Annotated in this window: 103 protein-coding genes and 1 riboswitch (2 of these 104 only partly in view); of the genes, 51 read left to right on the top strand and 52 right to left on the bottom strand. The window is 59.2% G+C overall.

Features of this window, described 5'->3' with window-relative positions; genetic code table 11:
* Positions 1-854, top strand: partial view of a glycerol-3-phosphate dehydrogenase gene (glpD, locus tag NWP14_RS17190; RefSeq protein ID WP_375215723.1) — the 3' portion only. The gene continues 655 nt to the left of window position 1, outside the view; 854 of the gene's 1509 nt are visible here — the last part of the coding sequence; the start codon falls outside the window, past its left edge; the stop codon is at positions 852-854.
* A 116-nt stretch (positions 855-970) separates the two neighbouring features.
* Here glpD and glgP read toward each other — a convergent pair whose 3' ends face one another.
* The 11 genes from glgP to NWP14_RS17135 form a co-directional block, all read right to left on the bottom strand.
* On the bottom strand, positions 971-3418 hold the full coding sequence (gene glgP / locus NWP14_RS17185; RefSeq protein WP_095105315.1) for a glycogen phosphorylase: 2448 nt from the start codon (positions 3416-3418) through the stop codon (positions 971-973).
* A 17-nt stretch (positions 3419-3435) separates the two neighbouring features.
* Complete coding sequence (gene glgA, locus NWP14_RS17180) at positions 3436-4869, bottom strand: glycogen synthase GlgA (RefSeq protein ID WP_095105317.1); 1434 nt, start codon at positions 4867-4869, stop codon at positions 3436-3438.
* Positions 4869-6164 (bottom strand): glucose-1-phosphate adenylyltransferase, encoded by a 1296-nt coding sequence (gene glgC, locus NWP14_RS17175; protein ID WP_375215722.1) that lies wholly within the window; start codon positions 6162-6164, stop codon positions 4869-4871. The genes glgA and glgC overlap by 1 nt, the downstream gene beginning before the upstream one ends.
* Positions 6165-6244: 80 nt before the next feature.
* Entirely contained in the window at positions 6245-8221 is a 1977-nt protein-coding gene (gene glgX, locus NWP14_RS17170; RefSeq protein WP_375215721.1) for a glycogen debranching protein GlgX, read from the bottom strand.
* Positions 8218-10404: a 1,4-alpha-glucan branching enzyme gene (gene glgB / locus NWP14_RS17165; RefSeq protein WP_375215720.1), complete on the bottom strand. Its 2187-nt coding sequence runs from the start codon at positions 10402-10404 to the stop codon at positions 8218-8220. The genes glgX and glgB overlap by 4 nt, the downstream gene beginning before the upstream one ends.
* Before the next feature lie 243 nt (positions 10405-10647).
* On the bottom strand, positions 10648-11754 hold the full coding sequence (gene asd / locus NWP14_RS17160; RefSeq protein WP_095102970.1) for an aspartate-semialdehyde dehydrogenase: 1107 nt from the start codon (positions 11752-11754) through the stop codon (positions 10648-10650).
* Between the two features lie 458 nt (positions 11755-12212).
* Entirely contained in the window at positions 12213-13553 is a 1341-nt protein-coding gene (gene gntU, locus NWP14_RS17155) for a gluconate transporter (RefSeq protein WP_095102968.1), read from the bottom strand.
* The gene (gene gntK, locus NWP14_RS17150; RefSeq protein ID WP_375215719.1) at positions 13553-14083 is read right to left on the bottom strand and encodes a gluconokinase; all 531 of its coding nucleotides are present in this window, start codon (positions 14081-14083) and stop codon (positions 13553-13555) included. Before gntK ends, gntU begins: the two co-directional genes overlap by 1 nt.
* 188 nt (positions 14084-14271) lie before the next feature.
* Positions 14272-15267: a gluconate operon transcriptional repressor GntR gene (gene gntR, locus NWP14_RS17145; protein WP_331835147.1), complete on the bottom strand. Its 996-nt coding sequence runs from the start codon at positions 15265-15267 to the stop codon at positions 14272-14274.
* Between the two features lie 194 nt (positions 15268-15461).
* Complete coding sequence (gene yhhW / locus NWP14_RS17140) at positions 15462-16157, bottom strand: quercetin 2,3-dioxygenase (RefSeq protein WP_041143039.1); 696 nt, start codon at positions 16155-16157, stop codon at positions 15462-15464.
* A 121-nt stretch (positions 16158-16278) separates the two neighbouring features.
* Complete coding sequence (locus tag NWP14_RS17135; protein ID WP_375215718.1) at positions 16279-17316, bottom strand: oxidoreductase; 1038 nt, start codon at positions 17314-17316, stop codon at positions 16279-16281.
* 358 nt (positions 17317-17674) lie between these two features.
* Here NWP14_RS17135 and yhhY point away from each other — a divergent pair, with 358 nt between their 5' ends.
* A complete protein-coding gene (gene yhhY, locus NWP14_RS17130) occupies positions 17675-18154 on the top strand; it encodes an N-acetyltransferase (protein ID WP_375215750.1) in 480 nt (159 codons plus the stop codon).
* A 44-nt stretch (positions 18155-18198) separates the two neighbouring features.
* Here the strand turns inward: yhhY and ggt are convergent, their stop codons facing one another.
* Complete coding sequence (ggt, locus tag NWP14_RS17125; RefSeq protein ID WP_375215717.1) at positions 18199-19941, bottom strand: gamma-glutamyltransferase; 1743 nt, start codon at positions 19939-19941, stop codon at positions 18199-18201.
* A gap of 120 nt (positions 19942-20061) precedes the next feature.
* On the opposite strand from ggt, the gene NWP14_RS17120 reads away from it, so the two are divergent.
* Complete coding sequence (locus tag NWP14_RS17120) at positions 20062-20388, top strand: DUF2756 family protein (protein ID WP_095102957.1); 327 nt, start codon at positions 20062-20064, stop codon at positions 20386-20388.
* An 18-nt stretch (positions 20389-20406) separates the two neighbouring features.
* On the opposite strand, the gene ugpQ is transcribed toward NWP14_RS17120, so the two are convergent.
* The 10 genes from ugpQ to livK all read right to left on the bottom strand — a co-directional run bounded on the left by ugpQ (position 20407) and on the right by livK (position 30885).
* Positions 20407-21147 (bottom strand): glycerophosphodiester phosphodiesterase, encoded by a 741-nt coding sequence (gene ugpQ, locus NWP14_RS17115; protein WP_375215716.1) that lies wholly within the window; start codon positions 21145-21147, stop codon positions 20407-20409.
* The gene (locus NWP14_RS17110) at positions 21144-22214 is read right to left on the bottom strand and encodes a sn-glycerol-3-phosphate import ATP-binding protein UgpC (protein WP_331850229.1); all 1071 of its coding nucleotides are present in this window, start codon (positions 22212-22214) and stop codon (positions 21144-21146) included. The genes ugpQ and NWP14_RS17110 overlap by 4 nt, the downstream gene beginning before the upstream one ends.
* Positions 22215-22483: 269 nt before the next feature.
* On the bottom strand, positions 22484-23329 hold the full coding sequence (gene ugpE / locus NWP14_RS17105) for a sn-glycerol-3-phosphate ABC transporter permease UgpE (RefSeq protein WP_375215715.1): 846 nt from the start codon (positions 23327-23329) through the stop codon (positions 22484-22486).
* Positions 23326-24213, bottom strand: a complete 888-nt coding sequence (gene ugpA, locus NWP14_RS17100) for a sn-glycerol-3-phosphate ABC transporter permease UgpA (protein ID WP_331835141.1) — start codon at positions 24211-24213, stop codon at positions 23326-23328. The genes ugpE and ugpA overlap by 4 nt, the downstream gene beginning before the upstream one ends.
* A 139-nt stretch (positions 24214-24352) precedes the next feature.
* Positions 24353-25669: a sn-glycerol-3-phosphate ABC transporter substrate-binding protein UgpB gene (gene ugpB, locus NWP14_RS17095; protein WP_375215714.1), complete on the bottom strand. Its 1317-nt coding sequence runs from the start codon at positions 25667-25669 to the stop codon at positions 24353-24355.
* A gap of 270 nt (positions 25670-25939) precedes the next feature.
* On the bottom strand, positions 25940-26653 hold the full coding sequence (gene livF / locus NWP14_RS17090; RefSeq protein ID WP_004868545.1) for a high-affinity branched-chain amino acid ABC transporter ATP-binding protein LivF: 714 nt from the start codon (positions 26651-26653) through the stop codon (positions 25940-25942).
* A gap of 2 nt (positions 26654-26655) precedes the next feature.
* On the bottom strand, positions 26656-27423 hold the full coding sequence (livG, locus tag NWP14_RS17085) for a high-affinity branched-chain amino acid ABC transporter ATP-binding protein LivG (RefSeq protein ID WP_041143048.1): 768 nt from the start codon (positions 27421-27423) through the stop codon (positions 26656-26658).
* A complete protein-coding gene (gene livM, locus NWP14_RS17080; RefSeq protein WP_041143049.1) occupies positions 27420-28697 on the bottom strand; it encodes a branched chain amino acid ABC transporter permease LivM in 1278 nt (425 codons plus the stop codon). Before livM ends, livG begins: the two co-directional genes overlap by 4 nt.
* Positions 28694-29620, bottom strand: a complete 927-nt coding sequence (gene livH, locus NWP14_RS17075; RefSeq protein WP_041143050.1) for a high-affinity branched-chain amino acid ABC transporter permease LivH — start codon at positions 29618-29620, stop codon at positions 28694-28696. Before livH ends, livM begins: the two co-directional genes overlap by 4 nt.
* A 155-nt stretch (positions 29621-29775) precedes the next feature.
* Entirely contained in the window at positions 29776-30885 is a 1110-nt protein-coding gene (gene livK / locus NWP14_RS17070) for a high-affinity branched-chain amino acid ABC transporter substrate-binding protein LivK (protein ID WP_133600068.1), read from the bottom strand.
* A 421-nt stretch (positions 30886-31306) separates the two neighbouring features.
* On the opposite strand from livK, the gene panM reads away from it, so the two are divergent.
* Positions 31307-31690: an aspartate 1-decarboxylase autocleavage activator PanM gene (gene panM, locus NWP14_RS17065; RefSeq protein ID WP_375215713.1), complete on the top strand. Its 384-nt coding sequence runs from the start codon at positions 31307-31309 to the stop codon at positions 31688-31690.
* Positions 31691-32103: 413 nt separating this feature from the next.
* On the opposite strand, the gene livJ is transcribed toward panM, so the two are convergent.
* From livJ to ftsY, 6 genes are all read right to left on the bottom strand, one after another.
* Positions 32104-33207, bottom strand: coding sequence for a branched chain amino acid ABC transporter substrate-binding protein LivJ (gene livJ, locus NWP14_RS17060; RefSeq protein WP_123552469.1), 1104 nt, complete (start codon positions 33205-33207; stop codon positions 32104-32106).
* 245 nt (positions 33208-33452) lie between these two features.
* The gene (locus NWP14_RS17055; RefSeq protein WP_095102935.1) at positions 33453-34718 is read right to left on the bottom strand and encodes a 4-aminobutyrate--2-oxoglutarate transaminase; all 1266 of its coding nucleotides are present in this window, start codon (positions 34716-34718) and stop codon (positions 33453-33455) included.
* Positions 34719-34888: 170 nt separating this feature from the next.
* Entirely contained in the window at positions 34889-35743 is an 855-nt protein-coding gene (gene rpoH, locus NWP14_RS17050) for an RNA polymerase sigma factor RpoH (protein ID WP_041143056.1), read from the bottom strand.
* A 264-nt stretch (positions 35744-36007) separates the two neighbouring features.
* Positions 36008-37060, bottom strand: a complete 1053-nt coding sequence (gene ftsX / locus NWP14_RS17045; protein WP_095102933.1) for a permease-like cell division protein FtsX — start codon at positions 37058-37060, stop codon at positions 36008-36010.
* The gene (gene ftsE, locus NWP14_RS17040) at positions 37053-37721 is read right to left on the bottom strand and encodes a cell division ATP-binding protein FtsE (RefSeq protein ID WP_004868565.1); all 669 of its coding nucleotides are present in this window, start codon (positions 37719-37721) and stop codon (positions 37053-37055) included. Before ftsE ends, ftsX begins: the two co-directional genes overlap by 8 nt.
* A 2-nt stretch (positions 37722-37723) precedes the next feature.
* Complete coding sequence (gene ftsY, locus NWP14_RS17035) at positions 37724-39298, bottom strand: signal recognition particle-docking protein FtsY (RefSeq protein ID WP_375215712.1); 1575 nt, start codon at positions 39296-39298, stop codon at positions 37724-37726.
* A gap of 192 nt (positions 39299-39490) precedes the next feature.
* Between ftsY and rsmD the strand changes: the two genes are divergently transcribed.
* Positions 39491-40087, top strand: coding sequence for a 16S rRNA (guanine(966)-N(2))-methyltransferase (gene rsmD, locus NWP14_RS17030; protein WP_095102929.1), 597 nt, complete (start codon positions 39491-39493; stop codon positions 40085-40087).
* Positions 40077-40355: a DUF1145 family protein gene (locus tag NWP14_RS17025; protein WP_095102927.1), complete on the top strand. Its 279-nt coding sequence runs from the start codon at positions 40077-40079 to the stop codon at positions 40353-40355. Before rsmD ends, NWP14_RS17025 begins: the two co-directional genes overlap by 11 nt.
* An 11-nt stretch (positions 40356-40366) precedes the next feature.
* On the opposite strand, the gene NWP14_RS17020 is transcribed toward NWP14_RS17025, so the two are convergent.
* Positions 40367-40717 carry a DUF2500 domain-containing protein gene (locus tag NWP14_RS17020; protein WP_331835183.1) on the bottom strand — a complete coding sequence of 117 codons (351 nt, stop codon included), beginning with the start codon at positions 40715-40717 and terminating at the stop codon, positions 40367-40369.
* Between the two features lie 191 nt (positions 40718-40908).
* Here NWP14_RS17020 and NWP14_RS17015 point away from each other — a divergent pair, with 191 nt between their 5' ends.
* Entirely contained in the window at positions 40909-41535 is a 627-nt protein-coding gene (locus NWP14_RS17015; RefSeq protein WP_095102922.1) for a lysoplasmalogenase, read from the top strand.
* A 78-nt stretch (positions 41536-41613) separates the two neighbouring features.
* Positions 41614-43806: a Zn(II)/Cd(II)/Pb(II) translocating P-type ATPase ZntA gene (gene zntA, locus NWP14_RS17010; protein WP_375215711.1), complete on the top strand. Its 2193-nt coding sequence runs from the start codon at positions 41614-41616 to the stop codon at positions 43804-43806.
* Between the two features lie 39 nt (positions 43807-43845).
* Here zntA and tusA read toward each other — a convergent pair whose 3' ends face one another.
* Positions 43846-44091 (bottom strand): sulfurtransferase TusA, encoded by a 246-nt coding sequence (gene tusA / locus NWP14_RS17005; protein WP_095102993.1) that lies wholly within the window; start codon positions 44089-44091, stop codon positions 43846-43848.
* 233 nt (positions 44092-44324) lie between these two features.
* On the opposite strand from tusA, the gene NWP14_RS17000 reads away from it, so the two are divergent.
* The 20 genes from NWP14_RS17000 (at position 44325) to acpT (ending at position 61202) form a co-directional block, all read left to right on the top strand.
* Entirely contained in the window at positions 44325-44990 is a 666-nt protein-coding gene (locus NWP14_RS17000) for a 7-cyano-7-deazaguanine/7-aminomethyl-7-deazaguanine transporter (protein ID WP_095102918.1), read from the top strand.
* 73 nt (positions 44991-45063) lie between these two features.
* Entirely contained in the window at positions 45064-45621 is a 558-nt protein-coding gene (locus NWP14_RS16995; protein ID WP_375215710.1) for a DcrB family lipoprotein, read from the top strand.
* Between the two features lie 668 nt (positions 45622-46289).
* Positions 46290-46679, top strand: coding sequence for a lipoprotein (locus NWP14_RS16990; RefSeq protein WP_095102912.1), 390 nt, complete (start codon positions 46290-46292; stop codon positions 46677-46679).
* Between the two features lie 455 nt (positions 46680-47134).
* Positions 47135-47857, top strand: a complete 723-nt coding sequence (locus NWP14_RS16985; protein WP_095102910.1) for a beta-ketoacyl synthase chain length factor — start codon at positions 47135-47137, stop codon at positions 47855-47857.
* Positions 47854-48669 carry a lysophospholipid acyltransferase family protein gene (locus tag NWP14_RS16980; protein ID WP_375215709.1) on the top strand — a complete coding sequence of 272 codons (816 nt, stop codon included), beginning with the start codon at positions 47854-47856 and terminating at the stop codon, positions 48667-48669. The genes NWP14_RS16985 and NWP14_RS16980 overlap by 4 nt, the downstream gene beginning before the upstream one ends.
* The gene (locus NWP14_RS16975) at positions 48650-48907 is read left to right on the top strand and encodes a phosphopantetheine-binding protein (RefSeq protein ID WP_095102906.1); all 258 of its coding nucleotides are present in this window, start codon (positions 48650-48652) and stop codon (positions 48905-48907) included. Before NWP14_RS16980 ends, NWP14_RS16975 begins: the two co-directional genes overlap by 20 nt.
* Positions 48908-48917: 10 nt before the next feature.
* On the top strand, positions 48918-49169 hold the full coding sequence (locus tag NWP14_RS16970; RefSeq protein ID WP_045853985.1) for an acyl carrier protein: 252 nt from the start codon (positions 48918-48920) through the stop codon (positions 49167-49169).
* A gap of 5 nt (positions 49170-49174) precedes the next feature.
* A complete protein-coding gene (locus tag NWP14_RS16965) occupies positions 49175-49756 on the top strand; it encodes a hypothetical protein (RefSeq protein ID WP_095102904.1) in 582 nt (193 codons plus the stop codon).
* On the top strand, positions 49753-51102 hold the full coding sequence (locus tag NWP14_RS16960; protein ID WP_375215708.1) for an AMP-binding protein: 1350 nt from the start codon (positions 49753-49755) through the stop codon (positions 51100-51102). Before NWP14_RS16965 ends, NWP14_RS16960 begins: the two co-directional genes overlap by 4 nt.
* Positions 51099-51452, top strand: coding sequence for a 3-hydroxyacyl-ACP dehydratase FabZ family protein (locus NWP14_RS16955; protein WP_095102901.1), 354 nt, complete (start codon positions 51099-51101; stop codon positions 51450-51452). Before NWP14_RS16960 ends, NWP14_RS16955 begins: the two co-directional genes overlap by 4 nt.
* Positions 51443-53131 (top strand): glycosyltransferase, encoded by a 1689-nt coding sequence (locus NWP14_RS16950; RefSeq protein WP_375215707.1) that lies wholly within the window; start codon positions 51443-51445, stop codon positions 53129-53131. The genes NWP14_RS16955 and NWP14_RS16950 overlap by 10 nt, the downstream gene beginning before the upstream one ends.
* Before the next feature lie 3 nt (positions 53132-53134).
* A complete protein-coding gene (locus NWP14_RS16945; RefSeq protein ID WP_375215706.1) occupies positions 53135-53557 on the top strand; it encodes an acyl-CoA thioesterase in 423 nt (140 codons plus the stop codon).
* Positions 53554-54159, top strand: a complete 606-nt coding sequence (locus tag NWP14_RS16940) for an outer membrane lipoprotein carrier protein LolA (protein WP_331835133.1) — start codon at positions 53554-53556, stop codon at positions 54157-54159. The genes NWP14_RS16945 and NWP14_RS16940 overlap by 4 nt, the downstream gene beginning before the upstream one ends.
* On the top strand, positions 54128-56452 hold the full coding sequence (locus NWP14_RS16935; RefSeq protein WP_375215705.1) for an MMPL family transporter: 2325 nt from the start codon (positions 54128-54130) through the stop codon (positions 56450-56452). Before NWP14_RS16940 ends, NWP14_RS16935 begins: the two co-directional genes overlap by 32 nt.
* Positions 56449-57033 carry a DUF3261 domain-containing protein gene (locus NWP14_RS16930; protein ID WP_375215704.1) on the top strand — a complete coding sequence of 195 codons (585 nt, stop codon included), beginning with the start codon at positions 56449-56451 and terminating at the stop codon, positions 57031-57033. The genes NWP14_RS16935 and NWP14_RS16930 overlap by 4 nt, the downstream gene beginning before the upstream one ends.
* A 1-nt stretch (position 57034) precedes the next feature.
* Positions 57035-58204 carry a beta-ketoacyl-[acyl-carrier-protein] synthase family protein gene (locus NWP14_RS16925; RefSeq protein WP_375215703.1) on the top strand — a complete coding sequence of 390 codons (1170 nt, stop codon included), beginning with the start codon at positions 57035-57037 and terminating at the stop codon, positions 58202-58204.
* Positions 58201-58677: a 3-hydroxy-fatty acyl-ACP dehydratase gene (locus NWP14_RS16920; protein ID WP_095102892.1), complete on the top strand. Its 477-nt coding sequence runs from the start codon at positions 58201-58203 to the stop codon at positions 58675-58677. The genes NWP14_RS16925 and NWP14_RS16920 overlap by 4 nt, the downstream gene beginning before the upstream one ends.
* Positions 58674-59405: a 3-ketoacyl-ACP reductase FabG2 gene (locus NWP14_RS16915; RefSeq protein WP_095102891.1), complete on the top strand. Its 732-nt coding sequence runs from the start codon at positions 58674-58676 to the stop codon at positions 59403-59405. Before NWP14_RS16920 ends, NWP14_RS16915 begins: the two co-directional genes overlap by 4 nt.
* Positions 59402-60631 carry a beta-ketoacyl-ACP synthase gene (locus NWP14_RS16910; RefSeq protein ID WP_315301322.1) on the top strand — a complete coding sequence of 410 codons (1230 nt, stop codon included), beginning with the start codon at positions 59402-59404 and terminating at the stop codon, positions 60629-60631. The genes NWP14_RS16915 and NWP14_RS16910 overlap by 4 nt, the downstream gene beginning before the upstream one ends.
* Position 60632: 1 nt before the next feature.
* The gene (gene acpT / locus NWP14_RS16905) at positions 60633-61202 is read left to right on the top strand and encodes a 4'-phosphopantetheinyl transferase AcpT (RefSeq protein WP_375215702.1); all 570 of its coding nucleotides are present in this window, start codon (positions 60633-60635) and stop codon (positions 61200-61202) included.
* A gap of 1 nt (position 61203) precedes the next feature.
* On the opposite strand, the gene arnF is transcribed toward acpT, so the two are convergent.
* The 8 genes from arnF to NWP14_RS16865 all read right to left on the bottom strand — a co-directional run bounded on the left by arnF (position 61204) and on the right by NWP14_RS16865 (position 69478).
* A complete protein-coding gene (arnF, locus tag NWP14_RS16900; RefSeq protein ID WP_375215701.1) occupies positions 61204-61587 on the bottom strand; it encodes a 4-amino-4-deoxy-L-arabinose-phosphoundecaprenol flippase subunit ArnF in 384 nt (127 codons plus the stop codon).
* Positions 61587-61925 (bottom strand): 4-amino-4-deoxy-L-arabinose-phosphoundecaprenol flippase subunit ArnE, encoded by a 339-nt coding sequence (gene arnE, locus NWP14_RS16895; RefSeq protein WP_375215700.1) that lies wholly within the window; start codon positions 61923-61925, stop codon positions 61587-61589. Before arnE ends, arnF begins: the two co-directional genes overlap by 1 nt.
* The gene (gene arnT / locus NWP14_RS16890) at positions 61922-63577 is read right to left on the bottom strand and encodes a lipid IV(A) 4-amino-4-deoxy-L-arabinosyltransferase (RefSeq protein ID WP_375215699.1); all 1656 of its coding nucleotides are present in this window, start codon (positions 63575-63577) and stop codon (positions 61922-61924) included. Before arnT ends, arnE begins: the two co-directional genes overlap by 4 nt.
* Positions 63574-64476 (bottom strand): 4-deoxy-4-formamido-L-arabinose-phosphoundecaprenol deformylase, encoded by a 903-nt coding sequence (gene arnD / locus NWP14_RS16885; protein ID WP_095102883.1) that lies wholly within the window; start codon positions 64474-64476, stop codon positions 63574-63576. Before arnD ends, arnT begins: the two co-directional genes overlap by 4 nt.
* Complete coding sequence (arnA, locus tag NWP14_RS16880) at positions 64473-66458, bottom strand: bifunctional UDP-4-amino-4-deoxy-L-arabinose formyltransferase/UDP-glucuronic acid oxidase ArnA (protein WP_331835126.1); 1986 nt, start codon at positions 66456-66458, stop codon at positions 64473-64475. The genes arnD and arnA overlap by 4 nt, the downstream gene beginning before the upstream one ends.
* On the bottom strand, positions 66455-67438 hold the full coding sequence (gene arnC / locus NWP14_RS16875; RefSeq protein WP_095102880.1) for an undecaprenyl-phosphate 4-deoxy-4-formamido-L-arabinose transferase: 984 nt from the start codon (positions 67436-67438) through the stop codon (positions 66455-66457). The genes arnA and arnC overlap by 4 nt, the downstream gene beginning before the upstream one ends.
* Position 67439: 1 nt before the next feature.
* Complete coding sequence (gene arnB, locus NWP14_RS16870) at positions 67440-68579, bottom strand: UDP-4-amino-4-deoxy-L-arabinose aminotransferase (protein WP_095102879.1); 1140 nt, start codon at positions 68577-68579, stop codon at positions 67440-67442.
* A gap of 395 nt (positions 68580-68974) precedes the next feature.
* Positions 68975-69478, bottom strand: coding sequence for a phenolic acid decarboxylase (locus NWP14_RS16865; protein WP_095102878.1), 504 nt, complete (start codon positions 69476-69478; stop codon positions 68975-68977).
* A gap of 99 nt (positions 69479-69577) precedes the next feature.
* On the opposite strand from NWP14_RS16865, the gene NWP14_RS16860 reads away from it, so the two are divergent.
* The 8 genes from NWP14_RS16860 to NWP14_RS16825 all read left to right on the top strand — a co-directional run bounded on the left by NWP14_RS16860 (position 69578) and on the right by NWP14_RS16825 (position 77249).
* On the top strand, positions 69578-70438 hold the full coding sequence (locus tag NWP14_RS16860) for a LysR family transcriptional regulator (RefSeq protein WP_331835124.1): 861 nt from the start codon (positions 69578-69580) through the stop codon (positions 70436-70438).
* Positions 70439-70589: 151 nt separating this feature from the next.
* Complete coding sequence (nikA, locus tag NWP14_RS16855; protein WP_375215749.1) at positions 70590-72137, top strand: nickel ABC transporter substrate-binding protein; 1548 nt, start codon at positions 70590-70592, stop codon at positions 72135-72137.
* Positions 72137-73081: a nickel ABC transporter permease subunit NikB gene (gene nikB, locus NWP14_RS16850; RefSeq protein WP_375215698.1), complete on the top strand. Its 945-nt coding sequence runs from the start codon at positions 72137-72139 to the stop codon at positions 73079-73081. Before nikA ends, nikB begins: the two co-directional genes overlap by 1 nt.
* Positions 73078-73911, top strand: a complete 834-nt coding sequence (gene nikC / locus NWP14_RS16845) for a nickel ABC transporter permease subunit NikC (RefSeq protein ID WP_375215697.1) — start codon at positions 73078-73080, stop codon at positions 73909-73911. Before nikB ends, nikC begins: the two co-directional genes overlap by 4 nt.
* Entirely contained in the window at positions 73911-74675 is a 765-nt protein-coding gene (gene nikD, locus NWP14_RS16840; protein ID WP_375215696.1) for a nickel import ATP-binding protein NikD, read from the top strand. The genes nikC and nikD overlap by 1 nt, the downstream gene beginning before the upstream one ends.
* Positions 74672-75463 (top strand): nickel import ATP-binding protein NikE, encoded by a 792-nt coding sequence (gene nikE / locus NWP14_RS16835; protein ID WP_375215695.1) that lies wholly within the window; start codon positions 74672-74674, stop codon positions 75461-75463. The genes nikD and nikE overlap by 4 nt, the downstream gene beginning before the upstream one ends.
* Positions 75451-75867 carry a nickel-responsive transcriptional regulator NikR gene (gene nikR / locus NWP14_RS16830; RefSeq protein ID WP_095102871.1) on the top strand — a complete coding sequence of 139 codons (417 nt, stop codon included), beginning with the start codon at positions 75451-75453 and terminating at the stop codon, positions 75865-75867. Before nikE ends, nikR begins: the two co-directional genes overlap by 13 nt.
* A 128-nt stretch (positions 75868-75995) precedes the next feature.
* Positions 75996-76179: riboswitch (M-box (ykoK) riboswitch) on the top strand.
* Positions 76180-76235: 56 nt separating this feature from the next.
* Positions 76236-77249 (top strand): magnesium transporter, encoded by a 1014-nt coding sequence (locus tag NWP14_RS16825; protein ID WP_375215694.1) that lies wholly within the window; start codon positions 76236-76238, stop codon positions 77247-77249.
* Positions 77250-77292: 43 nt separating this feature from the next.
* On the opposite strand, the gene NWP14_RS16820 is transcribed toward NWP14_RS16825, so the two are convergent.
* Positions 77293-78486, bottom strand: coding sequence for an NAD(P)/FAD-dependent oxidoreductase (locus NWP14_RS16820; protein ID WP_095102869.1), 1194 nt, complete (start codon positions 78484-78486; stop codon positions 77293-77295).
* A 230-nt stretch (positions 78487-78716) separates the two neighbouring features.
* On the opposite strand from NWP14_RS16820, the gene pitA reads away from it, so the two are divergent.
* From pitA to NWP14_RS16805, 3 genes are all read left to right on the top strand, one after another.
* Positions 78717-80213 (top strand): inorganic phosphate transporter PitA, encoded by a 1497-nt coding sequence (gene pitA, locus NWP14_RS16815; protein WP_095102868.1) that lies wholly within the window; start codon positions 78717-78719, stop codon positions 80211-80213.
* Between the two features lie 173 nt (positions 80214-80386).
* Complete coding sequence (locus NWP14_RS16810) at positions 80387-80776, top strand: polymorphic toxin type 44 domain-containing protein (RefSeq protein ID WP_375215693.1); 390 nt, start codon at positions 80387-80389, stop codon at positions 80774-80776.
* Positions 80754-81161: a hypothetical protein gene (locus tag NWP14_RS16805; RefSeq protein ID WP_375215692.1), complete on the top strand. Its 408-nt coding sequence runs from the start codon at positions 80754-80756 to the stop codon at positions 81159-81161. Before NWP14_RS16810 ends, NWP14_RS16805 begins: the two co-directional genes overlap by 23 nt.
* Positions 81162-81204: 43 nt before the next feature.
* On the opposite strand, the gene uspB is transcribed toward NWP14_RS16805, so the two are convergent.
* Positions 81205-81540, bottom strand: a complete 336-nt coding sequence (gene uspB / locus NWP14_RS16800) for a universal stress protein UspB (RefSeq protein ID WP_095102863.1) — start codon at positions 81538-81540, stop codon at positions 81205-81207.
* Positions 81541-81917: 377 nt separating this feature from the next.
* On the opposite strand from uspB, the gene uspA reads away from it, so the two are divergent.
* Positions 81918-82355: a universal stress protein UspA gene (gene uspA, locus NWP14_RS16795; RefSeq protein WP_041143102.1), complete on the top strand. Its 438-nt coding sequence runs from the start codon at positions 81918-81920 to the stop codon at positions 82353-82355.
* A 309-nt stretch (positions 82356-82664) separates the two neighbouring features.
* Positions 82665-84137, top strand: coding sequence for a dipeptide/tripeptide permease DtpB (gene dtpB / locus NWP14_RS16790; protein ID WP_331835117.1), 1473 nt, complete (start codon positions 82665-82667; stop codon positions 84135-84137).
* Between the two features lie 39 nt (positions 84138-84176).
* Here dtpB and NWP14_RS16785 read toward each other — a convergent pair whose 3' ends face one another.
* Entirely contained in the window at positions 84177-84680 is a 504-nt protein-coding gene (locus NWP14_RS16785; RefSeq protein WP_076946208.1) for an Rrf2 family transcriptional regulator, read from the bottom strand.
* Between the two features lie 232 nt (positions 84681-84912).
* Here NWP14_RS16785 and NWP14_RS16780 point away from each other — a divergent pair, with 232 nt between their 5' ends.
* The gene (locus NWP14_RS16780; RefSeq protein ID WP_375215691.1) at positions 84913-86115 is read left to right on the top strand and encodes an NAD(P)/FAD-dependent oxidoreductase; all 1203 of its coding nucleotides are present in this window, start codon (positions 84913-84915) and stop codon (positions 86113-86115) included.
* Positions 86116-86195: 80 nt separating this feature from the next.
* Here NWP14_RS16780 and rsmJ read toward each other — a convergent pair whose 3' ends face one another.
* From rsmJ to NWP14_RS16765, 3 genes are all read right to left on the bottom strand, one after another.
* Positions 86196-86948, bottom strand: a complete 753-nt coding sequence (gene rsmJ, locus NWP14_RS16775) for a 16S rRNA (guanine(1516)-N(2))-methyltransferase RsmJ (protein WP_375215690.1) — start codon at positions 86946-86948, stop codon at positions 86196-86198.
* Positions 86949-87082: 134 nt separating this feature from the next.
* Positions 87083-89125: an oligopeptidase A gene (prlC, locus tag NWP14_RS16770; RefSeq protein WP_331835114.1), complete on the bottom strand. Its 2043-nt coding sequence runs from the start codon at positions 89123-89125 to the stop codon at positions 87083-87085.
* A 185-nt stretch (positions 89126-89310) separates the two neighbouring features.
* Positions 89311-90582 carry a phosphatase PAP2 family protein gene (locus tag NWP14_RS16765; protein ID WP_095102853.1) on the bottom strand — a complete coding sequence of 424 codons (1272 nt, stop codon included), beginning with the start codon at positions 90580-90582 and terminating at the stop codon, positions 89311-89313.
* Positions 90583-90775: 193 nt separating this feature from the next.
* Between NWP14_RS16765 and NWP14_RS16760 the strand changes: the two genes are divergently transcribed.
* Together NWP14_RS16760 and gorA are read left to right on the top strand one after the other, a co-directional pair.
* On the top strand, positions 90776-91618 hold the full coding sequence (locus tag NWP14_RS16760) for a 23S rRNA (adenine(2030)-N(6))-methyltransferase RlmJ (RefSeq protein WP_095102851.1): 843 nt from the start codon (positions 90776-90778) through the stop codon (positions 91616-91618).
* 71 nt (positions 91619-91689) lie between these two features.
* Positions 91690-93042: a glutathione-disulfide reductase gene (gorA, locus tag NWP14_RS16755; protein ID WP_315301359.1), complete on the top strand. Its 1353-nt coding sequence runs from the start codon at positions 91690-91692 to the stop codon at positions 93040-93042.
* A 17-nt stretch (positions 93043-93059) separates the two neighbouring features.
* Here the strand turns inward: gorA and NWP14_RS16750 are convergent, their stop codons facing one another.
* Positions 93060-94193: a serine hydrolase domain-containing protein gene (locus NWP14_RS16750; RefSeq protein ID WP_331835112.1), complete on the bottom strand. Its 1134-nt coding sequence runs from the start codon at positions 94191-94193 to the stop codon at positions 93060-93062.
* Positions 94194-94407: 214 nt separating this feature from the next.
* Positions 94408-95031 (bottom strand): glutathione S-transferase family protein, encoded by a 624-nt coding sequence (locus NWP14_RS16745; RefSeq protein WP_375215689.1) that lies wholly within the window; start codon positions 95029-95031, stop codon positions 94408-94410.
* A 221-nt stretch (positions 95032-95252) separates the two neighbouring features.
* Here NWP14_RS16745 and NWP14_RS16740 point away from each other — a divergent pair, with 221 nt between their 5' ends.
* The 3 genes from NWP14_RS16740 to NWP14_RS16730 all read left to right on the top strand — a co-directional run bounded on the left by NWP14_RS16740 (position 95253) and on the right by NWP14_RS16730 (position 98929).
* Positions 95253-96401, top strand: coding sequence for an iron-containing alcohol dehydrogenase (locus NWP14_RS16740; RefSeq protein ID WP_331835111.1), 1149 nt, complete (start codon positions 95253-95255; stop codon positions 96399-96401).
* A gap of 257 nt (positions 96402-96658) precedes the next feature.
* The gene (locus tag NWP14_RS16735) at positions 96659-98311 is read left to right on the top strand and encodes an alpha,alpha-trehalase (protein ID WP_375215688.1); all 1653 of its coding nucleotides are present in this window, start codon (positions 96659-96661) and stop codon (positions 98309-98311) included.
* Positions 98312-98380: 69 nt separating this feature from the next.
* Positions 98381-98929, top strand: a complete 549-nt coding sequence (locus NWP14_RS16730; protein WP_331850227.1) for a GNAT family protein — start codon at positions 98381-98383, stop codon at positions 98927-98929.
* Positions 98930-98946: 17 nt separating this feature from the next.
* On the opposite strand, the gene NWP14_RS16725 is transcribed toward NWP14_RS16730, so the two are convergent.
* The gene (locus NWP14_RS16725; protein WP_095102837.1) at positions 98947-99705 is read right to left on the bottom strand and encodes an SDR family NAD(P)-dependent oxidoreductase; all 759 of its coding nucleotides are present in this window, start codon (positions 99703-99705) and stop codon (positions 98947-98949) included.
* Between the two features lie 118 nt (positions 99706-99823).
* On the opposite strand from NWP14_RS16725, the gene NWP14_RS16720 reads away from it, so the two are divergent.
* The 3 genes from NWP14_RS16720 (at position 99824) to NWP14_RS16710 (ending at position 103468) form a co-directional block, all read left to right on the top strand.
* A complete protein-coding gene (locus NWP14_RS16720) occupies positions 99824-100723 on the top strand; it encodes a LysR family transcriptional regulator (RefSeq protein ID WP_375215687.1) in 900 nt (299 codons plus the stop codon).
* 121 nt (positions 100724-100844) lie between these two features.
* Positions 100845-101876: an inner membrane protein YhjD gene (yhjD, locus tag NWP14_RS16715; protein WP_095102832.1), complete on the top strand. Its 1032-nt coding sequence runs from the start codon at positions 100845-100847 to the stop codon at positions 101874-101876.
* 269 nt (positions 101877-102145) lie between these two features.
* Positions 102146-103468 (top strand): MFS transporter, encoded by a 1323-nt coding sequence (locus NWP14_RS16710; protein ID WP_095102830.1) that lies wholly within the window; start codon positions 102146-102148, stop codon positions 103466-103468.
* 46 nt (positions 103469-103514) lie between these two features.
* Here the strand turns inward: NWP14_RS16710 and NWP14_RS16705 are convergent, their stop codons facing one another.
* Positions 103515-105566 (bottom strand): AsmA family protein, encoded by a 2052-nt coding sequence (locus NWP14_RS16705; protein WP_375215686.1) that lies wholly within the window; start codon positions 105564-105566, stop codon positions 103515-103517.
* Between the two features lie 195 nt (positions 105567-105761).
* On the opposite strand from NWP14_RS16705, the gene NWP14_RS16700 reads away from it, so the two are divergent.
* Positions 105762-106691, top strand: a complete 930-nt coding sequence (locus tag NWP14_RS16700) for a sugar kinase (RefSeq protein WP_095102826.1) — start codon at positions 105762-105764, stop codon at positions 106689-106691.
* A gap of 58 nt (positions 106692-106749) precedes the next feature.
* On the opposite strand, the gene NWP14_RS16695 is transcribed toward NWP14_RS16700, so the two are convergent.
* From NWP14_RS16695 to bcsC, 4 genes are all read right to left on the bottom strand, one after another.
* Positions 106750-108246, bottom strand: a complete 1497-nt coding sequence (locus NWP14_RS16695; RefSeq protein ID WP_095102824.1) for a pitrilysin family protein — start codon at positions 108244-108246, stop codon at positions 106750-106752.
* 219 nt (positions 108247-108465) lie between these two features.
* Positions 108466-109752, bottom strand: a complete 1287-nt coding sequence (locus NWP14_RS16690; protein ID WP_095102822.1) for a dicarboxylate/amino acid:cation symporter — start codon at positions 109750-109752, stop codon at positions 108466-108468.
* 155 nt (positions 109753-109907) lie between these two features.
* Positions 109908-111914, bottom strand: a complete 2007-nt coding sequence (hmsP, locus tag NWP14_RS16685; RefSeq protein ID WP_095102820.1) for a biofilm formation regulator HmsP — start codon at positions 111912-111914, stop codon at positions 109908-109910.
* A gap of 284 nt (positions 111915-112198) precedes the next feature.
* Positions 112199-115027, bottom strand: the 3' portion of a protein-coding gene (gene bcsC / locus NWP14_RS16680; protein WP_375215685.1) for a cellulose synthase complex outer membrane protein BcsC. It continues 651 nt past the right edge of the window; the window shows 2829 of its 3480 coding nt (coding positions 652-3480); the start codon falls outside the window, past its right edge — the gene reads right to left on this strand; its stop codon occupies positions 112199-112201.

The raw sequence follows: 115027 nt of genomic DNA, 5'->3' as shown, positions 1-115027 counted from the left end.
ACCTGCGCTCCCCTTACGGTATCCGCCTGATTAAAGGCAGCCACATCGTGGTACCGCGCGTGCATACCCAGAAGCAGGCCTACATTCTGCAAAACGAAGACAAGCGGATCGTGTTCGTGATCCCGTGGATGGACGAGTTCTCGATAATCGGTACCACCGACGTGGAATACAACGGCGATCCGCAGAAAGTGGCGATTGATGACAAAGAGATTAGCTACCTGCTGAACGCCTACAACGCGCACTTTAAAAAGACGCTGTCCCGCGACGATATCGTCTGGACCTACTCCGGCGTCCGCCCGCTGTGCGACGATGAATCGGATTCACCGCAGGCGATCACCCGCGACTACACGCTCGATATCCATGACGAAAACGGCCAGGCGCCGCTGCTGTCGGTCTTTGGCGGCAAGCTCACGACCTACCGCAAGCTGGCAGAGCACGCGCTGGAAAAACTGACGCCGTACTACAAAGGCATCGGCCCGGCATGGACCAAAACCGCCGTTCTGCCCGGGGGCGATATCGACGGCGATCGCGACGACTACGCCGCCAAACTGCGCCGCCGCTTCGCGTTTATCAGCGAATCAATGGCGCGCCACTACGCCCGGACGTACGGCAGCAACAGCGAGTGGATGCTCGGCGAGGCGGCATCGCTTGCCGACCTGGGGGAAGATTTTGGCCACGAGTTTTATGAAGCCGAGCTGAAATACCTCGTGGAACATGAGTGGGTTCGCAGCCTGGATGACGCAATCTGGCGTCGTACCAAACAGGGCATGTGGCTCAGCGCAGAACAGCAGGCGCGCATTAGCGAATGGCTGGCGCAGCACGTGGGAAAGTCTGAGCTCTCTCTGGCCTCGTAGGCGTCCCCGACGGGGTTCTCGCCGGCCAGTAACTGCATCGAAAAGCGCGGTCTGAGGGGATAAGAAGGATAAAAAAACGGGGCCATCAGGCCCCGTTTTTTATGGCGTAACGGCGGTTACAGGCGCACCGGATCGATATGCCAGATATGGTCGGCGTATTCCTGAATCGTGCGGTCGGAAGAGAAGTAGCCCATATTGGCGATGTTGAGCATCGCTTTGGTGGCCCACTCCTCCGGGTGACGATACAGCTCATCCACCTTATCCTGGCAATCGACGTAGCTACGATAATCCGCCAGCACCTGATAGTGGTCGCCAAAGTTAATCAGCGAATCCAGCAGGTCGCGATAGCGGCCCGGCTCCGATGGGCTGAACAGACCGGTACCGATTTGCGTCAGCGTCTGGTGCAGCTCCGGGTCCTGCTCGTAGTAGTCGCGCGGTTTGTAGCCGCTGCGACGCAGCGCCTCAACCTCCTCCGCGGTGTTGCCGAAGATGAAGATATTCTCCTCGCCCACGTGCTCCAGCATTTCGACGTTAGCCCCGTCGAGGGTACCAATCGTCAGCGCGCCGTTGAGCGCAAACTTCATGTTACTGGTCCCGGAAGCTTCCGTTCCCGCCAGCGAGATCTGCTCGGAGAGATCCGCCGCCGGAATAATCAGCTGGGCAAGGCTGACGCTGTAGTTAGGGATAAACACGATCTTCAGCTTATCGCCGATCTGCGGATCGTTGTTGACGACCGCCGCCACATCGTTAATGAGATGAATAATATGCTTGGCCATGTAGTAAGCCGAAGCGGCTTTCCCGGCGAAGATATTGACCCGCGGCACCCACTCGGCGTCGGGATCGGCCTTGATGCGGTTATAGCGCGCAATCACGTGCAGCACGTTCATCAGCTGACGCTTGTACTCGTGGATACGCTTGATTTGCACATCGAACAGCGCCTTCGGGTTCACCACCACGTTAAGCTGCTGGCCGATATAGTTCGCCAGCCGCTGCTTGTTCTCCAGCTTCGCCTGGCGCACCGCCTGGTTCACCGTCGGATAATCAATATGCTGCTCCAGCTCCTTCAGCTGGCTCAGATCGGTACGCCAGGTGCGGCCGATATTTTCATCCAGCACCTTCGACAGCGGCGGATTCGCCACCGCCAGCCAGCGGCGCGGGGTCACGCCGTTGGTCACGTTGGTGAAGCGCATCGGGAAAATCCGCGCAAACTCGGCGAACAGCGACTCCACCATCAGCCTGGAGTGCAGCTCGGAAACGCCGTTGACCTTATGGCTAATAACCACCGCCAGCCAGGCCATCCGCACGCGGCGGCCGTTGGACTCGTCGATAATCGACGTCCGGCTCAGCAGCGCGGTATCGTTGGGATACTGCTCCTGCAGCGTCTTGAGGAAGTAGTCGTTAATCTCAAAGATAATCTGCAGATGGCGCGGCAGAATTTTACCCAGCATATCAACGGGCCAGGTCTCCAGCGCTTCGCTCATCAAGGTATGGTTGGTGTAGGAGAAGACCTGACAGGTCACTTCAAACGCCTCATCCCAGCTAAACTTATGCTCGTCAATCAGCAGACGCATCAGTTCCGGAATCGACAGCACCGGGTGGGTGTCATTGAGGTGGATGGCGATTTTGTCGGCCAGGTTGGCGTAGGTTTTATGCAGCTGATAGTGGCGGCTAAGGATATCCTGCACCGTCGCGGAGACGAGGAAATACTCCTGGCGCAGGCGCAGCTCGCGCCCGGAATAGGTGGAGTCATCCGGATAGAGCACGCGCGATACGTTTTCGGAGTGGTTTTTATCTTCTACCGCCGCGAAATAGTCGCCCTGGTTGAATTTACCCAGATTGATCTCGCTGCTGGCCTGAGCGCTCCACAGCCGCAGCGTATTGGTGGCATCGGTATCGTAGCCCGGGATAATCTGATCGTAGGCTTCCGCGAGGATCTCTTCGGTTTCCACCCAGCGGGAGTTTTTCCCCTCCTGCTGAATTCGCCCGCCGAAGCGCACTTTGTAGCGCGTATTATGGCGTTCAAATTCCCACGGGTTGCCGTATTCCAGCCAGTAGTCCGGCGACTCCTTCTGCCGACCGTCGACGATATTCTGCTTAAACATCCCGTAGTCATAGCGGATGCCGTAGCCGCGGCCGGGCAGGCCTAGCGCCGCCAGAGAGTCGAGGAAGCAGGCGGCCAGGCGCCCGAGCCCGCCGTTGCCCAGCCCCGGGTCATTCTCCTCATCAATCAGCTCTTCAAGGTTCAGCCCCATCTCTTCCAGCGCTTTGTTCACATCCTCATAGATGCCCAGCGACAGCAGCGCGTTAGAGAGGGTGCGGCCAATCAAAAACTCCATCGACAGGTAGTAAACCTGACGAACTTCCTGCGAAAGCTGGGCGCGGTTAGAGCGCAGCCAGCGCTCGACCATCCGGTCGCGCACGGCGAACAGCGTGGCGTTAAGCCATTCATGTTTATTCGCGATCGCCGGGTCCTTGCCGATGATGAACATCAGCTTGTAGGCGATAGAGTGCTTTAATGCCTCAACGCTCAGCGTCGGTGATGCGTAGCTAAAGGGTACATTCATCGCAATGACTCCTGGGGTTACATCAAGCGTTGATAAAGTTCGCGATAAGAGCTCGCTGCGACCTGCCAGCTAAAATCCATATTCATCGCCTGACGCTGCACGTAACGCCAGAGCGAAGGGCGCGACCACAGAACGAATGCGCGCCGAATTGCTCGCAGTAGCGACAAGGCATTGCTGTCTTCAAAGACAAATCCGCTGGCCAGGCCATCGGCCAGATTTTCTAACGAGCTGTCGGTGACGGTATCCGCCAGGCCGCCGGTACGCCGTACCAGCGGCAGCGTGCCGTACTTGAGGCCATACAGCTGCGTCAGGCCGCACGGTTCAAAGCGGCTGGGTACCAGGATGACGTCGGCGCCGCCCATAATGCGGTGCGAGAAGGCCTCATGGTAGCCAATCTGGACGCCCACTTTGCCAGGATGTTCGGCCGCCGCGGCCAGGAAGCCCTCCTGCAGCACCGGATCGCCTGCGCCGAGCAGCGCCAGCTGTCCGCCCTGCTCCAGCAGGCCCGGCAGCGCTTCAAGCACTAAGTCCAGCCCCTTCTGGCTGGTCAGGCGGCTGACAACGGCAAACAGCGGCGCCTTGTCGTCCACCTTCAGCCCCATCGCAATTTGCAGCTGACGCTTGTTTTCCGCCTTGTCTTCAAGACAATCGCGGTCGTAGCGCGCGGCCAGCAGCAGATCGTTTTGCGGATTCCAGATGTTTGAATCTACGCCGTTCAGAATGCCCGATAAGCGCCCCTCGTGCTGCCGCTGACGCAGCAGCCCCTCCATGCCGTAAGCAAACTGCGGTTCGGTTATCTCCCGGGCGTAGGTTGGGCTGACCGCCGTAATATGGTCGGCATAATAGAGGCCCGCTTTCAGGAACGAGAGCTGGCCGTTGAACTCAAGGCCGTGCATGTTATAGAACGACCACGGCAGCTCGATCTCGTTCATATGCCAGGAGTTGAACATCCCCTGATAGGCCAGATTGTGCACCGTGAAAACCGATTTCGCCGGGTGGCCGCGCGCCGCCAGATAGGCTGGCGTCAGGCCCGCATGCCAGTCATGGGCATGCACAACGTCAGGGCGCCAGAAAGGGTCCAGCCCGCAGGCCATTTCGCTGCCCACCCAGCCAAGCAGCGCAAAGCGCAGCACGTTATCGGTGTAGGCATGCTGGTTGGTATCGTGGTAAGGACTCCCCGGGCGATCGTAGAGATGCGGAGCATCAATCAGATAAATACCCACGCCGTTAAAATGGCCAAACAGCAGCGTAATGCGGCCGGCAAAGGTATCTCTGCGCGTCACCACCTGCGCATCGGTTATCCCGCGACGAATATCAGGAAACGCGGGTAGCAGCACGCGCGTGTCGGTACCCTCTGCAATTTGTGCCGCAGGCAGCGCGCCAATAACATCCGCCAGACCGCCGGTTTTTAACAGCGGGAACATCTCTGAACATACGTGTAAGACCTGCATTATCGCTCCTGTGAGTGCCCCAACTTCCGCAGCATTTCCCGGGTGACCAGCACAATACCTTCCTCTGAGCGGTAGAACCGACGCGCATCTTCTTCCGCGTGTTCACCAATCACCATGCCTTCCGGAATCACGCAGGCGCGGTCGATCACGCAGCGGCGCAGGCGGCACGAGCGTCCGACCCAAACTTCTGGCAATAAGACTGCCGAATCAATGTTACAGAATGAGTTCACCCGCACGCGCGGGAACAGCACCGACTGCACCACCACCGAGCCGGAGATAATACAGCCGCCGGAAACCAGCGAGTTCAGCGTCATGCCGTGGCTACCGGAGCGATCCTGAACGAATTTAGCCGGCGGCAGCGACTCCATATGGGTGCGAATCGGCCAGTTCTGATCGTACATATCCAGCTCCGGCGTCACCGATGCCAGGTCGAGGTTTGCTTTCCAGTAGGCCTCGAGCGTCCCCACATCGCGCCAGTAGGGTTCGGCCTGGGGGTCCGACTGTACGCAGGAGAGTGGGAAAGGATGTGCATAAGCCATGCCAGCTTCGGTTATCTTCGGAATGATGTCTTTGCCGAAGTCGTGGCTGGAGTTTTCATCGTTATCATCTTCCGCCAGCAGCTCATAAAGATAATCGGCATCAAAGACATAGATACCCATGCTGGCCAGCGATTTGCTTACATCGCTCGGCATGGCGGGCGGCACGGCGGGCTTTTCGACAAATTCAATGATCTTGTCGCTCTCATCAACCGCCATCACGCCGAAAGCGGATGCCTCTTCGATGGGCACCGGCATACAGGCCACGGTGCAGCGTGCCCCTTTTTCGACGTGATCGATAAGCATGCGCGAGTAGTCTTGCTTATAGATATGATCGCCGGCGAGGATCACCACGTACTCCGCCTTGTAGCGACGAATAATATCGAGGTTCTGGGTTACCGCATCCGCGGTGCCGCGATACCAGTTTTCCCCATGCACGCGCTGCTGCGCCGGAAGCAAATCGACGAACTCGTTCATCTCTTCGCTAAAGAACGACCAGCCGCGCTGAATATGCTGTACCAGCGTGTGCGATTGATACTGGGTGATAACGCCAATGCGGCGAATACCTGAGTTAATGCAGTTAGATAATGCGAAATCGATAATGCGAAACTTACCGCCAAAATGGACGGCCGGTTTTGCGCGCTTAATCGTTAAATCTTTCAGTCGGGTACCGCGACCACCCGCAAGAATCAACGCGACGGTTTTGATGGGCAACTGACGCGCCAGCATCAACGGATCGTTCTTTTCTAGCCTAACCATGATTAACTCCTTTTTACATCCCAGCCTTCCTGCCCTTCCCGCCGCGTTGCCGCCGCGAAACTTACCGGAAGCCTCAGGGCTTACGACCTTTGAAATACGCACACTCCGTGCGCGGGCCCATGCCAGACATCCATGATGACCGGATTGTTCTCTCCGGCGAACGGAAGAACGGCGTGCCATTCCCCCGCAGGTAATTCCATATTTGTGACTTCTGGGGTGGCGTTCAGCGTAATCAGCCAGCGTTCGGATAGCTGGATTTGCATACGCATCGCGCCATGCTGCCACTCATCAGCGCTCAGCGGCTGAGCGTGTTGGTTTAGCCAGCGAACGCTGCCGTCTCCCTCCTGCCACCAGCGGTTGCCGGTTAACGCGGGGATACGGCGGCGTAGATGAATAAGCGCGGCGGTGAACGCGGTGAGCCCGCGGTTCGCCTTGCCCCAGTCAAGCCAGGTCAGCGCGTTGTCCTGACAGTACGCATTATTGTTGCCATGCTGGCTATGGCCGTGTTCATCACCCGCCAGCAGCATCGGCGTACCCTGCGACAGCAGGAGCGTCACCAGCAGGGCGTGAACGCTATCTCGCCGCCTTTCAATCACGTCGAGCGTAGCCTCTAAGCCCTCTATACCATGATTGCTGCTGTAGTTATTGTTAGTCCCATCGCGATTCTCCTCACCGTTCGCCTCATTATGTTTCTGATTGAAACAAACGCAGTCGCGCAGGGTGAATCCATCATGGGCGGTAATCAGATTTACCGCCGCCGCCGGCTGCCGCCCGCTACGCTGAAAGAGATCGCTGGAAGCGGCAAAGCGCCGGGCGAAGTCTCCCAATGACGCGTTTTGCTGCAGCCAGAAACGGCGAGCGACATCGCGGAAATGGTCATTCCACTCGGCAAAAAGCGGCGGGAAATTGCCCACCTGATAGCCCCCGACGCCGATATCCCAGGGCTCGGCAATCAGCTTCACTTCCGCCAGCAGCGGATCGCGGCGGATCGCCTCAAACAGCGGCGCATCCTGACGAAACTCCGGCGTCCGTCCCATGACCGAAGCCAGATCGAAGCGGAAGCCATCAACGTGGCACTCATCCACCCAGAAACGCAGGCACTGGCGGGCATACTCCACCACCCCAGGATGGCTGAGGTTGATGGTGTTCCCGCAGCCGGTCCAGTTGTGGTAATCGCCATCTTCTCTTATCCAATAATAGCTACGGTTATCGATTCCGCGCAGGGAGAAGGTCGGTCCTTCAAGATCGATTTCAGCGCTGTGGTTCAGCACCACATCGAGGATCACCTCGATACCTGCGGCGTGAAGCGCCTTCACCGCATCGCGAAATTCGTCAAGCGCGCGCTCGGGCTCGCTGGCGTAGCGCGGGTCGAGGGCGAAAATCGCCAGCGGGTTGTAGCCCCAGTAGTTACTCAACCCCATTCGCTGCAGGCGCGGTTCGCTGGCAAACTGCGCCACCGGCATAAGCTCCAGCGCCGTAATACCCAGCGTGTTGAAATAGTCGATCATCACCGGATGACCCAGCGCCCGGTAGGTGCCGCGAATCGCCTCGGGCAGCCCGGGATGCAGCCAGGTCAGCCCTTTGACGTGAGCTTCATAAATGACCGTCTGACCCCACGGCGTGCGCGGCGGTACGTCGCCCAGCCAGTCGTAATGCAGGTCGACGACCCGCGACTTCGGCGCTATTGCCGCGCTGTCGCGGTTATCTGGCTGCCGGTCGCCGCCGTGAAGACGCTCATTGTCAGGCAGCGCGCCCTCCACCCGATGGCAGCAGGGATCGAGCAAGAGCTTCGCCGGGTTAAAGCGGTGCCCCTGCTCGGGCTGCCACGGGCCGTGAACGCGATAGCCGTAACGCAAACCTGGCCCGACGCCGGCCAGCCAGCCGTGCCAGATATCGCCGCTGCGCGCGGGAAGATCAAAACGTCGCTCATTCCCCTGCTCATCGAATATGCAAAGCTCTACCCGCTCGGCATGGGCGGAAAAGAGGGTAAAGTTCACCCCTTTCCCGTCGTAGCTTGCGCCCAGCGGAGCGGGCTTTCCTGGCGAAAGCGTCGTCATTCCGCCTCCCGTACCAGCCAGATGGTTGCCAGCGGCGGCAGGGTAAGCGAGAGCGAGTTCTCGCGGCCGTGGCTGGCGATCGCGTCGCTTTCCACCACTCCCCCGTTGCCGGTATTGCTGCCGTGGTAGTGCATCGAGTCGGTATTCAGCTCTTCGCGCCAGCGCCCCGGCTGGTTAATCCCGAAGCGATACCCGTGACGAGGCACCGGCGTGAAGTTGCTGACGACGATAATCTCATTCCCGGCCTTATCGCGACGGACGAAGACAAACACCGAGCGCTCATGATCGTCCACGACCAGCCATTCAAAACCGTAGCGGTCAAAATCAAGCTCGTGCAGCGCCTTGTGGCGGCGATAGGTATGGTTCAGATCGCGAACCAGACGCTGGACGCCGTGGTGCCAGTTGTCGCCGCCTTCCAGCAGATGCCAGTCGAGGCTGGCGTCGTGGTTCCACTCCCGCCCCTGGGCAAACTCGTTGCCCATAAACAGCAGCTTTTTACCGGGGAAGGCAAACAGCCAGCCGTAGTAGGCGCGCAGGTTGGCAAACTTCTGCCACGCATCGCCGGGCATGCGGTCCAGAATCGACTTTTTGCCGTGCACGACTTCATCGTGGGACAGCGGCAGGACGAAGTTCTCGGTGTAGTTGTAGAGCATGCCGAACGTCATCTTGTCATGGTGATGACGGCGGTGAACCGGATCGAGCTTCATGTAGTCGAGGGTGTCGTGCATCCAGCCGAGGTTCCATTTGAACCAGAAGCCGAGCCCCCCCGTCGAGGAGGGACGCGACACCCCGGCAAAGTCGGTGGACTCTTCGGCCATCGTTACCGCGCCAGGGGTCTGTTCGCCGAGAACGCGGTTGGTATTACGCAGAAACTCAATCGCTTCCAGGTTTTCCCGCCCGCCGTACTCATTCGGCACCCACTCGCCCTCTTTCCGGCTGTAGTCGCGATAGATCATCGACGCCACCGCGTCGACGCGCAGGGCGTCAATGCCGAAGCGCTCAATCCAGTACAGGGCGTTGCCCACCAGGAAGTTGCTGACCTCCCGGCGGCCGTAGTTGTAGATCAGCGTATTCCAGTCCTGGTGATAGCCTTCGCGCGGGTCGCTGTGCTCATACAGCGAGGTCCCGTCAAATGCGGCGAGGGCAAAATCATCGGAGGGAAAGTGGCCCGGCACCCAGTCGAGGATCACGTTGAGGCCCGCGGCGTGCGCCGCATGAATGAAGTAGCGGAAGTCTTCGCGGGTGCCAAAGCGTCGGGTGGGCGCGTACAGTCCGGTTGGCTGGTAGCCCCAGCTGCCGTCAAACGGATGTTCGTTAACCGGCAGCAGCTCCAGATGGGTAAAGCCCATCCATCTGGCATAAGGCACCAGCTGGTCCGCCAGCTCGCGATAGCTCAGCCAGAAGTTGTTATCGGTATGGCGACGCCAGGAGCCAAGATGGACCTCATAAATCGAAACCGGCGCATCAAACTGGTTCGCCTGCTTGCGCGCCTGCGGCTGGGTAATTTTGTCCGGTAAACCGCAGATCAGCGAGGCGGTATCCGGGCGCATCTGCGCTTCAAAGGCGTAGGGGTCGGACTTCACCCGCAGGTGGCCGTGCGCGTCGATCATCTCAAATTTATACAGCTGACCGTTCTGCGCCCCGGGCACAAACAGCTCCCAAATCCCCGACTCTTTACGCAGGCGCATCGGGTGGCGGCGGCCGTCCCAGTAGTTGAACTGGCCGACGACGGAAACCCGGTGGGCGTTCGGCGCCCACACCGAGAAGCGCGTGCCGGTGATGCCGTCCATCGTAGCGGCGTGGGCGCCGAGGGTTTCATAGGGCCGCAGATGGGTGCCTTCAGCGAGCAGCCATACGTCCAGGTCCTGCAGCAGCGGGCCAAAGCGGTAAGGGTCATCAATCAGATTGAGCTGACCGTGCCAGGTAACGGCCAGCTGATAGCGGAAAGCATTTTTTCGACGCGGCAGAACGCCGCTAAAGAAACCGCGAGAGTCGAGGCACTCAAGCTTGCCGACTTTGCGTCCGGTTTTCGGTTCGATCACCCACACGTCGGTGGCATCGGGTAATAATGCGCGTACTTCCAGCCCGGCATCGGTGGCGTGCATGCCAAGCACGGAAAAAGGGTCCGCAAAATGACCGGCAATAAGCGCATTAATCACGTCTCTATCAATATGATTAGACATGGTTTCATCCTGTTGTAAGTGCCGCCCTTTCCTGTATCTGGCGACTTTTTTTGACCTGAACGGCGCAGCACGCTGTGCATCCCTCTGCTCCGTCCCACCTTCAGGCAAGGAAACGTCGTTCCTTACTAAAGCATAGCCAAGGCTTTCTTACCCCCGTTGAGAAAAATCAAACATCCGCGTTTACTCCTTGTATTACGCAAAAAAAGGGGGTGTCAGACACCCCCTTTATTGTTCATCCTGTGTTTACGCTAGCTGTCGCAGCATGCGTCGTAGCGGCTCGGCGGCGCCCCACAACAGCTGGTCGCCGACGGTAAAGGCCGAGAGATACTCCGGCCCCATATTCAGCTTGCGCAGGCGACCAACCGGAGTCGTTAGGGTGCCGGTCACGGCAGCCGGAGTCAGCTCGCGCATGGTGATGTCACGATCGTTAGGTACCACTTTCGCCCACGGGTTATGCGCCGCCAGCAGCTCCTCAACGGTCGGGATGGAAACGTCTTTTTTCAGCTTGATGGTGAACGCCTGGCTGTGGCAGCGCAGCGCGCCAACGCGCACGCAAAGGCCGTCAACCGGAATAGCCGCGGAGGTGGCGAGGATCTTGTTCGTCTCCGCCTGGCCCTTCCACTCTTCACGGCTCTGGCCGTTATCGAGCTGTTTGTCGATCCACGGGATCAGGCTACCGGCCAGCGGTACGCCAAAGTTGTCCACCGCCAGATCGCCGCTGCGGGTTAACGAGGTGACTTTGCGCTCAATATCCAGAATCGCGGAGGCCGGATTTGCCAGCTCCGTCGCGACGTGACCGTGCAGCTGGCCCATCTGGGTCAGCAGTTCACGCATATGGCGCGCGCCGCCGCCGGAGGCCGCCTGGTAGGTCGCCACGCTGACCCACTCGACTAAATCCTGAGCAAACAGGCCGCCGAGGGACATCAGCATCAGGCTGACGGTACAGTTGCCGCCGACGAAAGTCTTCACGCCATTATTCAGGCCGGCGGTAATCACGTCCTGGTTAACCGGGTCAAGAATAATGATCGCGTCATCCTTCATGCGCAGCGAAGAGGCCGCATCAATCCAGTAACCCTGCCAGCCGCTTTCACGCAGCTTCGGATATACGTCATTGGTATAATCGCCGCCCTGGCATGTCACGATAATATCCAGCGCCTTCAGTGCTTCCAGGTCAAATGCATCCTGAAGCGTACCGCCGGTGCTGCCACCGAATGATGGAGCAGGTTGCCCCAGCTGGGAGGTGGAGAAAAAAACAGGGCGAATGGCGTCGAAATCGCGCTCTTCAACCATGCGTTGCATGAGTACAGAGCCGACCATTCCGCGCCAGCCGATAAAACCAACATTTTTCATAACGTATTTCCTGGGAGATGTGTGCTGTTTGTGCCAAGCCAGTTTCCTACTGGATCATCCCTCACATTACAAAATGCTGCTAAAGTCGCAAGTGAAATTAATCAATGATTGACCGACAATCAGTAAAGCAACTTATCTCATGCGGCATCTGTAGCCATTGGCATTCAGAAAAACCTTAAAGATTATCGGGGAAAGCGCGGCGGAAAGGGAATAATTTCCGCCGCGCTTTTATTGATCTGGATTATGAATTAACGCGGAAAACGGGCCGTTAACCGCAGCGCGGCGAAATCCGACGAACTCTTGCGGAGCCTGGGATGGTGAGGTGTCAGGCTTTTGTCGTAGCTCTCATTATGCCTCGAAATGGGCTATTGACGGGGCAGGAAGCGAGGATAAAAACGGCGTCTGCTGTCAGGCGAAAAGAGCCCGGCAGCGCTGCGCCGGGCTCTCTTATTTAACGTTTAGCTGAGCAGCGAAAACGCAATCATACCGACGATGGCGCCGGTGGTGCCGAGAATGGTTTCCATCATGGTCCAGGTCTTCAGCGTCTGGGCTTCCGTTGCGCCGGTAAACTTACCGAACAGCCAGAAGCCCGCGTCGTTGACGTGGCTCACGACGATTGAACCGCCGGCGATACAAATCGACAGGGCCGCCATTTGCGCACCGCTGTAGTTCAGCTGCTCGATAACCGGCATCACCAGACCAACCGCCGTTAAGCAGGCGACGGTTGCAGAGCCCTGGATAATACGCACCGCAGCCGCCAGCACGAAGCAGGTAATCGCAATCGGCAGGCCCATCCCGGTCAGCGCTTCGCCGAGCGCCGGGCCGACGCCGGAATCAACCAGCACCTGTTTAAAGACGCCGCCCGCACCGATGACCAGCAGAATAATCCCCGCAGGCTGCAGTGCGTGACCGCAGATCTCCATGACGCGGTCTTTCGCCATCCCCTGGCGGTACGCCAGGCCATAAATCGCCACCAGACACGCCACCAGAATCGCGGTGAACGGATGGCCGATAAATTCGAACCATTCATAAGCGCTGGAGCCAACCGGGACAAAGCGCGCGGCGATCGTTTTCAGCCCCACCAGCACCAGCGGCAGAAGGATCAGCGACAGGCTAAAAGCAAACGACGGCATCTTGCCTTCGCCCAGGCTCGGCTCGCTGATATCGTCCGGAATATGCAGTTCGACATAGCGGCTGATAAAGTTGCCCCACAGCGGCCCGGCGATAATCATCCCCGGGATCGCGGCGCACAGGCCAATCAGGATCATCCAGCCAAAATCGGCGTGCATTTGCGATGCCAGCAGCATGGGCGCGGGCCCCGGCAGCAGAAATGCCGCAGCGGCGGCTACGCCGGCAAACAGCGGAATGACCAGCTTAACCAGGTTGGTGCCGGTATGGCGCGCCATCGAGAAGGCGACGCTAATCAGCAGTACGATAGCCACTTCGAAAAACAGCGGCAGCGCGCAGATAAGGCCGGCCAGGCCAATGGCGTAATGCGCCCGGCTGTGGCCGAAAGATTTCAGCATCTTAACGGCTATCTGGTCGACGGCGCCGGTTTCATGAAGGATCTTACCGAACATCGCCCCCAGCGCCACGACGATCGCCAGAAAGCCGAGCGTCCCACCCATCCCTTTTTCCATCGTCGCCGCAATTTTATCCAGCGGCATCCCGGAAAAGAGACCTGCACCAATAGAAACCACCATCAAAGCCACGAAGGCATGCATACGCGCCTTCATGACTAAAAACAGCAGCAGCAAAACGGAGCCGACTGCTGTTAAAACAAGCGTTAATGTACTCACTAGTTACTGCCTTTGTTGATCACCTCAATGGTGCTCGCGACCACGCCTTCCAGCGATTGATCAATATCGACGATTAACACATCGCCTTCGTCTGCGCCGGGCTCTTGCAGGGTTTCAAACTGCGTCACCAGCATCTGGGTTTTGAAGAAGTGACCTTTGCGCGCCTTCAGGCGGCTTTCGATCAGGTCGAAATCACCTTTCAGGTAGACAAAGGAGAGGTTCGGGTTGCCTTTGCGCAGAATGTCGCGATAGCTTTTTTTCAGCGCCGAGCAAACGATAAGCGACACTTTGTTCGTCCGCTGCATGGCGAAGGCGGCATCGTTCAGCGCCTGAAGCCACGGCGTTCGGTCATCGTCATTCAGCGGCTCGCCGGAGGCCATCTTGTTGATATTGCTACGCGGATGCAGAAAGTCACCATCGAGAAACGCGGCATGCAGCTGATACGCCACTTCGCTGGCGACAGCGGATTTTCCACTACCGGAAACGCCCATCAGGACATAGACGTGGTGATCATGGTTAGTCGTGCTCAAAGCTTCCTCCCACTGGACACATACGCGTCGTCCTTCAGGCCGTTTGGATTCGGAGGTGAACGGGCGCGCGCACAGGTTGATTGTTACGGGTAACTGTTATCGGTAACATTGTCATACCGGACTTATGGAGAAGCAATCACCATTCGTGCCAGAAGTGAATATGTGTGATCTACTTCAAACTTGTCAGTTTAAATAGATCCACCCGGTGACAATGTGAAACCTAAATCTAACATCTTAGGGGTAACGATCTCACCACGAATACGTGCCAGCAGGCGTTCGGCGCCAATGCGCCCCATCCGCTCACGCGGCGTGAGCACGCTGGCAAGGCGCGGCTCCATAACCTGGCCAATATCGTGGCCGTGGAAGCCGGCAATCGCCATATCATGCGGAATTCTTAATCCCAGACGCTGGCACTCAAAGGCCGCGCCGACCGCAAGGTCATCGTTGGTGCAGAAGATCCCGTCAAGCTGCGGATATTCGCGACGCGCCTGGCGCATCAGCTCAATCCCCGACGAGTAGGAAGAAGATTGTTCGACCATCACGCTGTACGGCGTCATGCCCGCGTCGTGCATCGCCTGCTCATAGCCCTTCTGCTTGATAATAGTACGTTCATCAAGACGCGCGCCAAGATAGGCCACGTGGCGATGGCCGCGGGCAATAATGGCGGCGGTCATCTGGCGCGCGGCGTCGAAGTTATCAAAACCGACGGCGATATCGAGGCACGGCGAGCGGCTGTCCATCAGCTCGACGACCGGGATGCCGGCGACTTCGATCATTTTCAGCGTCCGCGGCGTGTGGGTACGTTCGGTGAGGATCAGGCCATCGATGTTCCATGAGAGCATCGATTCGAGGCGTTTCTCTTCCATTTCAGGCTTATAGCCGTAGTGCGCCAGCATGGTCTGATAGCCAAAAGCATCGGTGACGCTTTCAATACCGCGCAGCACTTCAGAAAAGACCTGATTGGTTAACGAGGGCAGGAGCACGCCGATGGCGCGGCTGGTCGCGTTGGAGAGAATATCAGGGGCACGATTGGGGATATAACCCAGTTCATCGAGAGCAACGGCAATCTTGCCACGCAGAGCCTCGGAAACCTGTTCCGGGTTACGTAAAAAGCGACTGACCGTCATTTTGGTCACGCCGACAAGATCGGCTACATCCTGAAGTACGGGTCTTTTCTTTTTCATCGTCCTGACTGTGATAAATGGGAGAGATTTTCTCAGTTTATCACGGACAAAGCGCAACCTTCCCGGAGAAAAGCGCGCTAACGACTTTATTTAGCGTTAATGGCCGAAATCGCGCGAGCGGCACCGAAGCCGCTGCGCCAAAAATCCCCGGTCGCGTAAGCGACCGGGTGACCGACAGAAAGCAGGCCTGAGTATTAGACCGGCGGCAGATCGAACAGCAGGATTTCGCTGTCGCTATCGGCGTGAACCGAGATCGCCTGCTCATCCCAAATCGCCAGGCCATCGCTGGTCGTCGCTTTGGTACCGTTGATGGTCACTTCACCTTTCACCACCTGAATCCACACGCGACGCTCCGCGGCAATCTGATGGACCGACTGCTCGTCTTTCAGCAGCGCCCAGCGGTAAAGCTCCATATCCTGATGCACTTTCAGCGAGCCTTCGCGCGCGTCCGGCGACAGCACCAGCTGTTTGCCCTGCAGAGCATCAAACCGGCGCTGCTCATAGCGCGGAGCAATGCCGTTTTCTTCCGGCATAATCCAGATTTGATACAGGTGCAGACGCTCGGTGCTGCTCGGGTTGTATTCCGAGTGACGAACCCCGGTACCGGCGCTCATAATCTGGAATTCACCTGCCGGAACCTGCTCTTTGTTACCCATGCTGTCCTGGTGTTCAACCACCCCTTCCAGCACGTAGGTCAGAATTTCCATATCTTTATGCGGGTGTGTCCCGAAGCCCTGGCCGGCGTCAATCACGTCATCGTTAATGACGCGCAGAGCGGAAAAGCCCATAAAATTGGCGTCGTAATAGTTGGCGAAAGAGAAAGTATGCCAGGAATCGAGCCAGCCATGATTAGCGTGACCGCGTTCGTTAGCTTTGCGTAAGTAGATCATGTTGCACCCCCGTATGTTTTCGATGGAATAAGTGTGGACCCATTCCGGTAACGATCATAGAGGGTGAAAATTGACTCCTCTGTTCAAAAAATATGAATAAGAGCAGAGGAGCTAAGAAAGCTTATTTATCTAGGGTTATCGTGGCCGGCGATGGCTGTCTGAAGCCGCGTTCAAGGATCTCCATATTGGTGAGAACTTCAGTTTCCTTGACGTAATTCTCCGCCCCGTTCACCACGGTCTCGTATAGCGAATCATATACCCGCCCGTAGTCGCCGGGCTCCACCCGCAGCTCTTCACGCACGCTCGCGCCGTTATCATCAACGTACTCCAGCAGGCCAATGCTCTCATCTGCCGCAAAGCCCGGCTCACCCGGCATGATATTCGCCTTCAGGCTGGTTTCCTGCTGGTCGATGCCATATTTGATAAACGACCCTTTATGGCCGTGAACGATAAATTTCGGATACGCCAGCTTCACCAGGTGGCTGGTTTTGACAATCGCCTTCAGGTCGCCGTAGAACAGCTGAGCTTCAAAGGTATCATCCGGGTTGGCCTTATTACGCAGGCTGCGGATATCGTACGCCACGCGATCCGGGCGGCCGAGCAGGGAAATGATCTGATCCATCGTATGCACGCCAAGGCCATAAAAAGCGCCATCCTGCGCTAATCCAGGCTGCGTTTCCGCCACCGGGCGATAGAGGTCGAAATGACTTTCAATTTCAACGATCTCACCCAGCTTACCGCTTTCAATCACCTTCTTAGTGGTCAGGAAGCAGGAGTCAAAGCGGCGGTTCTGGTACGGCGTTACCGTCAGCCCCTTGCTTTTTGCCAGCGCAAACAGCTCTTTCGCTTCGGCCAGCGTCGGGGTGAAGGGTTTTTCCACCAGTACGTTCTTCCCTGCTTCCAGCGCGCGTTTCGCGTAGTCAAAGTGGCTGTCGGCATGGGTGCAGACAATCACCAGCTTGACCTGAGGGTCATTGAGTACCTCATCGAGATCGCTGGTGAAGTGGATATGCGAGTACTGCGGCGCCTGCTCTTCCGGCTTCGCGCTACGGCGATAGATATGCGCAACATGCCAGCGGTCTTTGCGGTGCAGGACGTAAGGAAGATGGTAGCGGGTGGTGCTTTTGCCGAATCCAATAAACGCGCAGTGCAGAGTCATAACGCAGTCCTTAGTTGAGGTTTCTGCTCCTAACCATAGCGCACCCCGGTCACGAACTTAACTCTTAACCCACTCAAGATGGTGGAAACGACCGGCAAAAAAAGGCAAAAAAAAAGCCAGCACCTGGCTGGCTAAAGTAATACTGGAAGCAATGTGAGCAATGTCGTGCTTTCAGGCTTTCCGCAAGGGTCTCCCTGAATGCAGGACAATAATAATCATTCTCATTCGCACTTGTCTACTTCTTTTTGCAAAAATTAGCCGTTGACGCGTTTTTTAAAGTCAGGGATGTTGAAAGGGACTAAACGAGCAGATAAAGCCTGATATGCAGGCGCTAAGGAGAAGAGGAATGAGTGAGATAGTGATACGCCACGCCGAACCGCGCGATGCAGAGCCGTTACGTCAGCTGACTGCACACCCGGAGGTCTATCACGACACGCTACAGCTTCCTCATCCGGCGATGGAAACGTGGCAGGAACGACTACAGCCCCGGCCCAACGGCCACCATCTGGTCGCCAGCATCGACGAGCAGGTCGTCGGACACCTGATGCTCAGCGTTGAAACCCGTCCGCGCCGTAGCCATGTCGCAACCTTCGGCATGAGCGTGGCGGCAAACTTTCACGGACGCGGCGTCGGCAGCGCCCTGATGCGCGAGATGGTAAATCTGTGCGATAACTGGCTACGCGTCGAACGCATTGAATTAACGGTATTTTCTGATAACGACCCCGCCATTGCCGTCTATCGCAAATACGGATTTAGCGTTGAAGGTACCGGGCGTAAATTTGCGCTGCGCAACGGCGAATACGTCGATGCCCTCTTTATGGCGCGCCTGAAAGAGTAGCCCTTCCCAACCCTCTCCCGTTCGGGGAGAGGGTTAAAGATAGCTTAGTATCCGGCGGTTAAATCCCCCGGCGAACGCGGGTCAGATGCGCCATACAGCGTGCCGTCCGGGCCGACCATAATACTTTGCGTGCTGCCCATCGCCTCTTTCACCGCTACCTTCTGCCCTCTTTCCGTCAGTAGCTTCAGCGTATCCGGACTGAAGCCCTTCTCTACCCGCAGCTCATCGGGCAGCCACTGATGATGGAAGCGCGGCGCGTTGGTGGCTTCCGCTACGTTCATCCCAAAATCGATGGAGTTCACCACCATTTGCAGCACGGTCGTGATAATACGGCTGCCGCCAGGGCTGCCGGTGACCAGCCAGGTTTTACCATCCTTCACCACAATCGTCGGCGACATTGACGACAGCGGGCGTTTTTGCGGCCCGACGGCGTTGGCGTCACCGCCCACCAGCCCGTAAACGTTGGGCACGCCGGGCTTCGCCGAGAAATCATCCATCTGATTATTCATTAAGATACCGGAGTTCCCCGCCACAATACCGGTGCCAAAAGTGGTATTTAGCGTGTAGGTCACCGCCACCGCATTGCCGTCTTTATCCACCACCGAAAAGTGGGTGGTCTGATTGCTCTCGTAAGGCGCCAGCTTGCCCGGGCGGATCTGGCTGGAGGGTTTCGCTTTGTTAATATCGATCTGTTCAGCTATCGATTTGGCGTAGGCCTTGCTGGTGAGAGCCTGCCACGGAACCTTGACAAAATCCGGGTCGCCAAGATACTCCGAGCGATCGGCATAGGCGTGCTTCTCCGCTTCCGCCATCACCTGCATGGCGTCCGCGCTGCCGAAGCCGAACTTATGCATATCGAAGTTTTCGAGGATGTTGAGGATCTGCACGATGTGGATCCCCCCGGAGGAAGGCGGCGGCATCGAGAATACCTGGTAGCCGCGATAATCGCCGCTTATCGGCGTGCGTTCTACCGCCCGGTAGCCCGCCAGATCGGTTTTGGTTATCAGCCCGCCGTTTTTTTGCATCTCATCGGCGATCTGATCGGCAATCGCCCCTTTATAAAACGCGTCCGGGCCGTGCTCGGCGATCAGCTCCAGGCTTTTCCCCAGCTGCTTTTGTACCAGCTTGTCGCCCTTTTTCAGCGGCTCACCGTTTTTCCAGAAGATAGCCCGACTGTTGGCGTGGTTCGGGATCACCTCGCTGCCGTAGGTTTTCAGGTCGTCCGCCAGCGCATCGTTTACCGTGAAGCCCTCTTCAGCCAGCTTAATGGCCGGACGAATCACCTTGTTCAGCGGCATCGTGCCGTATTTTTCCAGCGCCAACGAGAAGCCGGCAACGCTGCCCGGCGTGCCGGACGCGAGATGCGAGGTCAGCGACTTTTTACTATCCGGGTTGCCCTGATCGTCGAGGAACATATCGCGGGTCGCCTGCTCCGGCGCCATTTCGCGGAAATCAATGGCCGTCGTTTTACCGTCTTTGGTGCGCAGCATCATAAAACCGCCGCCGCCAATATTGCCCGCCTGAGGGTGCGTGACCGCCAGCGCATAGCCCACGGCAACCGCCGCATCGACGGCATTCCCTCCCTGGCGCAAAATATCCACGCCTACGCGGGTGGCCAGCGCGTCAACCGAAGCCACCATTCCCTGCTGGGCGCGAACCGGGTGAAAGACATCCTCTTCAACGCCGTAGGATACGGGAGGCGGTGCGGGACTTGCGGCGACGGTAAAACTCCCGCCCGCCAGCAGCAGTGCGATGACCGCCTGACGCCAGAATACTGTTGTTCTCATTGCCATACTCCTGAATGTGTTTTTATCCCTGCATAAGCCTGGTTGATAAGTCCTAAAAAATCATTGTTATGCCGGAAAGGAGGTACACTTAAGCGATCCCACGCACGGGAGGAGAGAACAATGAAAGCAATACTATTTCTGGCGGCGCTGATGCCGTTGACCGCCCTGGCACAGCCGCTCAATACCACCAACAATCCCAACCAGCCGGGGTATGTCGTCCCCAGCCAGCAGCGGATGCAAAACCAGATGCAGGTCCAGCAGCAGCAACAGCAGAATATGCTGAAGCAGGATATCCAGAGCCAGACGCGCGCTCAGCAGCAGCATCTTCAGACGCAGCTGAATAACAACCAGCAGCGCGTATCGCAAAGCGGGAATTTGAATCCGTCACAGCAGCAGGTGCTGCCGAATAATAGCGGCGGCATGCTGCCACGACAGACGACCCCGTAAGGGCCGCCTGTCGGCAGATTATGGCTGGAAGTTGGGGCCAATGACGTCTATCGCATCGGTACAGATGCTGTCTACGCCCCAGCGCAGCAGCTCGGCGGCACGCTGGGGTTTATTGACGGTATACACCAGAATATGCAGGCTGGCGGCCTTCAGGCTCGCCACCCGCTCTTCATCGAGCAGTTTATGGTTCAGGTGAATCGACACGCAGCCCAGCCGGGCGGTCAGCTCGCGCCAGTCCTCACGCCACTCGTCCAGCAGCAGCCCGCGCGGCAGCTCCGGCACGGCCTGCTGCGCCGCTTCCAGGGCGTCGATTTCAAACGATGAAAGCAGCGGCGCGGTCATACCTTGCCATAGCTCGCGGGCCGCTAAGGCCACCACCTTGCCGGTCAGCGGGCCGGTGCCGGTGGTTGGCTTAATTTCGATATTGGCCATCATGTTCAGCTTGCGGCAACGCTCCGCCACGGCGGACAGCAGCGGCAGCGGTTCGCCTTTAAATTCGCGGCCGTACCAGCTTCCCGCATCGACGTTCAGCAGCTCATGCCACGCCAGCTCGCCCGCCACGCCCCAGCCGTTGCTGGTGCGCTCAAGGTTATCGTCATGCAGCAAAAAGATTTGCCCGTCTTTCGACAGCTTGGCGTCGAACTCGATCATGGTATGACCAAAGCGAGCGCCGGTATCGATAGCGGCGAGGGTATTCTCCGGCGCCAGCTTTCCGCCGCCGCGATGGGCGACGATATGGGGGTAAGGCCAGTAACTCATGCGCGTTGTCCTGTTTCACCATCAAAGAGGTGCAGATGATCCTGCGGCAGATGCAGCCACAGGGTGCTGCCCGCCGCCGGACGCTGTTGATGCGGCAGCCTGACGACCAGCTTCTGTTCGCCCCAGCGCCCGTGGGCGAGGTTATCGGCACCTAAAATTTCCAGCGTATCCATCACCAGCGGTACGCCGCCTTCCGTCTCGGGGCCTGCTGCAAAATGTTCCGGACGGATACCGAGGGTCATCTTACGCCCGGCGTGGCGACGATGCTCGCTATTGATCGGCAGGCGCAGGCCGCCTTCCAGTTCAAAACGGCTGCCGTCATCGCTGATGCGGCCGTCCAGCAGGTTCATCGCCGGGCTGCCGATAAAGCTCGCCACAAAGCGGCTGGCCGGCTTTTCGTAAACCTCTACCGGCGTGCCAATCTGCTCGGCGACGCCTTTATTCATCACCATCACCCGCTGAGCAAGGGTCATCGCCTCGACCTGATCGTGGGTGACGTACAGCGAGGTGGTTTTCAGCCGACGGTGCAGCTGCTGAAGCTCCAGGCGCATCTGCACGCGCAGCTTGGCATCAAGGTTCGACAGCGGTTCATCAAACAGGAATACCGCCGGATCGCGAACGATGGCGCGGCCCATCGCCACGCGCTGGCGCTGGCCGCCGGAGAGTTCGCGCGGGCGGCGCTTGAGCAGGCCGTCGAGCTCCAGAATGCGCGCCGCTTCCTGCACCCGCTCGTCAATCAGGCTTTTGCCCATCCCGCGAATTTTCAGCCCCCAGGCCATATTCTCCTCCACGCTCATATGCGGGTAGAGGGCGTAGTTCTGGAACACCATCGCGATGCCGCGATCCTTCGGCTCCATCTCGGTGACGCGCTGGCGGTTAATCCAGATATCGCCGCTGGTCACCCGCTCAAGCCCGGCCACCATCCGCAGCAGCGTCGATTTGCCGCAGCCGGAAGGCCCGACCATTACGATAAACTCCCCGTCCGCCACGTCGAGCGTCAGCGGCTGAATTACCTGGGTTTTGCCATCCCAGCTTTTGGTTACTGCCTGTAGTTTAAGTCCTGCCATAAAAGGTTGTATCCCTTGATTGTTCATGAACGTCGCTGGCGGCTATTTTTGCTCGGGGCAAGGCGCAAGCGTCGCAGTTTGGTGGGCCCAAATAAGACGCGAGTAACGCGGTACCGGGCAAAAATGGCCCCAGCCCTTCGGGACGCGTGCCGAAACCGCGTACTCTGCGTTGTCGGATTTGGACATAGGCCCACTATGTCCATCATCCTCCGCCTTGATTACGCGGTTTCGGCTCAGCGTCGACGCCACGAACAATCAAGGGATACAACCTACTTCTCACTGTCCACTAAACCGCGCACAAACGCGCGCTGCATGGCTAAAACGATAACAACCGGGGGAATCAGCGTCAGCAACATTGCCGCCATCACCTGATTCCACTGCGTGGTACCCTCGCCGGTGGCGATCATGCCTTTGATACCGGCTACTGCGGTGCCAAGATTGACGTCCTGGACGATCAGCAGCGGCCATAAATACTGGTTCCAGCCGTAGATAAAGGTGATAACGAACAGCGCCGCGAGATTGGTTTTCGACAGCGGCAGCACGATGTCGCGGAAAAAGCGCATCGGCGAAGCGCCGTCGATCCGCGCCGCTTCAATCAGCTCATCCGGTAGGGTCATAAAGAACTGGCGGAACAGGAAGGTGGCGGTTGCCGAGGCCATCAGCGGCAGCGTCAGCCCGGCGTAGCTATCGAGCATCTTCAGGTTGGCAATCACTTCCACCGTCGGGAAAATTCGCACCTCAACCGGCAGCATCAGGGTGATAAAGATCATCCAGAAGAACAGGTTACGTAGCGGGAAGCGGAACCAGACGATGGCGAATGCCGACAGCATCGACACCACGATTTTGCCCACCGTAATGCTGAACGCCATGATGAAGCTGTTGAGCATCATCAGCCAGAACGGCGCGCTGTTGGCCCCCACGCCCTGTTTCCAGATGGTGGCCATATTTTCCAGCAGGTGGCCGCCAGGGATCAGCGTCATCGGCGTCTCAAAGACCGCCTTGTTGTCCAGCGTTGCCGCGACAAAGGCGACGTACAGCGGAAACAGAATGACGGCAATCCCCGCAATCAGCATGGTGTGGCTGAAAATCGTCAGCCCTGGACGGTTCTCAATCATTGGTAGCGCACCTTACGTTCAACATAGCGGAACTGAACCACCGTCAGCACAATCACCAGCATCATCAGCACCACCGACTGCGCGGCGGAAGCGGAGAGATCGAGCCCGGCGAAACCTTCACGATAGATCTTATAAATCAGCGTCGTCGTCGCCTGTACCGGGCCGCCGGCGGTGGCGGCATCGATAACCGGGAAGGTATCGAAGAAGGCGTAAACCAGGTTGACGACCAGCAGGAAGAAGCTCACCGGCGCAATCAGCGGCAGCGCCAGCTTGAAGAAGCGGCGGATCGGACCGGCCCCGTCAATTGCCGCGGCTTCCACCAGCGAACGCGGGATCGATTGCAGCGCGGCGAAGAAGAACAGGAAGTTGTAGCTAATCTGCTTCCATACCGAAGCAAATACCACGAGGAACATCGCCTGGCCGCTGTTTTGCGCATGGTTCCAGTCGTAGCCCATCTCGGCGAGGAAGTGGGTGATCAGCCCGCGCCCCGGGTTAAAGAGGAAAATCCACAGCACCGCGGCGACCGCGGGCGCGACGGCGTAGGGCAGCAGCATCAGCGTCTGATAAAGGCGGCTGCCGCGTATCACGTAGTCGACCAGCGCGGCAAAGAACAGCGAAATGATCAGGCCACTGAACGTCACCAGCGAGCTGAATTTTATGGTGGTCCAGAATGAGTCCAGATAGTACGGGTCGTGGAACAAGGTAACGAAGTTATCCATGCCGACGAACTGGCTGGAGAGACCAAAAGGATCGACGCTTTGTAGCGAATACCACAGCGCTTCACCCGCGGGCCAGATAAAGAAAATAATGGTGATAACCAGCTGCGGCGCAACCAGCAGATAGGGCAGCCAGCGCGAGCGGAATACCGGACGGGTTGATGACATGAGGTTACTCTTTTGCTCGTTGATGCCAAATGATTCGCTGCTGCCGGCAATCGCCCAAGGCGGATATCCCCCGGTAAGCAAGGCGCTACCGGGGAACGTCCGTTCGACCTACTGCCATAAATCAATCGGCATCAATACGTTACGACTTAGTCGACTGCTCGAAACGACGCAGCAGCTGGTTACCGCGCTCAACCGCTGAATCCAGCGCCTGCTGCGGGGTTTTCTTGCCGGTCCAAACGCTTTCCAGCTCCTCGTCCACAACGGTGCGGATCTGCGGCATATTGCCCAGGCGCAGGCCTTTGGTGAACGGCAGCGGCGGCTTGTTCAGCATCTGACGGGTGGCGATATCGGCGCCAGGGTTCTTGTCATAGAAGCCCTGCTGACGGGTCAGATCGTAGGCGGCGGTGGTGATCGGCAGATAGCCGGTTTTCTGGTGCCATTCCGCAGCGATTTCCGGTTTTGTGAGGAACTCGAGGAATTTCGCCACTCCGGTGTAGGTCTCTTTATCTTTACCCTGCATGACCCACAGGCTCGCCCCGCCGATAATGGCGTTCTGCGGCGCGCCCTTAACGTCGGCATCGTACGGCATCATACCGACGCCATAGTTGAATTTGGCGTACTGGCGGATATCAGCAAGCGAGCCGGAGGAGGCGGTGGTAATCGCACAGTCGCCGTTATAGAACTTCTCGGTGGACTCATCTTTACGCCCGAAGTAGCTGAAGTCGCCCTTCTTGTTCATCGCTTCCAGCATGGCGATATGCTTCACCTGCTCCGGCTTGTTGAACTCCAGAACCGCATCGGTGCCGTCGAAGCCGTTGTTTTTCGTCGCCACCGGCAGACCGTGCCAGGCGCTGAAGTTCTCAATCTGAATCCAGCCCTGCCAGCCGCTGGCGTAGCCGCATTTCATTCCGGCGGCCTTCAGCTTCTCGGTATAGGCGGCCAGATCCTGCCAGGTTTTCGGCGGCTGCTCCGGATCTAAGCCGGCTTTTTTGAAGGCGTCTTTGTTGTAGTACAGCACCGGGGTGGAGCTGTTAAAAGGCTGGGAGAGGAGGTGGCCGGTTTTAGAATCAGTGTAGTAGCCGGAAACGGTCGGCACGAACTGCGATTCATCAAACTTAATGCCCGCATCGGTGAAGACCTGATACACCGGCTTAATGGCTTTTGATGCCATCATCGTCGCGGTACCGACTTCATAAACCTGAAGCAGCGCGGGAGCGTTACCGGTACGAAACGCAGCGATACCGGCGCTCAGGCTCTGCTCGTAGTTACCTTTGTACACCGGCGTAATTTTGTAATCCGGATTAGCTGCGTTGAAACGTTGCGCCAGAGAATCAACTTCTTTACCCAGTTCCCCTTCCATTGAGTGCCAGAACGGGATGGTAGTTACTGCGAGGGCCTGACCAGCAAATACCAGGCTAAGCGCCAGTCCTAAAGCCGTATGTCGTAACGATATCATCGGTTATCTCTCTTGTTGTTCCAGATGCGCGATTTCACGCGTTTGATGTTCGCGGGGGTAACATGACATGCTCGAATTACAGAAAAATAACTCTTTTATTACAAAAAAAAGATAGTAAGGCGTCAGAGAGATGGCAAGACGATGAAAGATCGGAGACAGGAAAGTGGGAGCTGCGACACGTCAAGGGGATAATTCCCGGCCAGCGGCGTCAGCGCTCCGTTCTGGCTAAGGAATATCCCGGCCGGGCGGCCGGGAATAAGAGCGAGGAGATTAGCCTCCCAGGTAGGCGCTACGCACCGCCTCGTTAGCCAGCAGCGCGTCGCCCGTATCTTCGAGCACCACGTGGCCGTTTTCCAGCACGTAGCCGCGATCGGCAAGCTTCAGCGCCTGGTTGGCGTTCTGCTCCACAAGGAAAATGGTCATCCCCTGCTCGCGCAGCTGTTCGATGGTGTTGAAAATCTGCTGGATAATAATCGGCGCCAGGCCCAGAGAAGGTTCATCGAGCAGCAGCAGGCGCGGCTGGCTCATCAGCGCACGGCCAATCGCCAGCATCTGCTGTTCGCCGCCGGACATGGTGCCCGCGCGCTGAATGCGGCGCTCAAGCAGACGCGGGAACAGTTCGTATACCCACTTAATGCGGGTCTGGAACTGGTCACGGTCGGCAAAAAAACCGCCCATCGCGAGGTTCTCTTCGACCGTCATACGCGAGAAGACGCGACGCCCTTCCGGAACAATCGCCACCGCTTCGCGCATGATTTTCGCGGTCTGCCAGTCGGTAATATCCTTACCATCAAACACCACCTTCCCGCTGCTGGCGCGCGGGTCGCCGCACAGGGTGCCGAGCAGCGTGGTTTTACCCGCGCCGTTGGCGCCAATCAGGGTCACTATCTCCCCCTGATTAATATGCAGGCTGACGTTATGCAGCGCCTGAATCTTGCCGTAGTGGGCGCTTACGTTGTCAAAAGATAACATCACTTTTTCCATGCTTATGCCTCACCAAGGTATGCGCGGATCACGTCCGGGTTGTTGCGGATCTCTTCCGGCGTTCCGTTGGCCAGCGGCGTGCCCTGGTTTACCACGTAAATGCGATCGGAAATGCCCATCACCAGCTTCATATCGTGTTCAATCAGCAGGATGGTGGTGTTGTGATGACTGCGCAGCTCGGCGATCAGCTCGTCGAGCTCCTTGGTCTCTTTGGGGTTCAGGCCCGCCGCCGGTTCGTCCAGCATCAGGATTTCCGGCTGCGTCACCATGCAGCGGGCGATCTCCAGACGCCGCTGGTCGCCGTAGGCGAGGTTGCTGGCCTGGCGGTTAGCCTGCTCCAGCAGGCCGATACGCTCGAGCCAGGCGGCGGCGCGATCCAGCGCTTCGCTCTGCGCGCGGCGGAAGGTCGGCGTTTTCAGCAGCCCGGAGAAGACGCCGGTTTTCAACTGCTGATGCTGCGCCACCAGCAGGTTTTCAATCACCGTCATTTCGCGGAACAGGCGCACGTGCTGGAAGGTACGCACGACGCCCATGCGGGCAATCTGCTGACCCGGCAGCCCTTCCAGGTGCTGGTCACGCAGCATAATCGAACCGCCGGTCGGCTTATAGAAACCGGTGAGGCAGTTAAAAACCGTGGTCTTCCCGGCGCCGTTAGGGCCGATCAGCGAAACAATTTCCTGCGGACGCAGCTCCAGCGACACGTTGTTGACCGCCAGCAGGCCGCCAAAGCGCATCATCAGGCCGCTTACGGATAATAATGGCTGACTCATGCCTGCTCTCCTTTAGCCTGACCTTTTTTCAGCTTCAGCTGCGGGCGCGTCATCGGCAGCAGACCCTGCGGACGCCAGATCATCATCAGTACCATCAGGCCACCCAGCATCAGCATGCTGTATTCGTTGAAATCACGCATCAGCTCGCGCGATACCACCAGTAAAATAGCGGCCAGAATCACCGCAAACTGCGAGCCCATCCCGCCCAGCACGACGATGGCCAGCACGAAGGCCGACTCGGCGAAGGTAAAGGATTCCGGGCTAACGAAGCCCTGGCGGGCGGCAAACAGCGTCCCGGCAAAGCCGGCAAACGCGGCGCTGATGGTAAAGGCGGTGAGCTTGATGCGCGTCGGATTGAGGCCCAGAGAACGACAGGCAATCTCATCTTCACGCAGCGCTTCCCACGCGCGGCCCAGCGGCATGCGCAGCAGGCGGTTAATCACGAACAGCGAGAAGACCACCAGCAGCAGCGCCACCAGGTAGAGGAAAATCACCCTATCGCTGGGGTCGTACTTGACGCCAAAGAAGTTGCTGAAGGTATCCCATCCGCCTTCGCGGGCGCTGCGGCTAAACTCGAGGCCAAACAGCGTCGGCTTAGGGATCTGGCTGATGCCGTTCGGGCCGCCGGTCACTTCGGTGTTATTGAGCAGCAAAATACGCACAATTTCGCCGAAGCCGAGGGTCACAATCGCCAGATAGTCACCGCGCAGGCGCAGCACCGGGAAGCCCAGCAGGAAGCCCGCAGCGGCCGAGACCAGCCCCGCCAGCGGCAGGCAGGTCCAGAAGCCGAGGCCGTAATAGTGGTTCAGCAGCGCGAAGGTGTAGGCGCCGATAGCGTAGAAGCCGCCGTAGCCCAGTACCAGCAGGCCGGACAGCCCCACCACCACGTTCAGCCCCAGGCCGAGAATGATGTAAATCATGGTCAGGGTGGCGATATCCACCGTGCCGCGCGACACCATAAACGGCCACGCGACGGCGATAACCAGCAGCGCCACCAGGAACAGCTTCTGCTTTACCGTCGACCCGTCGATGGCCGGCAGAATAAACTTCGGCCCGGAGACGTTTTTCAGGGTTTTCTGGAACAGCGGGCGCATCAGTTGGAAGAGGAAGACCACCGCCGTGCCGATGAAGATCCACTGCCAGCGGATATCCGCCGCGGTATCTACCACCAGTTTGGTGCCGTCCAGCTCCAGCTGCACGCCCATAAAGACGCCGGCCAGAATAAAGAACATCACCGCGGAGAGCAGCGCCATTGCAATATGCATCGGTTTCATACTTTCTCAACCTCCGGGCGACCCAGGATGCCGGTAGGCATCACTAACAGCACCAGAATCAGCAGCGCAAAGGAGACCACGTCTTTATATTCGGTGCTGAGGTAGGCGGAGGAGAGAGCTTCGGCGATGCCCAGAATCAGGCCGCCGATCATCGCGCCAGGAATGCTGCCAATGCCGCCCAGTACCGCGGCGGTAAATGCTTTCATCCCGGCCATAAAGCCGATATAGGGGTTGATAACGCCGTAGAACTGACCGAGGAGCACCCCGGCGACCGCGGCCATAGCGGCGCCGATAACAAACGTCAAGGCAATAACGCGATCGGTGTTAATTCCCAGCAGGCTGGCCATTTTCAGGTCTTCCGCGCAGGCGCGGCAGGCACGCCCCATACGCGAATAGCGAATAAACAGCGTCAGCGCCAGCATCGCCACAAAGGTGACAATCCAAATCACCAGCTGCATGGTGGTGATCGTGGCAGAGAAGTTTTCGCTGCTGCCCACCGTCCACTGGCCGTTAAACAGGCTCGGCAGCGCCACATCGCGCGACCCTTCCGTCAGGCTGACGTAGTTTTGCAGGAAGATTGACATCCCGATGGCGGAAATCAGCGCAATCAGTCGCTTGGAGCTGCGCACCGGCCGATAGGCCACGCGTTCAATACTCCAGCCATAGGCGCTGGCAATAATGATAGCCCCGACAAATCCGGCGGCGACCAGCAGCCAGCTGGTGTCGATGCCCATCATCATCAGCGCGGCAATGATCATGAAGGAGACGTAGCTACCTATCATATACACCTCGCCGTGGGCGAAGTTAATCATGCCAATAATGCCGTATACCATCGTGTAACCGATGGCGATCAGCGCATAGGTACTGCCCAGCGTGACGCCGTTAAACATCTGCTGCAGAAAGTAGAGAAACTGCTCGGACATAAGGTAACCTTTCTAAACCCGACAAGGCGGGATGTTGAATCCCACTCTCAACGACTCGAGCGGCGGACGGGCGGCAAATGTTTCCCTCCCCGGAAGCCCCGGGGCGGATAAACGTCGTCTACGCATCTGCGGCTCAAACCATGCGAGTGGTTGTCTTATTTTGCGGCCGAGGATGACCCATCCGCGTGCCACTGGAAGACACCAAACTCAAATCCCTTCAAATCGCCTTTTTCGTCCCAATTCAGCGGCCCAATCACGGTTTTCGCGCCGTGAGCTTTCAGATCTTTGATTAAGTCCAGCGGCTCCTGGCTGCTGCTTCTGTCCATCGCCTGCGCTAAGGACTGCACGGCAGCGTAGGTAATCCAGACGTACGGCCCGCTCGGATCTTTTTTCTCCGCTTTCAGCGCGTCTACGATAGCGCTGTTTGCCGGATCCTGGTCATAGCGTTTCGGCATTGTCACCAGCATGCCTTCTGCCGCGGCGCCTGCGATATTGGACAGCGAAGCATTGCCCACGCCCTCAGGACCCATAAATACGGTTTTCAGGCCGTTAGCTCGCGCCTGGCGCAGCATCTGGCCCATTTCCGGGTAATAGCCACCGTAGTAAACGAAATCAATATTCTCTTTCTGCAGGCGAGACAGCAGCGCGGAGAAGTCTTTCTCACCGGCGGTGATCCCGTCGAAGAAGACGATGTTGGCGTTGCCTTTTTTCAGGCTCTCCTGGACCGAACGCGCCAGGCCTTCACCGTACTGCTGCTTGTCATGAATGATAGCAATACGCTGCGGTTTAACCTTTTCCAGAATATATTTTGCGGCGGTCGGCCCCTGCGAGGAGTCGAGGCCGGCGGTACGCATGATGTACTGATAGCCGCGTTGAGTCAGCTCGGGGTTAGTGGCCCCCGGAGAGATCATCAGAATGCCTTCATCTTCGTAGATATCGGATGCCGGCTGCGTTGAGGAGGAGCAGAGGTGGCCGATAACGTATTTAATCCCTTCGTTAACGATTTTGTTCGCCACCGCGACGGCCTGTTTAGGGTCGCAGGCGTCGTCATATTCCACGCCAACCAGCTTATCGCCCTTAATCCCACCCTGCGCGTTAATATCTTTAATTGCCTGACGCGCACCGTTGAACTCCATGTCGCCCCATTGCGCGACCGGACCAGACATCGCACCAACGACGGCGACTTTTATCTCTTTGGCGATTACCGCGTGCGACATGGTCAGTGCGACTAATCCCGCAATGATTGTTTTCGCGTTCCTTTTCATGCTCCAGGACCCCGTTCGTGATGTGGTGTAAATATTTTGTATTTTTATGGTTAAAAAGCATTCTGTGCTTTTATTAAACAACGCTACTTTTACCATGATCTTTAATGGTTTAGCGCAGTTTTTTACCTGAAACCAGATTAAAATCTCTATTTTTCAGGCGATTAAGCAAAGATAATATTCTGTATTCACGCGAAGATAAACAAAAAAAGTCCCGTTTTTAGCATAAAATAACGATACATACGGCGGAATAAAACGCTGCACTTTAGGTTAAAACTCTGCTTATTTTTCGATCCATAACGCATTGCGCTACCCTGCCTTCCCCAGGAAAACGAATCACCTGATGAATCCGCAAAAAACAGCGCTCCGCCGGGTAGTAATTTTGGGTACACTGGCGCATCCGTTTTGACTGGACTTGCCGCGCATGAAACTGACCATTATTCGTTTAACGCACTTCAGCGATCAGGATCGCATCGATTTAGGGAAAATCTGGCCATCACGCGATCTGGCCGGGCTCCCCGTGGATGATAGCCACGCTATTTACGCCGCCCGCTTTAACGAACGTCTGCTGGCCGCCGTTTGCGTGACCTTAGACGGTGCAGAGGGCGAGCTGAGCGCGCTGTACGTGCGCGAAGTCACCCGCCGTCGCGGCGTCGGGCAGTATCTGGTGGAAGAAGTGCTGCAAAGAAATCCAGAAATCGGTCGCTGGCGGATGGCGGATACCGGAATTGAAGACTACCGCGTCATGTCAGCGTTTATGCAAGCGCTGGGCTTCAGCGCCCAGGACGGTGGTTGGGAAAAGCGTTAAAAACGAAGCGGGAGAATCCCGGATAGCGGCATATCACGCCTTATCCGGGCGATGATTACTTCAGCTTATTCAGCATGACCTTTATCCAGGCAACGATATCACTCTTCATTTCACCCATAACCCCCTCTTTTCCAGGTCGTAAATTGACCATTCATTTAACCAGGATCTCTCTTATCCGGCCTACAAATTGACAATTTATTTAACCGAGAATTTCTACTTTACCCGGCCAGAATCACGCTGTATTTAACCAATCACCCCGCTTTTCCCGGCCTAAAAGAGGCCATTTATTTAACCGAGAATTTCGCGCTACAGGCAGGCGGCAAGCTGTGAAATCCCCGGGAGCTTACATGAGTAAGTGACCGGGGTTGAGGAGCGCAGCCAACGCACCTGTAGCGTGAAAGGCGAAGGTTAAATTATTTGGCGTCGGTCGCGGTGCCATCCGCATGCCACGTAAACACGCCGAACTCGAAGCCTTTCAGGTCGCCCTTCGCATCCCATGACAGCGGCCCCATCACGGTATCAACAGAGTTTGCTTTCAGGTATTTCGCAATGGCTGCCGGGTCTTCAGACTGGTTCAGGCCTGCCTGCAGCGACTGGATAGCTGCATAGGTGGTCCAGACAAACGCACCGCTCGGATCCTGTTTTTTCGCTTTGATGGCGTCGACGATCGGTTTGTTCGCCGGGACCTGGTCGTAGTTCTTCGGTTTAGTGACCAGCATGCCTTCAGCGGACTGACCGGCAATGTTAGACAGGGAAACGTTCGCTACGCCTTCCGGCCCCATAAACTGCGTTTTCAGGCCGGCCGCGCGCGATTGACGCAGAATCTGCCCCATCTCCGGGTGATAGCCGCCGTAGTAGACGAAGTCGATATTTTCTTTCTTCAGACGCGCCACCAGAGTGGAGAAATCTTTCTCACCGGCGGTGATACCGTCAAAGAACACGACGTTAGCGCCGCCTTTTTTCAGGCCATCCTGCACCGCACGCGCCAGACCTTCGCCATACTGCTGCTTATCGTGAACGATAGCGATACGCTTCGGTTTAACCTTATCAATGATGTATTTAGCCGCCGTCGGGCCCTGGTCAGAATCGAGGCCAGTGGTGCGCAGAATCATTTTATATCCGCGCGCGGTCAGCTCCGGCGCCGTCGCGGCCGGGGTGATCATCAGAATGCCTTCGTCTTCATAGATATCGGACGCCGGCTGAGTAGAAGAGGAGCATAAGTGGCCGATAACGTACTTAATACCGTCATTAACGACCTTGTTGGCCACCGCTACCGCCTGTTTCGGGTCACAGGCATCATCATATTTTACGATTTGCAGCTTATTGCCTTTGATACCGCCCTTAGCGTTAATATCGGCAACCGCCTGCTCAGCGCCGGTAAACTCCTGATCGCCATACTGCGCCACCGGGCCAGACATCGCCCCAACCACGGCAATTTTAATATCTTCAGCCAGCGCTGCGTTGCTCATTATCAAGGCGATACATCCTGCCAGTAACGCTTTACCCTTCATATTCATCCTGAAGCTCCCCACTATTATGGTTTTTTGCATTTGTTGTGATGTTGTTTTTTAGCGCATTATTCTAATTAATCACATAAGAAAAGCATATGATAGCTAGATTAAGGTCTGCCGCTCGCGCCTATGCAGCACACTATGCTAGAACATATCCCATTTTTCAGAATTTGAAACAACAATTTTTTAGGTTATGTAACAGTTATGTGACTGAAGCAGAACGCCACTCCGCAGAGTGGCGAGATGTGAGGCTATGCGGCCAGCGCGCGCTGAATAATCGTCAGCGCCTGGCGGAATTGAGCATCGGGGATAGTGAGCGGGTAGAGGAAGCGGATGACGTTGCCGTAAACGCCGCAGGTCAGCAGCAGCAGCCCTTCGGCCAGCGCGCGCTGCTGGACGGCCCGGGTGAACTCGCCCGCCGGCTCGCCGGTTTGCGGATCAAAAAACTCGACCGCAACCATCGACCCCTGCGCCCGCACCTCGGCAATCTGCGGGCACGATGCTTTGGCCTGATTGAGGACTTCCACCAGATGGTGGCCAAGCTCATTTGCCCGCTGGCAAAGCTGCTCTTCGGCGATCACATCCAGCACCGCATGCGCGGCGGCAATCGCCAGCGGGTTCCCGGCGTAGGTTCCGCCAAGGCCGCCCGGAGCAGGGGCATCCATAACCTCTGCCCGCCCGGAAACCGCCGAAAGCGGCATCCCGCCCGCCAGGCTTTTCGCCATCGTGATCAGGTCTGGCTGCACGCTATAGTGCTCCATCGCAAACAGCTTGCCGGTTCGCCCAAAGCCAGACTGAACCTCATCCGCAATCAGCAGGATGCCGTGGGTATCGCACAGCGCGCGCAGCGCCTGCATAAACCCGGCAGGCGCAACGTTGAACCCGCCCTCGCCCTGTACCGGCTCAAGGACGATGGCCGCCACCTGATCCGCCGCGATATCGGCTTTAAAGAGGCGCTCGAGGCTTTTTATCGCCTCTTCGCTGCTGACGCCGTGCAGCGAATTAGGGTACTGAGCATGAAAAACAGAGCCAGGGAACGGACCAAAGCCGATTTTATAGGGCGCGACCTTGCCGGTCAGCGCCATCGTCATGTAGGTTCGGCCGTGGAAGGCGCCGCCAAAGGTGATGATTCCCGGCCGACGGGTCCAGGCGCGGGCAATTTTGACCGCATTCTCTACCGCTTCCGCGCCGGTAGAGAAGAAGGCCGTTTTCACGGCGCCGGATATCGGGACCAAAGCGTTAATGCGTTCGGCCAGCGTGACGTAGCTGGCGTAGGGGACAATCTGATATGCCGTATGGGTAAAGGCCTCCAGCTGCGAGGCCACCGCGGCGACAACTTTGGGGTGCCGATGCCCGGTATTCAGCACAGCAATCCCCGCCGCAAAATCGATAAACTCCCGGCCTTCGATATCCCACAGCGTCGCGTTCTCAGCTTTTTGCGCGTAGAAGTCGCACATCACGCCTACGCCGCGCGGCGTCGCCTGCTGGCGGCGCTGATTAAGATCGTTATTTTTCACCCGCTTTCTCCCTTCATGAATTTAGTAAGCCGTGCCTGTCTAAAAACAATAGCGCCTGCCCGGCATTCAAGCCCAGCGGAAGAAGAAATTAATATGGTTGACGCATGGAGGGATAAAAAACAAAAAGCCCCCGCTGAGACAGCGAGAGCTTTTTTTGATGCCGGTCGGATTTACGCTTCGATAGCGGTACGCAGTTTCTTCATGGCGTTCTTTTCAAGCTGGCGCACGCGCTCAGCCGAAACGCCGTAGCGATCCGCCAGCTCCTGCAGCGTGGACTTATTGTCTTCGTCCAGCCAGCGGGCGCGGATGATATCCTGGCTACGCTCGTCGAGGCCCTGCATCGCGTCAGTCAGCTTGTTTGCCGCCTGCTCTTCCCAGTTATCATCTTCAATGCCGTCGGCAAAGTTAGACGTTTTATCCTGCAGATAGAGCACCGGAGCCATCGGCTGGCTATCGGACTCATCGTCCGACGACATGTCGAAGGTCATGTCCTGCGCCGCCATACGCGATTCCATCTCACGCACGTCTTTGCTCGACACGCCCAGCTCGCGGGCAACCATTTCGACTTCATCCTGGTTAAACCAGCCCAGACGCTGCTTGGTTTTACGCAGGTTAAAGAACAGCTTACGCTGGGCTTTGGTGGTCGCGACTTTCACAATACGCCAGTTACGCAGAACGTATTCGTGAATTTCGGCCTTAATCCAGTGCACGGCAAAGGAGACCAGGCGCACGCCGACTTCCGGATTAAAACGGCGCACGGCTTTCATCAGGCCAATGTTGCCTTCCTGAATCAGGTCCGCCTGCGGCAGGCCATAGCCCGAGTAGTTACGAGCAATATGAACAACAAAGCGCAGGTGAGACAGGATCAGCCTTTTCGCTGCTTCCAGATCGCCCTGGTAATGCAGCTTTTCAGCAAGCTCCCGCTCTTCATCGGCCGATAACATCGGCCATGTGTTCGCAGCCCGGATGTAAGATTCCAGGTTACCAACGGGGGCTAAGGCTAAAGTTTGCATATCTTTGGTCATTCAAATCCTCTCAATCGATATCGTCTGGCTTGACAGTTCCCGCTTAGACAACCGGGCAACAAACATGCCAGCGTTTATGAGCAACGAGAATATCACCCACATTAGTATCAGACAGTGATTTTATCCACAAGTTCCATGCAACGGTGTGAATACATTACGCACAAAATGTGACATGGAGATGAAGCGTAGGGAAGAGACAACAGGGACTCTTTCCCTGCAGAGAGACATTCAGTCAGTGCAGGGAAAGATTATACCAGAAAATTTTTAATCGGGAGTAAAGTGACGTAAATGTTGCACCGTCGCCAGCCAGGCCGCGACCCAGCCAATCATCGAGCAGACGATCAGCATCAGCAGACACTCGTCGAAGCCTAAGCCGCTGAGCTCAAACTGGGTACCGAATACCTTCGCCACTTCCGTTACCGCTGATGACAGGCGCATCACCATAATCTCCGACAGGATCAGCGATAAAAATGCGCCGCAGAAGCCCAGCAGCGCGCCGCCGTAGAGGAACGGACGCAGGATAAAACCGTCGGTCGCCCCAATCAGCTTCTGCACGTTGATGGTATCGCGGCGAGCAAAGATGCTCAGACGCACGCTGTTGCCGATCACCAGGAACACGGCGGCAACCATCAGCACGCCGATCAGCGCCGATACGCGGCCAACCAGCCCGGTCAGCGAAGAGAGGCGCGCAAACCAGCTGTCATCCATACGGACTTCATCGACGCCCTGAATATGCGCAACCCGATCGCGCAGGGTGTTGAGGGAGTCGGTTCCCTGGAAATCCAGCTTCGGCACGACAATCGCCACCGCCGGCAGCGGGTTCTCTTCCAGCATATCCAGCGCGCCGCCAAAGCCGGACCAGTTGCGGAACTCGCCTAAAGCTTCATCCCGCGACAGATAGTTGACCTTCTCCACGCCCTGCTCTGCCTGCAGCTGCCCGACCACCCGCGCCGCGGCGTCATCGTCCAGCGTCTTCTCCAGATAAACGGTGATCTGCGGCGATGGATAGTACTGCGACGCCGCGCTGTTAACGTTTTTGTACACCATGTAGCACACGCTCGGCAGCGTCAGCGAAATGGCGATGACCATGATGGTCAGGAAGGTGGCCAGCGGCGTGCTTTTCAGATCCTGAACCGCGCCGTGCCAGGCATAGCGCACCTGCTCATTGAAAACGTTACTTTTCCGGGAAGCCGGATTCGGCGCCGCTTTCGGCCGCTTCGGCGCATTGCGCCCACCGCCTGCCCCTGCGGCATTGCGGATGCGGTCAAATCGGCTGCCAAACTGGCGAATGTGGTTTATTGCCTCGCGCTTATTCACCCCAGTGGCCTCCGTGCATATGCCCGTCGCTCAGGGTCAGCATGCGATACGAACGACTGGAAATCAGCCCCAGGTCGTGCGTCGCCATCAGAACCGTTACCCCTACGCGGTTAAATTCTTCAAACAGACGTAAAATCCCCTCCGAGAGCGCCTCATCGAGGTTACCGGTCGGTTCATCCGCCAGCAGCACCGCAGGCTTGTTCACCACCGCGCGGGCGATGCCCACGCGCTGCTGCTCACCGCCGGAGAGTTGGATAGGAAGATTTTTCGCTTTGTCCAGCAGCCCGACTTTATCCAGCGCGGCCGATACCCGGCGGCGGATATCATCCCCGCTGGCGCCGGCAATAATCAGCGGGATCGCCACGTTGTCAAACACGGTACGATCCATCAGCAGGTGGTGATCCTGGAAAATCATGCCGATCTGGCGGCGCAAAAACGGCACCTCCCGGCTCTTCAGGCGGCTAATATCGTGGCCGCCGAACAAAATTTTGCCGGCGCTCGGCCGCTCGATGCCGCAGATAAGCTTGAGCAGGGTACTTTTCCCCGCGCCGGAGTGGCCGGTCAGGAACGCCATCTCGCCCGACTGCAGGTGGAAGTTCACCCCCTGCAGCGCTTGTCTCCCACCGAGATAGGCTTTGCTGACTTGTTCAAAGCGAATCATTATTAATCCTCTCGGGCAAAAAGTGCCTCAATAAAGTCGCCCGCATTAAACGGACGCAGATCCTCAATACGTTCACCGACGCCAATATAGCGAATCGGAATACCGAACTGGTCAGCGACCGAGAAGATAACCCCACCTTTCGCGGTACCGTCCAGCTTCGTCAGCGTGATGCCGGTCAGGCCAACGGCCTCATGGAACAGTTTGGCCTGGCTAATCGCGTTCTGCCCGGTGCTGGCATCAATTGTCAGCATCACTTCATGCGGGGCATCTTCGTCCAGCTTCTTCATCACGCGGACGATTTTCTTCAGCTCTTCCATCAGGTGCGATTTATTCTGCAGACGGCCCGCCGTATCGGCAATCAGGACGTCAACGTTGCGCGCCTTGGCGGCCTGAATGGCGTCGAAAATAACCGAAGCCGAGTCCGCGCCGGTATGCTGCGCAATCACCGGGATATTATTACGCTGACCCCAGACCTGCAGCTGCTCTACCGCGGCGGCGCGGAAGGTATCCCCCGCGGCCAGCATGACCGACTTGCCCTGCTGCTCAAACTGACGCGCCAGCTTGCCGATGGTCGTGGTTTTACCCACCCCGTTGACGCCAACCATCAGAATAACAAACGGCGTTTTCCCTTCAACGTTCAGCGGCTCGTCAACTTTAGCCAGAATATCGCCCATCTCTTCTTTCAGCAGGCCATACAGCGCTTCGGCATCGCGGAGCTGCTTACGGCTGGCGCCTTCGGTAAGGTGGGTAATAATCTTACGGGTCGTTTCCACGCCAACGTCGGCGATCAGCAGCTGCTCTTCCAGCTCTTCGAAGAGATCATCATCTATTTTTTTGCCGCGGAACAGACTGATAAATCCGGAACCGAGGTTCTGTTTGGTTTTAACCAGGCTGCGCTTGAGTCGGGCGAAGAAACCTTCTTTCGTCGGCTTCTCCTGCTCGATTTGGGCGGCTTCCTGCGGCTCGCTCTGCTCCTCAGCTTCTGCCGCCAGCGCCTGGGCTTCCAGCTCGTCGTCCGACAGCGCAGGCTCATCCTCAATCAGCGCCTCTTCAACGACGGCAGCCTGCGGCTGGGCGACAACCTCTTCCGGCAGCTGTTCAACAAGCGCTTCGGCAACCGCCGGCTGGGCAATAACGTCTTCCACCAGCGGCTCTTCCACCGCCGTTTCTTCGACGGCGGCTTGCGCAGCTTCCGGCTCTACGACAGCCGGCTCGGCGGCAAGTTCTTCTTCCGCTTCGCCAACGGCCGGCGCATCGTCTGTCGCGGCGACCGGCGGAGCAATCTCTTCAACGGCGGATTCTGCCGCCGCCACCGGATGCGGCAGCTCGCTTTCGACAACCTGTTCGGTGACCTCAACGACGTCAGCGGCAAAGGCCTCCGCGTCCTCTTTCTCTGCCGCCGGGGCGCGCTCCGCCTCGGCTTCAGGCGCAACAACGGCCTCAGCCGGCGCTGCGGGAGCCTGTTCCGCAGCTTCCTGCAGCCCTTCTACTTTTTGCTCAACTTCTGTTTCCTGCGCCTGCTCTTTTTGTCCAAAGCCCAGCCAGGAAAAGAAGCCACGTTTTTTCTCTTTCGCCATTTGCGACTACACTCCTCGCTGATTATTCATGGCACAGCTTCGGCATATCTGTCGCGGAAGCTGAAAAATAATGAAATTAGTCAGATAGTCTATCACTTAACTTAACGCGCATCACCGCCCCCGGATTAAGGTTTCGTCATCCGCCTTCGATCGCTAGAATAGCAGGCTGGAAGTTAAGACTTGAGCAGAGAGATGAAGAAACCAAACCACGCAGGCAGCGGCCAGATCCGCATTATCGGCGGACAGTGGCGGGGCCGAAAATTACCGGTGCCGGAGAGCCCGGGCCTGCGCCCGACCACCGACCGGGTTCGTGAAACCCTTTTTAACTGGCTGGCGCCGTCTATGGTCGATGCGCGCTGCCTTGACTGCTTTGCCGGCAGCGGCGCGCTGGGGCTGGAGGCGCTATCCCGCTACGCGGGCAGCACCACGCTGCTGGAGATGGAGCGCGGCGTTGCCCAACAGCTGCAGAAAAACCTGGCGACCCTGAAAGCCAGCAACGGCACGGTGGTCAACGCCAATACCCTGACCTGGCTTAATCAGCCCGGCACGCCGCACCAGATAGCGTTCGTCGACCCGCCGTTCCGCAAAGGGTTGCTGGAAGAGACGCTGCGGCTGCTGGAGAGTAACGGCTGGCTCGCCGACGAAGCGCTGATCTACGTCGAGAGTGAAGTCGAAAATGGGCTACCGCCGGTACCGGCAGGCTGGCACCTGTATCGTGAGAAAGTGGCCGGACAGGTCGCCTACCGCCTCTATCAACGAGAGGCACAAGGAGAGAAGAATGCTGATTAATCTAGGCCGGGTACTGATGCTATGCGTATGGGCGTTTTTGCTCTTAAACCTGTTTCAGCCTTTCCCTAAGCCGCTGAATATTTTCGTTAACGTCGCGCTTATCTTTATGATCCTGATGCACGGCCTGCAGCTGACGCTGCTGAAAGCCACTCAGCCCAAAGATGCGCCGCCGCTGGGCCGCTTCGAGCAGGTGCGCATTTTTATCTTCGGCGTGTTCGAGCTGGTCGCCTGGCAGAAAAAGCTCAAGGCTACGCTGCGTAAGAAGTGATGGCGGCAGGCTCAGGGATTTGGCGTAAACGCGACAAACCTTGAGCCTTTGTAGCTCAGCATGCCCCTGTCGCCGACGCTAAGCGCATGATACTGCGCCTCTTCAAGACGAAAGCTGACGTCGAGCCCGCCGGTTTCCGGCCTGAAGCTGGCCTCATAGCGCATTTCGCTGCCGGCCGGAGCGACGGTTTGCTGGCGCGAACGGCGATCGTTAACCACCTTTTCCCGTTTGTTACTCACCACCACCTGCCTTTGCAGCAGCGGCGCGGCGTCGTTGTCCCTGCTTTCCCGTCGCTGCTGCGCGTAGCGAACCGATGCCGCTATCACAATGATGGCCACGACAATAATAAAAAACAGCGGGATCTTGCTCATTCATCTTACCCATAAGAATTCTCATGAATAAGCATACCGCGCCTTGATTAACATTGTCATCTGCCCGCCCGAGCCACTACACTGAGTTTTAGTACCGTCAGTACAACTACTTATACCCTATGCATTTCGGGTTACGGCTTGAAAGGCGGCGGGTATAGCGATAACAGATACAGGGACTCACTATGCTTTGGTCGTTTATTGCTGTCTGTTTTTCCGCATGGCTTTACGTCGATGCGTCCTACCGTGGACCAACCTGGCAACGTTGGTTGTTTAAACCCGTCACGCTGATTCTGCTGCTGCTCCTTGCCTGGCAGGCGCCCATGTTCAACGCCATCAGCTATCTGGTGCTGGCCGGCCTGTGCGCCTCGCTGCTCGGCGACGCGCTGACGCTGCTGCCGCGCCAGCGGGTGATGTACGCCGTCGGCGCATTTTTCCTTTCGCATCTGCTCTATACCATCTGGTTCGCCAGCCAGATGACGCTGTCATTTTTCTGGCCGCTGCCGCTGGTGCTGCTGGTCGTTGGCGCGCTGCTGCTGGCGGTTATCTGGAGCCGGCTGGAAGAGATGCGTCTGCCGGTCTTCACCTTTATCGGCATGACGCTGGTAATGGTCTGGCTGGCGGGCGAACTGTGGTTCGTGCGCCCGACCGATACCGCGCTCTCCGGCTTTATCGGCGCCGCCTTCCTGCTGCTGGGTAATATTGTCTGGCTGGTCAGCCACTATCGCCGCCGCTTCCGCGCCGATAACGCGATTGCCGCCGCATTCTACTTCGCCGGGCACTTCCTGATCGTTCGCGCGCTGTACCTCTAATTTAGCGCTTGACTCTGGAGTCGACTCCAAAGTGTATCCTCTGGGCAATGAGAAAATTATCATTACCCGGAGGGTGTCATGTCGACTCCAGAAGCTCAGGATAAAAAAGTCCCACAGTTCTCGTCATTCAAATTAAAGCCCGCTGCCGCACAGCCTGACGGCTGCTGTACGGACTCCTCCTGCGCGGCGCAAACCCGCGAAGAACCCATGGAAACCGCGCGCTACAGCTGGCTGGTCGACGGCATGGACTGCGCCGCCTGCGCCCGGAAGGTGGAGAATGCCGTACGCCAGGTGCCGGGCGTCAGCCAGGTGCAGGTGCTGTTTGCCACGGAAAAGCTGCTGGTGAACGCCGGGAGCGATATCCGCCCGCAGGTGGAAAGCGCGGTACGCGCGGCGGGCTATACGCTGCGAGATGAGAATACTCCGCAGCGGGAAACCTCCTGGCTGCGGGATAATCTGCCGCTGATAACCCTGGTGCTGATGATGGCCCTGAGCTGGGGGCTGGAGCAGTTTAATCACCCCTTCGGCGAGCTGGCCTTCGCTGCCACCACCCTCGTTGGCCTATGGCCGGTCGCGCGCCAGGCGCTGCGGCTGATCAAAAGCGGCAGCTGGTTCGCCATTGAAACGCTAATGAGCGTCGCGGCCATCGGGGCGCTGTTTATCGGCGCAACCGCCGAAGCCGCAATGGTGCTGCTGCTGTTCCTGATCGGCGAACGCCTTGAAGGCTGGGCCGCCAGCCGCGCTCGCCAGGGCGTCAGCGCGCTTATGGCCCTGAAGCCCGATACCGCCATACGGGTCCGCGACGGCGTGCGGGAAACCGTCGCCCAGCGCGACCTGCGCCCCGGCGATCTGATTGAGGTCGCCGCCGGCGGGCGCCTGCCCGCCGATGGTCGGCTGATGACGCCGTTTGCCAGCTTCGATGAAAGCGCGTTAACCGGCGAATCCGTCCCGGTGGAACGCAGCTCCGGCGAACGCGTGGCGGCAGGCGCAACCAGCGTCGATCGTCTGGTGCAGCTGACGGTTATCTCTGAACCCGGCGACAGCGCTATCGATCGTATCCTGAAGCTGATTGAAGAAGCCGAAGAACGCCGGGCGCCCATTGAACGCTTTATCGATCGCTTTAGCCGTATTTATACCCCGGCCATTATGCTCGTCGCCCTGCTGGTGGCCATCGTACCGCCGCTGTTTTTTGCCAGCGCCTGGCTACCGTGGATCTACAAAGGGCTGACGCTGCTGCTGATCGGCTGCCCGTGCGCGCTGGTCATTTCAACCCCGGCGGCAATCACCTCCGGGCTGGCGGTCGCGGCCCGTCGCGGCGCGTTGATTAAAGGCGGCGCCGCGCTTGAACAGCTCGGGCAGGTTCGCCAGGTCGCCTTTGATAAAACCGGCACCCTGACCGTCGGCCAGCCGCGCGTAAGCGCGGCGATTGTCACCGCCGACATCGATGAGAACGGCCTGCTGGCGCTGGCCGCCGCGGTGGAGCAAGGCTCCAGCCATCCGCTGGCCCAGGCCATTGTCCGCGAAGCGGAGCAGCGAGGGCTGAGCATCCCGGCCGCCAGCGCCCAGCGCGCGCTGGCCGGTTCCGGTATAGAAGCTGAAGTTGCCGGCCGCCGGGTGTTAATTTGCGCGGCGGGTAATGGGGCGGCGGCCGAGTACGAAGAGCAGATCCAGCGGCTGGAGAGCGCCGGCCAAACGGTGGTGCTGGTGCTACGTGAGGATATCCTGCTCGGCATTCTGGCGCTGCGCGATACCCTGCGCGACGACGCCCGCCAGGCGGTGGAAGATCTGCATCAGCTCGGCGTGCAGGGGGTGATCCTGACCGGCGATAACCCGCGCGCGGCGGCGGCCATCGCCAACGAGCTGGGGCTGACGTTCCGCGCCGGGCTGCTGCCTGCAGATAAGGTCACGGCGGTGATGGCGCTCAACGCCGAAGCGCCGCTGGCGATGGTCGGCGACGGCATCAACGACGCGCCGGCCATGAAGGCGGCCACCATCGGTATTGCGATGGGCAGCGGCACCGACGTGGCGCTGGAGACCGCCGATGCGGCGTTAACCCATAACCGCTTAACCGGCCTGGCGCAGATGATTTCGCTGGCTCGCGCCACCCATGCCAACATCCGGCAGAACATTGCGATTGCGCTGGGTCTGAAGGGGATTTTCCTGATAACCACGCTGCTCGGCCTGACCGGACTGTGGCTGGCGGTGCTGGCGGATACCGGAGCCACGGTGCTGGTCACCGCCAACGCCCTGCGGCTGTTACGCCAGAAGTAGCGGACACGCTCCCCGGCGGCGCTGCGCTTAGCGGGGAGCTCAGTGGTTTTTGCGAATCAAATAGCGGTACGGCAGCGCGCTAATTTCCTGGGCAACCAGCTCATGTTCCATAAAGCGGCAAAAGCCGGGAATATCGCGGGTTGTCGCCGGATCGTCGGCGATAATCAGCAGCGTCTCGCCAACCGGCATCGTACGCACGGCTTTGCGCACCATCATTACCGGCTCCGGGCAACGCAGCCCCTGCGCATCCAAAGTGTGGTCAGGAGTGGAAAAAAGTTCGCTCATTTTCATCTCACGTTAACAAAACGGCCCTAGTTTACCGCCACCCGCACGCGACGCAAGCCAGGTTAACGTTTGCGCGAAAAACAACCGTTGCATTACGCCCCCAACGCAGTATCATGCAGCCGTTTTTAATTGGGTTCCCTCACCCCAAATTTCAGTCCCTCACTCATTCGTGTTGTAGACAAGCGGCGACGCCTCTGCAGCCTGAAGGATAACGGGCATAAAAAGGTCACAATATGAATCCCTTTACTACCGTACAGCGTAAAAAAGCGCTGGTCTGGCTATCGCTATTCCATTTGCTGGTGATCACCTCCAGTAACTATCTGGTGCAGCTACCGATCTCCATTTTTGGTTTCCATACCACCTGGGGCGCGTTCAGCTTTCCGTTTATTTTCCTCGCCACCGATCTGACGGTACGCATTTTTGGCGCACCGCTGGCGCGACGCATCATCCTCGCGGTGATGGTCCCGGCGCTGCTGATCTCCTACGGCGTCTCCGCTCTGTTTTATATGGGCGAATGGCAGGGCTTTGCCGCACTCGCCCACTTCAACCTGTTCGTGGCGCGTATCGCTGTCGCCAGCTTTATGGCCTATGCGCTGGGGCAGATCCTCGACGTCCACGTCTTTAACCGCCTGCGGCAAAATCGCCGCTGGTGGCTGGCGCCAACCGCCTCCACGCTGTTTGGCAACGTCAGCGATACGCTGGCCTTTTTCTTTATCGCCTTCTGGCGTAGCCCGGACCCCTTTATGGCGGCCCACTGGGGAGAAATCGCCATCGTCGACTACTGTTTCAAGGTGCTGATTAGCATCGTATTCTTCCTGCCGATGTACGGCATGTTGTTGAATATGCTGCTGAAAAAAATGGCAGATAAATCTGATTTGTCAGCATTGCAGCCAGGTTAAGAGTACTCGCAGACTGATGTGATAAGATAAGCGAATGAGCCGTTAATGGCCGTTTATCGAAAGGAAGATGTCAATGCGCAATTTGGTTAAATATGTCGGTATTGGCCTGCTGGTTATGGGCCTTGCGGCCTGTGATAACAGCGATTCAAAAGCGCCAACCGAAGGGGCTGCGGCTGAAAGCAACGCCAGCGGACAAACCGTGAGCCTGCTGGACGGCAAGCTGAGCTTCTCCCTGCCTGCAGGGATGACCGACCAGAGCGGTAAGCTGGGCACTCAGGCCAACAACATGCACGTCTATTCTGATGTAACAGGTCAGAAAGCGGTGATCGTGATTGTGGGTGACAGCACCAATGAAGATTTAGCCGTACTGGCTCAGCGCCTGGAAGAGCAGCAGCGCAGCCGCGATCCGCAGCTGCAGGTCGTGACCAATAAATCCGTTGAGATCAAAGGCCACACGCTGCAGCAGCTGGACAGCATCATCTCCGCCAAAGGACAGACCGCCTGGTCTTCGGTGCTTCTCGGCAAGGTGGATGATAAATTGCTGACCCTGCAGATCACTCTGCCGGCAGACAACCAGCAGCAGGCGCAAACTGCGGCGGAAAACATCATCAATACCCTGTCCATTCAGTAATTCGCGGTCAGACGTTATGGCCTCCGGTGTCGCCACCGGAGGCCATTTTTTTGCCGCCAGCCCGGCGGCAGAGCGATGTCAGCCGCCGGCAAAATTAAACGTCGCTATCGGGACAATCCGCAGCCTGAAGCGGAATCCGTTAAGCGCCGGTCCAGGCATTAAGGTTCAGCAGGTTTCCCCCACTCGGTTTTTGCCCGTTACCACGTCGTCATTTGAAAAACAGCTACCAGAACAGAATATTGATTTACGCTTTTCACAGCATAACCGGGTAAATAAAGCTAAATTTCCGCTGCGCCCTGAGCCCGGGGAAATAATCCCCCATTATATAGCCGGGTAATAATTTGCTTATTATTAAATGGCGGGAATGATATGACTGAATAAGCCGACTGCTTAATTCCATGCTGAAGAATAGCGATGATTGTATAATTTTTGTGAATTTTAGGCTAGCAAAGTAAATTTTAACCATCTGAAATCCATCATCATTACTCATTGTTGCTGGTGACCTCGCGATCTATGCTTTATGATGAACCCCCTTCTCGCCTGACGTCAAAACGGAAAACGCGCGAGATATTTACCTGAGACATAATTCCGGCCCGGTGAGACTGATATTAATTATTCTTAGCATTGGGCATCTCATCATATAACTCATAATTCGACAGGAAGCGTTCATGAAAAAGGTTGTTAAGTGGTTGGCGGCTATTGCCGTTATCGGGACATTGGCAGGCTGCGCCCGCACGGCGCCCATCGAACAAATTCAGACTACGGTCAGCGCAGGCCATACCGATGCCCAGGTAAAAAACGCTATTCTCAGAGCCGGCGTACAGCGTCAGTGGATAATGTCGGAAACGGCGCCGGGTATTATCAAAGCCCGCCAGCAGGCGCGCGATCACGTCGCTGAAGTACAAATTAACTATTCCGCGACCGGTTATTCTATTCATTACCTCAGCAGCCTCAACCTGATGGCCTCCGGTGGTCAAATCCATAAAAACTATAACCGCTGGGTACATAATTTGGATAAAGACATCCAGGTTAATTTGGCCGCGGGAAGCGTACAGTAACAGCCCGCTCTCCGGCGCGATATGATTAGGGGCAGGTCGTTTTCTTACCCCCAAAGAGGAATATAGCGCCCGGAGCTATATCGGCATCATCCCGCTAACGCCAGCCGGCGATCGCCGGAAAGCGCGCGGGATATGCCGAACCGCCATTTGATTCGGCATTATCCTATGTATTCGCGAGTCGCCCTGTATGATATGTGGTGGGCGCTGAGAAAAATGCGCCTCAGACCGCGGCCAGAATGATGAAAATATTCGGGTCATGCTCTTAGATTTGCCACAATAAATTGCACTGATGCGCGAAAATATTGAAAATACGCGAAATCGATCGGCAAATAATGCGGACAGCGGCGCCCGATAACCTGACGTCGGTCATACTGTATTGGCAGGTCAGCAGAAAAATAACAAGGTGGCGTTAAAAAACGCTACCGGAATCACCGATTTACCGCGGACTCGCGTTGATGAAATTTGCACTAAACATAATTGACTGGCAGGGCAGAGCCCCAGGACTTAGCGAAACGGCGCAGTGGCAGCAGTGGTCACGGCTTTCGCACGCCATCGATCCGGCGGCGCCTCAGGCAAAGCTAAGCGAATTACCGATGATGACCGCCAGACGACTCAGCTCCGGCAGCCGGCTTGCCGTTGAGTGCGGACTGGCGATGCTGCGCCGCCATCCCATCGATGCCGTGCTGTACACCAGCCGTCATGGTGAGCTTGAACGCAACTACCGCATCCTGCACGCGCTGGCGACGGAACAGGCGCTCTCCCCTACCGACTTCGCGCTGTCTGTCCATAATTCCGCGGTCGGCAACCTGACCATCGCCGCCGAAAAGCCGATCGTCTCCTCTTCACTTTCCGCCGGGCGGGATACCTTCCAGCAGGGGCTGTGCGAGGCGATCTGTCTGCTGCAGGCGGGCTATCAGCGCGTGCTGATGGTTGATTTCGACGGCCACCTCCCGGAGTTTTATCACCCGTATCTTCCCCCCGCGATGCCCACCTGGCCCTATGCGCTCGCGCTGGTTATCGAAGCGGGCGAAGAGTGGCGCTGCTCGACGCGGCGCGCGGCGCGGAGCGAAGAGGCGGAGCTGCCGCAAAGCCTGCAGTTTTTACGCCACTACCTGCAGGATACCCCAACCTTTACCCTGCCCGGCGAGCGCCTGCAGTGGCAGTGGAGCCGCTCATGAACGGCATTCTGTCACGCATAAATCGCGCCTGGCGCGGGCTCATGACCGGCGTCTGCTTCGCGCTGTTTGGCCTTGGCGGGCTGTTGCTGTCCGTGGTCTGGTTTAACCTGCTGCTGCTGGTGATCAGAGATAAATCCCGCCGCCGTCGCCTGGCGCGGCGCAGCATTGCGGCCAGCTTCCGCCTCTTCTTAACGGTGGTCAAAGCCGTCGGCGTGCTGGATTACCGAATCGTGGGCGACGACATCCTGCGCCAGGAGCGCGGATGCCTGGTGGTGGCGAACCATCCTAGCCTGATCGACTACGTGATGCTGGCTTCAATCATGCCCGAGACCGACTGCCTGGTAAAAAGCGCCTTACTGAAAAACCCGTTCGTCAGCGGCGTGATCCGCGCGGCGGACTACTTAATTAACGATCAGGCCGATGCGCTACTGCCCGCCAGCCGGCAGCGCCTGCAGCAGGGCGATACCATTTTAATTTTCCCTGAGGGAACCCGCACCCTGCCGGGCGAACCCATGATCCTTCAGCGCGGCGCGGCCAATATTGCCGTGCGCTGTGCCAGCGATTTACGCGTAGTGGTCATTCGCTGCAGCGAACATATGCTGGGCAAAAACAGTAAATGGTACGATGCGCCGGCGACCCGGCCCCTGTTTACCATCGAGGTAGGCGAGCGGGTGCGGATCGCCCAGTTTTACGACGAAAACTCACAAGAACCGTCGCTGGCAGCAAGACAGCTAAATCGGCATATTTTGCTTCAATTACAATCAGGTACTACGCCTACTTCAGGAATTAATGATGCAAGCGCTCTATCTTGAACTGAAAAATCTCATCATCAACACGTTGAATCTGGAAGAGCTGTCGGCTGACGACATCGACACCGACGCGGCGCTCTTTGGCGACGGCCTGGGCCTGGATTCCATTGACGCCCTGGAGCTCGGGCTGGCGGTGAAAAACCGTTACGGCGTGGTGCTTTCCGCCGAAAGCGACGAGATGCGCCAGCACTTCTTCTCCGTCGCGACCCTGGCCGCGTTCATCCACGCTCAACGTACCTGAGGCACGACCTATGACTGAATCACATGATATTTATGCCGAAGTCTCGGCGCTTCTGGTTAAGCTGTTTGAAATCGACCCGCAGGAGATCCGCCCGGAAGCGCGCCTGTACGAAGACCTCGAGCTGGACAGCATTGATGCCGTCGATATGATCGTCCATCTGCAAAAGAAGACCAGCAAGAAAATAAAGCCGGAAGAGTTTAAAGCCGTGCGTACCGTACAGGACGTGGTTGATGCGGTTGAACGCTTGTCCCGAGAAGCCTGACCCGCATGTCGGGAGCCCCTTCATCTAAGGGCATACAGCTGCTAACGAGCCTGCTCCTGCTGGCCTGGCCGTTTTTAATCTGGCTGGGCCTCGCGCGCAACAGCCTGCACTGGCTGCTTCCCTTGATGGCGCTGATTCTGCTGTTACGCTTTCGCCAGACCCGGCGACAGGCGGGACCGCTGGGCGCCGTCACCCGGCTGGTGGCGCTGGCGGGTATCGCCCTTTGCACCGCCAGCTACCTGCTGAAAACGCACCAGCTGCTGCTGTTTTACCCGCTGGTGGTCAACGGCGTGATGCTCGCCGTTTTCGGCGGCTCGCTGTGGTCAGCGATGCCGGTTGTTGAACGGCTGGCGCGCCTGCGCGATCCGCGGCTTTCCGCGGCAGGCGTACGCTATACCCGCCGGGTGACGCAAATCTGGTGCGGCCTCTTTATTCTTAACGGCGGCATGGCGCTCTTTACCGCGCTGTATGGCGATATGGCGCTCTGGACGGCGTGGAACGGCATGATTGCCTATCTGCTGATCGGCACGCTGATGGCCGCAGAGTGGCTGGTGCGCCGGCGGATGATAAAGCGAGAATCGTCATGATACCGCCTCTCTCTTTGGCGCGCTGGCTGGACGCGCCGCGCCCGTCGGACACGCCGATCGCCTGGCTGGATGAGCAGACCTGGACCCTGGGCCATTTGCGCTATGACGTGGCGCAATGGGTCGAGCAACTCCAGCGGCATGACGCCGAGCGCTGGGCGCTGTGCTTTGAAGACAGCTATCTGTTTCTCGTTGCGCTACTGGCCACGCTGCACGCGCATAAAATTCCGGTGATTCCGGGACATAGCCGCGGCTCGCTGCTGAATGAACAGCGGGCGCTGTTTGACGGAGTCCTCAGCGACGGGCCCCTCGGCTGGCACGGACCCTCGCTGGTCATCGGCAGCGCGGGGCGCGCGATGGCGGAGCCCGGCGCGTTGCAAAGCATCGCCGGTGACGCCTGCGTAGAGCTGTTTACCTCAGGCTCAACCGGGAAGCCAAAGCGGGTTATCAAACCGATCGCCCATCTTGACCGCGAAGCCGAACTGCTGGCCTCGCGCTTCGCTACCCGCCTTGAAGGCTGCCGCATCGTGGCCTCGGTCGTGCCTCAGCACCTCTACGGGCTCACCTTTCGCATCTTTCTGCCGATGGCCCTCGGCCTGCCGCTCCATGCGTCCATGCTCTACTACGCGGAGCAGCTCAGCGCCCTGGGCCATCAATACCGCTATGCGTTTATCAGCAGTCCGGCGTTTTTGAAACGTCTCGATCCCCATCTGACGCCGCCGCCGGTAGAGATGATCCTCTCCGCCGGCGGCCAGCTTCCCGCCGAGGATGTCGCCCGCGCGGCGGCCTGGCTGAAGGTCTGGACGGATGAAATATACGGCAGCACCGAAACCGGCGTGATCGCCTGGCGCTCGCGCCGCCAGGAAGAGGCGGCCTGGCAGCCCTTTGCCGGCATCAGGCTCCTGCAGCAGGGGGCGTCTTTCCGCCTGTTTTCACCGCTTATCGCCGATGAAGACGGGCTGTTAATCGACGATACCCTGGAATTTACCGCCAACGGCCAGTTTCGCCTGACCGGGCGACGGGGGCGGGTGGTCAAAATCGAAGAGAAGCGGATTTCGCTCAGCGAAATAGAGCTCAGGCTCCTGAACCTGCCGGGGATCAGCGACGCGGTGGCTCTGCCGGTCACCCGCGGCGATCGCCAGGGGATTGGCGCGCTGCTGGTACTGGATGCGCAGACCCGTCAGCGCTGGCGGCACGAGGGCAAAACCCTTGAGCGGCAGTGGCGACAGGCGCTGCGCCCGACGCTGGAACCGGTGGCGATCCCCCGCTACTGGCGCGTTATTGACGACATCCCGGTCAACAGTATGAACAAGCGTGTCTATGCGCAACTACAGGAATTTTTTTCATGATACCCCATGAAATAGAGCGCCATCAGGCACAGCCGCAGCAGGTAGAGATCGTCCTGCACCTCGACCCTAACCTCTTCTGGTTCGGCGGGCATTTTGCCGTACAGCCGCTGCTGCCCGGCGTCGCGCAGCTGGACTGGGCGATGCACTACGCCACCACGCTGCTGGCTCCGGGCTGGCGCTTTCACAGCATTCAGAACGTGAAATTCCAGGCTCCGCTGCTGCCGGAGGCCACCGTCACGCTGGCCCTGAGCTGGCAGGAAGCGCGTCAGATACTGACCTTTAGCTATCAGCGCCACGACGGCGACGCGCGCCATACCGCCAGCAGCGGGAAAATTCGCCTATGTCGCTAACCTTCCGCCCCTGCGTGGTGATCCCCTGCTACAACCACGGGGCGATGATGGCGCGCGTGCTGACCCGGCTGCAGCCGTTCAGCCTGCCCTGCATTGTGGTGGACGACGGCAGCAGCGAGGAGACGCGCCGGCAGCTGAGCGAGCTGGCGGCGCGGGAGCCGAACCTCACGCTGATCCGGCTGGCCGAAAACGCCGGCAAGGGCGTCGCGGTGATCCGCGGGCTGCAGGCCGCCGCCGAAGCCGGCTATAGCCACGCCGTGCAGGTCGACGCCGACGGCCAGCACGCCATCGAAGATATTCCGCAGCTGCTCGACCTCGCCCGCAGCCATCCGGCGGCGCTGATTTCCGGCCAGCCGATTTACGACGACTCCATCCCCCGCTCGCGCCTGTACGGACGCTGGATAACGCACGTCTGGGTGTGGATCGAAACCCTGTCGCTGCAGTTGAAAGACAGCATGTGCGGGTTTCGCGTTTACCCGATAGCGCCGACGCTGCGCCTGGCGCAGCGCGTCGCCCTCGGTCAGCGCATGGATTTTGATACCGAAGTGATGGTCCGCCTCTACTGGCAGGGCAACCCCAGCTATTTTGTGCCGACGCGCGTCACCTATCCGCCGGACGGGCTGTCTCATTTTGATGCCTTCAAGGATAACTGTCGCATCTCCTGGATGCATACGCGCCTGTTCCTCGGCATGCTGCCGCGTATCCCTTCCCTGCTGCTGCGCCGCTCCCCCGTACACTGGGCGCGGCAGGAGGAGGTCAAAGGGCTGTGGGGCATGCGCCTGATGCTGCTGGTCTGGCGCCTGCTGGGGCGCAAGGCGTTTTCGCTGCTGCTCTATCCGGTGGTCGCCGTCTACTGGCTCAGCGCGCACCGCGCCCGCCGGGCCTCACGGGAGTGGCTCTCCCGCGTGCGGGCGCAGCTTATCGCCCGGCAGCAGCCGCTGCCTGCGCTGAACAGCTATCGCCACTTTCTGCGCTTTGGCCATGCGATGCTCGATAAAATCGCCGGCTGGCGCGGCGAACTCCGCTTCGATCGCGATGTGGTTTTTGCGCCGGGAGCGCAGGAAACGCTGCACCGCAGCGCCCCCACCGGCAAGCTGCTGCTGGCATCGCATCTTGGCGACGTCGAAGCCTGCCGGGCGCTGGCGCAGCTCCAGGGAACAAAAACCATCAATGCGCTGGTGTTTAGCGAGAACGCGCGCCGCTTTAAGCAAATCATGCAGGAGATGGCGCCGCAGGCCGGGCTGAACCTGATACCGGTAACCGATATCGGCCCGGATACCGCCATCCTGCTGAAAGAGAAGCTGGAGCGCGGTGAATGGATTGCGATTGTCGGCGACCGCATTGCGGTGACGCCCCAGCGCGGCGGTACATGGCGCGTCTGCTGGAGCGAGTTTATGGGCCAGCCCGCGCCGTTCCCGCAGGGACCGTTTATTCTGGCATCCGTTCTGCGCTGCCCGGTGCAGCTCATTTTCGCCCTCCGCCAGCAGGACAAGCTGCATATTCACTGTGAACCGTTCGCCGATCCGCTGATCCTGCCGCGCGCCGGGCGCGAGGAGGCCATACAAAGCGCGGTCGATCGCTACGCCAGCCGCCTTGAGCACTACGCGCTGCGCTCGCCGCTGGACTGGTTTAATTTTTTCGATTTCTGGCAACTGCCAGACGCCAAAGAGAAGGAGTAAAGGGTGCTTAACGATCCCCGTTTTACTGCCGAGGTAGAGCTGACCGTCCCGTTTCACGACGTCGATATGATGGGCGTGGTGTGGCACGGCAACTACTTCCGCTACTTCGAGATTGCCCGCGAGGCGCTGCTCAATCAGTTCAACTACGGCTACCGGCAGATGAAAGAGTCCGGCTACCTGTGGCCGGTCGTCGACACCCGCGTCAGGTACCGCGACGTGCTGACCTTTGAACAGCGTTTTCGCGTGCGCGCCCGCCTCGAAGAGTATGAGAACCGGCTACGCATTAGCTATGAGATCGTTGACGCGGTCAGCGGAAAACGGACCACCACCGGCTACACCATTCAGGTCGCGGTAGAAGAGAAAAGCCGGGAAATGAGCTTCGTCAGCCCGGATATTTTGTTTGAACGCATGGGGGTCACGCCATGAAACTCTGGCCCCTGCTGGCGCTGCTCGTCAGCCCGCTGGTCAGCGCGCTGACGCTCGACGATCTGCAGCAGCGCTTCACCGGGCAGCCGGTTATCCGCGCCCACTTCGATCAAACCCGCACCATCAAGGATCTGCCGCAGCCGCTGCGATCCCAGGGGACGATGCTGATCGCCCGCGATAAGGGTCTGCTGTGGGATCAAACCCAGCCGTTCCCGATGCAGCTGCTGCTCGATGACAAGCGAATGGTGCAGGCGATTAACGGCCAGCCGCCGCAGACCATCACCGCCGACAGCAACCCGCAGATGTTCCAGTTCAACCATCTGCTGCGGGCGCTGTTCCAGGCCGACCGCAAGGTGCTGGAGCAGAACTTCCGCGTTGAATTCACCGATGCGGGCGCAGGCCGCTGGACGCTGCGCCTGACGCCGATAGCCACGCCGCTGGATAAAATCTTCGCCACCATCGATCTCGGCGGGCAGGCCTACCTGGAACGCATTCAGCTGAACGACAGGCAGGGCGACCGCACCGATATCACCCTTTCTCAACATCAACTTACGCCAGCGCAACTGACCGATGACGAACGCCAACGATTTGCTGCACGGTAACCGCAAGAGCTTCGCGCTGCTGTGGGGACTCGTCTGCCTTGTGATGCTGGGCGTGCTGCTGGCGCTGCTGCCCCAGTCGCGGATGAACAGCAGCGTGCTGGCGATGCTGCCGAAACAGGCGCTGGGCGCCGTTCCTCCGAGCCTCAATGAGGGCTTTATGCAGCGCCTTGATCGGCAGCTGGTGTGGCTGGTCAGCCCCGGCAAGCAGGCCGATCCGCAGGTTGCCCGCGAGTGGCTCAGCCTGCTGCAGAAATCCCACGCGCTGGCGACGGTGAAAGGCCCGATGGATGCCGACAGCCAGCAGGCCTGGGGCACGTTTTTCTGGCAGCACCGCAACGGGCTGATTGATGATGCCACCCGCGCCCGCCTGCAAAACGGCGGCGAAGCCCAGGCGCAGTGGGTCCTCTCTCAGCTCTATTCCGCTTTTTCCGGCGTCAGCGGCAAAGAGCTGCAAAACGACCCGCTGATGCTGATGCGCGGTTCGCAGCTGGCGATGGCGAAAAACGGCCAGCGTATGCAGCTGAAGGATGGCTGGCTGGTGACCGAGGATCGGCAGGGCAACCAATGGTACCTGCTGCACGGCGAGCTGGCGGGCTCCTCGTTTGATATGCAGCAAACGCATCGTCTGGTGACCACCCTCTCCGCCCTGCAAACGGAGCTCAAGGCCCGCTATCCGCAGGCTCAGCTGCTCTCGCGCGGCACGGTATTTTACAGCGACTACGCCAGCCAGCAGGCAAAACGGGACATCTCAACCCTCGGCGTTGCCACGATATTTGGCGTTATTATGCTCATCGTCGCGGTCTTTCGCTCGCTGCGTCCGCTGATCCTGAGCCTGATCTCCATCGGCATCGGCGCGCTGGCGGGCACCGTCGCCACGCTGCTGCTGTTCGGCGAACTGCACCTGATGACGCTGGTGATGAGCATGAGCATTATCGGTATTTCCGCCGACTACACGCTCTACTATCTGACCGAGCGGATGGTGCACGGCAACGAGGTCACGCCGTGGCAAAGCCTCGCCAAGGTACGCAACGCGCTGCTGCTGGCGCTGCTGACGGTGGTCGTGGCCTATCTGATTATGATGCTCGCGCCTTTCCCCGGCATTCGCCAGATGTCGGTATTCGCCGCCGCCGGGCTAAGCGCCTCCTGCCTGACGGTCATTTTCTGGCATCCGCTGCTCTCCCGCGGCCTGCCGGTGCGTCCGGTACCGGCAATGGTCCTGATGCTGCGCTGGCTGGCGGCATGGCGACGCAATAAAAAGCTCGCCATCGGTCTGCCGGTCGCCCTGGCGCTGTTCTCGCTGGCGGGGATAGCCACCCTGCGCGTCGATGACGATATTTCCCAGCTGCAGGCGCTGCCGCAGCCTCTTCTGGCGCAGGAAAAGACGATCGCGGCCTTAACCGGCCAGGGCGTCGATCAGAAGTGGTTCGTGGTCTACGGCAGGACGCCGCAGCAAACGCTGGAGCGGCTGGAAGCCTTTGTACCCGCGCTGGAACAGGCGAAAAATCAGGGTCAGCTTAACGGCTATCGAACGATCCCCCTGAACTCGCTGGCCCGTCAGCGCCAGGATCTGACGCTGCTGAAAGCGGCCTCCCCGGCGGTCAGCCGCGCGCTGCAAAGCGCCGGGCTGCAGGCGGTCAATGCGGATCTCAACCCCATGCCGGTCACCGTGGAGGCCTGGCTTGCCAGCCCGGCCAGCGAAGGCTGGCGCCTGCTATGGATAACCCTGCAGAACGGCGAGAGCGGCGTGCTGGTGCCGGTTGACGGCGTGAAGGAGAGTCCGGCGCTGAAGGCCCTGAGCACGAAATATAGCGGCGTGGCGTGGGTCGACAGGAAAAGCGCTTTCGACGAGCTCTTCGCCCTCTATCGCCATTTGCTGACCGGACTGCTGGGTATCGCCCTGGCCACCATCGCCTGCGGGGCGGTTCTGCGCCTCGGCTGGCGCAAAGGGCTTATCAGCCTCGCGCCTTCGGTACTCTCATTAGGCTGCGGCCTCGCGGCGCTCTCCCTCAGCGGCCATACGCTTAATCTGTTTTCGCTGCTGGCGCTGGTGCTGGTGCTGGGGATCGGCATCAACTACACGCTGTTTTTCAGCAATCCGCGCGGCACGCCGCTGACCTCGCTGCTGGCCGTCACCCTGGCCATGATGACCACGCTGCTGACCCTCGGCATGCTGGTGTTTAGCTCAACCCAGGCGATCGCCAGCTTTGGCATCGTGCTGGTTAGCGGGATTTTCACCGCCTTCCTGCTATCGCCCCTGGCGATGCCCGGCAAAAAAGGGAAAAAAAGAAGATGATGAAGCACAAACTCGGCCGCGCCCTCGCGCTGATTGCCACCTTAGCCCTGGCCGGCTGCGGCCATTCGCAAAAGGCGCAGCAGGGGCGCCCGCAGGCGTGGCTGGAGCCGGGCGCCCGCGTGACGCTCCCGGCGCCGGGCATCTCGCCGTCGCTCAGCTCACAGCAGCTGCTGACCGGCAGCTTTAACGGCCAGACCCGGTCGCTGCTGGTAATGCTCAACGCCGATGCGCACAAGGTGACGCTGGCCGGGCTCTCGTCGGTGGGCATTCGTCTGTTCCTCGTCACCTATGACGAAAAAGGCGTGCATACCGAACAGTCGATCGTGGTGCCGCAGATGCCGCCCGCCAGCCAGGTGCTGGCGGACGTGATGCTCAGCCACTGGCCGATAGCGGCCTGGCAGCCGCAGCTGCCGAAAGGCTGGACGCTGACCGACGCCGGCGACAGGCGCGAGCTGCGCAACGCCCGCGGCAGGCTGGTGACGGAAATCACCTACCTGAACCGCAAAGGCCGCCGTGAACCCATCAGCATTCAGCAGCAGGCCTTCGGCTACCACATCACCATTCAATATTTGGGCGACTGAGATGATCTACATTTCCGCTGTCGGCATGATCAACGCGCTGGGCAACAGCCTCGACGAGATCGCCTGCAACCTGACGCGCGGTATCGCCCCCGGTATGCGCCCGCGCGCCGGCTGGCTGCTGGGACAACCGCAGGCGATACTCGGCGGCGTTGACGGCGAGCTGCCCGCCATCGGCGATGCTTTTGCGGCCCACCGCTCGCGCAACAATCAGCTGCTGCTGGCGGCGCTGGCGCAGATTCAGCCGCAGGTGGACGACGCTATCGCCCGCTACGGCCGCGATCGGGTGGCGGTGGTGCTTGGCACCAGCACCTCCGGGCTCGATGAGGGCGACAGGCACGTGGACTTCACGCTCAACGCGAAGGCGAGCGCAGCCTGGCACTACCCGCAGCAGGAGCTGGGCGACCCGTCGCGCTTTCTTAGCCACTGGCTGGATCTCGACGGCCCGGCCTTTACCCTCTCCACCGCCTGCTCCTCCAGCGCCCGCGCGATAATCAGCGGGCGGCGGCTGATCGAGGCCGGCCTCGCGGACGTGGCGATTGTCGGCGGCGCCGACTCCCTCAGCCGGATGCCTGTGAACGGCTTCCACAGCCTGGAGTCCCTCTCCCCAACGCTATGCCAGCCCTTCGGCCGCGACCGCTGCGGAATTACGATTGGCGAAGGCGCGGCGCTGATGCTGCTGACCCGGGAGCCGCAGCCCATCGCCCTGCTCGGCGTGGGCGAGTCCAGCGATGCGCACCATATTTCGGCTCCCCATCCGCAGGGCGAAGGGGCCATCCGCGCCATTCGCCAGGCGCTCGACGATGCCGGTATCGCCGCCGACGCGGTGGGCTACATCAACCTGCACGGTACCGCCACGCCGCTTAACGACCAGGTGGAATCGCAGGTGGTGAGCGCGCTGTTTGGCGAGCAGGTGCCGTGCAGCTCCACCAAGCATCTGACCGGCCATACGCTTGGCGCGGCGGGGATCACCGAGGCGGCAATCGCCATGCTGATCCTCCAGCGCAGCCTGCCGCTGCCCGCCCAGGATTTCAGCCTTTCGCCGCGCGACCCGGCGCTGCCCGCCTGCGGCATTATCGAGAAAGCGCAGCCGCTCGCCCGGCCGACGATCCTGTCCAACTCGTTCGCCTTCGGCGGCAATAACGCCAGCATTCTGCTCGGGAGAGTTTTATGAACCACTATTTGTCGCCCGGCGACTACCTGCCGCACGACGCGCCGATGCTGCTGCTGGAAGAGGTGCTGAAGGTCACTGACGAAACCGCCGTTTGCCGCGTTGCCGTCACCGGCCGCAGCGTGCTGGCGCCGTTTCTTGACGCCGACGGCAACCTGCCCGGCTGGTTTGCGCTGGAGCTGATGGCGCAGACCGTCGGCGTCTGGTCAGGCTGGCATCGCCGCCGGCAGGGGCAAAGCAGTATTGCGCTCGGCATGGTGCTCGGCGCCAGGGAGCTAATCTGCGCCGCGGGGGTTCTGCCCGCCGGCCGGACGCTGACCATCAGCGTTAATCTGTTAATGCAGGACGCGCGTTTTGGCAGCTTCGAGTGCGCCATCAGCGCCGGGGATGAGGCGCTGGCAACCGGCAGGGTGAATACCTTCCAGCCTACCGCCGAAGAGTTAACGACGCTTTTTAATCAGGGAGAGAAACCATGAGTCGTTCAGTATTAGTGACCGGTGCCAGCAAGGGCATCGGCCGCGCCATCGCCTGCCAGCTGGCGGCGGACGGTTTTACCGTCGGCGTTCATTACCATCGCGACGCCGAGGGCGCGCGGGAAACCCTCGAGACCCTGCAGGCCGCCGGCGGCGCCGGGCGGGTGCTGAGCTTTGACGTCGCCAACCGCGAGCAGTGTCGCGAGGCGCTGGAGCAGGATATCGCCGCCCACGGTCCGTGGTACGGCGTGGTAAGCAACGCCGGGATCGCCCGCGACGGCGCCTTCCCGGCGCTCAGCGACGACGACTGGGATTGCGTTATCCACACCAACCTCGACAGCTTTTACAACGTTATTCAGCCGTGCATTATGCCGATGATCGGCGCCCGTCAGGGCGGGCGGATTATTACCCTGTCATCCGTTTCCGGGGTGATGGGCAACCGGGGTCAGGTCAACTATAGCGCGGCGAAGGCGGGCATTATCGGCGCCACCAAAGCGCTGGCCATTGAGCTGGCGAAACGCAAAATCACCGTCAACTGCATTGCGCCGGGGCTGATTGATACCGGGATGATCGAGATGGAAGAGGCCGCGCAGAAAGAGGCGATGGCGCTGATCCCGATGAAGCGTATGGGCCAGGCGGATGAAGTTGCCGGGCTGGCCAGCTATTTAATGTCCGACATTGCGGGTTACGTCACCCGCCAGGTTATTTCCATCAATGGAGGTATGTTATGACACGCCGTGTCGTGATTACAGGGATGGGCGGCGTCACCGCCTTTGGGGAAAACTGGCAGGACGTTTCCGCCAGGCTGCTCTCTTACGAGAACGCCGTGCGCAAGATGCCGGAATGGCAAATCTATGACGGCCTGCACACCCTGCTCGGCGCGCCGATCGACGATTTCACCCTGCCGGAGCACTATACCCGCAAGCGTATTCGCGCCATGGGCCGGGTATCGCTGATGTCCACCCGCGCCAGCGAGCTGGCGCTGGAGCAGGCCGGCCTGATCGGCGAGGCGGTGCTCACGAACGGCGAAACCGGTATTGCCTACGGCTCTTCGACCGGCAGCACCGGCCCGGTGAGCGAGTTTGCCACCATGCTGACGGAAAAGCATACCAACAACATTACCGGCACCACCTACGTACAGATGATGCCGCACACCACCGCGGTCAACACCGGCCTCTTCTTCGGCCTGCGCGGGCGGGTTATTCCCACCTCCAGCGCCTGCACGTCCGGCAGCCAGGCCATCGGCTACGCCTGGGAAGCCATTCGCCACGGCTATCAAACGGTGATGGTGGCCGGCGGCGCCGAAGAGCTCTGCCCGTCCGAAGCGGCGATCTTTGATACCCTCTTCGCCACCAGCCAGCGCAACGATGAGCCGAAAACCACCCCGTCGCCGTTCGACGCGCGTCGCGATGGCCTGGTAATAGGCGAAGGCGCCGGTACGCTGATCCTCGAAGAGCTGGAGCACGCCAAAGCGCGCGGCGCGACGATCTACGGCGAAATCGTCGGTTTTGCCACCAACTGCGACGCCGCGCATATCACCCAGCCGCAGCAGGAAACGATGCAAATTTGCATGGCGCAGGCGCTCAGCATGGCCGGTTTACGCGCCGAAGATATCGGCTATATCTCGGCCCACGGTACGGCGACCGATCGCGGCGATATTGCCGAAAGCCGGGCCAGCGCCGCCCTCTTCGGCAGTCGCGTGCCGATCTCTTCGTTGAAAAGCTATTTTGGCCATACGCTGGGCGCCTGCGGGGCGCTGGAAGCCTGGATGAGCCTGCAGATGATGCGTGAAGGCTGGTTCGCCCCGACGCTCAACCTGCGTCAGCCGGACCCCCAGTGCGGCGAGCTCGATTACATCATGGGTGAAGCGCGCAGGATTGACTGCGAGTATCTGCAGAGCAATAACTTCGCCTTTGGCGGCATCAACACCTCCATCATCATTAAACGTTGGTCTTAATATGTATCGGCTTTTGCTGGGGAAAATTTCGACCTTAAGCACGCGGGCGCTGCCGCCGGCGCTCTCCGCCCTCGCGCCGCAGAGCGCGCGCCGCGCCGGCTGGTTAGCCGGCCGCGCGCTGCTGTATCAGGCGGTGACGCCGCTGCCCGAGATTATCTACGCCGAACAGGGCAAGCCGGGGTTTTCTGACGGGACGTCGCTGTGGTTTAACCTCAGCCACAGCGGCGACGATATCGCGCTACTGCTCAGCGACGAGGGGGAAGTCGGTTGCGATATCGAAGTCATTCGCCCGCGAGAAAACTGGCGTCGGATCGCCAATGCGGTATTTAGCTCTGGCGAGCATGCGCAGGTGGAGGCCGAACGGCCGGAGCAACAGCTGGCGGCGTTCTGGCGCATCTGGACGCGTAAAGAAGCGATCGTTAAGCAGCGTGGCGGCAGCGCCTGGCAGATTGCCAGCGTCGACAGCTGCTTCCGCTCCCGGCTGTCGGTCAGCCAGCTCCAGCTTGGCGCCCTCAGCCTGGCGGTGTGCACGCCGACGCCGTTCGAGCTCAAGGTCGAACGGCTGGGCTAAGCTATCCTTTACGCTTCAGCGGCCAGAAGATGGTCAGCACGCCGGCGACGATAATCAGCACGCCCAGCAGCGAGCGCCAGCGGAAAGCCTCATGCCAGCCGGGCAGCCAGATAGCGGCGGCCCACACCACAATGTAGCTCAGGCTCAGCAGCGCATAGGCTTTGGCGAGCGGCAGACGGTGCAGCGCAAAGTACCAGCACACCATCGACAGCAGATAGCCGCTCAGCCCCAGCGCCAGGCCGAAGGTGCCGGCCCGGAGATGGACAAGATGGCCGATAAACGTGACCAGGTCGGTCAGCGGCGGCAGCTCGACCATCGCCCCGCGCAGCAGCAGCTGCGCGGCGCTGACCAGCCCGACGCTAAGCAGCGCCCAGATTAAGCCCATCAGACGCTACTCCCGAGAATCACGATACCCACGACAATCATCCCGACCCCGACCCAATGGCGGCGCGCTACCGGCTCGTGCCAGACGCCCCACGCCGCGAGGGTGACCCAGACGAAGTTGAGGCTCAGCATCGGGTAGGCGATACTCACCGGGATCGCCTGCAGCACGCTCAGCCACAGCAGCATACCGCCGCCGAGCGCCAGCAGCGCCAGCCCCAGCCAGCCGAGAATATGCCGCCCGCGCAGTCCGGATTTGGACGGGCGGGTGGCCTGTTTTTGGCACAGCTGCCCGGCGCAGCTCAGCAGGCTGGCGAGCGCCAGGCAGATCCAGATGCTCATTGCGGCAGATACTGGATGAACACAACCCGTCCTAACTCATAGGAGTTGTCGGGTTTCGGTAGCGCCAGGTCGTTCATATTCTCCCCTTTGTCCATCAGCAGAACCAGCGACACCGGCCCCTGCTGACGATGCGTCTCCAGCCAGCTGGCAAAGTCGCCCTCGCTGACGAAGCGGCCCTGCGCATCCGGCCAGTCGAGACCGTATTTTAGCTCACCCTGCTTATCGAACAGAATGATATCGCTGCGCCTGAGCTCCCACGACAGGCCGCCGGCAATACCGACGTTATTGGTCAGCACGTAGCGGCTTGGCGCCAGCGACTCGCCGACGATATCGACCATAAACTGCGGCTGCTTGCTATCAATGACCCGGTCAGGGATCGCGAAGCCCACCAGCAGCGCCAGCCCCAGCGGGCAGCAGGCGGCGAGCGGCCAGCGCCGGGCGCTGTCCTTCATCGTCAGCCAGCCCACCAGCGCCCAGAGCGCAAATATCAAGGCCGCCAGCAGACATTTATACAGTTCAATCTGCGACCACACCGGCTTGTGCATGAAGCTCCACGGCGAGACCGCCAGCACCGCCAGCAGGCCAGCCAGGCCGAAGCCGATGTTGATCATGGCGTTGATGCGCAGCACCTTCGCCCCCGCTTTCGCCGCATTCAGCGCATAGCGGGCCATCAGGATCGCCAGCGGCCCAAAGCACGGCAGGATGTAGGTCGGCAGCTTGCCCTTGGCGATGCTAAAGAACAGCAGCGGCATCACCACCCAGCCCAGCAGATACAGCGCGCCGCGGGCGTCGTCGCGTTCGGTCCAGCCGCGCTTCAGCGCCCCGGGCAGCAGCGCCAGCCACGGCAGGCTTCCGGCAATCAGGAACGGAATGTAGTACCAGAACGGAGCTTTATGCTGAGCGTCTTTCTCGGCAAAGCGCTGAATATGCTCCACCCAGAAGAAGTAGCGCCAGAAGTCCGGCTCGCGCTGGGCAATAGCCAACCCCCACGGCAGCACCACCAGCGCGCAGACGCCCACCGACAGCCAGCCCCAGGTCAGCACTTCGCGCCAGCGCTTACGCGCAATTACCCACGGCAGTACGCCAACCACCGGCACCGCCAGCGCGAGGAAGCCTTTGGTCATCACCCCCATCCCGCAGGCCACGCCCAGCAGGAGATAGCCGGCCACTTTGCCCTTCCGGGTCTGCGCCTGAGCGGCGCCCCAGAAGCTGCACATGGCGAGGGCCATCCACATGGCGATCATCGGGTCCAGCACCGCATAGGTGCCGATACCGTAGACCAGCAGCGCGGTCAGGAACATCACGCCGGAGAGGATCGCCAGCCGTTTATCCCGCCAGATCCGCCACGCCAGCCAGGCAACCAGCAGCGCGGTCACGCTGATGGAGAAGACCGAGCCAAAGCGCACGCCGAAATTGTTGTGGCCAAACAGCCACTGCCCGATGCTGTTAATCCAGTAGCCGGCAATTGGTTTTTCAAAGTAACGCAGCCCGAGGAAATGCGGCACCACCCAGTCGCCGGAGGCCAGCATTTCGCGGCTAATCTCCGCGTAGCGCGTCTCGTCAGGCTGCCAGAGCAGGCGGAAATTCAGCGGCAGTACGTAATACAGGGCAAACAGCGCCAGCAGGGAGATACCATAACGAATGCTTTTCATACGTCCTGACTCAATAATTGTTCACGCCCAAGCCAGCCTTCCCGGCCGGCCAGTTCACCGCGTACCACCTTGCCCACCGGCAGCTCGCTAAAATCAGCGGGCAGCAGCTGGCTTAGCGGACAAAACTGGATCTCTTCCTGCGCCGCCATCGTCAGCAGCTCATCAAACTGCTGCGCAAACGCAATGCCTTCAACTTCGGCATGAATGGTATAGACCGGGACGCCCGGGTCGCGATGAATGCAGTCCAGCAGATAGCGATTAAAGCCGCCGGCATCAACCGCGCTGCCGACAACCTCATCCCAGGTGGGAAGCGTGACCGGGATCTGCACGGTACCCAGCGTCTCGTTGCCGAGCTGCGGCCGGAAGGGGCGGCTGCCCCGGCAGTCGCTGTTGTAGAGAAAATCGAAGGACTCTTTGGCTTTGATAACCCGCTGGTCGGCGCGCCAGCCGGCGACGGCGGAGCAGGTCACCGGCTGGCCAATAATCCGCTCCAGCTCCAGCAGCCCGCGCTCAACCTCCAGGGTCAGGCGCTCCTGCGGCCAGACGCCGCTCCACGCCTGCCAGCTGTAGTGATCCCAGGCGTGCAGGCCCACCTCATGGGCCTGCGCCGTCGCGCGCAGCACCTCTTCATTGCCCGCGCCGATGCGCCGCCCGGGCCAGGCTGTACCGGCCAGCAGGATGTCCCAGCCGTACAGCGAGGCCGCCTTTGAGCGCAGCATCTTCCACAAAAACTTCGGTTTTATCAGGCGCCACAAATGGCGCCCCATATTGTCCGGCCCAACGCTAAAAAAGAAGCTTGCCTGAATCCCGTGCTGGGCCAGAAGGCTCAGCAGCCGCGGAACTCCGTCCCGCGTGCCGCGAAAGGTATCAACATCTATGCGTAAGCCGACCTGTTTCATGATCTCTTATCATCCGCCAGTTCAACGGTGCGCAGGAAGAAGTCGAGGGTATGCTCGACGGTCTCTTCCATCGGTACCGTCGGCGTCCAGCTCAGGCAGCGCTTCGCGTTGCGGATGCTCGGCTTACGGTGCTCGACGTCCTGATAACCTTTACCGTAGTAATCGCTGCTTTCGACATCGCGGAAGCCGGCGAACGGCGGGAAGCTGCCGCGCAGCGGATGGCGCTCGAAGCAATCCAGCAGCATCTCCGCCAGCTCTTTAATACTGGCTTCGTTATCCGGGTTACCGATGTTGATAATCTGCCCGTCGCAGCGGCCGTCTTTGTTCTCGATAATCCGGAACAGCGCTTCAATACCGTCGCTGATATCGGTGAAGCAGCGCTTCTGCTTACCGCCTTCGATAAGCTTAATCGGCGAGCCCTCAACCAGGTTGAGGATCAGCTGGGTAATGGCGCGGGAGCTGCCGATACGCGCGGCGTTGAGGTTATCCAGACGCGGCCCCATCCAGTTAAACGGACGGAACAGGGTGAAGCGCAGAGCGGCTTTATCGCCGTAGGCCCAGATAACGCGGTCGAGCAGCTGCTTCGATACCGAATAAATCCAGCGCTGCTTGTTGATCGGCCCCACCACCAGGTTCGAGCTGTCTTCATCGAAGTTTTTATCGGTGCACATACCGTACACTTCAGAGGTCGACGGGAAGATAATGCGCTTATCGTACTTCACGCAGTCGCGGATAATCTTCAGGTTCTCTTCGAAGTCCAGCTCGAACACGCGCAGCGGGTTACGGGTGTATTCGATAGGCGTGGCGATCGCCACCAGCGGCAGAACCACGTCGCATTTCTTAATGTGATACTCAATCCATTCGGAGTGAATGCTGATATCCCCTTCGACGAAGTGGAAACGCGGATTCTCAAGGAAGCGGCTGATGGCATCGGAGCCGATATCCAGACCGTAGATTTCGTAATTATCGTCCTGCAGTAAGCGCTCGGTCAGATGGTTGCCGATAAACCCGTTAACGCCGAGGATCAGCACGCGGGTGCGGCGCTTAATCGCCACCACCGGTTTGCTGCTCAGCACGGCGCCAGAGACCAGGCCCAAAGCCTGCGCCAGCTGCGTACCCTGAATATAGACGCCGCGATCGGTCTGACCGGTGACGATTTCCAGCGCTCCGTCCTGGCAGGCCACCACCAGCGGCGTGGTGGAAATCACCGTCCCCGCCTTCGCTGCCGGCAGGTCGTGACGGACGCGAGATTTCCAGACGATAAATTTGCTGGCGCCGGTATAGCCAAACGCGCCCGGCCACGGATCGGATACGGCGCGGACCAGGTTATGCAGGGTTTGCGCGGGCTGCTCCCAGTCAAGACGGCCATCTTCCGGCGTACGGCGGCCGACGTAGGTCGCCTGGCTCTCATCCTGCGCGCGCGCGTCAATTTTGCCTTCACGGATCGCCGGCAGCGCCTGGCCCAGCAGCTCGGATGCCGCCGAGCACAGCCTGCGGTGCAGGGTCAGCGCCACGTCATCGCCCCCGATAGCCACCGTCTGCTGCGCGACGATATCGCCGGCATCGGCGCGGCTGACCATGCGGTGCAGGGTGACGCCCGTTTCGCTTTCACCGTTGACCAGCACCCAGTTCAGCGGCGCGCGGCCGCGATATTTCGGCAGCAGGGAGCCGTGCAGGTTAAAGGCGCCCTGCGGCGCAATATTGAGGATCTCATCGCCCAGCAGATTGCGGTAGTAGAAGGAAAACAGGACGTCCGGCGTCATTTCGCGGATACGTTCAATCCACAGCGGGTGATTCACATCTTCTGGCGCCCACACCGGGATACCTTGTTCCGCAGCGATACGCGCCACCGAACCAAAGAAATGGTTTTCGCCGGGGTTATCCGGATGGGTGAAAATAGCGGCAATGTCATACCCGGCGTCCAGCAGGGACTGAATACCGGCACAACCCATATCGTGATAAGCGAAGACTACGGCTTTCATGAACGATCTTCCTCTTGAGATGCCGTTTCCGGCTGACGAACAACACGTTGAATAAAGTAGCGGGGGCGGGCGCGAACATCGTTATAGATGCGGCCGATATACTCCCCAAGCAGACCCATGCCGACAAACTGGGCGCCGATAAACATAAACAGCACGGCAAAGAGCACGAATACCCCTTCGGCCGCCCACTGCGGGCCTAATACCAGGCGCAGCACAATCAGCAGGATCGAGAAGGCAAAGCCCAGCAGGGCGATCACGCTGCCGAAAACGCTGAGCAGGCGCAGCGGCGTGGTGGTCAGACAGGTCACCAGGTCGTACATCAGGTTAATCAGGCGCATAAAGCTGTATTTGGAATCACCGAACTCACGCTCGGCGTGCATCACCGGGATCTCCACCGCCCGGCGGGCAAAGGTATTCGCGAGGATCGGGATGAAGGTGCTGCGCTCGTGGCAGTTGAGCATCGCGTCGATGATATGGCGGCGATAGGCCCGCAGCATGCAGCCGTAATCGCCCATCGCTTTGCCGGTGGTGCGCTGGATCAGGCGGTTGATCATCTTCGACGCGGTTTTACGGAAGAAGGTATCCTGGCGGTTCTGACGTACGGTACCGACCACGTCATAGCCCTCGTCCGCTTTCTCCACCAGCCGCGGGATCTCCTCCGGCGGGTTTTGCAGGTCGGCATCGAGGGTGATAATCAGATCGCCGGTGACGTGGCTAAAACCCGCCATGATCGCCGAGTGCTGGCCGTAGTTGCGGTTCAGCAGCACCGCCACGACGTGGCTGCCTTCGGCTTCGGCCGCCGCCGTCAGCATGCGGGCGGAGTCATCGCTGCTGCCATCATCGACCAGCAGGATTTCATATTCGCGCCCAAGGGTGGCGCAGGCGCTATCCGTGCGGCGAATGAGCTCTGGCAGGCTCTCCTGCTCGTTATAAACAGGGATAACCACCGAGACCTTCTTCACGGGAGGATAAGTAAACATATTAACGTCCTGACAGCTGGTGCAGAGCGGAGATAACGCGGGTGACGTCGTCATCGGTCATATCCGGGAACAGCGGGAGTGAACAAATGCGCGCGCTGTTCCATTCCGTGTTCGGCAATGACAGCGTCGGGAAGCGCTCGCGGTAATACTTTTGCGTATGCGCCGCGCGGAAATGCAGGCCGGTGCCGATCCCCATGGCTTTCAGCTGCTCCATTAAGGCATCGCGATTAATGCCGCAGAGGGCCTCATCGACGCGAATAATAAACAGGTGCCAGGCGTGCTGGTGCTCCCAGCCCGGCACCTGCAGCGGCGCGAACGGGGTATCCGCCAGCTCGCTCAGATAGCGGCGGGCGATGTCGGCGCGACGCCGGTTGGCGTGCGGCAGCTTCTCCAGCTGCACCAGCGCCAGCGCGGCGTTGATATCGGCCAGGTTGTACTTGAAGCCCGGGGAGATCACCTCCGCCTGCGGAGCGCGGCCGAGGGTCTGGCGGTCGTAGGCATCAACGCCAAGGCCGTGGAATTTGAGGCTACGGATACGCGAAGCCAGCTCGTCGTCATCGGTGACGATCAGGCCGCCTTCGGCACAGGTCATATTTTTAATGGCGTGGAAGGAGAAGATTGCGGTACCGCGGCTGCCGACGTGACGGCCCTTGTAGTAGGTCCCCGCCGCGTGGGCGGCATCTTCAATCACCGCGATGCCGTGACGCTCGCCGACGGCGCGAATCGCGTCGATATCCGCCGGCGCGCCCGCGTAATGCACGGGAACGATGGCCCTGGTGCGGGGGGTAATCGCGGCTTCGACCGCTTCAGCGGCGATCATCAGGTTATCGCGATCGACGTCGATCATCACCGGCGTCGCGCCCAGCAGACAGATCATGTTCAGGGTCGAGACCCAGGTCTGCGAAGGGGTGATCACCTCATCGCCGGCGCCGATGCCCAGCGCCATCAGCGTGACGTGCATGCCGCCGGTCGCCGAGCTGACCGCCACCGCATGCCGGTTGCCGGTCAGCGTGCAGAAGGCCTCTTCCAGCGCCTGATTTTTCGGCCCGGTAGTGATCCAACCTGATTGCAAAACTTCACGCAGCGCGGCCAGCTCTGCGTCACCCATTGACGGGCGCGAAAACGGCAAAAATTCGCTCATCATTTTCCTGTTCTGTATATGGCCCGAACAAACTCAGGCCGGTAGAAAAAAATATCCTGCGCCAGCGGACTTAAACAAAATGAAAATGAAATTCTTTCAATGCCACATTTTCATTCCAGGGTATTTGACGTTATTTAATTTAGACGGGGTTGCTTAGGATAATATTAAGAAATTAATATAGTTGGCGATCGACAATACAACCAGTTGTTTTATAAATAAGTTTATTAACTGTGATGGCGGTTTTAAGCGGGGAATTCGGCCCCTGACTCAGAACGGGCCAGGAGCACGGGGCGGTAAAGTAAACAAACATTAAACCGTTAAACAATAAATAAAATTTTACTCTATGATACTAAAGAGAGAAATCTTACATAGATCACAAAATTATTTCCGGAGTATTACAAGTTTGCAGGAAAATCTGCAGGTAATTGGTTAGCAGGACAATTAATAATAGCGTCATTATCCGCGCCGCAGTCGCGAACAAAGGTAATTGTCGCAAACTCGTCAATCACTTCCGTCGGATAGGCCGGGCCGGCGGCGCGGTACGACTCCATCAGCGGGATATGCTCATTCTGGAAGCAGACGGTTTTTTGCGGATCGTTGATAACCCAGCGCGGAAAGAAGATGGTGCCGTGAAACAGCCGATCGCCGAGATTAACGATCAGGCTGACGTCAGTCCCGGTCGGTTCGGTCCACGAGATTTTATAGATGCTGGCCCCCACCCGAACGATAAAAGCCTGCTGATCTTTTACCCACCGGTTGCCGACGATCCCGCTATGGATACGGTAGTCCAGGGTGCGGCCGTTTTTGACGTAAATTTCGTAATTCCACCCGTTATCGTAGGTATAAACCAGATGTTTGCCGATAAAACCGCTCAAATCGTGTTTGTCGAAAGCGTTCATTGTGCTTGCTCCTCTGTTGTTGGAACCCAGAGTACTGCTTTAAAAAATGAATAAATAACGCTATGTTTTGATTGAATCCATCCACTTTTTAGATGAATTATGCACAAGACAACGCTCGAACAATGGGCCCTGCTGGAGAAGGTTATCGCCCTGGGCAGCTTTGCCAGAGCCGCGGAGGAGACCCATCGCAGCCAGTCGTCGGTCAGCTACAACCTCGCCCTGCTGCAGGAAAGGCTGGGGGTAACGCTGCTGACGCCATCCGGGCGCCGCGCGGTATTAACGCCGGCGGGCGAGCTGCTGCTCGCCCAGGTTAAGCCGCTGCTGCAGGCTTTTTATTATGTTGAAAATCACGCTATTGCGCTGCGCAACGGCGCCCGTACCAGGCTCGATCTGGTCGTCGACAGCATTTTTCCTCGCCAGCGGCTGTTTGCTATTCTGCGCCAGTTCCAGCAGCGCTACCCGCAAACCCAGGTCAGGCTGACGGAGGTGCTGGAAAACATCGGCGACGAGAGCGCGGCGCGCGGCGAGGCTGACGTGATGGTGCTCACCCGCCGCCAGGACATTACCGGCCGCGGCGAGTGGCTGATGAACATCGATTTTATCGCCGTCGCTCACCGGGACCATCCGCTCGCCGCCCTCGACGGGCCGCTGGACGATAGCGCCCTGGCCCGCTGGCCGCTGGTGCAGATCGCCGATCGCCACAATGAACGCCAGCCGGGCCGCGACGCGTGGACCTTCTCCACCATTGATGCCGCTATTGATGCCGTGCTGTATCAGGTCGGTTTCGGCTGGCTGCCCGAAGAGCGCATTCGTCCGCAGCTCGCCCAAGGGGAGCTGAAGCCGCTGCCGCTGAGCCACGGCGCCCGACGCGCGACCCCGCTGCACCTGATCGTCAAGCGCGACGTCACCCCCATTGATGAACAGCTCGCCACGCTGCTGGATCTCTTCAGGCGCCCCTGACGGCGCCGCTTATATATGATTTTCTTATACTATCGGGCCATTGATTGATCTGAGTTACTCCTAAAGTATGATGAATTATTAAAATCATCATACTTTCCTGCTCACTGAGATTAACGCTTTGTCGATCCTCCGCACCTTTTTCCGCCCTTTTCTGACGGCGGTTTTCATCTGTCTGCCTCTGCTAACCGGCGCCGCCGCGCGTGAATTAGTTACCGCCTGGCCGGTTAACGTAGGTCCTCTGAACCCCCACCTCTATACCCCCAACCAGATGTTCGCCCAAAGCATGGTCTACGAGCCGCTGGTCAAATATCAGCAGGATGGCTCGGTCAAGCCGTGGCTGGCGAGCAGCTGGAGCCACTCCGCGGACGGGAAAGTCTGGCTGTTTACCCTGCGCAGTGACGTGCAGTTCTCCAACGGCGAGCCGTTTAACGCCCAGGCGGCGGTAGCCAATTTTCAGGCGGTGCTGGCGAACAGGCAGCGCCACGCCTGGCTGGAGCTGACCAACCAGATCAGCGATGTCAGAGCGCTGAGCGATACCCGGCTGCAAATCACCCTCAAAAGCGCCTACTACCCTTTTCTCCAGGAACTGGCTCTGCCGCGTCCGTTCCGCTTTATCGCCCCGTCACAGTTTGTTGACGGCGGCACCCTGCACGGCATTAAGGCGCCCATCGGCACCGGGCCGTGGGTGCTGAAAACCGCGAAACTCAACCAGTTTGATGTGCTGGTGCGTAACCCACGCTACTGGGGCGAAAAACCGGCGCTTGACCAGGTGACCGTAAAGGTGATCCCGGACCCGATGACCCGCGCCGTGGCCTTTGAAACCGGCGATATCGATCTGCTCTATGGCAACGAGGGCCTGCTGCCGCTGGATACCTTCGCGCGTTTCAGCCATAACCCGGCCTGGCGCACCCAGCTTTCTCAGCCCGTCGAAACGGTGATGCTGGCGCTTAACTCTGCCAAAGCGCCCACTAATGAGCTGGCGGTGCGGGAAGCGCTAAACTATGCGGTCAACAAAAAGTCGCTGATCGACAACGCGCTGTACGGCACCCAGCAGGTCGCCGATACGCTGTTTGCCCCTTCGGTGCCCTACGCCAATATCGGCTTAACGCCGCGCCGCTACGATCCGCAGCGGGCTAACGCCCTGCTGGAAAAGGCCGGCTGGCTGAAGCCCGCAGGCGAGGAGATCCGCCGGAAAAATGGCCAGCCGCTGCGCATCGAGATGTCGTTTATCGGCACCGACGCCCTGAGCAAATCCATGGCGGAAATTATGCAGGCCGATATGCGTCAGGTTGGCGTCGACGTCGTGCTGAACGGCGAAGAAGAGAGCAGTATTTATGCCCGCCAGCGCGACGGGCGCTTCGGCATGATTTTTAACCGCACCTGGGGCGCACCGTACGATCCGCACGCCTTTATGAGCTCAATGCGCGTGCCCTCTCACGCCGACTATCAGGCCCAGCTGGGATTAGCCGATAAGGCGCTTATCGACCAGCAGATTGGCAAGGTGCTGACGACCACCGACGAAACCCGGCGCCGGGCGCTGTATCGCGACATCCTCACCCGCCTGCACAACGATGCGGTCTATCTGCCCATCAGCTACGTCTCGATGATGGTGGTGGCAAAACCCGAGCTCGGTACGATCCCCTACGCTGCCATCGCCGCCGAGATTCCGTTCGAACAGATCCGGCCGGAGCAGCCCTGATGCGACGCTACGTACTGCGGCGCATCCTGCTGCTGATACCGATGATTTTCGCCGCCTCGGTCATTATCTTTCTCATGCTGCGTCTCGGCACCGGCGACCCGGCGCTGGACTATCTGCGCTTATCAAATCTTCCGCCGACGCCGGAGATGGTGGCCTCCACGCGCGCGATGCTCGGGCTGGACCAATCGCTCGTCACCCAGTACGCCAGCTGGCTATGGAAGGCGCTGCATCTCGATTTTGGCCTCTCCTTCGCCACCCAGCGACCGGTGATCGACGACGTGATGCACTTCCTGCCCGCCACACTGCAGCTGGCGGGCGCGGCGCTGGTCATTATCCTGCTGACCTCCGTGCCGCTGGGGATTTGGGCCGCCCGCCATCGCGATCGCCCGGCGGATTTCATCGTGCGGGCGATCGCTTTTCTCGGCGTCTCGATGCCCAACTTCTGGCTCGCCTTCCTGCTGGTGATGTTTTTTTCCGTCTATTTGCAGTGGCTGCCGGCGCTGGGCTACGGCGGCTGGCAGCACCTTATTCTGCCCGCGGCGTCGATAGCCCTGATGTCGCTGGCCATTAACGCCCGCCTGCTGCGTGCCAGCATGCTGGAGGTTGCCGGCCAGCGCCACGTCACCTGGGCGCGGCTGCGCGGGCTGAGCGACAGGCAAACCGAACGCCGCCATATTCTACGCAACGCCTCGCTGCCCGTGGTGACCGCTATCGGGATGCATATTGCCGAGCTGATTGGCGGCACGATGATTATCGAAAACATCTTTGCCTGGCCGGGCATCGGGCGCTACGCGGTGTCGGCCATCTTTAACCGCGACTACCCGGTGATCCAGTGCTTCACGCTGGTGATGGTGGTGGTGTTTGCGCTCTGCAACCTGACGGTTGACCTGCTCAACGCCGCGCTGGACCCGCGCATTCGCCGCCATGAAGGAGTACGCCAGTGAACCTTTTTCTTTCCGCCCGCTGGCCGGTTCGCCTGGCGCTGATCGCCATTATCCTGCTGGTGCTGATCGCCCTCACCGCCCAGTGGTGGCAGCCCTACGACCCGCAGGCCGTTGATTTACCGTCACGCCTGCTCTCGCCGGACGCCCGGCACTGGCTGGGTACCGACCACCTGGGACGCGATATTCTTTCCCGTCTGCTGGCCGCCACGCGGGTTTCTCTCGGCGCGGTGCTGGCCTGCCTGCTGCTGGTGCTGACGCTGGGGCTGGTCATCGGCGGCTGCGCCGGGCTAATGGGCGGCCGGGTCGACCAGCTCACCATGCGGGTTGCCGATATGTTTATGACCTTCCCGACCTCAATCCTGTCGTTTTTCATGGTCGGCGTACTGGGTACCGGTCTGACTAACGTGATTATCGCCATCGCCCTGTCGCACTGGGCATGGTACGCGCGGATGGTGCGCAGCCTGACGATTTCGCTACGCCAGCGCGAGTTTGTGCTCGCCTCCCGGCTTTGCGGGGCGGGGCATATCCGCGTCTTTGTCGATCATCTGGCAGGCGCGGTGGTGCCGTCGCTGCTGGTGCTCGCCACGCTTGATATCGGCCATATGATGCTGCACGTCGCCGGTATGTCGTTCCTTGGCCTCGGCGTCAGCGCGCCGACCGCGGAGTGGGGAGTGATGATTAACGACGCGCGCCAGTACATCTGGACCCAGCCGCTGCAGATGCTGTGGCCGGGCCTGGCGCTGTTTATCAGCGTGATGGCCTTTAACCTGGTGGGCGACGCGCTGCGCGATCGTCTCGATCCTCACCTGATCGCGGAGCATAGCCACTGATGCCACAGAAGATCGAGCTCGAGCAGTTCACCCTCCACGCCGGGCAACCTCTGGTCCACGATCTGTCGTTGACGCTGCGCCGCGGCCAGGTTCTGGCGCTGCTCGGCAGCAGCGGCTGCGGGAAATCGCTGACCTGCGCCGCGGCCCTTGAGGTTCTGCCGCCCGGCGTCCGACAAAGCGCCGGGCGCATCCTGCTCGACGGGATACCGGTCCACGGCAGGCAGCTGCGCGGAGGCACCGTCGCCACCATCATGCAGAATCCTCGCAGCGCCTTTAACCCGCTGCACACCATGGCGGCTCACGCCCGGGAAACCTGCCGCGCCGTCGGCCGGCCGCTGGATGAGTCCTCATTTATCGCCGCGCTGGAGGCGGTGGGGCTGGAGAACCCCGCCCGGCTGCTCAGGCGCTATCCCTTCGAGATGAGCGGCGGCATGCTGCAGCGGATGATGATTGCCCTGGCCGTGCTGAGCGAGGCGCCGTTTATCTTTGCTGATGAGCCCACCACCGACCTCGATGCCGTCGCCCAGGCGCGCATTCTTGACCTGCTGGAAGAGATCGTCGCCACCCGCGGCCAGGGCCTGCTGCTGATCACGCACGATATGGGCGTTGTGGCGCGGCTGGCGCACGAGGTCGCGGTGATGGATGGCGGTCGTATTGTCGAGCGCTGCGATGTGGCAACCCTGTTCAGCGCCCCGCAGCATCCGGTCAGCCGGCGGCTGCTGGCGGCGCACCTGGCGCTGTACGGAATGGAGAGCAGAGCGTGAATTTACTTAACGTCGCTGGCGTCAGCCACGGTTATCCGCATCACCCGGCGGTGCTGCAGCAGATCAATCTCAGCATCGCACCGGGGGAGACGGTCGCCCTGCTCGGCCGCAGCGGCTGCGGCAAGAGCACCCTCGCGCGAATGCTGGTGGGGCTGGAGTCGCCGAATTGCGGCGTCGTCGCCTGGCGCGATACGCCGCTCACGGCCCTGAAGGATGAGGCTCTGCGCACCTTTCGCCGCGATATCCAGCTGGTTTTTCAGGACCCGCTGAGCGCGGTGAATCCGCGTAAAACGGTGCTGGAGATTATCAGCGAACCGCTGCACCACCTGTTCCGCTACTCCCGCGATGAGCGCACGGCGCAGGTGAAGGCGATGCTGCAGGCGGTCGATCTCTCCGCTGACCTGCTCCACAAGCGCCCGCTGCAGCTCAGCGGCGGCCAGCTCCAGCGCGTGTGCCTGGCCCGGGCGCTAGTCGTCAGGCCGCAGCTGCTGATCCTTGATGAGGCGGTGTCGAATCTGGATCTCGTCCTGCAGGCGGAGATCGTTGCCTTGCTCAAGCGTCTGCAGGTACAGTTTTCTACCGCCTGCCTGTTTATCACCCACGACCTGCGGCTGGTCGAACGCTTTTGCCAGCGGGTGATGGTGATGGAGAGCGGGCAAATTGTTGAAACGACGGAGATAAGCTCACCGCTGCGTCTTCAGTCCACGGCGGGCCGGGCGCTACAGCGCGCGGTACTTCCCGCTTTTCCAGCCTCCCTGACTAAAGAGAAACGGCCATGCAGCGCGTAACCCTGACCCTTGATGATGAGCTCCTCGCCACCCTTGATACGCTCAGCGAACAGCGGGGCTATAACAACCGCTCGGAAGCGGTGCGCGATATTTTGCGCAACGCCCTGATGCATGAGCACGCGCAAAAGAGCGAACAGCGCGGCTACGCGGTGCTCTCCTACGTGTATGAACACGAGAAGCGCGAGCTGGCGAGCCGGCTGATTGCCACCCAGCACCATCACCACGATCTCTCCGTCGCCACGCTGCATGTGCACATCAGCCACGATGACTGCCTGGAGATTGCGGTGCTAAAGGGGGAGATGGGCCAGGTGCAGCACTTCGCCGATGAGGTGATTGCCCAGCGCGGCGTGCGCCACGGGCATTTGCACTGCCTGACCGCCGAAGAAGAGCACTCCCACCCATAGTATCGCCGTCGGCGGGAACACGATGGCGGGCCGGTAAACAAAACCGCCGCCGTTTATCAACAGTTGATAAACCTGTTGAATTATAAGCTTGGTGAACGATCCCCCTTCGCCAATAATGGCGCCTCATTTAACGATCTCGTTATGGCGAGGCTCCTGCACAAATATAAGTTACCGCCCTGCTGGTATCGAGAGAGACCACTCAGGGAAATACAGGCATCCATCGAATCAAGGTGTTGCCAAGGTAACTTCTGACGGCATTCGTGCCGGACGGATACGTTGTGCAGTGCTAAAACCAGGACGTAGGGATCTGCCTGTGCTCATCCTGTCTTGTTCGCCCCTATGAGTGATTTTTTATAGGGAATTACACCATGTCATCCATCCAACACTGCGCCACCCATCCGGCTACCGCCGCCTTCGACGGCGATGCGATCGCCCAGTACATGCGTACCGATTTTATTACGCTGCCGGAGCAGCTCAGCGTCCATGAAGCGCGGGAGCGCTTTGTCTCGCAGCTCAGCAGCGATGATATTCCAGGCCAGGTTTTCGTCGTCGCCGGCAGGAAGCTGCGCGGCAGCCTGTCGATTAAAAAACTGCTGCAGGAGAGCGATACCACTCAGCCTATTCGCTACTTAATGGACAGCTGCCTGTTCCGCGTCAAGCCCGATGACGAGCGCCAGCAGGTGGTTGCCGAACTGGGCGAACGCGGGCTTACGCTGGTGCCGGTGGTCGAAAAAGGCGAGCTGGTCGGCTGCCTGATGGAGAAAGAGATCGCCCATCTGCTGGAAGATGAGGTCACCGAAGACGCGCATCTGCAGGGCGCCACGCTGCCACTGGAGAAGCCCTATCTGGAGATCAGCCCGTGGACGCTGTGGAAGAAGCGTTCGGTCTGGCTGCTGCTGCTGTTCGTCGCAGAAGCCTACACCAGCAGCGTGATACAGCACTTTGAAGAGGCGCTGGAATCGGCCATTGCGCTGGCCTTCTTCATCCCGCTGCTGATTGGCACCGGCGGCAACAGCGGCACGCAGATCACCTCCACGCTGGTGCGCTCCATGGCGCTGGGCGAAGTGCGGCTGCGCGATATGGGGCGGGTTATCCGTAAAGAGGTCTCGACGTCGCTGCTGATCGCCCTCACGCTCGGGCTGGCGGGATGCCTGCGCGCCTGGATGATGGGCATCGGAATGGAAATCACGCTGATCGTCAGCCTGACGCTGGTGTGCATTACGCTATGGAGCGCGCTGGTATCGTCGGTGATCCCGATGGTGCTCAAGCGCGTCGGCATTGACCCGGCGGTGGTCTCCGCGCCGTTTATCGCCACCCTGATCGACGGGACCGGGCTGATTATCTACTTCAAAATCGCCCAGTATTTTCTGGGATTGAACTAACTGGCCAGGTGTCAGCCTCCCGCAGCGGGAGGCTGACACCGTCTTACGCCTGGGCCAGCGCCTGCGCGCAGGCCCAGGCGGAGGACCACGCCCACTGGAAGTTATAGCCGCCGAGCCAGCCGGTGACGTCCATGACTTCGCCGATAAAATAGAGCCCCGGCACGTTACGCGCTTCCATCGTGCGGGACGAGAGTTCGTTGGTATCCACGCCGCCGAGGGTCACTTCCGCCGTGCGGTAGCCCTCGGTGCCGTTTGGCTGCACCCGCCATGCGGTCAGCATCTCAACCAGCGCCTCCTGCTCGCGGAGGTTAAGCTGCTTCAGCGTCACATCCGGGATCTGCCCCAGCTGCTGCAGGCACTCGACCAGACGCTTCGGCAGCTGCATGGCCAGGGTATTTTTCAGGCTTTGATTCGGATGCTCGGCCCGCTGCTGGTTGAGGAAGTCGTCGAGATTGCAGTCTGGCAGCAGATTGACGCTGACGAACTCCCCGGGCTGCCAGTAGCTGGAAATTTGCAGCACCGCCGGGCCGGATAGCCCGCGATGGGTAAACAGCAGATTCTCACGGAAAAGCGTGCCGTTTTCGGCGCTAATGGTCGACGGCACCGATACGCCGGAGAGCACCTGCAGCTGCTCAAGCAGCGGTTTATGCAGGGTAAAAGGCACCAGGCCGGCGCGGGTCGGCAGCACCGTCAGGCCAAACTGTTCAGCAAGCTTGTAGCCGAACGGCGACGCGCCAAGGCCCGGCATCGACAGGCCGCCGGAGGCGACAACCAGCTTGTTCGCCGCCACCGTTTCGCCGTTAAGCTGTAGCGTGAAGCCCGCGTCGTCGCGCTCGACGCTAAGGATCTCCGTGCGCAGGCGGATCTGCACGCCGCCCTTTTCGCACTCGGCCAGCAGCAGGTTGACCACCTGCTCGGCAGAATCATCGCAGAACAGCTGACCGAGCGTCTTCTCATGCCAGGCGATGCCGTGTTTACCCACCAGCTCGATAAAATCCCACTGGGTGTAGCGCGCCAGCGCCGACTTGCAAAAATGCGGGTTCTGGCTGAGGTAGGCCGCCGGCTCGATATACATATTGGTAAAATTGCAGCGCCCGCCGCCGGACATCAGGATTTTACGGCCCGGCTTTTTGCCATTATCCAGCAGCAGCACGCGCAGCCCCGCCTGGCCTGCCTGCGCCGCACAAAACATTCCCGCCGCCCCGGCGCCGATTACAATGGCATCAAATCTTTCCACACTGCTTTCCTCATGTCCCGATTGTCGGGAATTGTAAATATTTCACGCTGGTCGCACCAGCGCGAAAAATTAAGTATTTATGTACATCATTGAAAGATATAGGATTACTCCCAAGCGAGGCGGGCGCAAAGAGCAGGGAAATCAAAAAAAGTCTATATTTCACTTTGCCCACGCCGCCAAAGTCACTGATAATGCGCCGCGTTCATGTCCTCAAAATGGCGTAACGTCCTATGCTACATTTATTTGCCGGTCTGGATTTACATACCGGGCTATTACTATTGCTTGCTTTAGCTTTCGTGCTGTTTTACGAAGCGATTAACGGTTTTCATGATACCGCAAACGCTGTTGCAACTGTGATCTACACGCGCGCAATGCGGTCGCAGCTTGCTGTGGCGATGGCGGCCCTCTTCAACTTTTTCGGCGTTCTGTTAGGTGGTCTTAGCGTAGCCTATGCCATTGTGCATATGTTGCCGACCGACCTGCTGCTTAACATGGGTTCTGCACATGGCCTCGCTATGGTGTTCTCCATGCTGCTGGCGGCAATTATCTGGAACCTCGGAACCTGGTACTTCGGTCTTCCGGCCTCCAGTTCACATACGCTGATCGGCGCCATCATCGGGATTGGTTTAACCAATGCATTGATGACCGGCACCTCGGTGGTTGACGCGCTGAATATCCCGAAAGTCATCGGTATTTTCGCCTCGCTGATCGTCTCGCCTATCGTGGGCCTGGTGGTGGCTGGCGGCCTGATTTTCATTCTGCGCCGTTACTGGAGCAACACCAAGAAACGCGCGCGCATCCACCTGACTCCTGCTGAACGTGAAAAGAAAGACGGAAAGAAAAAGCCGCCGTTCTGGACCCGTATTGCGCTGATCCTGTCAGCAATAGGCGTGTCATTCTCGCACGGCGCGAACGACGGTCAGAAGGGCATTGGCCTGGTCATGCTGGTGCTTATCGGCGTAGCGCCGGCAGGTTTCGTGGTGAACATGAATGCCTCCGGCTACGAAATCACCCGTACCCGCGACGCGGTCAATAACGTGGAAACCTTCTTCGAGCAGCGCCCTGAGCTGCTGAAGAAAGCGACCGGCGTTGACCAGCTGATTCCTTCACCGGAAGCCGGCGCGGTCGCCACGGGCGAATTCCACTGCCATCCGTCGAACACCGTCAACGCGCTTAGCCGCGTGAAAACGATGCTAACCGGAATCGAAAGCTACGACATGCTCACGCTCGATCAGCGCAGCCAGATGCGTCGCATTATGCTGTGCATTTCCGACACCACCGACAAAGTCGCGAAGCTGCCGGAAGTGAATGGCGATGATAAGCGTCTGCTGAAGAAACTGAAAACCGATATGCTGAGCACCATCGAATACGCGCCAATCTGGATCATTATGGCGGTTGCTCTGGCGTTAGGTATCGGCACCATGATCGGCTGGCGTCGCGTGGCGACCACGATCGGCGAGAAGATTGGCAAGAAAGGCATGACCTACGCCCAGGGTATGTCGGCCCAGATGACCGCAGCCGTATCGATTGGTCTGGCGAGCTACACCGGCATGCCGGTTTCCACCACCCACGTGCTCTCCTCCTCGGTTGCGGGGACGATGCTCGTTGACGGCGGCGGACTGCAGAAAAAAACCGTCACCAGTATTCTGATGGCGTGGGTTCTCACTCTCCCGGCGGCGATTCTGCTGTCAGGCGGGCTGTACTGGATAGCGCTGAAGATTATCTAAGAAGCTGAAAGCGACAAAAAAGCGGGTCAGGAAACTGACCCGCTTTTTTTATGTCCGCTGTTTTACTTAATCTTTTTCTGGCATGAGGAAAATCTGAACATTTTTTGTTCAAAAAACCTGGGGGAAAAAAATATCATCCCGGCCAGGATAAGATAACTCACAGTGGAGAATGTATGGCTGCTGTCCCCATCCCAGGACCTGGTTCAATCGTTATAGCGGGCAATATGCGTGAAGCACGCCGTCAAGGAATGTCACGTAATATGGCTACCCCATCAACGTACTACTGGTTTTATCAAAAAGTCAGAAATGGCGGCCCGTGGGATTATAAAAAATTCGACCCATATTTCGCCGCGTTCGGTAATTTCAATTTTGGGGCTACCGGCACCGCCGCTGGTATTCCTGCAAACATTCTTCTTATGGGCGCAGGTTGGGCGCAGGGTCGTGCGGGAACCTCAAAACCCGAATGGGGGAAATGGTATGAAAAACCTCCCTATGGAGATGACCCTACGGATCAGCGCAATATCAGAGAAGGGATAGATTATGCCATTCAGAACGGCTATTAGATGGATCCATCGGTTTGTTACGCTGGCACTTCTGGCCCTGATCGTCGGATTTGTGTGGCTAAACCACCATCCCGATCCGCGAAATAGCGATGAGCTCCAGCGTGTTTATAAATTGTCTGACGGCGTTTGGCTCTATATGACCGTTAACAACCGAGGTGGCGCAACGGTGCCTACAATCTATCGTTACTATCTGTCGCATGAGATAGCAGGGAACAATACAGAAATTATCCAGCAGCTTACGCAGAAGAGCCCGGTGATTGAGGGGACAGGGAGTCTTACGAGTGCCGGCATAGATAAAAACGGAGAAGTGAACCTCTCTTACAGCGGGAAGGTTATCTCCATCCAGGACAATATCTCAGACCTCAGATTCTCAGTTAAGCCCTGACTCCGATGTAAAGAAGGCGAGACTAGCCTCGCCTTTCTTATGCTCAGTGCCAAATCATCAATGCAACCATACTCACCACCACCAGGCCACATAGCGCGCTGGTCAAAATAAACTGCCGCCGCACCCGTTCACAGCGACGAATAAACTCGTCGTCGTGATGATCGCGGTAGCGCTGGGCGTAGATATACCAGACCAGCCTCATCTGTTTACCCGGCTGGCCATGAGAGGTGAAAAAACCTCCGCCATCAACATATTGATACAGCAAGGGATCGCAACCACGCAGCACTACCAGCAACGCACGCAATGATGAGAAGTAGCGTGCCATATTCACCACACAAACGATACACAGGGCCCAAAACAGCGCAATTGTGCTGATCATACATCCTCCCCGGCGACCCGCCCTCGGAGACGTCTCCGGGGCTAGCGCTCCCCAATACCCAACCCATACAATAGAAGAGTGCGATACCAATCACGTTTATTTATTCGATCGGCTCATTAAATAGTGTAGGAGATCAGTTAATTTTTTTACCACAAGGTTAATCGTTATCAATACGTAAGATGGATATATTTGTTTAACTATTTGGTGAACCAGGCGCATTGACGGAGCGCGAGGGGCGCTATAAGGTAGAAATATCTTCTACAATTAAGTCCTTAACGGACTGAACCCCCGCGAATTAGCACGCAGGACGCGGGCGAAGCGGCAGCGCTAGCTGTCTGGTCCAACGGTCATCGACAACTTATGGAAGGAGTAACACTATGGCTTACAAACATATTCTTATTGCAGTAGACCTTTCCCCGGAAAGCAAAGTGCTGGTAGAGAAAGCCGTTTCTATGGCGCGTCCCTACAATGCCAAGGTTTCCCTGATCCACGTCGATGTTAATTACTCCGACCTCTACACCGGTCTTATCGACGTCAATCTGGGCGACATGCAGAAACGCATTTCTGAAGAGACCCATCATGCGCTGAGCGAGCTGTCCGGCAATGCGGGCTATCCGATTACGGAAACCCTGAGCGGCAGCGGCGATCTCGGTCAGGTGCTGGTTGATGCGATTAAAAAATACGATATGGACCTGGTCGTCTGCGGCCACCATCAGGACTTCTGGAGCAAGCTGATGTCCTCCGCGCGCCAGCTGATCAACACCGTACATGTCGATATGCTGATTGTGCCGCTGCGCGACGAAGAAGACGAATAACGTTCCCGCCTTTCTCAGTATCAGCCTGTCTGCGCCCGCTTATGCGGGCGTTTTTTCTGCCCGCGCAGACATCCCCCGCCCACCGCTATCCCCAACGCTCGTTAACGCATCTCCGCGCCGAATAAACAGCACATAAAGCCACCCATTCAATATCAGTTAGTGTGATCAACCAATTATAAGAAAAAATATCTATATAATAATCTAATGATTCGGCCAATGACCGCAGCATAGCGCGTCATCATACTTTTTCAGCGCGTTCTGGCATACGCGTGCATACTTTTTTGGGATAGCACTAAAAGGCGAAGGAATATGAAAACAACTGCACCTACGGGCCTGCTGCAGCAACCGCGGCCGTTCTTCATGATTTTTTTTGTAGAGTTATGGGAGCGATTTGGCTATTACGGCGTCCAGGGCATCCTGGCGGTTTTCTTTGTTAAACAGCTCGGATTCTCTCAGGAACAGGCGTTTATTACCTTTGGCGCATTTGCGGCGCTGGTATACGGCCTGATCTCCATCGGCGGCTACGTCGGCGACCACCTGCTGGGCACCAAACGGACGCTGGTGCTGGGTGCGATTGTGCTGGCGCTCGGTTATTTCATGACCGGGCTGTCGCTCTTAAAACCCGAGCTCATTTTTATCGCCTTGGGCACCATCGCCGTCGGCAACGGGCTGTTTAAGGCCAACCCCGCCAGCCTGCTGTCAAAGTGCTATCCCCCGGACGACGCGCGCCTGGACGGAGCCTTCACCCTGTTTTACATGTCGATTAACATCGGCTCCCTGCTGTCGCTATCGCTGGCGCCGGTGATTGCGGAGAAGTTTGGCTATGCCGTCACCTACAACCTGTGCGGTGCAGGGCTGATTATCGCTCTGCTGGTCTATTTCGCCTGCCGCGGGATGGTCAAAGATATCGGTTCGGAGCCCGACCATCGGCCGTTAGTTCCGCGCAACCTGCTGTATGTGCTGGTCGGTACGGTAGCGATGATTTTCCTCTGCGCCTGGCTTATGCATAACGTGAAAATCGCCAACCTGGTGCTGATCGTCCTCTCTGTCGTGGTGATTATTTTCTTCTTTCGCGAGGCCTTCAAGCTCGATAAAACCGGCCGCAACAGGATGTTTGTCGCCTTTATCCTGATGCTGGAAGCGGTGCTGTTCTACATCCTGTATGCGCAAATGCCCACGTCGCTCAACTTTTTTGCCATCAACAACGTGCACCACCAAATCCTTGGCATCACCATTAACCCGGTCAGCTTCCAGGCGCTGAATCCGTTCTGGGTGGTGGTCGCCAGCCCGGTGCTGGCCGCGATCTACACCCGCCTGGGCAACAAAGGCCGGGACCTGACCATGCCGATGAAGTTTACCCTCGGAATGTTTTTATGTTCGCTGGGCTTCCTGACCGCCGCCGCCGCCGGCATCTGGTTTGCCGACGCGCAGGGGCTCACTTCGCCGTGGTTTATCGTGCTGGTCTATCTGTTCCAGAGCCTCGGCGAGCTGCTGATTAGCGCGCTCGGCCTGGCGATGGTCGCCGCGCTGGTTCCGCAGCAGCTGATGGGCTTCATCCTCGGGATGTGGTTCCTGACGCAGGCAGCGGCCTTCCTGATGGGGGGATACGTGGCGACGTTCACCGCGGTGCCGGAAAATATCACCGACCCGCTGCAGACCCTGCCGATCTACACCAACGTGTTCGGCAAAATTGGCCTGGTGACGCTGGCGGTAACGATAGTGATGGCGATTCTGGTGCCGTGGCTCAACCGCATGATCAATACGCCTGCCGGCAGCAAATAGCGGCAGCTTCCGCCCTCGGCCAGCGGCAGCTGGCTGAGGTTAACTCTTACGGGCGTCAATCCACTCCTGCACTTCAATCACAAACTCATCCGGCGCTTTGCGGTACATCTTGCGGGCGAGATCCAAAATTGTATGCTGCCCGAGCGCTTCTTCCATACGCTGCTGGGCCATATCCATCACCGAGCGCACGCCACAAATGCCTTCACAGGCCCATTCCGGCGGCTGCTCGTCAAATACCGCCAGCCGCTGGCGAATTTCACGGCATTCGAAAATACGCTTATCGCCATCAATAGCATTGACCACATCCAGCACCGTGATGTGTTCGGCGGGCTTCGCCAGCTGGAAGCCGCCGCCCTTGCCTTCCATGCTGCGCACCAGGCCTGCCCGGGAGAGGCGGGTAAATATTTTGGCCAGATAGTCGTAGGGCACGCTTTGCAGCTCGGCGATTTCCCGCACGCTCATATCGCGCGCATCGCCTTTGCTGTCCACCATGCACATCAAACTATGGATGCCGTACTCAACGCCAGAACTGTAGAACGCCATTCTCTTATCTCAGCCAAAACAAATCTGAGTTATTGTAGCTTTTTGATCGTAGCCATACCAGACAGACGCCATAGCATGCCGCAGAATAAATAATTATTTAATTGTTTATCATATAGATAATACCGCATTCCGCCATTTCGCTCTGCCGAGGGCACAAATCACGTTGCATTCTATAACTACGACAAATAAAATCCGAGTAAATACATCGTAGCAAACAGTGAGTGAAACAATAATGGCTAAAAAAATCCTGATCGTCGGCGCGGGCTTTTCCGGAATGTGGGCTGCGCTCAGCGCCGCTCGGCTGGCGGATATGCACCGCGACGAGACCGTGGAAATCACGGTTATTGCCCCGCAGCCCGAGCTGCGGGTGCGTCCACGTTTCTATGAGGACGATGTGCCGACGCTGGTCGCCCCGCTACAGCCATTATTTGACGCCACCGGCGTCAGCTTCCTGCGCGGTACCGTTGCGCGCATCGTTCCCGCCGCCAGAGAAGTGGCGTGGGTCGATGCCTCCGGCAGCGCGCAGCGCGCGGGCTACGACCGGCTGATTCTCGCCAGCGGCAGCCACGTTAACCGTTCTTTGGTCGCCGGAGCCGAGGCTCACGCCTTCGATCTCGACCAGCTGGAAAGCGCCACCGTTCTGGAAAACCATCTGAAATCCCTGGCCCACGCCGCGGATAGCGTGGCGCGCAATACGGTCGTCGTCTGCGGCGGCGGCTTTACCGGCATCGAGATGGCGATGGAGCTTCCGGGCAAACTGCGGGCCATCCTGGGCTCAAATGCTAAGACCAGAGTAGTCGTAGTTGAACGGGGCCCGCAGCCGGGCTCGCGCTACAGCGACGCGCTGCGCGAGGTTATCGTCCAGGCATCCGCAGAGCTCGGCGTTGAGTGGCTGGTGAATACGGAGGTCGAAAGCATTGACGCGGCCGGCGTCACGCTCAAAGACGGGCAGACCATTGCGTCGCAGACCGTTATCTGGACCGTGGGGGTACAGGCCAACGACCTGACGGCGCAGATTGACGCCCCGCGCGATCGCCAGGGTCGCCTGCACGTCAACCGCGATCTTCAGGTGATGGGCCATGATGAGATCTACGCCACCGGGGACGTGGCCTACGCGGCCACGGATGACAAAGGCAACCACGCGCTGATGACCTGCCAGCACGCTATTCTGCTGGGCAAATTTGCCGGGAATAACGCGGCGGCCAGCCTGCTGGAAGTCGCTCCGCTGCCCTATCGTCAGGAAAACTACGTCACCTGTCTGGATCTCGGCGCCTGGGGCGCGGTCTATACCGAAGGCTGGGACCAGCAGGTGAAACTAACGCGGGAAGAGGCGAAAAAGGTGAAGATATCGATAACCAGCGAGCTTATCTATCCCCCGAAGGCCGATAGAGCCATTGCCTTTGAGATCGCCGATCCGCTGGCGCCGTTTGTCTAACCGCGCCCCGGCCGCGCGATGCTGACCGGGCTACGTAGCCCGGATAAGGCGTACCGGCCGGGATATTCCGCGAGAAGGGGTTATTCCGCCGTACCGGCGTAAATATCAAACCGATGGCCCTTGGTAACCACCGCGTTCGGCGTGGCGACATCCGCCAGCGGCGGCGCGTAGTCAGGGCGTTTGACCACCACGCGTTTGGTCGCCAGCAGGCGCGCCGGCTCCAACAGGCCGTCGGCGTCTAAATCCGCGCCCACCAGCGACTGAAAGACGCGCATCTCTTTTTTCACCAGCGCGCTTTTCTGCTTGTGCGGGAACATCGGGTCGAGATAGACCACCTGCGGCCGCGGCGTAATATCGGTCAGCGCCGTCAGGCTTGAGGCGTGAATAAGCTGCAGGCGCTGCTGCAGCCACGGGCCGATTTCCGGATCGGCGTAGCCGCGGGCCAGGCCATCATCAAGCAGCGCCGCCGCCACCGGGTTACGCTCCAGCATCCGCACGCGGCAGCCTACGCTGGCGAGCACAAACGCGTCGCGCCCCAGCCCCGCCGTGGCGTCCACCACGTCCGGCAGATAGTCGCCCTTTACCCCCACCGCTTTGGCCACCGCCTCGCCGCGTCCGCCGCCGAACTTACGCCGATGGGCCATCGCTCCGCCGACAAAATCAACGAAGATGCCGCCAAGCTTCGGCTCATCGCGTTTACGTAATTCCAGATGCTCCGGCGTCATCGCCAGCGCCATCAGGCTGTCTTCGTCGTGCTCCAGCCCCCAGCGGGCGGCAAGAACGGATAAGGCGCCGTCTCCGGCGCCCGTTTCATCAATTAAGCAGATTTTCACTTCCGCTTTACCCTAAACAATTCGCGTTGCCGCAGGACAACAAGGGAAAAAATCCCCGGGAACGTACACAGAGCGCGTTCCCGGGGTGAGTGAGTGCAGTTGCCGAAGAGGCAGCCTGAAGTCTGTCGGGTAAATTAGCCCTTGATCCCGTAGTGATCCAGCATCGCGTCAAGCTGCGGCTCGCGGCCGCGGAAGCGTTTGAACAGAATCATCGGCTCTTCAGAACCGCCGCGGCTGAGGATGTTATCGAGGAACGACTGACCGGTTTCACGGTTGAAAATACCCTCTTCCTCGAAGCGAGAGAAGGCGTCCGCCGCCAGCACGTCGGCCCACAGGTAGCTGTAGTAGCCCGCCGCGTAGCCGCCGGCAAAAATGTGGCTGAAGGCGTGCGGGAAGCGGCCCCACGACGGACCCGGCACCACGGCGACCTGCTTTTTGATTTCCGCCAGCGTTTCGAGGATTTTCGCCCCTTGCTCCGGCTGGTACTCCGCATGCAGGCGGAAGTCGAACAGGCCGAACTCCAGCTGGCGCAGAATAAACAGCGCGGCCTGGTAGTTCTTCGCGGCGAGCATTTTTTCCAGCAGCGCCTGCGGCAGCGGTTCGCCGGTCTCGTAGTGGCCGGAGATAAACGCCAGCGCCTCCGGCTCCCAGCACCAGTTCTCCATGAACTGGCTCGGCAGCTCAACCGCATCCCACGGCACGCCGCTAATTCCGGACACGCCCGCGGTATCGATACGGGTCAGCATATGGTGCAGACCGTGGCCGAATTCGTGGAACAGGGTGATCACTTCATCGTGGGTGAACAGCGCCGGCTTGCCGCTAACCGGACGGTTAAAGTTGCAGGTCAGGTAGGCCACCGGCTTTTGCAGCGAACCGTCCAGCTTGCGCATCTGGCCGACGCAGTCGTCCATCCACGCGCCGCCGCGCTTGTGCTCGCGCGCATAGAGATCGAGATAGAAGCTGCCGCGCAGCTCGCCGTTTTCGTCATACAGCTCGAAGAAACGCACTTCCGGGTGCCAGACGTCAATATCGGTACGCTCTTTGGCGGTAATCCCGTAAATGCGCTTAACCACCTCGAACAGGCCGTTAACGGCTCTGTTTTCCGGGAAATAGGGGCGCAGCTGCTCATCGCTGATGCTGTAAAGGTGCTGCTTCTGCTTTTCGCTGTACCAGGCGATATCCCACGGCTGCAGCTCCTCAACGCCAAACTCCGCTTTAGCGAAGGCGCGCAGCTGGGCCAGCTCTTTCTCCCCTTGCGGACGGGCGCGTTTCGCCAGGTCGGTCAGGAACTCGAGCACCTGCTGCGGGTTCTCCGCCATTTTGGTCGACAGCGATTTTGAGGCGTAGCTGTCGAAGCCCAGCAGCTGCGCCAGCTCGTGGCGCAGGGCGAGGATTTCCGCCATCACCGGGCTGTTGTCCCATTTACCGGCGTTCGGTCCCTGGTCAGAAGCGCGGGTGGAGTAGGCGCGATAGAGCTCTTCGCGCAGCGCCTGGTTTTCGCAGTAGGTCATCACCGGCAGGTAGCTCGGGATATCCAGGGTCAGCAGATAGCCTTCCTGCTCTTTGGCCTGCGCCTGAGCCTGAGCCGCCGCCAGCGCGCTCTCCGGCATCCCGGACAGCTCGGCTTCGTCGGTCACCAGCTTGCTCCAGCCCATCGTGGCGTCGAGCACGTTGTTGCTGTACTGATTGCCCAGCTCGGAGAGGCGCGCGGCAATCTCGCCGTAGCGCTTCTGCTGCTCTTTCGCCAGCCCGATACCGGAGAGTTCAAAATCACGCAGCGCGTTATCCACCGCCTTTTTCTGGGCGGTGTTCAGGGTGGCGTAGTGGTCGCCGTCGCGCAGATCGCGATACGCTTTGTACAGACCTTCGTGCTGGCCCACCCAGGTGCTGTATTCCGACAGCAGCGGCAGGGTTTGTTCGTAGGCTTCACGCAGCTCCGGGCTATTTTTGACCGAATTCAGATGGCTGACAGGAGAAAAAATACGCCCCAGCACGTCGTCGACTTCCGCCAGCGGCTGGCACAGCGTCTCCCAGCTATAGGGCGCGCCCTGCGCCACGACGCTCTCTACCGATGCCCGGCAATCGTCCAGCGCTTTGGTGACCGCAGGCACCACATGCTCCGGCTTGATTGCAGAAAAAGGCGGCAATGAAAAAGGCGTCAGTAATGGATTGGTCATATGCGCAGTCCTGTTGAAAAGGGGAAATGAAGCGCGCGTTCCGGCGCTTTAGCATGGGATCTAGAATGGGGGATAGTTGGGTGAATTTCAATGTCGCGCGATGCTCAGCGCCGGGTATTGCTGCAATAAGCCCGGCCGTTGAGCAAAATCCCGGCTGGCGCGATGCTTCGCCGGGCTGCGTGAGATTAATGCGTCTTCTGCGCCATCTGCCAGGCGGCAGGCAGGTTGAGGCGCTGCCAGAACTGCTGGTCGGCGGTCTCTCCCGACAGCGGGTAGCCGGCCGGCAGCGCGGTTTTCACCATCAGCGCCCGACGCTGTGCGGCGGAAAGATGCGGCAAGGCGGCCTCCAGCAGCACCTCGGCCCCTTCCGGCACCTTCAGGGCCTGCTTCTCGCCCTTCTGCTGCGGCAGATCGTAGGTCATGGTGAAGCGATAAAAGGCGTTCATGGCCGGATCGCGATAGGGATCGTCCTTCCCGGCAGTTTTCGCGCATTCAGCCAGCGAGGTGCCGCACTCTTTCTCCAGCGCGGCGCGCAGCTGATCGCGCGCTTCGTTAAACAGCGCGCGATATTTTGCATCGTTCAGATAGTGGGCGACGTTACGCTGCGCCACCATCCGCGAGCCCATCACGTCCAGCGGGTAGTGGACGCCGAGGACGATCCGCGAGTAGCCGTAGCGCGCCCCGCGCGTGACCAGCGCATCAAAGCGTTCCGGGATCATCTCGGCCATCAGCAGGGCATCGGTATAGCCGGTATTGGTGTGCCCGCTGGGGAAAGAGCCCTCGTCGGCGGTATAGGGCTGGTTATCCTTCACCACCACGTCATCCGGCACCAGATGGATAGTGTTGCCCTGAATCAGGAACGGACGCGGGTTATTGAAGTGCTTTTTCGCCGCCCCGGTGCTGACTTCGCTGGCCTTAATCAGCGCCGCCGCTTTGCCCAGCTCGCCTTTGTCGTAGGCCGTAAGGAACGCTTTGCCCAGCCGAGGCCCCATCGCATCGCTGAGGAAGTAGAGATAGCTTATCCCCTCGGCATCGGCCAACGCCTGGTGTCGGGTAGCCTGGGTGGCATCACGGTTAATGGCGGTGACGGTAGCGAGGTTATCTTTCACCACCGAATCAGGGAGTTTGCTGAACGCCGAGAGCAGCTCAATCCCCGCCTGCTGGTTCGCTTTAGCCTGAAAATCGTAGCCGCTGGCCTTGAGCCAGGCTTTATCCGCCTGGGTTTTATTCTGCTTAGCGTGCTCCAGCTGGCCGCGGGTGAGCGTTGCGGCATCCCCTTTCAGCGCCTGGCGCAGCGCCGCCAGCGTCTGGCTTTCCAGCGCGTCAAACGCCGGACTGGCGGCCGCAGGGGTGACGCTGGCGGCGATCGCCGCCGCCTGATTAAGCGGGACGTCTTTTGCCAGCGCCGGCAGCGCCAGGATCAGCGCCGACGTCAGAAGTGTGATTTGCAGTTTCATTATTTTTCCTTTTATTCAAACAATTACCTTGCCTGCACGCGACGCTAGCGCGACCGTTTGACATTTTTATGACACCGTTATGTTTTGCAACGCTTTTGCCACAATTGAAACAGCACGGCGCTACAGCGGTAATCCGCACGGATCTGCGGTAAACTATCGGTTATCTTGTTTAATTCCCGGAATCTCTGCATCCATGCTCAGTTATCGCCACAGCTTTCACGCAGGCAACCACGCCGACGTCCTCAAACACACCGTTCAGAGTCTGATCATTGAATCGCTGAAAGAGAAAGAGAAACCGTTTCTCTATCTGGACACCCACGCCGGCGCAGGACGCTACCATCTGAGCAGCGAGCACGCCGAGCGTACCGGCGAGTACCTGGAAGGCATCTCCCGCATCTGGCAGCAGGATGACCTGCCGGCCGAGCTGGAGCCGTATATCTCCGTGGTTCAGCACTTCAACCGTAGCGGCCAGCTGCGCTACTATCCGGGCTCGCCGCTGGTTGCCCGCCAGCTTCTGCGCGAGCAGGACAGCCTGCAGCTGACCGAGCTGCACCCGAGCGATTTCCCGCTGCTGCGCTCAGAATTCCAGAAAGACGAGCGCGCGCGCGTGGAAAAGTCCGATGGTTATCAGCAGCTGAAGGCTAAGCTGCCGCCCGCCTCCCGTCGCGGTCTGATTCTTATCGACCCGCCGTACGAAATTAAAAGCGATTACCAGGCGGTCGTTACCGGCATTCACGAAGGCTACAAGCGCTTCGCTACCGGCACCTATGCGCTGTGGTACCCGGTGGTCTTACGTGCGCAGATTAAGCGAATGATCAAAGAGTTAGAAGCTACCGGCATTCGTAAAATCATGCAGATTGAGCTTGCCGTGCGCCCGGACAGCGACCAGCGTGGAATGACCGCGTCGGGGATGATCGTTATCAACCCGCCGTGGAAGCTGGAACAGCAGATGAACAACGTCCTGCCGTGGCTGCACAAAAAGCTGGTGCCGACCGGCATCGGTCATGCAACGGTTAGCTGGATCGTCCCGGAGTAATCGCAGTCATCGGCGGAACCTATTGATTTCCGGTATACAATCGCAGCATTCAGATATTAAGGATATGACTCATGAGCAAACATTATGACTACATTGCTATCGGCGGCGGCAGCGGCGGTATTGCCTCCATCAACCGCGCGGCGATGTACGGCCAGAAGTGCGCCCTGATTGAAGCGAAAGATCTGGGCGGCACCTGCGTTAACGTCGGCTGTGTACCGAAGAAGATCATGTGGCACGCGGCGCAGATTCGCGAAGCGATTCACCTGTACGGCCCGGACTACGGTTTCGATACCACCATCAATCACTTCGACTGGGACAGGCTGGTTGCCAGCCGCAGCGCCTATATCGACCGCATTCATACCTCTTACGACAACGTGCTGGGTAAAAATAAGGTCGACGTGATTAAAGGCTTCGCCCGTTTTATCGACGCCAAAACGGTTGAAGTCAACGGCGAAACCCTGACGGCCGATCATATCCTCATCGCCACCGGCGGCCGCCCGAGCCATCCGTCGATTCCGGGCGTAGAGTACGGCATCGATTCCAACGGCTTCTTCGAGCTGCCGGCGCTGCCGAAGCGCGTGGCGGTTGTCGGCGCGGGCTATATTGCCGTTGAGCTGGCGGGCGTGATTAACGGTCTGGGGGCCGAGACGCATCTGTTCGTGCGCAAGCACGCGCCGCTGCGCAGCTTCGATCCGCTGATTGTCGAGACGCTGGTTGAGGTGATGAACGCCGAAGGCCCGCAGCTGCATACCCACGCCATTCCGCAGTCGGTGGTGAAAAACGCCGACGGCAGCCTGACCCTGACCCTGGAAGATGGCCGCAGCCAGACCGTCGATTGCCTGATCTGGGCCATTGGCCGCCAGCCGGAGACCGATAACTTCAACCTCAAGGCTACCGGGGTGAAGACCAACGACAAAGGCTATATCGTCGTGGATAAGTTGCAGAACACCAGCGTGCCGGGGATCTACGCGGTGGGCGATAACACCGGCGCGGTCGAGCTGACGCCGGTCGCCGTTGCCGCCGGCCGCCGCCTCTCCGAGCGTCTGTTCAACAACAAGCCGGAAGAGCATCTGGACTACAGCAACATCCCGACCGTGGTCTTCAGCCACCCGCCGATCGGCACCGTCGGCTTAACCGAGCCGCAGGCCCGCGAGCAGTACGGCGATGAGGCGGTGAAGGTCTATAAATCGTCCTTTACCGCGATGTATACCGCCGTGACCTCGCACCGCCAGCCGTGCCGCATGAAGCTGGTCTGCGTCGGTCCGGAAGAGAAGATTGTCGGTATTCACGGCATCGGCTTCGGCATGGATGAAATGCTGCAGGGCTTTGCGGTCGCGCTGAAGATGGGCGCCACCAAGAAGGACTTCGACAATACCGTGGCGATTCACCCGACCGCCGCGGAAGAGTTCGTTACCATGCGCTAATCTTCAAGGCCCCGTACTCACGGGGCTTTTTTTAACCCCTCATGGCGCGCCTGATAAGCCGTTCCCGCCGCCTGATTTTGCAAAATCGCATGCCCGATGTAGTTACTCCAGTTAAAGCTATTTTGCAGCACCACCACCGCATTCTGGTTCGCTTTATCGAAACCGATATAGCTGGAATAGCCGCCGATATAGCCCACCTGATAGGTAATTTTCTGCCCGCCGATCGTATCGGTAACCCAGGCAATATTCGCCGCCTCCGTCTGCCGCGGATAGTAGTCCGCGCCGACGTCGGCAAAGGCTTTATCCAGCGCCGCGTTATGGGTCGGTGAAAAATGGGCGCGGGCCCAGGCGATCAGGTCCCGGGCATCGCTGTACAGGTTTGCCGCCCCGACCATATTGTTGCTGAACTGCCAGTCCGGAGTCAGCGCTCCGCGGGTTTTAAATTTCGGCTGATCCCCCGCATGCCCGAGCGCGCGCCGGGAGTATCCGCGCAGCGTTGACGGCACGAAGCTGGTGCTCTGCAGCGCCAGCGGCTGGAAAATCATCCGCGACGCCAGCGTATCAACGGATTCCCCGGTCTGATATTTGAGGATGTAGCCCAGAACGGCGTAGCCAAGATTGGAGTACTCAGGCTCACGCACCCGCGGCGCGCTGAAGGTGCGGAGATAGCCCAGCGCATCGTCGCTGTCGAGGTCGTGGTAGAAGTTTTCCCCATCGCTCAGGTAGGCCAGCAGATGCTCCAGCGACAGCAGGTTCATCGGCTGACGCGGCAGGCCGGAGGTATGCGTGACCAGCTGTAGCAGGGTGATTTTTTGGGCATCCTCGCTCAGCCGGATCTCCGGCGGCAGCAGCATGGAGAGCGTATCGTCCCACTGCAACCGCCCCTCATTGACCAGCAGGGTTATCACCTCGGCGGTGATCCCTTTACTCAGCGATCCCAGGGCAAAGAGCGTATCCGGGGTAATCGGGTAGCGATTTTTCGCATCGGTCACGCCGTAGCAGTGAAATTCCGCCGGGCCGTTATGCTGGATAACCGCCACCACCACGCCGCTCACCTGCTTGCTCTGCATATAATGGTTAACGAAGGAATCAATGGAGAGCAGATGCCCGTTTTGCCCAACCTGACTGGTTTCGTCAGAAGGGACACTCATTTGCGAAAGCGTTCCGGAGCATCCGACAAGCAGCAGAGACGCCAGCAACACAGGGCTCAACCGCCTGCTCAAACCATACCTTCCTGCCGTACGCGCTACCGGGTGGATAAAAAAGGGACGCAGATCGTAACGGCAGTCGTCGGTGATTGCAAAGCGAACAGGCTGAATTTAACGCCCAGGGCGATGTAATTCTGGACATTTTTTTATCCCGCCGTCACGCCGTGCCGTTATTACCGTGGCGCATGAACGCCGGGCGCTGGTTGAGCGCCATATACCAGCGTTCAACGGCCGGCATCTCCGGGTGGGCGAAGGGCGTCATTTTCCAGCGATGGACCGAGAGGCCCAGAACGATATCCGCCAGCGTAAACCGGCTGCCGGCCAGCCACGCGCCGGTTTGCTGAAGCTGAGCGTCCACTATCTGCACGCAGCGGGTCCAGCTGGCAATGCTCTCTTTCAGCGCCGCCGGGTCCTGAAAGCGCGGGTCCTTACGCACCAGGCCCATAAACGCGTAGCGCCAGGCGTTATTAAACTCCGTGGCCTGCCAGTCCATCCAGCACTCGACCTCGGCAGCCGCCCGCGGCGCGGCGGGCAGCAGATCGTCGCGCCCGGCTTTGCGCGCCAGGTAGCGACAGATGCTGTTCGACTCCCACAGGACAAAGTCGTCATCCAGCAGAACCGGCACCAGGCTGTTCGGATTCAGCGCGCGGAACTCCGCGGTATCAATCGGCTGAAATCCGCTACCGTAATCTTCCTGCTGATACTCAAGGCCCGCTTCTTCGCAGGTCCACAACACTTTACGGACGTTAATTGATGAGCGTTTACCCAGTATTCTTAGCATTGTCAGGGATTCCTTAACCGAAGGGACGTTTTATTCACCATACTCCATCGGCTGCGCGAGTACAGCCAGCAACGGAGCAGCCTGGCGGATAATATGTAATGACATATGCGTTGGCTTTCCTCGCTCGCCCCGGTCACTTACCTGCGTTGCCGCCTTCCTGCAACCCGAATTATTTAGGGTATAGTTGATTCCAGCCTTTTTCGCCGATACAGGAGCCCGTGATGCTGACCCCCTTTAACGTTTTAACCCCGGGAAATATTCGTTTTGGTCGCGGCCTGGCGCGGAGCGCTGCGCCCTGGCTGGCCCAGCACAGCGGCAAGGTGCTGCTGGTGCATGGCGCCAGCCCGCAGCGGGCCGACTTTTTGCTGGCCGAACTTCGCGCCCACGCGCTTGAGGTGACGACCCTCTCCATCGCCCATGAGCCCGACCTGCATGCTATCGAACAGGGCGTGCGCCTGGCCCGCGAAGAGGGCGTCGGGGCGGTAGTGAGCCTCGGGGGCGGCGCGGTTATCGACGCCGGCAAGGCGATCGCCGCGCTGGTGCCGGCATCCGGGGAGGTCATCGAGTATCTGGAAGTGGTCGGCAGCGGTCGGGTACTGGAGGCGCATCCGCTACCGTTTGTCGCCATCCCCACCACCTCCGGCACCGGAGCCGAGGTGACGAAAAACGCGGTGATTAACGTCGTGCAGCAGCAGCGTAAGGTCAGCCTGCGCGATGACCGTATGCTGCCGGACCTGGCGATCGTCGACCCGGCGCTCACCGATAACGCGCCGCGGGCGGTGACGCTGGGCTCCGGCCTCGATGCGATCACCCAGCTTATCGAACCCTGGCTGTGTACCCGAGCCAATCCTTTTACCGACGCCCTGTGCCGGGAAGCGATCCCGCGCGGCATCAAAGCGCTAAAAACGCTGATGGCGAAAGAGTGCCCGCAGAGCCGCGATGAAATGGCCTGGGTCAGCCTGTGCGGCGGCCTGGCGCTGGCCAATGCCGGTCTCGGCGTGGTTCACGGCCTGGCGGGACCGCTGGGCGGCCTGAGCAACGCCTCCCACGGCGCGCTGTGCGGCTGCCTGCTGCCCTTCGGCCTCGCGCTTAACGAATCGCTGGTCACCGATGAAGCCCTGCGCGGGCGCTTTAACGACGTGCGCCGCTGGCTGGCCGACGGGCTCAACGTGCATCCGGATACCGCCTGGGAGAGCCTGCACGAATGGAGCCGCAGCGCGGGGCTCGGCAACCTGAATGACCTTGGCGTGGCGCATCAGGCGCTTGAGCCCGCCGCGCTGGCCGCCAGCGGCTCATCGTCGATGAAAGCCAACCCGGTCACGCTGAGTAGCGAACAGCTGCTGGAGATGCTGGAAGCGGCGTGGGAGTGATCCCGCGTCAGCCCGACGAAATAAGATTTTGTTGCAAAACGATTGCTCTGAATTTTTCCGCGCGCCTCAGAGCATCAGATCATAAATTAACGATAAAAATCAGTTAGTAATAAAAATACAGCCTTCAGGTATTTGCACAGAAGCGTGACCTGCCGCACAGTTTCCCCCACGAAAACCGAAGCGAATGACTAAGCTTAAAAACCATGCCGGGGATACCCGGCGCCATTAAGCGACGCGATCCGGAGGTCCGTATCACTATGTCCAGCCAGACATTACGCAACGATAATAGCGATGAGTTGAAGATCGACGTCGATCTGCGCTACGAAGCCGATCCGTATGAGTTAAAACTGGACGAAATGTTCGACGCCGAACCGGAGCCAGAAATTATCGAGGGGCTGCCGGCGTCTGACGCCCTGACCCCGGCCGATCGCTATCTGGAGCTGTTCGCCCACGTGCAAAAATCGCGCATTTTCGCCGACAGCAAAACCTTCCCCGACTGCGCGCCAAAGCAGGACCCGCTGGATATTTTAATCCACTACCGCCGGGTGAGGCGCACCCCAGGGTTCGATCTGCGGCAGTTCGTCGAGGATCACTTCTGGCTGCCGGATCATCGCGCGGAAGATTACGTTTCCGATCCTAAGCGATCCCTGAAGGAGCATATCGATCACCTCTGGCCGATCCTCACCCGCGAGCCGCAGGATCATATCCCGTGGTCGTCGCTGCTGGCGCTGCCGCAGTCGTATATTGTGCCCGGCGGCCGCTTTAGCGAGACCTACTACTGGGACTCCTACTTCACGATGCTGGGTCTGGCGGAGAGCGGCCGCGAAGACCTGCTGAAGTGCATGGCGGATAACTTCGCCTGGCTGATTGAAACCTACGGCCATATCCCTAACGGCAATCGCACCTACTACCTCAGCCGTTCACAGCCGCCGGTTTTTGCCCTGATGGTTGAGCTGTTTGAAGAGGACGGCGTGCGCGGCGCTCGCCGCTACCTTGAGCATCTGAAGATGGAGTACCGCTTCTGGATGGACGGCGCCGAGTCGCTGATCCCGAACCAGGCGTATCGCCACGCGGTACGTATGCCGGACGGCTCGCTGCTCAACCGCTACTGGGACGATCGCGACACCCCGCGCGACGAGTCCTGGCGCGAAGATGTGGAAACGGCAAAACGCTCCGGCCGCCCGCCTAACGAGGTTTATCGCGACCTGCGCGCCGGCGCTGCCTCCGGCTGGGACTACTCCAGCCGCTGGCTGCGCGATATCACCCGCCTGGCGAGTATTCGCACCACCCAGTTTATCCCCATCGATTTGAACGCGTTCCTGTTCAAGCTGGAAAATACGATCGCCAATCTCTCCGGCGTTGAGGGCGATCGCGAAACGGAAGCCGCTTTTCGCCAGAAGGCCAGCGACCGTCGGGCGGCGGTGACGCGCTATTTGTGGGACGACGACAGCGGCTGTTTCCGCGATTACGACTGGCGCCGCGAGCAGCTGGCGCTATTTTCGGCCGCCAGCATCGTGGCGCTGTACGTCGGGATGGCCACGCATGAGCAGGCGGATCGCCTTGCCGACGTCGTGCGGGCTCGCCTGCTGACGCCTGGCGGCATTATGGCCACCGAGTATGAAAGCGGAGAGCAGTGGGATAAGCCCAACGGCTGGGCGCCGCTGCAGTGGATGGCGGTGCAGGGCTTTAAAATGTACGGCCAGGACCCGCTCGGCGATGAGATAGCCCAAAGCTGGCTGCAAACGGTGAACCACTTCTACAAGCAGCATCATAAGCTGATTGAGAAGTACCATATTGCCAGCGGCGTCCCTCACGAAGGCGGCGGCGGGGAATACCCGCTGCAGGATGGTTTCGGCTGGACCAACGGCGTGGTGCGTCGGCTGATAGGCCTCTACGGCGAGCCATTATAACCAGGTGCTATTCCGGCGAAGAATGTCCTGCTATGGTCACGCTATTGACCGTTGCAGGAATCCTGAACTATGCCTGAACTGCTTACGCCACGACTGCGCTGCTCGCCGCTGCAGCTGGATGACTGGTCCTTCTTTTTAGCCCTGCAGCGCGATCCGCAGGTGATGCTCTATATTGCCGATTCGCGCCCGCTCGCCGAGATCCGTGAAGCCTTCGATTCGCGCCTGTCGCCGTGGACGCCGGGCGCCAGGCACTGGCTGTGCCTGATCGTCCGCGATCGACACACCCATACGCCGCTCGGCATAACCGGCTATCGGCACCACGAGGACGACTGCGCTGAGGTCGGGTTCCTGTTCACTCCCCAAGCCCAGGGAAAAGGCTACGGCTACGAATCGCTGCAGGCGCTGTGCGATTTCGCCTTTTCCGCAGGCGGCGTCCGTCGCCTGACCGCCACAGTTACCGCCGGCAACATCGCCTCGAAAAGCCTGTTACAGAAAACCGGCTTTCTGCTGGAGGGCGAGCTGCGCGAATGCTACTGGCTCAACGGCCGCTGGCATAACGACTGGCTATTTGGCCTGCTGCCGCGCGATTATCACCGGCCCGCCTCCGCAGCGGGCTAGCGCCGCGGCCTGACGGCTTACAGGTACATCCCGCCGGAAACCTCCACGCGCTGGGCGTTCATCCATTGCAGATCGTCGCTCAGCAGCGCCGCTATCGCATCGCCGATATCGTCCGGCAGCCCAACCCGCCCCAGCGCCGTTTGTGCCGCAATATGCTGGTTTACCTGCTTATTATCGCGCACCACGCCGCCGCCGAAGTCCGTCTCGATGGCCCCCGGCGCAATAATGTTCACCGAGATCCCGCGCGCGCCCAGCTCTTTTGCCTGGTAGCGGGTCAGCACCTCCATCGCTCCTTTCATTGATGCATAGGCGGCGTATCCCGGCAGCGCAAAGCGGGCCAGCCCGCTTGAGACGTTGAGGATGCGCCCGCCGTCCTGCAGCAGCGGCAGCAGACGCTGGGTCAGAAAGAACGGGCCTTTAAAATGGATATTCATCAGCTCATCAAACTGCGCTTCGCGGGTCTCAGCAAAGGCGACGTTGAGACCGATCCCGGCGTTGTTTAATAAATAATCAAAGGTGCCGCGCTGCCAGCGCTGTTGCAGGAGTTTTTCCACCTCCAGAGCAAAGCTTTCGAAGCTCGCCGTATCGCCGACGTTAAGCGCTAATGCCGCAGCTTTAACCCCTTTTTGTTCGATTTCAGCGACAACTTCCAGCGCCGCCTGCCGGTTGCTGTGGTAGGTCAGGATAATATCGGTTCCCTTCGCCGCCAGCTTCAGCGCCGCGTTTTTTCCCAATCCACGGCTGCCGCCGGTCACTAAAGCAATACGGTGTGTCATCAGAAACCCCTTATCAGTTGCATTTGCATCGTAAAAGAGCTTATTAGCTGACGGAAAAACAATAAATACGCTAAATTACGTTTTACTGTTTCTATGACAACAACAATAGGTCTCGGGCATGGATAAAATTCACGCAATGCAGCTGTTTATTCGCGTGGCGGAGCTGGAGAGCTTTTCCCGCGCCGCCGACACCCTGGGCCTGCCGAAAGGCAGCGTATCGCGCCAGATCCAGGCGCTGGAAAGCCACCTCGGCGCGCGCCTTCTGCACCGCACCACCCGCCGGGTGCAGCTGACGCAGGACGGGATGGTCTATTACGAACGCGCCAAAGATCTGTTGAGCAACCTCGAGGAGCTGGACGGAATATTCCAGCACGATCCCTCCAGCATCAGCGGACGACTGCGGGTAGATATGCCCGTCGGCCTGGCAAAAAAGCTGATTATTCCGCGGCTGCCGGCCTTTTTGCAGCAGTATCCGGGGATCGAGCTCGAACTGAGCAGCAGCGATCGGCTGGTTGACGTGATCCGTGAAGGTTTTGATTGCGTCGTCCGCGTCGGTACGCTGAAAGATTCCGGCCTGATCGCGCGTCCGCTGGGTAAGCTGACGCAAATTAACTGCGCCAGCCCGCAGTATCTGGCGCGCTTCGGCTACCCGCACTCTCTTGACGATCTCGGCGATCATGCCCTGATCCACTATGCCAGCACCCTTGGCGTCCGCCCGGCGGGTTTTGAGGTCATCAGCGATGGCGCCGCGCGCTGGGTAAAAACCGGCGGCATACTGACCGTCAATAGCACCGAGACCTACCAGGCCGCCTGCCTGGCCGGGCTGGGTATTATTCAGGTTCCGCGCGTCGGCGTTCGCGAAGCGCTGCGTACCGGCGAGCTGATTGAAATTCTGCCTCAATACCGCGCGGAACCGCTGCCGGTTTCGCTAATCTACCCGCATCGGCGCAATCTTTCGCGCCGCGTACACCTGTTTATGGAGTGGCTCGGTGGCGTGATGAAAGGCTACGTCGATTAGCCCGCGAGGGGCCCGTTTTGCCGGGGCCCTGCGGTCGGGTTTGCCGCCCCGCCGCCGCAACCGGCATTTTGCGTATATAATTTTTGCTGAATCTCGCTGTAAAGAAAGGAAGAAATAACTAATGACACCGGAAAACGACGCCACACGCCCGACTCAGGATCCGGGCCAGCAGCTGGAAAAAAGTAAAAGCAAGCTGGCCGCCATCAACGAATCCGCCGTGGGACAGAAAGCAAACCAGGCGCTGAAAAGCGTGACCGGGACGGCGGAAAAGGTCCAGCGGAATCCGATTATTGCGCACCTGATCCGCGCGGCCGAGCGCTTTAACGACCGCCTGGGCAATCAGTTCGGCGCGGCCATCACCTACTTCTCGTTTCTGTCGATGATCCCGATACTGATGGTCTCCTTCGCTGCCGCCGGCTTTGTCCTCACCTGGCATCCGACGCTGCTGCAGGACATCTTCGATAAAATCCTGCTCAACGTCAGCGATCCGACGCTGGCGGCGACGCTGAAGAACACCATCAATACCGCGGTTCAGCAGCGCACTACCGTCGGCCTGGTCGGGCTGCTGGTCGCGCTTTATTCCGGCATTAACTGGATGGGCAACCTGCGGGAAGCCATCCGCGCCCAGTCCCGCGACGTCTGGGAGCGTACGCCGCAGGATCAGGAAAAAATCTGGGTAAAATACTTCCGCGACTTTATTTCATTAATCGGCCTGCTGGTCGCCTTGATTATTACCCTGTCCATTACCTCCATTGCCGGCGCCGCGCAGCAGACCATTATCTCCGCGCTGTATCTCGATAACATTGAGTGGTTAAAACCGGCCTGGCGGCTAATTGGCCTGGCGATCTCAATTTTCGCCAACTACCTGCTGTTTTTCTGGATATTCTGGCGCCTGCCGCGCCACCGCCCGCGGCGCAAGGCGCTGATACGCGGCACGATGATTGCGGCAATCGGCTTTGAGGTCATCAAAATCGTGATGACCTGGACGCTGCCAGCGCTGGTGAAGTCCCCTTCGGGCGCCGCGTTTGGCTCCGTTTTAGGACTGATGGCCTTTTTCTATTTCTTCGCGCGCCTGACGCTTTTCTGCGCGGCGTGGATTGCCACCGCCGAGTATAAAGACGACCGCCGGATGCCGGGGAAAACCCACGATTGACGCCGTATCGGGCTGAACGGAGAGGTATCATTCAGCCCGATCCATCATTTCAGCAGATAAATCCAACGCGTAACTTTTATTTAACCTAAACCTGGTTTTATCTGCTATTGTTTTATTTATGTGAAGCATTTCATAGAAGTTATTTTTCAGGCACGAAAATTATCCGCTTTTTGCCCATTTTTTAGCCTCCTCCGCGCCCTGTTACAGATTGAAATGTCGCTTTTGCTGTGGCTATATGGCCTTTCGTTCGCTAAAAATAAGAAAGATCTATGCAAGCCACAGCCACCACGCTCGACAAGGCGCAGGAAACCGCACCGGTTAACTCGCGCAATAAGGTCGTCGTTGCCTCACTCATCGGCACCGCCATTGAGTTCTTCGACTTCTACATCTACGCCACCGCCGCGGTTATCGTATTTCCGCATATCTTCTTCCCGCAGGGCGATCCTGCCGCCGCGACGCTACAGTCGCTGGCAACCTTCGCCATTGCCTTCGTCGCGCGTCCGATTGGCTCAGCGCTGTTCGGTCACTTCGGCGATCGCGTCGGCCGTAAGGTAACGCTGGTCGCCTCGCTGCTGACCATGGGGATCTCTACCGTAGTCATCGGCCTGCTGCCGGGCTATGAGAGCATTGGCATTCTGGCTCCGATGCTGCTGGCGCTGGCGCGCTTTGGTCAGGGGCTTGGCCTGGGCGGCGAATGGGGCGGCGCGGCGCTGCTGGCAACCGAGAACGCCCCGCCGCGCAAACGCGCGCTGTACGGCTCCTTCCCGCAGCTGGGCGCGCCTATCGGCTTCTTCTTCGCAAACGGAACCTTCCTGCTGCTCTCCTGGCTGCTGACCGACCAGCAGTTTATGGAATGGGGCTGGCGCGTGCCGTTTATCTTCTCCGCCGTGCTGGTCATTATCGGGCTGTATGTCCGCGTTTCGCTGCATGAAACGCCGGTCTTTGCCAAAATCGCTGCGGCGAAGAAGCAGGTAAAAATCCCGCTGGGGACGCTGCTGACTAAGCACGTGCGGGTGACCGTACTCGGCACCTTTATCATGCTGGCCACCTATACCCTGTTCTATATCATGACCGTCTACTCCATGACCTTCAGCACCGGCGCTGCGCCGGTGGGCCTCGGTCTGCCGCGTAACGAAGTGCTGTGGATGCTGATGATGGCGGTAATTGGCTTTGGCGTGATGGTGCCGATTGCCGGCCTGCTGGCGGATGCGTTTGGTCGTCGTAAGAGCATGATCGTCATTACCTCAATGATTATTCTCTTCGCCCTGTTCGCCTTTAAACCGCTGCTGGGTTCCGGTCAGCCGGCGCTGGTCTTCGCATTTCTGCTGATCGGCTTAAGCCTGATGGGGCTGACCTTCGGCCCGATGGGCGCCCTGCTGCCGGAGCTGTTTCCGACGGAAGTACGCTACACCGGCGCATCGTTCTCTTATAACGTGTCGTCGATTCTTGGCGCCTCCGTTGCGCCCTATATCGCAGCCTGGCTGCAGGGCAACTATGGCCTGATGGCGGTAGGGCTCTATCTGGCTTCGATGGCCGCGCTGACGCTGATTGCGCTGCTGCTGACCCACGAAACTCGCCACCAGTCGCTGTAATCCTGTGCTGCCCGGCGCGCCGCGCCGGGCAGCTTCTCCTCTGCGCCTACTTTTTCATCTGCGATAAAATCGTCTGACACTGGTTGGCTTCTCCTTCCGCTGGCGACACCAGCGCCAGCAGCGCCGCCGCCGGAGTGACCAGCGTCGCCAGCGCAGCCGCAACCGCACCACGCGCAATCAGCGGCCCCACCTTCACCCCGGCGTTCGGAGATTTAAACGTACCGCGCACGTACAGCGGAGAGCGCAGGGTAATAATGCGCAGCCCCTTGCTTTCAGGGTCGATGGTCAGGTCGAGCTGCTCCGAGGCGAAGCTGGCGGTACCGGTGACGTTAATCAGCGCATTCTCGGTATCAAAGGCAAAAATCTGCGGCCGCGCGACGCCGTTAACCACATCAACATTCGCCGCCGCGCAGTTTACCCGCACCTCGTCATCGCCAAAGATCTGCCCGATAAGATAGTTACCGACGTTCAGGCCCAGAATTTCCATCAGGTTCCGGCTAATCAGGCCATCGTTCATCAGCAGCTTGATATTGCCGTTGCTGTTGCCCAGCAGCGCCGCCACCGAGTTACCGGTGCCGCGCAGCTGCATATCGCCGTTCATCTCGCCGAGGGTCTTCTGCATCATCTCCACGTTCGGCATCAGCGCCTTGAGCTTCAGGCGCCTGGCCTGCAGGTTAGCGGCGCCCTGCAGCGGCTTTTTATCGCCCTGCAGATGCAGGCTGCCGGCGATAGTGCCGTTGGCGAGGCCGAAGCGCAGCGGCTGCAGGCGCAGGTCGCCGCGCTCAAGAATAACGTGAGTGCTGAGGTCGCTAATCGGCAACGTGCCGCCGTGCTCAATCCGCCGCCCTTTGAAGCGGACATCGGCATCCATCAGCTGCCACTTGTCGGTCTCGAAGCGATCGTAAGGCAGGATTTTCCCGGCCGGCTGCGACGCGGCTTCGCCTTTACGCTGCTCGGCTTTGCTCGCCTTACTCTCTGAGTTCACGCCAATCAGCGGCCCGAGGTCCGCCAGACGCAGCTGGCGGGATTCCACATCGCCCTCCAGCCTCGGGCGCGGCTTGCCGGTGGCGTAGGTCAGGGAGCCGTGAATATCGCTTTCGCCGATCCGGCCATTGAAATCGCGATAGCTAAAGCGCGACCCGCCCTGCTGATTGAACACCGCCCGCAGGCGTCCGTCGGTGGAGAACGCCGGCGTATCCGGCAGGACAATACCGGTGAGATCGTATAAATCCCCCAGCGAATCGCCGGAGAACTTGAGGCGTAAATCGACGCCGCCCAGGCTCAGCGGATCGCTCACCGTCCCGCTAAAGGCCACCCGGGTATTGCCGGAGCGGAAGTCGCCCTGCAGCGGGAACGGCGTCCCTTCGCTGCGCAGCGCCAGCATGCCGCCAGTTTTACCGCTGCCGGAGAGCGGCTGGTCACGATAGCTCCCCTTAGCCGTCAGCCCAAAAACGTAGTCCGCCACCTTCTTTGGCTCCTCTTTGCCCCCTGAGCCGGTGACTTCGCTAAACGGCAGCGGTTTCCCCAGCGGATCGACCATCAGGGTAATATCGGCGCGCGTCACTTTGTCGGTAATAGCGATTCGTCCGCGATCGAAGAGAATATTATCCAGCCGGAAAGACCAGTCGGATGGCTCGGCCTGGCTGGCCGCAGCGTCGTCCGCACCGAGGGTAAAGGTCCAGTTATTGGTTTTCTCGGAGAGCCTGATCAGCCGGGCATCGGGCTGCTGCAGCTTAATCCACGGCAGATAAACCGTCTTGCTCAGCAGCGACAGCGGCGCCAGCGTGGCTTCGACGCGCGGCAGGTGTACCATCATGACCTGCGGGATATCCGGCGGGTTGCCGAGGACGATATCTTCGGCATGGACGTGGGGCCAGGGCACCCAGCTCCGCCAGCCCCGCTCGTCGCGCTGGCGCTCCCAGACCACGCCAAGGTCGCCGCGAATGGCAAACGGCCGGTTAAGCTCGGCGGAGACCTTCTGGTTAATGGTTGGTTTCAGGCGGTTCCAGTCAAAAGTCGCCAGTACGATGAAAAACAGAACAATAAGTAAGACTATCGTTCCCGAGATAATGGCAATCGTCTTGCGGGTTGTGGTCATACCCTCTCAGCTCCTTTGCTCCTCGTCAGTCCTGAATATAGTTGAAAAGCGCATCTTTCTCCGCCAAATGCGCTTTTCGTCACATTACTCGCGTGATGTCAAAAAAAATAATGGAACGATGTTTTAATATGGTTGACCATAAAAACGACGCAGCGCACACTAGCGCTAATTTCGATTCAATCCCAGGTCATGATTATGTCTAAAAAAATTGCCGTTATCGGCGAATGTATGATTGAGCTGTCAGAGAAAAACGCGGCGGTAAACCGTGGATTTGGCGGCGATACCTTAAATACCTCGGTCTATATTGCGCGTCAGACCGACGCCAGCGCGCTCGCCGTGCACTACGTTACCGCGCTTGGGACGGACGCATTCAGCCAGCAGATGCTGGAGTCCTGGCAGGCTGAGGAGGTCAAAACCGACCTGATCCAGCGCATGGCCGATCGTTTACCGGGGCTGTATTACATCGAAACCGACGATACCGGCGAGCGGACGTTTTACTACTGGCGCAACGAAGCGGCGGCAAAATTCTGGCTGGAAAGCGAGCAGTCTGCCGCGATCTGCGAAGAGCTGGCGACCTTTGACTACCTCTATCTCAGCGGAATTAGCCTCGCCATTCTCAGCCCGCAGAGCCGCGAGAAGCTGTTAACGCTGCTGTGCGAATGCCGCGCTAACGGCGGGCAGGTGATATTCGACAATAACTACCGCCCGCGCCTGTGGGCCAGCAAAGAAGAGACTCAGCAGGTTTATCAGCAAATGCTGACCTGTACCGATATCGCCTTCCTGACGCTGGATGACGAAGATGCGCTATGGGGCGAGAAACCGGCGGAAGAGGTGATTGCCCGGACCCATGCCGCCGGCGTCAAAGAGGTGGTGGTAAAACGCGGGGCAGATTCTTGCCTGGTGTCGATTGTCGGCGAGCCGCTGCAGGAGATCCCTGCCGTGAAGCTGCCGAAGGAGAAGGTGGTTGATACCACGGCCGCCGGCGATTCGTTTAGCGCCGGCTACCTCGCCGTGCGCCTGACCGGCGGTGACGCCCGGTCAGCAGCCGCTCGTGGGCACCTGACCGCCAGCACGGTCATCCAGTATCGCGGGGCCATTATTCCGCGCGAAGCGATGCCGCAGTAACGCTCTCCCGGGCTGCGCCATCGGTGCCGCAGCCCGGGAAGACCCTCGTCAACCGGGCCTACTGGGCAGGGGGAATATCCGTCGCGTCGCTATGCGCCTCGGCAGCCTCGCCGCCTCCGGTCGTCGCCGTCGGTACAGGCACCATCAGCTTCTCCCACGTCGCCTTCAGATCCTTCATGTTATATTCCGGCTCGCCCTGCGGCTGCTGCAGCACCAACGCCATATCCTGAGAAAGCTGCTGACGCAGATACTGATTCAGCATATCGACGGTCAGAGAATCAAGAAACTCCTGACGCAGCTTCTGGTACTGCTCCGGCGCGATATCCACCACCTGATTCTGCAGCGAGCGGATGCGCTGGCTGATCAGAATATCGGTATCGGTACGCGCGTAGGTGGCGAAGAGCTTTTGCAGCTCAAGGTTTTTCTGCGCAATCAGGGTATCGAACTCTTCCTGCGGTAAACCGTTATCGCGGACCTTCGCCAGCTCGCGGGAAACCGCGATCAGGTTAGCGTTGAGCTTGCTGCCCGGCGATTCAATATTGATCGCGCACTGGGCGCGCTGGTACAGCACCCGGCAATCAAAGCCGAGGTTTACGTCTTTGATATTGTTCTTGCTCAGGTTCTGCTGCACGTGCCAGAACAGCGCTTCGCGCGCCAGATCGTCGCGCCAGTAGTGCTGCAGCGCGACCGAATCGCGAATAGGCTGCCACGGAGAATCCCACATAATCGACAGCTTATCCTGGCGCACGGTATTGGTCATGATGCTGACCGGCGTCGTCGGCAGCGGAGACAGCGTCGGCACCGCGGCCGGGGTTTCCCGTTTGCCCTTCAGCTCGCCGAAGTTTTTGTTGATCTGCTCCGCTACGTTGCGGCTATCGACGTTGCCCACCACGATCAGCGTCATGGCGTCCGGGGTGTACCATTTCTGATAAAACTCTTTCAGCTTCGCAGCATCGACCGGATTTTTAAGCGGCGCGGCGGGGTCATGTCCCAGCATGATGGAACCTTTCAGCCGATAGCGCCACCAGCCCTCTTTGGTATCCAGCGGCCAGGTCGCCACCATGTCGCTGCCCTGCAGGGCGTGATTCACCGCTTCAGGCGTCACCGCCAGCTTACCGCTGGCGTCAGCCAGCCAGCTCAGCGCCTCTTTCAGCAGATCGTTGCGGTTATTCGGCAGGCTCAGGTTAAACATGGTGTAGTTATAAGAGACGATCGCCGGCGGGAGCGGACGATTCGGATCGATGCTCTGCTGCCACAAGGAGCGCGCCTGCATCGTCGGGAGGCTGCCGCTTTGCGTCAAGGCAAGGCGGGGAATAAAGTGGCTAAAACCGCTCTGCTGAGTGCTTTCGCTCAGCGAGCCAATATTGACGAACAGGCGGACTTCAATACGATCGCTAGGACGCTGCGGAGTGGCTAAAACCTGCCACTGAAGTCCGTTGGCGAGAGTCCCCTGTTGCCAGGCCGGGTCCGGCTGGAGCGCTTCTGCTTGCACATAACCGGCCGCTGCCATCATCAGCAAACCACCCGTTAAGAGTTGAATTTTTGTGCCCTGCATGTGAACCCCTGATGAACATTCCTGGTTACAAAAGCAGCCCGCTGGAGGGCTGCCAAAAAATATGGTGAGTAAGTACGTCGGTTAGACCACGCGGAGAGGAAAATGTCGCATGGAGACGTAAAATAATCATTTAGTATCACTCCCCAACCCAGGGGAGTGATGCCTAATTATGCGCAGGAGCCAGGAGTCCAGCAAGGGACAACGGCCTAACAGATGGATTTAAGAGGATAATTCGTGCGATTTGTTCGCCGGAGCGCGGTTATTCAGGACATCATCCAGCTGTTTGGAGTCCAGCTCTTTCACCCATTTCGCCACCACGATAGTCGCCACGCCGTTGCCCACCAGGTTGGTCAGCGCGCGCGCTTCGGACATAAAGCGGTCGATACCGAGGATCAGCGCCAGGCCGGCAACCGGTAAATGGCCCACTGCGGAAATGGTGGCCGCCAGGACAATAAAACCGCTGCCGGTAACGCCCGCGGCGCCTTTCGAGGAGAGCAGCAGCACCACCAGCAGCGTTATCTGGTGGAAAATATCCATATGGCTGTTGGTCGCCTGAGCGATAAATACCGCCGCCATCGTCAGGTAGATGGAGGTGCCGTCGAGGTTGAAGGAGTAGCCGGTGGGGATCACCAGCCCCACCACCGATTTGCGACAGCCCAGCTTCTCCATCTTATCCAGCATGCGCGGCAGCGCCGATTCGGACGAGGAGGTGCCAAGAACAATCAGCAGCTCTTCGCGGATATAGCGGATAAATTTAAAGATGCTAAAGCCGGTTATCCGGGCGATAGAGCCCAGCACCACGACCACAAACAGAATACAGGTAATGTAGAAGCAGACGATCAGCTGGCCCAGCTGTACGAGGGTACCGACGCCGTATTTCCCGATGGTAAAGGCCATCGCCCCGAAGGCGCCGATCGGCGCAAGGCGCATAATCATGTTGATGATGCCGAAGATCACCTGCGAGAAGCTTTCGATAACGTTAAAAATCAGCTGGCCCTTGCTGCCCAGACGATGCAGGGCAAAACCAAACAGCACCGCAAACATCAGCACCTGCAGGATGTTGCCGCTGGCGAAAGCGCCAATCACGCTACCGGGAATAATATCCAGCAGGAAGGCGACAATGCCCTGATCTTTTGCCTGCTCGGCGTAGACCGCCACGGCCTTCGCATCGAGGGTGGCCGGATCGACGTTCATGCCGCCGCCGGGTTGCACCACATTGACGATGATCAGCCCGATAATCAGCGCGAGGGTACTGACGACTTCAAAATAGAGGAGCGCTACCGCGCCGGTACGGCCGACGGCCTTCATGCTTTCCATCCCGGCAATCCCCGTCACGACGGTGCAGAAGATAACCGGTGCAATAACCATTTTAATCAGTTTAACGAAGGCGTCGCCGAGGGGTTTCATCTGCGCGCCCAGTTCCGGGTAGAAATGGCCCAGCAGAATACCGATCGCAATGGCCGACAAAACCTGAAAATAAAGGCTTTTGAAGAGAGAGGTTTTCATAGGGTGTCCTTTGGGTATAACCACAGACCGGGAAGGGTTATATGTCGTCTGTGGCTTAAAAGTAACACCCGGGAAACATTTCAGAAATAACTAAGCGTGAAATTGCAACGGAATTGTTAAAAACTTAGAGCTGACTCGCACAAGTCAGCATCCCGTTACAGGCTTGCACCCTCTTCATTCACCTGTAAAAACTGCGCCGTAAACGCCTCTTGCGGTAAGGCGCCGCCAAAAAGATAGCCCTGGGCAACATCGACGCCGGCCTCCTGAAGCCACCGGAACTGCTCCTGTTTCTCAACGCCTTCCGCCACAATGCGCAGGTTCAGGCCGCGCGCCAGCTGAATAATCGCCGGCACCATGCTGGTATCTTCGGGCAGCATATCAATAAAAGCCTTATCGATTTTCAGGATATCAACCGGCAGCGATTTCATATGCTGGAGCTGGCGCAACCCGGCGTAACCCATGCCAAAGTCATCGAGAGCGATGCGAACGCCCGCTTCGCGCAGCGGGCGCAGCAGGGAGACCACCGTCCGCGGATCGTCCAGCCGGCGGCTTTCGGTAATTTCGATAACCAGCGTGCCTGGCGCAATGCGATAGCGCGAGAGCAGGGTCAGCATCTCTGCGCCCCGGTCGTGGTGCAGCAGCTGCAGCAGCGATACGTTCACCGATAGCGGCAGCATAATGCCCTGGCTTTGCCATGCGGCAAGCTGGCGGCAGGCCTCTTCCATCACCCAGTAGCCGACCGGGACAATCAGCCCGCAGGCCTCAATACGTTCAATCAGATCCGGCGGCAGCAGCCAGCTGCCGTCCTCCTGGCGCTGGCGCAGCAGAACCTCCGCGCCGCACACTTCGCCGCTGGCGATATTCACCTGCGGCTGCAGCCAGATGGCGAACCGCTGATTATCCAGCGCCGCCAGAATATCGTGCTCTTCCATCAGCCGGCGCTGCGCCTTCTCCATCTGCTGCGGGTCGAAAAACTCAATCTGATTTTTACCTTTGCGCCGCGCGGCGACGGCGGCTGAAATCGCGCGGCGATAGAGCTGCTCCGCGCTCAGTTCGCCGTTAAACATCGCAATTCCGACGCTGGCGCAGGGGCGAAGCTGGATACCGTGCAGCGGCAGGCGCTCGCTGATTGCAGTGAGCACTTGCTTACTTAATGTCACCGCCTGCCAGGGCTCGGTAATACCGTTAGCCAGAATCGCAAAGTCATAGCCGCTGACCTGCGCCAGCACCATGCGAGATGGGATCGTCGACCGCAGTTTTTCCACCAGGGTCAGCAGCAGTATTTCGCGCTGGGCCTCTTTCAGGACGCCGGCGGTGTCCTGCAGCGTTTCGCAGGCGACCACCAGCAGCGCCGACGTTTGCGGGCGGGCCACCGCCTGCTCAAGCAGCGCCATCAGGAAGGCTTTATTCGGCAGGTCGGAGACCGGGAAGCGGGTGGACTGTAAAGAGAGCTCATCGTGCCGACGCAGCAGGGTTTGCTGGTTGCGATTGTAGCTGCGCACCAGCATGCCAATCTCATCATCATGATGCAGCCGCGGCAGGGTCAGCTGATGCCCGAGACGCTCCTGCTGCGGAACATCGTTGAGTTCGCGAGCCACCTTACGCAGCGGACGGACGATCAGGCGGTTGATGCACCACGTGATCGCCACCGTCAGAACCAGCACCAACAGGAAGTAAGCAGTCACTAACGTAGAAAGCGTACTCATCACGAATTTATACATCTGGTACGAGTCGGCCTGCAGCACCAGATAGGCAAGCGGCTGCGGATTAGCGGGTCGTTCCTGGGAGTATATCGGCAGCGATATCTGTACCGGCAGCTCAAACATGCGGGTAATCATGACCGGAACCGGACGCTCCGGAATAAAGCGCATCCGCAGCGCCTGGAACTGGTTCGGCAGCACCACGTCCGCCCGGCTGACGATGCCAGCAGGCTGAATATGGCCGAGAATGGCTTCCGCCTCGGGAATATCCGCCTTCAGGATAGCCGCAGAGAGCGGTTCGCGAACGGAGCGGGCGATACTTTCTAACTGCGTGGCCGTAGTAAAGCGACTCTGTTGCACAAAGTGAAAGAGTAAAATAGAGCAAAAAACCAATACAAATGCCATGGACACGCTCGCGACCATCGCCATCTGTTTAATTGTAAGTGAGCGGCTGACGCGCAACTGTGTTCTCCACTGATACTGAATACTGTCCGGATTTCGTCCATCAACGCCGGTATTTTCAGGCTGATTATATCTGAAAAATAGCTCGCAAACGCCCGGCAGAGAGCGCTAAACGGGTAAGCAGGACGGGTGCGAAGCACCGCCATCGGGCTTGCGGGCACGCCAGGCCGGCGTTCCGGTTAGCGCAGCGCGAGCGGGAGATGCCCCCCGCGGCGCGAAGTACGACGAGTATACGCGAACACAGGGGTGGAGTGACGGTTGATCGCGTAATTCAGCCTATTCTGCTACCAATCAGCGTAGGGAACCAGCGGCTGCGGCGGCATATTCATATCGCCCTGCCAGCCGGAGGCCGAATAGCGAACATAGAGCAGCGCATGGCTTGGGGTATAGTCCTTGGCCTGCTGGATATCGACCGCCGCGCCCACGAACCAGTTGCCGGTAACCCGCCGCTCGACCAGCGCCCGGGCGGTATAGCCAAAGCCCTGGCTGCTGCTGCCCTGCTCGCTGAGCTGGCTGGCATCGGCGCGATACTCTGAGGGAATGAGGTTCAACAGCGGATAGCGCGCCTCGGTTTTCGTCCGCGAATGTGACCAGGAGACGGAGCCGCCAAGCTCCCACGACCAGTTTTCGGTACGCTGACGCCAGGTCACCGGCACGGCGAAAGAGACGTACTCCTGCGGGCTATAGTAGCCGCCCTGTCCCAGAGTATAGCCGCTGAGGTCCTTGTCATAGTGCCAGAGCATATTGCTCAGGCCGACCGTCACGCGGCGGTTATCCTCGTTAATGACTTTATAGTAGTAGCCGCTCATCCAGCGCACGCGCCAGTTATCGGCGACGTTTTTGCCGGTGAGCTGGTCGGCCCCCAGCGAAGACCAGACGCCGTTGGCTTCCCCTTTGTCGTAGCTCAGGCTGACGCCGCCGCCGTCGGCGCGCACCCCGCCCCAGGTTTTACCCGTATGGCTGCCGCTGTCCTTCTGCCCGCCAAATGCCAGCAGGGAGCTGGAAATCGGCCGACGATGCAGATTGAGGGTGTAGCCCAGCGGGCCAAGATCGTCGCTGTAGCTCAGACCGCCGACGACATCGACAACGTTAAAGCCCATCGGCGTGGTGCCGATATCGCCGCTCCAGGTGTCATTCTTCCACCCTACCGCCACGCTCGCCCCGCCGTCGCTCTGGTGAAGGCTGCCGCTGGTGCAGGCAATTTCGCCGCAGGTGCCCCAGCTCGGCGAATAGCTGCCGTCGCCGTTGGTTGAGAAGCTGCCGGCGTTCATATTGACCAAATCGGTACGGAAGAACATCCGGCCATCGGCCAGCGGCGCGTCCACGTGCAGCATCGTCGTTTGCGCTTTTAAATCGGAGTAGCCGCCGGTACCGCTGGACCCCCAGTAATCATGCTCCAGCGTGACGTTAAGATCCTGCTGGCGATAAAGATCCGCCGCGTCGCTGCGGATCCCGCGCTTCAGCCAGTCGTCGTGGGCGTCGTTGCGGGTGAGGCGGGTGAAGGTGTTGTTATCCTGCGGACGAGCCGTCGCCACGCCGGAGGCCACCATCGCGTCTTTATAGCTTTCCAGCGCCTGCTGCGGCTGGCCGTTTTGCGCCTGAAAACGCGCCGCATCGCGCAGCACCAGCGCGCTCTCCATCGACGGCGGCTGCGCTTTCGCCTGGGTGGTGATACGGCTAAAGATCTGCCGCGCCTGCGCCGCGTTGCCCAGCCCGGCCTCAGCCAGCGCGACGCGCCGCTGCATATTGATCGATGCGGCGTCCTCGCCCTTCAGCTGCGCGACCTGCGCGCGCGCGGCGTTCTTGTCGCCCTCGGCAAGGTAGACTTCCGCCAGCCCCAGCCGGGCGTCGCCGTTACTGGCCTCTTTACGCAACGCCGCGTTGTACTGGAGGATCGCCGCCTGCGCGTCGCCGCGCTGCTGCGCCCAGTCGGCGAGGGTCAGATCGTAGCGAACCGAAGCGGGCTGCTGCTTAATCAGCGCAATCGCCTGCGCCTCCTGGCCCGCGTCGCGCAGCCCGTTGGCCTGGCGCAGAATCTTGTCGCTCCGCAGACGCGCCTCAAGCTCGCGAATATTGTCGTTCCACTGGCTACGCGGCAGAGCGTTAATCTGCGCCAGGGCCATGTCGTCCTGGCCGTTGCCGGATAAATAAAGGCCCCAGGCATACACCCGTTCGGCATCGCCCGGCCTGCGGCTGGCCATCGCGCGCATCAGCGCATCCGCCTCGGCCCGCTCACCTGCGTTCACTAAATCTCGCGACAGGCGGTATGTGATCCAGACGCTATCGGGGTCGAGCGCCAGGCGTCGACGCTGCACTTCCGCAGCCTGCGCCCAGTTACCCTGGCTCTCCAGCGCCTCAGCCTGCTTTTCCAGGCGCTCGTTGGTCAGGCTGCGTTCGATATCGTCAATGCTGCGCCGCTGGGCCGGCGTCAGTCCGGCGATAAATGCGCTGGCTTTTTCCGCCGATTCCGCACGATAGAGGTTCGCCAGCCCGCGTACCGCCAGGCTGTTGCCGCGATCCATGCGCAGCGCGCGTTGATAATAGCTCTCCGCTGCGGCGCTCTCTTTGCGCGCGGCAGCCACGTCGCCAAGGCCAAGAACCGCGTAGCTGTCGGTGCGATCCACCCGCTGCGCCTGCGCGTAAGCGCTTTGCGCCTGCGCCAGCTGCCCGGCCTTCAGCGCGCTATCGCCCTGCTTTATCAGCAGCCAGTAGCGGTTGGTTTGCAGCAGGCTGCGCCATTTATCGCGATTCGGGCTATCCGGCGCCATCGCGAGCGCTTTATTCAACTGCGTCACGGCGCGGGCGCGATCGCCGCGCCGGGAGTAGGCCTGCCCCAGCGCGCCCACGGCGTCGCTGTCCTTCGCATCCGCGCGAACGGCCTGCTGTAAATCCGCCACCGCCTGAGAAGGTTTATCGCTTTTGACCGCCGCCAGCCCTTCGGAGCGGGCGCGGAACGTCGGGTCTTTAAGCTGCGCCTGCTGCCGATCGAGCAGCACCCGGGCATTAGCCGCCGACTCGCCGGTAGCGAAGAGAACCAGAAAGCGCTGAAGCGCCTGCACGCTGGCGCGGCTTGCCGGCATATCTTTTATTTTGTCGAACCACATCGAGGCGGC

Origin of the sequence: Klebsiella sp. C349492 (assembly GCF_042055345.1) — a bacterium.
In the GTDB taxonomy this organism is placed as follows: domain Bacteria; phylum Pseudomonadota; class Gammaproteobacteria; order Enterobacterales; family Enterobacteriaceae; genus Klebsiella; species Klebsiella scottii.
The sequence above is the reverse complement of the archived record's forward strand: the minus strand, read 5'-3'. Positions and strand labels throughout refer to the sequence as shown.

Excerpts from the sequence above, each read along its gene's own strand:
- glgP (WP_095105315.1), bottom strand. The coding sequence starts at position 3,418 with ATGAATGTACCCTTTAGCTACGCATCACCGACGCTGAGCGTTGAGGCA.
- glgA (WP_095105317.1), bottom strand. The coding sequence starts at position 4,869 with ATGCAGGTCTTACACGTATGTTCAGAGATGTTCCCGCTGTTAAAAACC.
- glgC (WP_375215722.1), bottom strand. The coding sequence starts at position 6,164 with ATGGTTAGGCTAGAAAAGAACGATCCGTTGATGCTGGCGCGTCAGTTG.
- glgX (WP_375215721.1), bottom strand. The coding sequence starts at position 8,221 with ATGACGACGCTTTCGCCAGGAAAGCCCGCTCCGCTGGGCGCAAGCTAC.
- glgB (WP_375215720.1), bottom strand. The coding sequence starts at position 10,404 with ATGTCTAATCATATTGATAGAGACGTGATTAATGCGCTTATTGCCGGT.
- asd (WP_095102970.1), bottom strand. The coding sequence starts at position 11,754 with ATGAAAAATGTTGGTTTTATCGGCTGGCGCGGAATGGTCGGCTCTGTA.
- gntR (WP_331835147.1), bottom strand. The coding sequence starts at position 15,267 with ATGAAAAAGAAAAGACCCGTACTTCAGGATGTAGCCGATCTTGTCGGC.
- yhhW (WP_041143039.1), bottom strand. The coding sequence starts at position 16,157 with ATGATCTACTTACGCAAAGCTAACGAACGCGGTCACGCTAATCATGGC.
- NWP14_RS17135 (WP_375215718.1), bottom strand. The coding sequence starts at position 17,316 with ATGACTCTGCACTGCGCGTTTATTGGATTCGGCAAAAGCACCACCCGC.
- ggt (WP_375215717.1), bottom strand. The coding sequence starts at position 19,941 with ATGAGAACAACAGTATTCTGGCGTCAGGCGGTCATCGCACTGCTGCTG.
- NWP14_RS17120 (WP_095102957.1), top strand. The coding sequence starts at position 20,062 with ATGAAAGCAATACTATTTCTGGCGGCGCTGATGCCGTTGACCGCCCTG.
- ugpQ (WP_375215716.1), bottom strand. The coding sequence starts at position 21,147 with ATGAGTTACTGGCCTTACCCCCATATCGTCGCCCATCGCGGCGGCGGA.
- NWP14_RS17110 (WP_331850229.1), bottom strand. The coding sequence starts at position 22,214 with ATGGCAGGACTTAAACTACAGGCAGTAACCAAAAGCTGGGATGGCAAA.
- ugpE (WP_375215715.1), bottom strand. The coding sequence starts at position 23,329 with ATGATTGAGAACCGTCCAGGGCTGACGATTTTCAGCCACACCATGCTG.
- ugpA (WP_331835141.1), bottom strand. The coding sequence starts at position 24,213 with ATGTCATCAACCCGTCCGGTATTCCGCTCGCGCTGGCTGCCCTATCTG.
- ugpB (WP_375215714.1), bottom strand. The coding sequence starts at position 25,669 with ATGATATCGTTACGACATACGGCTTTAGGACTGGCGCTTAGCCTGGTA.
- livF (WP_004868545.1), bottom strand. The coding sequence starts at position 26,653 with ATGGAAAAAGTGATGTTATCTTTTGACAACGTAAGCGCCCACTACGGC.
- livG (WP_041143048.1), bottom strand. The coding sequence starts at position 27,423 with ATGAGTCAGCCATTATTATCCGTAAGCGGCCTGATGATGCGCTTTGGC.
- livM (WP_041143049.1), bottom strand. The coding sequence starts at position 28,697 with ATGAAACCGATGCATATTGCAATGGCGCTGCTCTCCGCGGTGATGTTC.
- livH (WP_041143050.1), bottom strand. The coding sequence starts at position 29,620 with ATGTCCGAGCAGTTTCTCTACTTTCTGCAGCAGATGTTTAACGGCGTC.
- livK (WP_133600068.1), bottom strand. The coding sequence starts at position 30,885 with ATGAAAAGGAACGCGAAAACAATCATTGCGGGATTAGTCGCACTGACC.
- panM (WP_375215713.1), top strand. The coding sequence starts at position 31,307 with ATGAAACTGACCATTATTCGTTTAACGCACTTCAGCGATCAGGATCGC.
- livJ (WP_123552469.1), bottom strand. The coding sequence starts at position 33,207 with ATGAATATGAAGGGTAAAGCGTTACTGGCAGGATGTATCGCCTTGATA.
- rpoH (WP_041143056.1), bottom strand. The coding sequence starts at position 35,743 with ATGACCAAAGATATGCAAACTTTAGCCTTAGCCCCCGTTGGTAACCTG.
- ftsE (WP_004868565.1), bottom strand. The coding sequence starts at position 37,721 with ATGATTCGCTTTGAACAAGTCAGCAAAGCCTATCTCGGTGGGAGACAA.
- ftsY (WP_375215712.1), bottom strand. The coding sequence starts at position 39,298 with ATGGCGAAAGAGAAAAAACGTGGCTTCTTTTCCTGGCTGGGCTTTGGA.
- rsmD (WP_095102929.1), top strand. The coding sequence starts at position 39,491 with ATGAAGAAACCAAACCACGCAGGCAGCGGCCAGATCCGCATTATCGGC.
- NWP14_RS17025 (WP_095102927.1), top strand. The coding sequence starts at position 40,077 with ATGCTGATTAATCTAGGCCGGGTACTGATGCTATGCGTATGGGCGTTT.
- NWP14_RS17015 (WP_095102922.1), top strand. The coding sequence starts at position 40,909 with ATGCTTTGGTCGTTTATTGCTGTCTGTTTTTCCGCATGGCTTTACGTC.
- zntA (WP_375215711.1), top strand. The coding sequence starts at position 41,614 with ATGTCGACTCCAGAAGCTCAGGATAAAAAAGTCCCACAGTTCTCGTCA.
- tusA (WP_095102993.1), bottom strand. The coding sequence starts at position 44,091 with ATGAGCGAACTTTTTTCCACTCCTGACCACACTTTGGATGCGCAGGGG.
- NWP14_RS17000 (WP_095102918.1), top strand. The coding sequence starts at position 44,325 with ATGAATCCCTTTACTACCGTACAGCGTAAAAAAGCGCTGGTCTGGCTA.
- NWP14_RS16995 (WP_375215710.1), top strand. The coding sequence starts at position 45,064 with ATGCGCAATTTGGTTAAATATGTCGGTATTGGCCTGCTGGTTATGGGC.
- NWP14_RS16990 (WP_095102912.1), top strand. The coding sequence starts at position 46,290 with ATGAAAAAGGTTGTTAAGTGGTTGGCGGCTATTGCCGTTATCGGGACA.
- NWP14_RS16985 (WP_095102910.1), top strand. The coding sequence starts at position 47,135 with ATGAAATTTGCACTAAACATAATTGACTGGCAGGGCAGAGCCCCAGGA.
- NWP14_RS16980 (WP_375215709.1), top strand. The coding sequence starts at position 47,854 with ATGAACGGCATTCTGTCACGCATAAATCGCGCCTGGCGCGGGCTCATG.
- NWP14_RS16975 (WP_095102906.1), top strand. The coding sequence starts at position 48,650 with ATGCAAGCGCTCTATCTTGAACTGAAAAATCTCATCATCAACACGTTG.
- NWP14_RS16970 (WP_045853985.1), top strand. The coding sequence starts at position 48,918 with ATGACTGAATCACATGATATTTATGCCGAAGTCTCGGCGCTTCTGGTT.
- NWP14_RS16965 (WP_095102904.1), top strand. The coding sequence starts at position 49,175 with ATGTCGGGAGCCCCTTCATCTAAGGGCATACAGCTGCTAACGAGCCTG.
- NWP14_RS16960 (WP_375215708.1), top strand. The coding sequence starts at position 49,753 with ATGATACCGCCTCTCTCTTTGGCGCGCTGGCTGGACGCGCCGCGCCCG.
- NWP14_RS16955 (WP_095102901.1), top strand. The coding sequence starts at position 51,099 with ATGATACCCCATGAAATAGAGCGCCATCAGGCACAGCCGCAGCAGGTA.
- NWP14_RS16950 (WP_375215707.1), top strand. The coding sequence starts at position 51,443 with ATGTCGCTAACCTTCCGCCCCTGCGTGGTGATCCCCTGCTACAACCAC.
- NWP14_RS16940 (WP_331835133.1), top strand. The coding sequence starts at position 53,554 with ATGAAACTCTGGCCCCTGCTGGCGCTGCTCGTCAGCCCGCTGGTCAGC.
- NWP14_RS16935 (WP_375215705.1), top strand. The coding sequence starts at position 54,128 with ATGACGAACGCCAACGATTTGCTGCACGGTAACCGCAAGAGCTTCGCG.
- NWP14_RS16930 (WP_375215704.1), top strand. The coding sequence starts at position 56,449 with ATGATGAAGCACAAACTCGGCCGCGCCCTCGCGCTGATTGCCACCTTA.
- NWP14_RS16925 (WP_375215703.1), top strand. The coding sequence starts at position 57,035 with ATGATCTACATTTCCGCTGTCGGCATGATCAACGCGCTGGGCAACAGC.
- NWP14_RS16920 (WP_095102892.1), top strand. The coding sequence starts at position 58,201 with ATGAACCACTATTTGTCGCCCGGCGACTACCTGCCGCACGACGCGCCG.
- NWP14_RS16915 (WP_095102891.1), top strand. The coding sequence starts at position 58,674 with ATGAGTCGTTCAGTATTAGTGACCGGTGCCAGCAAGGGCATCGGCCGC.
- NWP14_RS16910 (WP_315301322.1), top strand. The coding sequence starts at position 59,402 with ATGACACGCCGTGTCGTGATTACAGGGATGGGCGGCGTCACCGCCTTT.
- acpT (WP_375215702.1), top strand. The coding sequence starts at position 60,633 with ATGTATCGGCTTTTGCTGGGGAAAATTTCGACCTTAAGCACGCGGGCG.
- arnF (WP_375215701.1), bottom strand. The coding sequence starts at position 61,587 with ATGGGCTTAATCTGGGCGCTGCTTAGCGTCGGGCTGGTCAGCGCCGCG.
- arnE (WP_375215700.1), bottom strand. The coding sequence starts at position 61,925 with ATGAGCATCTGGATCTGCCTGGCGCTCGCCAGCCTGCTGAGCTGCGCC.
- arnT (WP_375215699.1), bottom strand. The coding sequence starts at position 63,577 with ATGAAAAGCATTCGTTATGGTATCTCCCTGCTGGCGCTGTTTGCCCTG.
- arnD (WP_095102883.1), bottom strand. The coding sequence starts at position 64,476 with ATGAAACAGGTCGGCTTACGCATAGATGTTGATACCTTTCGCGGCACG.
- arnA (WP_331835126.1), bottom strand. The coding sequence starts at position 66,458 with ATGAAAGCCGTAGTCTTCGCTTATCACGATATGGGTTGTGCCGGTATT.
- arnC (WP_095102880.1), bottom strand. The coding sequence starts at position 67,438 with ATGTTTACTTATCCTCCCGTGAAGAAGGTCTCGGTGGTTATCCCTGTT.
- arnB (WP_095102879.1), bottom strand. The coding sequence starts at position 68,579 with ATGAGCGAATTTTTGCCGTTTTCGCGCCCGTCAATGGGTGACGCAGAG.
- NWP14_RS16865 (WP_095102878.1), bottom strand. The coding sequence starts at position 69,478 with ATGAACGCTTTCGACAAACACGATTTGAGCGGTTTTATCGGCAAACAT.
- NWP14_RS16860 (WP_331835124.1), top strand. The coding sequence starts at position 69,578 with ATGCACAAGACAACGCTCGAACAATGGGCCCTGCTGGAGAAGGTTATC.
- nikB (WP_375215698.1), top strand. The coding sequence starts at position 72,137 with ATGCGACGCTACGTACTGCGGCGCATCCTGCTGCTGATACCGATGATT.
- nikD (WP_375215696.1), top strand. The coding sequence starts at position 73,911 with ATGCCACAGAAGATCGAGCTCGAGCAGTTCACCCTCCACGCCGGGCAA.
- nikR (WP_095102871.1), top strand. The coding sequence starts at position 75,451 with ATGCAGCGCGTAACCCTGACCCTTGATGATGAGCTCCTCGCCACCCTT.
- NWP14_RS16825 (WP_375215694.1), top strand. The coding sequence starts at position 76,236 with ATGTCATCCATCCAACACTGCGCCACCCATCCGGCTACCGCCGCCTTC.
- pitA (WP_095102868.1), top strand. The coding sequence starts at position 78,717 with ATGCTACATTTATTTGCCGGTCTGGATTTACATACCGGGCTATTACTA.
- NWP14_RS16810 (WP_375215693.1), top strand. The coding sequence starts at position 80,387 with ATGGCTGCTGTCCCCATCCCAGGACCTGGTTCAATCGTTATAGCGGGC.
- NWP14_RS16805 (WP_375215692.1), top strand. The coding sequence starts at position 80,754 with ATGCCATTCAGAACGGCTATTAGATGGATCCATCGGTTTGTTACGCTG.
- uspB (WP_095102863.1), bottom strand. The coding sequence starts at position 81,540 with ATGATCAGCACAATTGCGCTGTTTTGGGCCCTGTGTATCGTTTGTGTG.
- uspA (WP_041143102.1), top strand. The coding sequence starts at position 81,918 with ATGGCTTACAAACATATTCTTATTGCAGTAGACCTTTCCCCGGAAAGC.
- dtpB (WP_331835117.1), top strand. The coding sequence starts at position 82,665 with ATGAAAACAACTGCACCTACGGGCCTGCTGCAGCAACCGCGGCCGTTC.
- NWP14_RS16785 (WP_076946208.1), bottom strand. The coding sequence starts at position 84,680 with ATGGCGTTCTACAGTTCTGGCGTTGAGTACGGCATCCATAGTTTGATG.
- NWP14_RS16780 (WP_375215691.1), top strand. The coding sequence starts at position 84,913 with ATGGCTAAAAAAATCCTGATCGTCGGCGCGGGCTTTTCCGGAATGTGG.
- prlC (WP_331835114.1), bottom strand. The coding sequence starts at position 89,125 with ATGACCAATCCATTACTGACGCCTTTTTCATTGCCGCCTTTTTCTGCA.
- NWP14_RS16765 (WP_095102853.1), bottom strand. The coding sequence starts at position 90,582 with ATGAAACTGCAAATCACACTTCTGACGTCGGCGCTGATCCTGGCGCTG.
- NWP14_RS16760 (WP_095102851.1), top strand. The coding sequence starts at position 90,776 with ATGCTCAGTTATCGCCACAGCTTTCACGCAGGCAACCACGCCGACGTC.
- gorA (WP_315301359.1), top strand. The coding sequence starts at position 91,690 with ATGAGCAAACATTATGACTACATTGCTATCGGCGGCGGCAGCGGCGGT.
- NWP14_RS16750 (WP_331835112.1), bottom strand. The coding sequence starts at position 94,193 with ATGAGTGTCCCTTCTGACGAAACCAGTCAGGTTGGGCAAAACGGGCAT.
- NWP14_RS16745 (WP_375215689.1), bottom strand. The coding sequence starts at position 95,031 with ATGCTAAGAATACTGGGTAAACGCTCATCAATTAACGTCCGTAAAGTG.
- NWP14_RS16740 (WP_331835111.1), top strand. The coding sequence starts at position 95,253 with ATGCTGACCCCCTTTAACGTTTTAACCCCGGGAAATATTCGTTTTGGT.
- NWP14_RS16735 (WP_375215688.1), top strand. The coding sequence starts at position 96,659 with ATGTCCAGCCAGACATTACGCAACGATAATAGCGATGAGTTGAAGATC.
- NWP14_RS16730 (WP_331850227.1), top strand. The coding sequence starts at position 98,381 with ATGCCTGAACTGCTTACGCCACGACTGCGCTGCTCGCCGCTGCAGCTG.
- NWP14_RS16725 (WP_095102837.1), bottom strand. The coding sequence starts at position 99,705 with ATGACACACCGTATTGCTTTAGTGACCGGCGGCAGCCGTGGATTGGGA.
- NWP14_RS16720 (WP_375215687.1), top strand. The coding sequence starts at position 99,824 with ATGGATAAAATTCACGCAATGCAGCTGTTTATTCGCGTGGCGGAGCTG.
- yhjD (WP_095102832.1), top strand. The coding sequence starts at position 100,845 with ATGACACCGGAAAACGACGCCACACGCCCGACTCAGGATCCGGGCCAG.
- NWP14_RS16710 (WP_095102830.1), top strand. The coding sequence starts at position 102,146 with ATGCAAGCCACAGCCACCACGCTCGACAAGGCGCAGGAAACCGCACCG.
- NWP14_RS16705 (WP_375215686.1), bottom strand. The coding sequence starts at position 105,566 with ATGACCACAACCCGCAAGACGATTGCCATTATCTCGGGAACGATAGTC.
- NWP14_RS16700 (WP_095102826.1), top strand. The coding sequence starts at position 105,762 with ATGTCTAAAAAAATTGCCGTTATCGGCGAATGTATGATTGAGCTGTCA.
- NWP14_RS16695 (WP_095102824.1), bottom strand. The coding sequence starts at position 108,246 with ATGCAGGGCACAAAAATTCAACTCTTAACGGGTGGTTTGCTGATGATG.
- NWP14_RS16690 (WP_095102822.1), bottom strand. The coding sequence starts at position 109,752 with ATGAAAACCTCTCTCTTCAAAAGCCTTTATTTTCAGGTTTTGTCGGCC.